Origin of the sequence: Aeromonas sp. FDAARGOS 1405 (genome assembly GCF_019048265.1) — a bacterium.
In the GTDB taxonomy this organism is placed as follows: Bacteria; Pseudomonadota; Gammaproteobacteria; order Enterobacterales; family Aeromonadaceae; genus Aeromonas; species Aeromonas veronii_A.
Map to the genome: position 1 here is coordinate 1,715,711 of NZ_CP077311.1, position 101,790 is coordinate 1,817,500.

Consider the following 101,790-nt stretch of genomic DNA (forward strand, 5'->3'; position numbering starts at 1 on the left):
CGATCTGATGGCGGAAGAGGATCGCCTCAATATCGAATGGCGCCACCTGCTGCTGGAGCAGGGCACCCTGGCTGAACACTCCCGGGTGGCGAGTCTGGCGATGGACAAGTTGCAAATGGGTCGTCCGCTGGTGACCACCGAGAAGGTAATTACCCAACCATGAAACGCAAGGCTACAGCCAAAGCTGCCAAAGCGAATGTCAAAGCGCCATCGATCTATCCGTGGCGCTTTCGCACGCTTGCGGTGTTTATCGGCATCGCGTTTGTGGGTCTGATCCTGCGTCTGGCCTGGATCCAGGTGATCAATCCGGATCGTCTGCGTCAGGAGGGTGACATGCGCTCCCTGCGTACCACCTCTACCCAGGCGGTGCGCGGTATGATCACCGATCGCAACGGCGAGCAGCTGGCGGTTTCTGTGCCGGTCGAAGCGGTCTGGGCCGATCCCAAGACGGTACACGAGTCCGGTGCCATCAATAATGAGCGAGCCTGGCTGGCGCTCTCCGCCGTGCTCAAGCTCGACATCAATACCCTCAAACACCGCATCGCCAACCCCAGCAAGCGCTTCGTCTATCTGCAGCGTCAGGTTACTCCTGCGGTGGCGGAATATATCAAGGGGCTCAAGCTGGGTGGCGTCTATCTGCGTCCCGAGTCACGCCGCTTCTATCCGACCGGCGAAATCAGTGCCCATCTGGTGGGGGTGACCAACATCGATGGCAGCGGTATTGAAGGGATTGAGCGCAGTTACAACGAGTGGCTGACGGCGACGCCCGGCGAAATGCGGGTGCGCAAGGATCGTCAGGGGCGCGTCATCGAGCGGCTTGGCATCGTCAAAGAGGGCAAGAATGCCAACGATCTGCAGCTCAGTATCGATCAGCGGGTGCAGGCTCTGGCCTACCGTGCCCTCAAGCGGGCAACCGACGAGAACAAGGCGACCTCCGGCTCCATGGTGATGCTGGATATCAAGACCGGTGAAGTACTCGCCATGGTCAACACCCCCTCCTATAACCCGAACAACCGCGGCCAGTATCAGAGCTTCCGGGTACGCAACCGGGTGGTGACCGATACCTACGAACCGGGCTCTACCGTCAAGCCATTGATTTTGCTCAGTGCCTTGCAGGCAGGGGTCACCAGCTGGAAAGATTTCATTCCCGGTGGGCCGCTCTTTATCGGTGCCAAGCAGATCAAGGACGTCAGTATCCACAAGGCGACCAACCTCTACGATATCCTGCGCTACTCCTCCAACATCGGTATGTCGCGCATCGCGCTGCGGATGCCGGCGCAGGAGATGATCAATACCCTCAGCATGTTTGGTTTCGGCATGGATACCGGCAGCGGGCTGATGGGCGAGAGCAGCGGCATGCTGCCCCAGCGTCGTCGCTGGTCCGATATCGAGCGGGCAACCCTCTCGTTCGGTTATGGTCTGCGAGTCACCCCGCTGCAACTGGCTTCCGCCTACGCCACCCTGGCCAACAAGGGCAAGCGAGTGCCCATCTCCATCGTCAAGGTGACCACGCCGCCCAAGGGTGAGCAGGTGATCGACCACAACAACGCCTCCGCCATGCTGCAGGCACTGGAGTACGTGGTCGACAACGCTATTCCCAAAGCCAAGATTCCGGGTTATCGGGTCGGTGGCAAGAGTGGTACCGCCAAGGTCGCCGTTGCCGGAGGCTACGGCAAGGATTACATGGCCTGGTTTGCCGGTTTTGCCCCTGCCAGTAATCCCCGTTTCGTCATGGTGGTGGTGATTAACGAGCCAAAAGGCAGTGCTTACTATGGCGGTGCCGTGGCGACCCCGCCGTTTGCAGAGGCCATGGGCGGGGTACTGCAACTCTTCAACATTCGTCCTGACGCGGTGCCCACAGCGGTGCCCGCCAAACTTGCCCGTACGGAGGCTCCTCTTGTCCCGCGCACTTGATGCATTACTGCGCCCCTTCGGTATCCAGGCGCCGGCGCTCACTCTGACCGATATCCAGCTGGATAGTCGGCGGGTTGGCCCCGGCTCGCTCTTCGTGGCTATTTGCGGTCATCAGGTGGATGGCAGACGTTTCATCGAACAGGCGGTTGCTCAGGGAGCGACCGCTGTTGTGTTTGAGGAGGATGGTGAATTTATCCCACCATCGACTCCGGTTCCCTGTATCGGGATGCGGGATCTGCCCGCTCACCTCTCTGCGCTTGCGGGCTATTTCTACGATCAGCCAGCCCAAAAATTGGATCTGGTCGGGATCACCGGCACCAACGGCAAGAGCACTACCGCTTTGCTGGTCGCCAACTGGCGCACCCTGCTGGGTGGTAAGGCCGGGGTGATGGGCACCATCGGCAACGGCCTGTTTGGCCATCTGATCGAAGCGGAAAATACCACTGGCAGCGCCGTGCAGGTACAAGCCAATCTGGCTGCGCTGCAAGAGCAGGGGGCGGATCTGGTGGCGATGGAGGTCTCCAGCCATGGTCTGGTGCAGCACCGTGTCGCCGCGCTGCCCTTTTCCGCCGCTGTCTTTACCAACCTGAGCCGGGATCACCTCGACTACCACGGCACCATGGAAGCCTATGGCGCGGCCAAGGAGCAGCTGCTGCAGCTGGTCGACGAGTCGAATGCGGTGATTAACCGAGATGACGAATTGGGTGCCAAGTGGCTCGAAAAATACCCGGCAGCGGTGGCTTTCAGTGTGAATGGCCCGATTGAACACCATTTTGGCCGTCAATTAACGGCGCAGCAGCTCGATTTTCACCAGCAAGGTTTTCGCGCGCAGATTAACTCCAGCTGGGGGAATGGTGTATTATCCGCCCCCTTGCTCGGGCGCTTCAACGTCAGCAATGTGCTGGCGGCGATGGGCGTAATGCTGGTGCTCGGTTACGACTTCCATGAGCTACTGGCAACTGCCCCGAAATTGCAGCCAGTGACCGGTCGTATGGAGTGTTTCGGCGGTGGTGATACGCCGCTGGCGGTGGTCGATTACGCCCACACCCCTGATGCGCTGGAAAAGGCATTGCAGGCCCTGCGGGTGCACTGCACCGGCCAGCTTTGGTGTCTGATTGGCTGTGGTGGCGACCGCGATCGCGGCAAGCGTCCCATGATGGCCGCCATGGCCGAGCAGTATGCGGATCGCGTGATCCTGACCGACGACAATCCCCGTACCGAGGAGCCGGCCCGGATCATGGCCGACATGGTGGCGGGTCTTCGCGATCCTGCTGCGGTGCAGGTGGAGCACGACCGGGTCAAGGCGATTGCGCTGGCCATCGGTCAGGCGAGCAAGCAGGACATCATCCTGGTGGCCGGTAAGGGCCATGAGGATTATCAGATCATTGGAACCGACAAGCGGCACTACAGCGACCGGGAAACCGTCGCGGCCGCCTTGCACACATTATTGGAGTCATTCAAATGATGACCCTCAGGCTTGCCGAGCTGGCGCAGGTACTCGATGCCCGTCTGATTGGTGACGATGGCGAGATCACCGTTGTCAGTACCGACACCCGCACTTTGGGCGCGGGTGCCCTGTTCGTTGCCCTGCGCGGCGAGCGTTTCGATGCCCACGATTTTTGCGAGCAGGCTGTTCAGGCAGGGGCCTCTGCTCTGCTGGTCGAGCGTGAGCTGCCGCTGGCCATTCCCCAGCTGGTGGTGGCGGACAGCCTCAAGGGGCTGGGCCGACTCGGCAAGCTGGTGCGCGAGCGCATCAATCCGAAAGTGCTGGCCATTACCGGCAGCTGCGGCAAGACCACGGTGAAGGAGATGGCAACTGCCATCCTGCGCAACGAAGGGGAAGTGCTGGCCACCGCTGGCAACTTCAACAACGAGGTGGGCGTGCCGCTCACCCTGCTGCGCCTCGAGCCGCAACACCGGTTTGCAGTGATGGAGCTGGGTGCCAACCATCCGGGCGAGATCGCCTGGACTACCTCGCTGGCCAAACCCGATGCCGCCATCATCAACAACGTGGCGGCGGCCCATCTGGAGGGCTTCGGCTCGCTGGAAGGTGTGTTCCACGCCAAGAGCGAAATTTTTGAGGGGCTGAGCGAGGGCGGCACGGCCATCGTCAACGCCGACAACGAATTCTGGCCGAAGTGGCGGGAACGCGGCATTCAGTGCGCCTTCTCCATCGACGATCAGAGCCAGCCGTTCCACGCGCGCAACCTTGTGCTCAACGAACAAGGCTGCGCCGAGTTCGTGATGGTGACCCCGCAGGGTGAGCTGAGCCTGACTCTGGCGATCCCGGGTCGCCACAACGTGGCCAATGCGCTGGCTGCTGCTGCCGGTACCCTGGTACTCGGTGCTTCTCTGGCCTCGGTCAAAGCCGGTCTGGAGCAGATGGCTCCGGTCAAGGGACGCTTCTGTGTTCAGCACTGGGGCGGTCTGACCCTGGTGGATGATACCTACAACGCCAGCGTGGAGTCCGTGCTGGCGGGCATCGATGCCTTGACCGCCATGAGCGGCTTTAAGGTGCTGGTGTTTGGCGACATGCGGGAACTGGGTGAGGAGTCTGCCGAGCAACATGCCCGGGTTGGCCGTCATGCCCGCGAGTGCGGTCTGGATGCCGTGCTGACAGTAGGGGAACATAGTCGCTATACCGCAGATGCCGCGGCTGGCCGACATTTCGATAACAAGGCGTCGTTGTTTGAAGTGCTTGCGCAAATGATAAATACACATCAGGAAATTTCGATTCTGGTCAAGGGTGCCCGTGGCTCCCGCATGGAAGATATCGTCGAGATGGTCAAAGGCCATCAGGAGTCAGCCACATGCTAGTCTGGCTGGCCGAACTGCTCACCCCGCACTTCACCTTCTTCAACGTCTTCTCCTACCTGACGTTTCGCGCCATCCTGTCGATCATTACCGGTCTGGGAGTTGCGCTCTGGATGGGGCCGCGCCTCATTCGTCGCCTGCAGATCCTGAAGTTCGGTCAGGTGATCCGCAACGATGGTCCCGAGTCCCACCTCAGCAAGCGGGGCACTCCGACCATGGGTGGTCTGATGATCATTGCTGCGATTTTCACGTCTGTGCTGCTCTGGTGCCGCCTCGACAACCCCTATGTCTGGCTGGTGCTGTTTGTGCTGGGTGCCTATGGCGCCATCGGCTTTGCCGACGACTACCTTAAGGTGGTGCGCAAGAATACCGACGGCCTGATCGCCCGCTGGAAGTACTTCTGGCAATCCGCGGTAGCGCTGGGAGTGGCTGTATTCCTCTACGCCACGGCCACCCATGATGGTCAGACCCAGCTGGTGGTGCCCTTCCTCAAGGATGTGATGCCGCAACTTGGCCTGATGTTTATCCTGCTCACCTATTTCGTCATTGTTGGTACCTCCAACGCGGTCAACCTGACCGATGGTCTGGATGGCTTGGCCATCATGCCGACCGTGATGGTGGCGGGCGGCTTTGCGTTTATCGCCTGGGCAACCGGCAACGTCAACTTCGCCAGTTACCTGCATATTCCCTATGTTCCCTATACCTCCGAGCTGGTGATCGTCTGTACTGCCATCGTCGGGGCAGGTCTGGGCTTTCTCTGGTTCAACACCTATCCGGCACAGGTCTTCATGGGGGACGTCGGTTCCCTGGCATTGGGCGGCGCGCTCGGCACCATCGCCGTGCTGGTACGCCAGGAGTTCCTGCTGGTGATCATGGGCGGTGTCTTCGTGATGGAGACTGTCTCGGTGATCCTGCAGGTGGGGTCTTACAAGCTGCGCGGCGTGCGGATCTTCCGCATGGCGCCGATCCATCACCACTACGAGAAGAAGGGCTGGCCGGAGCCGCGCGTTATCGTGCGTTTCTGGATCATCACCCTCGTGCTGGTGCTGTTGGGTCTTGCCACCCTGAAGGTGAGGTAAGGCCATGGTCATCGTTATCGGACTCGGCAAAACCGGACTCTCCTGCGTCGACTACTTCCTCGGCCGTGGTGTCACCCCACTGGTGATGGACACTCGCGCCAACCCGCCCGGCAAGGATCAACTACCTGCCGAGGTGGAACTCATTTACGGGCTGGATGGTGAGCGACTCAAACAGGCGCATATGATCGTCGCGAGCCCGGGCATTGCCCTGGCTACCCCTGAATTGAAAGCGGCTGCCGAATGTGGTGTGCAGATCGTCGGCGATATCGAGTTGTTCGTTCGCGAGACCGAGACACCGGTCATCGCCATCACAGGTTCCAATGGCAAGAGCACTGTCACGACCCTGGTGGGTGAGATGATTGCCGAAGCCGGGCTCAAGGTGGGCGTGGGCGGCAATATCGGTACGCCTGCGCTGGAGCTGCTCAAGCAGCCGATGGATCTCTGCGTACTGGAGCTATCCAGCTTCCAGTTGGAGACCACTCACAGCCTGCGTGCTGCCGCCTCTGTGGTGCTGAACCTCTCTGAAGATCACATGGATCGCTATCAGGGTATGGCCGACTACCGTGCCGCCAAGATGGAGATCCATCAGCACTCCAAACACATTCTGGTCAATCGCGACGATCCCCAGACTTTGCCCGATGTGGGTCAGGTGTGGCAGAGCTTCGGTCTTGACTGCAATGGCTATGGCCGCTGCCTGCTGGATGGTCGCTACTGGTTGACCCTGCACGGCGAGCCGCTGCTGGCGGTGGACGAGATGAAGATCGTCGGTGCCCACAATCAGGCCAACGCGCTGGCCGCCATGGCGCTGTGCGATGCGGTCGGCATTCCCCGCGCTGCCCAGCTCACCGTGCTGCGCCGCTTTGAAGGCTTGCCCCACCGTGCCCGTTTCGTGCGCGAAGTGAACGGGGTGCGCTGGATCAACGACTCCAAAGCCACCAACGTGGGAGCTACGCTAGCTGCCGTTGCCGGTGTGCGCGAGTCGGTCAAGGGGCGCCTGTTGCTGCTGGCCGGTGGTCAGGGCAAGGGGCAGGACTTTGGCCCGATCCAGGCGCTGCTGGGCAACCAGATCGATCACATGTACTGCTTCGGTCAGGATGCCGAGGTGCTGCTGGCTCTGGGCGAGCAGACCGAACGGGTGGCCGACCTGGCCGCTGCGGTTGCCAAAGCGGCGGCCGATGCCAAGCCCGGTGACTGGGTGCTGCTGGCGCCAGCCTGTGCCAGCCTGGATCAGTTCAAGTCGTTCGAGGTGCGTGGCGATCGCTTTACCGAGATGGTGATGGCGCTATGAATGCCCTTCGCGCAGCCGCAGGTCTGTTCCAGCGCTGGCTATTGCCGACGCGCCCTGCCGGCCTCTATGACCGGCAGTTGGTGTTGCTGGCGCTCTCCCTGATGGCGGTCGGGGTGGTGATCGTGGCATCAGCTTCGATCCCGGAGGGGATCTCCCTGGGGGATGATCCCTTCATGTTTGTGAAGCGTCACGCCATGTTTCTGGTGATGGCGCTCGGTATCTCCTGGTTTGTGTTGCAGGTGCCGATGGCGCGCTGGCAGGAGTACAACGGACCCATGCTGTTGCTGGCCATTCTGCTGCTGGTACTGGTGCTGGTGGTCGGGCGCAATGTCAACGGTGCGGTGCGCTGGCTGCCACTGGGCCCGTTCAACCTGCAGCCGGCCGAGTTTGGCAAGCTGGCGCTATTCGTCTATCTGGCCGGTTATCTGGTGCGGCGTCAGAACGAGGTGCGTGAAGCCTGGCTTGGCTTCCTGAAACCCCTGGCGGTATTCGGGGTGCTGGCGATCCTGTTGCTGTTGCAACCGGATCTGGGGTCGACCGTGGTGATGTTCGTCACCTCGTTCGGCATGCTGTTTCTGGCTGGCGCCAAACTGTGGCAGTTCATGATCCTCATCGGTGGCGGTCTTGGCGGGGTGATCATGCTGATCATCGTCGAGCCCTACCGGATGCGTCGGGTGACCTCTTTTATGGATCCCTGGGCCGATCCGTTTGGCAGTGGCTACCAGTTGACCCAGTCGCTGATGGCGTTTGGCCGTGGCAGCTGGTTTGGCGAGGGGCTCGGCAACTCCATCCAGAAGATGGAGTACCTGCCGGAAGCGCATACCGACTTTGTGTTTGCGATCCTCGGCGAAGAGCTGGGTTACGTTGGGGTACTGGGCGCCCTGTGTCTCATCTTTGCGTTGGCGATCAAGGCGTTGAAGCTGGGGCATCGCGCCCTGCAAGCCGACCGCCTTTATGATGGCTATCTGGCTATCGGTATCGGCATCTGGTTCAGTTTCCAGACTTTCGTCAACGTCGGCGCGGCCAGCGGCATGATGCCGACCAAGGGCTTGACCCTGCCGCTGGTCAGTTACGGTGGCTCGAGTCTCATCATCATGACAGTGGCGGTGAGCATGTTGATTCGAATCGATTTTGAGTTGCGTCAGGCGACTGCCCAGGCGCGGGTGCGGGAGGTTTAGTGAGCAAGACGCTGTTGGTGATGGCAGGTGGTACCGGGGGGCATGTCTTTCCCGGTCTGGCCGTGGCTGATCGACTGAGGGAGCAGGGCTGGACTGTCCACTGGCTGGGGACGGCGGACCGGATGGAGGCGGAGCTGGTGCCCGCCCATGGTTATCCCATCTCCTTTATCGATATTCAGGGGGTGCGTGGCAACGGCATCAAGCGGCTGCTGGCGGCGCCCTATCGTATCGTCAAATCCATCTTGCAGGCGCGTCAGGTGCTCAAGACCGTTCGCCCTGATGTGGTGCTCGGTATGGGGGGCTTTGCCTCCGGTCCAGGGGGCGTGGCTGCCTGGTTCTCTGGCATCCCGTTGCTGCTCCATGAGCAGAATGCTGCTGCAGGCATGACTAACAAGCTGCTGGCGCGTATTGCCAAGCGGGTGCTGATGGCATTTCCGGGCGCCTTCGCGCCGAGCCGCCGCACCGCTGTGGTCGGCAATCCGGTGCGTCCCGAAGTGGTTGCCCTGCCGGATCCGCAGCTGCGCAGCGAAGCCGAGCCGCTGCATCTGCTGATCGTTGGTGGTAGCCTGGGTGCCCGCGTGCTCAACCAGCAGGTACCCGCTGCAGTCGCTGCGGCTGGTGTGCCTATCGAGGTGCGTCACCAGTGTGGCAAGGGCAATGCCGAGACAGTATCTGCTGCCTATGCCCAGCACGGTATCAAGGCCGAGGTAAGTGAATTTATCAAGGATATGGCTGGCGCCTACGCCTGGGCAGATCTGGTGGTCTGCCGGGCGGGAGCACTGACGGTATCCGAGGTGGCCGCCGCCGGGGTAGCAGCCATTTTCGTGCCGCTTCCCCATGCGGTGGATGATCACCAGACCCGTAACGCCTTGACCCTGGTCGACGGCGGTGCGGCCGAGTTCCTGCCCCAGTCCGAGCTGAACACAACCTCACTCGCGGCACGCCTGACCTGGCTGGCTGGTCGCCGGGAGACCCTGTTTAACATGGCGAAAGCGGCTCGTCGCGTTGCCATCACAGATGCGGCCGAGCGGGTTGCAGATGAGTGCAAACAGCTCGCCAGTGGGCAGAGTGGTAAAGATTGATGAGCAAGGTTGCAGCGGTGACACCGTGCAGCCTTGTACCTGTATGTATTGATGCCGCCGTGCAGCCGCGCTTTGACGGCACATTGCCTGCGGCAGACTAAAGAGACGATTATGACCAAGGTTGAACTGGCAAAACTGCGTACTGTGATCCCCGAAATGCGCCGCGTGCGTCGCATCCACTTTATCGGCATCGGTGGTGCTGGTATGGGCGGAATCGCCGAAGTGCTTGCCAACGAAGGGTATCAGGTGACAGGTTCTGACTTGGGTCGCAATGCAGTGACCGAACGGTTGGCAGGACTGGGCGCCCACATTTTTGTCGGTCATAGTGCCGTGCACGTCGAGGGTGCCAGCGTGGTGGTGGTCTCCACCGCCATCAAACAGGACAACCCGGAGCTGCTGGCTGCCCGCGAGCTACGTATCCCGGTGGTGCGTCGCGCCGAGATGTTGGCTGAGTTGATGCGTTTCCGTCACGGCATCGCCATTGCCGGCACACACGGCAAGACCACCACCACCAGTCTGGTGGCGAGCATCTATGCCGAAGCCGACCGCGATCCGACCTTCGTTATCGGTGGCTTGCTCAACAGTGCCGGCACCAATGCCCGTCTGGGCAGCAGCCGCTATCTGATTGCCGAAGCAGACGAAAGTGACGCCTCCTTCCTGCATCTGCAGCCGATGGTCTCTATCGTGACCAACATTGAAGCGGATCACATGGACACCTACGGCGGTGACTTCTCCAGGCTGAAGGCCACCTTTATCGAGTTTCTGCACAACCTGCCCTTCTACGGGCTGGCGGTAGTCTGCATCGATGATCCGGTGATCCGTGGTATGTTGCCGGAGATTGCTCGTCCGACCTTGACTTATGGTCTCTCTGACGACGCTGACGTGCAGGTATTGGATTTTGTCCAGACCACCAACCACAGCAGCTTCCGGGTGCGTCGCAAAGAGGCGGGCGAACTGCAGGTTACCCTCAACTTGCCGGGGATCCACAATGCCTTGAACGCTGCCGCGGCGATAGCTGTCGCGACTGAAGACGGGGTTAGCGACGAGGCCATCATCCGTGCGCTGGCCAAGTTTGAAGGGGTTGGCCGTCGCTTCCAGCAGTATGGCGAGTTCGAAACCGGGCGCGGCAAGGCCATGCTGGTGGATGATTACGGTCACCACCCGAGCGAAGTGAAGGTCACCATCAACGCTGCTCGTGCCGGTTGGCCCGAGAAGCGTCTGGTAATGGTGTTCCAGCCGCACCGTTATACCCGCACCCGAGACCTCTACGAGGACTTCGCAGATGTGCTCTCCAAGGTAGATGTACTGGTGATGCTGGAGGTTTATGCTGCCGGTGAGGATCCGATCCCGGGGGCTGATGGACGGGCTCTGTGTCGCTCCATTCGCTCGCGTGGCAACCTGGAACCCATCTTCGTCGCCACGCCAGATGACGTACCTGTCGTGCTGGCCGACGTGATTGGTGAGGGGGATTTGGTGCTGACTCAGGGGGCGGGGAACGTTGGGGCACTTGCCCGTCGTCTCGGCGAAATGAAATTGCGCATAGATAGCATGAAATCTGGTGCCTGAGGGCCCAATGAGTATTTTGACCGCCAAGCCGGGGCCTATATAATGGCGAACCGGTCTGTCAAAAGGCCGGTTTAGCGCGTTACACGGGGATCGAGCGGGTGGAGGCAAGGGCACAGGGGCGCACCAAGGGCGGCTTCATCGTAGGCGTGATGTTTTTCCTGCTGGTGATATGGGGCTGCTACCGGACTGCGCTGGATGTTAAAGGTTGGCTGACAGATGCCAACCGGTTGCCCATGAGCGAGCTGTTGCTGCAGGGGCAACACCAGTATCTGGAAACCGAAGAGCTGCGACTGGCCGTGCTGGATGGTGCCGAGTCACGCAACTTCTTCGAGTTGGATGTCAACGAATTGCAAGCACGGCTTAATGCCTTGCCATGGGTAGCCTCGGTATCGGTACGCAAGAAGTGGCCGAACAAGATCAAGGTTTACCTGACGGAACAGGATGTGGCGGCGCGCTGGAATGGCAACCGCTTCGTCAACACCAAGGGCAAGGTGTTCAGTGCGCCGGATCGGGTCAAGACATCGCTGTTGCAGTTGTCTGGGCCGGATGACCAGGCCGCCATGGTGTTGAAAGAGAGTCGGCAGTACGAAGCGCAGCTGGCGGCCAAGGGATACAAGTTGTTGGGGGTGAATCTGACCCCCCGCCATGCCTGGGAACTGACCCTGGATGGCAATATCAAGCTGTTTCTGGGGCGTAACGACATAGCGCTCAGGTTGCAGCGGTTTATCGATGCCTTCCCGGTTATCGAACCCCGTTCGCAGGTTGCGTATGTGGATCTTCGATACGATACCGGTGTGGCAGTTGGCTGGAAGAAGAGCGAAGAGAAAGTGCATGACCAACACCGCAGATAGGAATTTGATTGTCGGACTGGATATCGGCACAACCAAGGTGGCGGTTCTGGTTGGGGAAGTATTGCCGGACGGTGAACTGAACGTCATCGGTATGGGCAGTCACGCCTCCCGCGGGATGGAGAAGGGAGGGGTCAACGACCTCGATTCCGTGGTCAAGTCACTGCGCCGTGCGGTGGAAGAGGCCGAGATGATGGCGGATTGCCAGATCAGCTCGGTTTATCTGGGGTTGTCCGGCAAGCATATCGATTGCCGCAACGAGACCGGCATGGTGCCCATCTCCGATGAGGAGGTGACCCAGGAGGATGTGGACAACGTGATCCACACCGCCAAGTCGGTTCGCCTCTCCGACGAGCTGCGTGTGCTGCACGTGCTGCCCCAGGAGTTTGCCATCGACTATCAGGAAGGGATCAAGAATCCGGTCGGCCTCTCCGGCGTGCGGATGGCGGCCAAGGTGCATCTCATCACCTGCCATAACGACATGGCTCGCAACATCGAGAAGTGTGTCGAGAAGGTAGGGCTGCGGGTCGATCAACTGATCTTCTCTGCGCTGGCATCCAGCTACGCAGTGTTGACTGAAGACGAGAAAGAGCTGGGGGTCTGCGTGGTGGACATCGGTGGCGGCACTATGGACATGTCGCTGTTTACCGGCGGCGCACTGCGCCACACCAAGGTGATCCCGTACGCTGGCAGCACTGTAACCAGCGACATCGCCTACGCCTTCGGTACGCCGCCGCTCGACGCAGAAGCGATCAAGGTGCGCTACGGCTGTGCCCTCGGTCGTCTGGTCAGCAAGGAAGACAATATTGAAGTGCCCAGTGTCGGCGGCCGTCCGGCGCGCAGCCTGCAGCGGCAGACACTGGCTGAAGTGATTGAGCCCCGTTACACCGAGTTGCTCTCCATGGTGAATGATGAGCTGGTGCGGGTACAAAGCGAGTTGAAAGCGCAGGGGGTCAAGCATCAGCTGGCAGCCGGTGTGGTCTTGACCGGCGGCGCTGCCCAGATTGAAGGCATTGTGGAGTGTGCAGAGCAGATCTTCCAGTGTCAGGTCAGGGTAGGGGAGCCCATGAATATTCGTGGTCTGAGTGATTACGTGCAGGCACCGGTGTACTCGACCGCAGTCGGGTTGCTGCAGTATGGCCGTACCCATCAGGCAACAGGTAGCAACAAAGAATATGCCGCCAAGGCAAGCGTCGGTGGCCTGGTCAAACGGGTCAGCAACTGGCTGCGTGGCGAGTTCTAAGAATTTTGCTGAGTCAGGCAAATAAAGCGGAGAGACAACATGTTTGAATTTATGGATAGCCACACTGACGAAGCCGTCATTAAAGTGATCGGTGTAGGTGGCGGCGGCGGCAACGCTGTCGAACACATGGTTCGTCAAAACATCGAAGGTGTCGAGTTCATCACCGTCAACACCGACGCCCAGGCACTGCGTAACTCCAGTGCCAACACCACTCTGCAGATCGGTAGTGGTATTACCAAGGGTCTGGGGGCGGGTGCCAATCCCGAAGTGGGTCGTGATGCGGCCATGGAAGATCGCGAAGCACTGCGTGAGCTGCTGACCGGTTCCGACATGGTGTTTATCGCCGCTGGTATGGGGGGTGGTACCGGTACCGGTGCTGCGCCGATCGTGGCCGAAGTGGCGCGCGAGATGGGCATCCTGACCGTTGCTGTAGTGACCAAGCCGTTCTCCTTCGAAGGGAAGAAGCGGATGGGCTTCGCCGCGCACGGTATCGAAGAGCTCTCCAAAAATGTTGACTCCCTGATCACCATCCCCAACGACAAGTTGCTGAAGGTGCTGGGTCGCGGCATCTCCCTGCTGGACGCCTTCAAGGCGGCCAACGATGTACTGCTTGGTGCGGTACAGGGCATTGCCGAGCTGATCACCCGTCCGGGCTTGATCAACGTCGACTTCGCGGACGTACGTACCGTGATGCGCGAAATGGGTACCGCCATGATGGGTACCGGTTCTGCCTCCGGTGATGACCGTGCCGAAGAAGCGGCCGAGAAAGCCATCTCCAGCCCGCTGCTGGAAGATGTGGATCTGGCCGGTGCCCGCGGCATCCTGGTCAACATCACTGCTGGCATGGACATGACCATTGAAGAGTTCGAAACCGTGGGTAACGCGGTCAAGGCCTTCGCTTCCGAGAACGCCACTGTGGTAGTGGGTACCGTAATCGATCCGGAAATGCACGACGAACTGCGTGTGACCGTGGTTGCGACCGGTATCGGTGCCGAGCGCAAGCCGGACATCACGCTAGTCAAGAGCAGCCAGGTGCAAGAGCGCCCGGTGCGTCAGCCGCTGGTCAGTGACATGATGCAAGGCCGCGTGATGGACGAAGCGCCGGCCAAGGTGGTCAACGCCGAGCCGCAAGCCCGTCGTGAACCGGATTATCTGGATATTCCGGCGTTCCTGCGCAAGCAGGCAGACTAAGCCTCTGATGAGGCTTGTTTGTCTGTTGCTTAAGGAATGTGCTAAGATGGCCTGCCAACGACCATCTGGTCCGGATTTTAAGCTGTTTAGGGTACACCCATGATTAGACAAAGAACCTTGAAAACGAGTGTACAGGCGACTGGTGTCGGCCTGCATTCGGGCCGGAAAGTCACCATGACATTCCGTCCGGCACCTGTGAACACAGGGATCGTTTACTTGCGTACCGATCTGAATCCTGTGGTGGAGCTGCCAGCCAATGCCGATCAGGTGCGCGATACCGTTCTCTGTACCGCTCTGGTCAACGAAGCCGGTGTCCGGGTCTCTACCATTGAGCACCTCTCCGCCGCGCTGGCTGGGATGGGGATCGACAACCTCTATGTCGAGGTTGACGCGCCCGAGATCCCGGTGATGGATGGCAGTGCGCATCCCTTTATCTACCTGCTGCAGGAAGTCGGGATCCGTGAGCAAAATGCGGCCAAGCAGTTTGTGCGGATCAAGAAGAGCATCCGGGTTGAAGACGGCGACAAGTGGGCGGAATTCCACCCCTATCGCAACGGCTTCAAAATGGATCTCGAGATCGACTTCCAGCATCCGGTCTTTGAAGGGCGCAATCAGCGTTGCGTACTGGACTTCTCCGGAGCTTCCTTCGTGAAAGAGATCAGCCGTGCCCGTACCTTCGGGTTCATGCGTGATATCGAGTACCTGCGTTCCCAGAACCTGGCGCTGGGCGGAAGCCTAGAAAACGCCGTGGTACTGGATGACTATCGGGTGCTGAACGAAGACGGTTTGCGTTATGAGGACGAGTTCGTCAAGCACAAGATGCTGGACGCGATCGGTGACCTCTATATGTGTAACCGCAGCATCATCGGTGAGTTCCGTGCCTACAAGACCGGACATGCCCTGAACAACAAACTGCTGCGTGCCTTGCTGGCCGAGCAGGAGGCTTGGGAACTGGTGACCTTCGAGGGTGAGGGCGACAAAGCGCCTATCGCTTACTACGATAACGGTCTGGTTCTGGCCTGATAGCTATGCAACGGAACGTCGGTCCTCTCTCCGCACCGACGTTCCGTCATTTGTTTACTCCATCCTTTAATACCGATTATCTCCCGGTTTTATTTCCCGTGCAGGCTCTTGGCCGCACCTGACCGAGCAGACTGATTTCTATGAGCATTACCCTGATCCTCCACGGCAAGCAGCGACGCAAGTTGCACCTGCCCAAACAACGTCTGGCCTGGGTCGGCGGTATTCTCCTCTCCCTGTTGGCACTTGGTGGTGGTTGGCTTTGGCAGAGTTGGCACCAGAAAATGGAGGCGCTGGAAGTAGCGCTTGCCGTTGCCGAGCAACAGTCCGTCGACCAGAGTGGCGACGAAGCCCGTGAACAGTTGGCAATGTTGGCTGCTCAGGTGGGCACCATGCAAGGCCAGCTTGGCCGTCTCAATGCCCTCGGCGAACGATTGACCGAGCAGGCCGATCTCGACCCCGACGAGTTCAATTTCAAAGAGCTGCCCCCCATGGGCGGACCTTCTTATGATGAAGATCTGGAAGTGAGCCTCAACGAGCTGCAAGCCTCGATGAAACACCTCAGCCAGCAGCTCAGCAGCCGTGAAGAGCAGCTGTCGGTACTTGAATCTTTCATCATGAATCACCATATCACCGATGCCGGTTTTATTTCCGGCACGCCAGTCAAACAAGAGCGAGTTTGGGTCTCGTCCGGGTTTGGTGGACGGGTCGATCCGTTCAACGGGCGTGCCAAGATGCACAAAGGGGTCGATTTCCGTGGCAAACCCGGAACCCCTATTCTGGCCACCGGGCCTGGCATTGTCAGCTGGGCGGGCCGTCATCCGGAATTTGGCAATATGGTGGAGATTAATCACGGCAATGGCCTTGTCACCCGCTATGCCCACAACTCCAGGTTGCTGGTCGAGGTGGGCACAATGGTTGATCAGGGTCAGAAGATTGCCTTGATGGGACGTACCGGTCGTGCGACCGGTGTCCATTTGCATTACGAAGTGTTGAAAGACGGTCGTCAGGTCAACCCCGCACGCTTTCTCAGTGCCAGCCGGGGTTAGGTTTTTTTCTTCAGTTCCAGTGACGGAACGCTTTTATAACCAGAAATAGTTGGTACCCATGATTAGCACACTGCTTACCAAGATTATCGGCAGCCGGAACGACAGAACGCTCAAGGCTTTGCGCAAAATTGTAAAACAGATCAATGCCATGGAGCCGCAGTTCGAGGCTCTCTCCGATTCCGAGTTGCAGGCCAAAACGGCTGAATACCGTCAGCGTATCGAGCAGGGCGAGACTCTGGAGCAGTTGCTGCCGGAAGCGTTCGCGACTGTGCGTGAAGCCTCCAAGCGGGTGTTCGGCATGCGTCACTTCGACGTACAGCTGATCGGCGGTATGGTGCTGAACTCCAACCGCATTGCAGAAATGAAGACAGGTGAAGGTAAGACCCTGACCGCGACCCTGCCGGCCTACCTGAATGCCCTGAGCGGTCGTGGCGTGCACGTGGTGACCGTGAACGACTACTTGGCCAAGCGTGATGCGGAAGCTAACCGTCCGCTGTTTGCTTTCCTCGGCATGACCGTTGCGTGCAACGTGCCCGGCATGGATGCGTCCCAGAAGCGTGACGCCTACGCTGCCGATATCACCTACGGTACCAACAACGAATTCGGTTTCGACTACCTGCGTGACAACATGGCGTTCTCGCCGGAGCAGCGCGTACAGCGCCCGCTTAACTACGCGCTGGTGGACGAGGTTGACTCGGTGCTTATCGATGAAGCCCGTACTCCGCTCATCATCTCCGGCCCGGCCGAAGACAGCTCAGAGCTCTATATTCGCGTCAACAAGCTGATCCCGCTGCTGGTCAAGCAGGACAAGGAAGACACCGAAGAGTACACCGGTGACGGTCACTACACGGTGGACGAGAAGAACCGTCAGGCCCTGCTGACCGAAAACGGCCAGATCTTCGTGGAAGAGCTGCTCAAGAAAGAGGGGCTGCTGGACGAGAACGACTCCCTGTTCTCCGCCTCAAACATCAGCCTGCTGCACCACGTCAACGCCGGTCTGCGTGCTCATACCCTGTTCGAGCGCAATGTGGACTACATCGTCCAGAAGGACGAGATCGTCATCGTCGATGAGCACACCGGTCGTACCATGCCGGGTCGTCGCTGGTCCGATGGTCTGCATCAGGCCGTTGAAGCAAAGGAAGGGGTGAAGATCCAGAACGAGAACCAGACGCTGGCATCTATCACCTTCCAGAACTACTTCCGTCTCTACAACAAGCTGGCGGGGATGACCGGTACTGCAGATACCGAAGCCTTTGAATTCCAACAGATTTATGGCCTGGATACCGTGGTTATCCCGACCAACAAGCCGATGGTGCGCAAGGACATGGGCGATCTGGTCTACCTGACCGCCAATGAGAAGTATGCTGCCATCGTCAAGGATATTCGCGAGTGTGTGGAGCGCGGCCAGCCGGTGCTGGTGGGTACCGTCTCCATCGAAAACTCAGAGCTGCTCTCCGGCATCCTGACCAAGGAGAAGATCCCGCATCAGGTACTGAACGCCAAGTTCCACGCCATGGAGGCGGAGATCGTTGCCCAGGCAGGCCAGACTGGTGCTGTCACCATCGCCACCAACATGGCCGGTCGTGGTACCGATATCGTGTTGGGCGGCAACTGGCAGGCAGAGATCGCCAAGCTGGAGAACCCGACCGAGGAGCAGATTGCCGAGCTGAAAGCGGCCTGGCAGGTGCGCCACGATGCCGTGCTGGCCGCCGGTGGTCTGCACATTATCGGTACCGAGCGTCACGAATCCCGTCGTATCGACAACCAGCTGCGCGGCCGTTCCGGTCGTCAGGGTGACCCGGGTTCCTCCCGCTTTTACCTCTCCATGGAAGATACCCTGATGCGGATCTTCGCTTCCGATCGCGTCACCGGCATGATGAAGAAGCTGGGCATGGAAGAGGGCGAAGCCATCGAACACCCCTGGGTCACCAAGGCGATCGAAAATGCCCAGCGCAAGGTGGAAGGTCGCAACTTCGACATCCGCAAGAGCTTGCTGGAGTTTGACGACGTGGCCAACGACCAGCGCAAGGTGGTGTACGAGCAGCGTAACGAGCTGCTGGATACCAACGACATCTCCGAGACCATCCACGTTATCCGTGATGATGTCTACGGCAGCGTGATCGATGAGTATATCCCGCCCCAGTCTCTGGAAGAGATGTGGGATGTACCGGGTCTGGAAGCGCGCCTGAAGGCCGATTTCGCGCTGGATCTGCCGCTGCAGCAGTGGCTGGCGGAAGATGACAAGCTTTACGAAGAGAAGCTGCGCGAGCGCATTCTGGACGAAGCCACCAAGCTCTATGCCCACAAGGAGGAGCTGGTTGGCAAAGAGGTGCTGCGCAACTTCGAGAAGGCGGTGATGCTGCAAACTCTGGATGGTTTGTGGAAAGAGCATCTGGCGGCCATGGATCACCTGCGTCAGGGCATCCATCTGCGCGGCTACGCCCAGAAGAACCCCAAGCAGGAGTACAAGCGTGAATCCTTCGATCTGTTCACCCAGATGCTGGAAACCCTCAAGCGCGACGTGGTCAGCATCCTGAGCCGGGTTCAGGTGCAGGAGCGCGATGTAGAGGCGATGGAAGAGCAGCAGCGCCAGCAGGCGGAAGCCGCTCCCCGTACCTACACCCACGCTGCTGCCGAGAACCAGCTGGCGGACGAAGAGGAAAGTGCTGCCGAGGGTCACACCACCTTCGTGCGTGACGAGCAGAAGATCGGCCGCAACGATCCCTGCCCGTGCGGCTCCGGCAAGAAGTACAAGCATTGCCACGGTCAGTTGACCTGATCGACGCTATGCCATAACAGGCGGGCCAAGTGCCCGCCTTGTTATTGGTGGCAACAAGCGAACAGAGGTAATTGATGGAACAGAAAAAACGGATCTGGGTGGCGGTTGGCGTCATCGAGAATGAACGGGGCGATATCTTCATCGCCAGACGCTCCTCCGATCGCCATCAGGGGGATCGCTGGGAGTTTCCCGGTGGCAAGGTGGAGTCGGGCGAGGATCTGCTCACCGCGCTGGATCGGGAGCTGTGGGAAGAGATCGGCATCCGGGTATTGGATTGTGCTCCCTTCATGGAACTGCAACACGACTACCCCGAGAAGCAGGTATTGCTGGATATCTGGAAGGTGACTCGTTTCAGCGGTGAGCCGTTCGGCAAAGAGGGGCAGGAGTGCCTGTGGGTGCCGGTGGCCGAGCTGAACAACTACCACTTCCCCGATGCCAATGGCCCGATTGTAGCTCGGCTACAGGGTCTGCTGGCGTGAGCCGGTAGCAATCAACAAGCATGAAAAAAGGGCCAATCGGCCCTTTTTTCATGTTGCAGAGGTGCGTGACCAGGGGCTTACAGCCACTGATCGCCCTCTTCCGGCTCCGGCAGCAGATCCGGGTTGATCTCCCCCGGGATCCGCTTCTCTTCATCGGCCCACTCGCCGAGATCGATCAGCTGGCAGCGCTTGCTGCAGAAGGGGCGGAACGGACTCTGCGGGCCCCACTCCACTTCGTTCTGACAGGTCGGACACTTTACCTTGGTGACCATAAGCCCTCCTTAGCAGCAGGCGAGCTGGAATGGCACATCGCCAATCGGCTGTTCGCCGGTTGGCAGGAAGCGCAGTGCAAAGCGGTTCTTGTGGCCGCTCAGGGTCGGGTAGCAGAACAGATTGCCCGGCAGCTTGATACGGATCAGCTCGGCGCTCTCGGCGGTGTCCTGGAAGAAACCGTTGCTAGCAACCTGTTCACTGAAGCTGCCTGATTCGCGCCACAGGCGCAGCAGCAGAGTGATGGCATTCATCAGCAGGTTGATATCGCTCAGCCAGCCCTGCATCTGCTGGTGACGGGTGATGGCCGGGGTTCCGAGCCAGTGGTGCAGCTGCGGCACATCGAAGGCACACAGGCCACCCGGGATGGAGAAACGCTGGCGGATGGAGCCGAGCAGACGATCCTCTTTCAGGCGGGCACCCGGGCGTGGTGAATTGAGCAGGTTGCGGGAGAGCTGGCTGCTCTCTTGCTGCATCAGCTTGATCTGCTCCAGATCGACGTCGGGCAGGCTGGCCCAGTGGCTCAGACGCTGGCCGAGACGCTCCAGATCCTTGATGAGGTCGGCGCGTAGGTCACCACGCTCCAGCAACTCCTGCAGATCGAACAGCCCCTTGAAGAAGGCGATATGTGCCCAGGATTGTTCACTCTCCAGATTGTCGCGGATCTGGGAAAACAGGGACTCCAGACGCAGGTAGGTCCGGCTTTTTTCATTGAGGGGGAAATCGTAAATCATGCCTAATCCTGGCCAGCCATAAACCGGCCTAGTGTACTCACACTTGGCGGGCTTGTTGAGAGGCAATTGCCAGATATGTCTCGTGCAGTGCCAAAATCCGCGTTTTAATCGCCATTTCGCTGTCATTGTGGTTTTCGATGACATCATCCGCCACAGCTAGCCGTTCTGTCCGGCTCGCCTGAGCAGCGATGATGGCTTTGGCCTGCTCGGTGCTGACGCCATCCCGACGGCAGGTTCGCTCAATCTGGGTGGCTTCGTCCACATCGATCACCAGCACCCGGTTGGCGAGGCCGGTGAGTTTGTTCTCCACCAGCAGCGGCACCACCAGCAGGCAGTAAGGTGAACTGGCCGCGGCGCACTGGCGCAGCATTTCGCTGCGAATCAGCGGGTGGAGCAAAGCATTGAGCCACTCCTTGGCCTGTGGGTTACTGAAGACCCGCTCGCGCAGGGCGCGACGGTCGAGTTGACCGCTCGGATCAATCACATCCGGGCCAAAATGGTCGGTGATGGCGGCAAGGGCCGGGGTGCCCGGCTCGACCACTTCGCGGGCGATCACATCTGCATCCACCACCTCGATACCCAGCGCGGCAAACTGATTGGCGATAGTTGTCTTGCCGCTGCCGATACCACCTGTGATAGCAACTACATACATGGGGGCCTCTTGCTCAAAGCAGGGTAGAAAGATACCAGCGGGTGATGGTATCGCCCCACAGCAGGGCAATCCAGCCCGCGATGGCGAGGTAGGGGCCGAAGGGGATGGGCTTACTCTGATGGTGTTTGTGCAAAGCGATCAGACTGATGCCGATCACGGCGCCGACCAGGGATGAGAGCAGCAGAATTATGGGCAGCGCCTGCCAGCCGAGCCAGGCGCCCAGCGCCGCCAGCAGCTTGAAGTCGCCATATCCCATCCCCTCCTTGCCGGTGAGCAGCTTGAAAGCCCAGTAGAGGCTCCAGAGCACCAGATAGCCCGCCATGGCGCCAATCACTGCATCAGCCAAGGGGACGAAGCCACCTGCCAGATTGAACAGCAGCCCGCTCCACAGCAGGGGCAGGGTGAGCTGGTCTGGCAACAACATCTTGTCGAGATCGATAAAGGTGAGGGCGACCAGTACCCAGGTCAGCAGCAGGGCGGCCAGCGTGCCCCAGCCTGGTGTAATCACCATGGCAACAGCAACCGAGAGCAGGGCGGTCAGCAGCTCCACCAGTGGATAGCGGGCCGAGATGGGGGCCTGACAGCCGCGGCAACGCCCCTTGAGCCAGAGCCAGCTCAACAGCGGGATGTTTTCCAGCGCAGTGATGGCGTGGCCACAGTGAGGGCATGCGGAGCGGGGGACCATCAGGTTGTAGCGCTCTGGCGCAGTGGCCTCCTCATCGGGGGAAAAGTAGCCGCGATACTCGGCCTGCCACTCCCGCTCCAGCATGATGGGCAAGCGGTGGATCACCACGTTGAGGAAACTGCCGATCATCAGGGAAAAGATAAAAACCAGCGAGAAATAGAGCCAAGGCAAGCCGTGAGCCAGCTCGAGAAGAAGTGTCATAACCAACCGTCAGTTATTAAATGAGGGGAAGGGCATGGTTGTGGCGCCATGCCCTGATGAATCAGCCCACCACGTCGCCAAGCTTGAAGATGGGCAAGTACATGGCAATAACCATGCCGCCGACCAGCACCCCCAGCACCACCATGATGAGGGGTTCCAACAAGCTGGTGAGGCCATCGACCAGGTCGTCCACCTCTTGCTCGAAGATGGTGGCAACTTTGGAGAGCATATCATCGATGGCACCGGACTCCTCGCCGATCATCACCATCTGGATCACCATGTCCGGGAAGAGATCGACGGTGCGCATTGCCACGTTGATCTGCATACCGGCCACCACCTCGTTGCGAATGGCCATAACGGCGGTGCGATAGACATAGTTGCCGGAGGCACCTGCTGCCGAAATCAGCGCATCCACCAGCGGGATACCGGCGGAGAAGGTGGTCGACAGGGTGCGGGCAAAGCGGGCCATCGCTGCCTTGTGCAGGATCATCCCGACTACCGGAATGGTGAGCACAAACTTGTCGGTATTGTCCCTTACCTTCTGGGAGGCGCGCCAGGCGCGCACATAGAGGAAGATGGCGAGCGCAGCTCCGCCAAAGAAGACATACCACCAGTTCTGCATAAAGCGTGAGATGCCGATGACAAACTGGGTGAACACCGGCAGCTCGGCGCCAAAGCTCTTGAAGATATCCTCGAACTGGGGGATGACGAATAGCAGCAGGATGGAAGTCACCACTATGGCCACCAGAATAACCATGGTGGGATAGAACATGGCCTTCTTGATCTTCGACTTGAGCGCTTCCGACTTTTCCCGATAGGTGGCGATACGGTCGTAGATGGTCTCCAGCGCACCGGATTGCTCCCCCGCCTCAACCAGATCGCAGTAGAGATCGTCAAAATGGCGAGGGTGGCGGCGCAACGCCTCCGACATGGGGGTTCCGGTCTCAACATCGGAGGCGATCTCACCCATCAGCTCGCGCATGGCGGCTTTCTCGTGGCTGCGGGCGATGATCTGCAGGCTCTGTACTAGTGGTACGCCGGCGGAGAGCATGGTGGTGATCTGGCGGGAGATAATCGCGATATCCATCGGCTTGATCTTGGCGCCGCCCTTGGAGAAGAGCCCCTGGGATTTTTTGGCCACCTTGGTGACGTTTACCCCCTGCTTGCGCAGCTCCGCCTTGACGGTATTGATGCTGTCAGCCTGCAGCTCGCCGGAGACCTTCTGCCCCTTGCGATTGACCCCGTGCCAGCGGAAGGCGAAGACTTTTTTCGGGGGGGTGTTCTTTTTCGTTAGGGTTGCCATCTTTGCATCCTGCAATTGGGCGGATGGTCAGGGAGCCCCTGAACCATCTGACCTGATAAATATCCTCAAACGGCTTGGCACCATCTGGTCGCTTGCTGGTAGATCATCTTGCTCGCATCTTGGCGAGGTTTAATTGGTGGTGACCCGGTTGACCTCGGCCAGGCTGGTGACACCGAGCCGAGCCTTCTCCAGTCCCGAGGTGCGCAGGGTGCGCATGCCCTCTTTCTGGGCAATCGCCGCAATTTGCAGGGAGTTGGCCCCCTGCATGATCAATTTTGCGATATTTTCCGACATTAGCATGATTTCGTAGATGCCGACTCGCCCCTTGTAGCCACCGGAACACTCCTTGCAACCAACCGGTTTGAACAGTCGCAAGCCGGCTGCCAGCTGCTGTGGGGTAAAACCCAGTTCCAGCAGCTCGGCTTCCGGCACTACCTCCGGCGCCTTGCAGTGGTCGCAAAGCTTGCGGGCCAGCCGCTGGGCCATGATCAGGGTGACCGAAGAGGCAATATTGAAGGCGGGCACCCCCATATTCATCATCCGGGTCAGGGTTTCGGCAGCCGAGTTGGTATGCAGGGTTGAGAGCACCAGGTGGCCGGTTTGTGCCGCCTTTATGGCGATCTCGGCGGTTTCGAGATCCCGTATCTCCCCCACCATCACCACATCCGGATCTTGCCGCAAGAAGGAGCGCAGGGCGCTGGCAAAGGTGAGCCCCGCCTTGGGGTTGACCTGTACCTGGTTGACGCCCGGCAGATTGATCTCCACCGGATCTTCGGCGGTGGAGATGTTTACCTCGGTGGTGTTGAGAATATTGAGGCCGGTATAGAGCGAGACCGTCTTGCCCGAGCCGGTGGGGCCGGTGACCAGTATCATCCCCTGCGGTTTCGAGAGGGCTCGCAGGTACTGTGCCTTCTGGCGGTCGTCAAAGCCAAGCTGCTCGATATTGAGGCGGGCCGCCGAGGAGTCGAGCAGACGGATAACGATCTTCTCCCCCCACATGGTGGGCAGGGTGTTGACCCGCATATCCATCGACTTGTTGCGCGATAGCTTCAATTTGATGCGGCCATCCTGCGGCAGCCGCCGCTCGGCGATATCGAGCCGCGCCATCACCTTGAGGCGGGCAGAGAAGCGGTTGGCCAGATTGACCGGCGGGGTAGCGATTTCGTGCAGAATACCGTCGATGCGAAAGCGCACCCGATATTTGAACTCATAGGGCTCGAAGTGCAGGTCGGAGGCACCGCGCTTGATGGCATCCATCAGGATCTTGTTGATGTACTTGACGATGGGGGCGTCGTCATCGGCGGTATTGACGCTCTCGTCCAGCCGGCTGTTCTCGTCGCTTACCTCGAGGTCGGAGATCTCGGCCTCGTCGATATCCTCCATGCCGAGGGCGTCGTTTTCGCTCTCCAGCAGCTTGCCGATGGCGGCGGTAAGCTTGTTCTCCTCCACCAGCAGCGCTTCGGTATGAAGGCCGAAACTGAAGCCAAAGTCCTCCAGGGCCGAGACATTGGTCGGATCCGACATGGCGATATAGAGGGTGTGGCCCTGGGTATAGATGGGCAGGACGTGGTGTTTCTCAATCAGCTTCTGATTGAGGTACTTCTGCGGGATCTCGGCCAAATCGAAGGCGGCAAGATCCAGCAGAGGTACCCCATACTCCAGCTCGCAAAAATCGGCGAGCGCCTTGCTGTCGAGGATGTCGTTTTCTATCAGAAAGGTGACAAAAGGTTTACGCTGGGCCTTCGCCTGGCTTAGATAGCGCTGGGACTCCTCTTCACTGATCAGTGAAGAGGCGGCCAGGCTTAACGCCAGGCCGCTATTAGGGCTAGAGGTCATAAATGCTCATGAGCAGTTATTGGTGGCACCAGATGTCGGTCCCCACAATACTCGACCATTATCAAGAACAGGGGTCAGACTAATTTGGCATCCATTGGTGCCATCGCCGGTGTCAGGGGTGCCCTCTCCGGTAATTACTCCATTATTCACATCCATATTAACAACTTTGCTTGTGCCACTGGCCCCAGATATTGCAGCGGGAATGCCTTTAGTTCCAGCATCACACCCAATTAATGTTTGTGTAGACTGAGCACATACTTCTACGCCGGTCTTATAGCCACCAGTAGCTGCAACCACTTCAGTCGCCCTTGCTCGTCGAGTGTAATCTTGATACGCCGGCAGCGCTACCGCCGCCAGAATGGCCACGATCGCGACCACGATCATCAATTCAATAAGGGTAAAGCCTGATTGTTTCTTCATTTTACTGTTCATGAAAAATATCCTTTTATCCTTGGTTCCTGGGAAGTGCCGGTGGAAAATCATCTGCACGTCAGTATCTTATCCGAGCTGTCAGGGGTGGCAACAGAGATTGTCTATTTTGTTAATCACACTTCTTTCATTTAGCAAAAACTTGATGCGTGTCATAAAAGAAGTGGCCTCCTATGACTCTTTATATTGCCGGAATCGGGTCCGTCTTAACACTCCTTTGCCGAGGGATCCTGCATAAAGAAAAGGCGCCCATGGCGCCTTTTGCAAGTTGTTTGTCCGGTTAGGCCGAGTATTTGCTCAGGTCCCGGTAATTTGGCTCACTGCTGGATAAAACGCATGGAGAGATCGAGCGCCCGCACATGCTTGGTGAGCGCCCCGACCGAGATAAAATCGACGCCGGTGGCAGCGAACTCGGCCAGGGTGTCCAGCGTCACATTACCGGAAACTTCCAGCTTGGCGCGCCCCTGATTAATGGCGACTGCTTCCCGCATCATGGCCACGTCGAAATTGTCGAGCATCACAATATCGGCATTGGCCGCCAGTGCCTGTTCCAGTTCTGCCAGTGATTCCACTTCCACCTCCACCGGTTTGCCCGGATTGAGCCGACGAGCCTCGCTAATTGCCTCGGCGATGCCGCCACAGGCGAGGATATGGTTCTCTTTGATGAGATAGGCGTCGTAGAGGCCGATGCGGTGGTTTTTGCCGCCGCCACAGGTGACCGCATACTTCTGGGCGGTGCGTAGCCCAGGAATGGTCTTGCGGGTGTCGAGCAGGCGGCAGTCGGTGCCCTCCAGCTCTGCCACATAGCGAGCGGTGAGGGTGGCGACGCCTGAGAGGGTCTGGACAAAGTTCAGCGCATTGCGCTCGCCGGTCAGCAGCCGGCGGGCAGGGCCGTGGAGGCGGAACAGCTCCTGATTGGGGGAGAGCACTTCCCCATCCTGCACCTTCCACTCCACCTTCACGTCGCCGCCGAGTTGTACGAACACTTCATCCACCCAGGGCTGGCCGCAGAACACACCGGCCTCACGGGTGATGACCCGGGCGCTGGCCATCCGGTCGGCCGGGATCAGCTGGGCGGTGATATCGGCACTGGCGTCCGGTTGGTCCAGCGTGGTGAGGGCATCGCCCAGATCTTCGAGTAGTGCGGCGCGCACGGCGCGGCTGACATCCTGTTGAAACATGCCTTATTCCTGCAAGGGTCTGAGCAGCAGTTGCCGCTCCTTTTGAACCAGCTCCAGCCGACCGAGGGCGTTCATGCCAACCAGCACTTCGTCACCGTCTGCCGCCGGATTGATAAAGATGGCCAGATCGTACAAGGTCAATGGCCCCATCGCCAGCGTTTCGATGGTGCCGTTGCCGACCCGGATCTGCCCCGCAGCGGTATTGACCTGGCTGCTGCCATAAGCTGTCAGGCCGAGGCGCTCGGCAACCTGTTGCGGGATGGTGATGCGTGTAGCGCCGGTATCGAGCAGCAGTTGCACCGGTTGGCCGTTGATGGCACCCTCCAGACGATAGTGGCCACTCTGGTCGGCCCGCAGCAACAGCTCGCCGCTGGCGGTGACGCTCGGTTGGTTGCGGGAGTGAAAATAGAGGGTCAGCAGGCCCATCAAAGAGAGCCAGGCCAGTAACCACATCCAGCGTGCCGTGTGCTGCATACCCCATCCATATCGAGCGGAAGATGACTCAGCCTAACATACCATTTCCCGTTGATTCAGTGAGTTGGTGTCGGGTTGCCTATCAGGTATCTTCGTTTTTTCGCCATTTAGCAGCCAACTCGAGTAGCCGATGACTCAACTCCCTTCGCAACCTTGTTTCTCTATCGATGCTGCTGGCTGGTGCCAGCAGGCGCGCCGGGTGCCTTCTCCTCACCACAACGAGCGGGCCGTGCCGGACGATATCTCCCTGCTGGTGGTGCATGGCATCAGCCTGCCGCCGGGGGAGTTTGGTGGCCCCTTTATCGACGATCTTTTTATGGGGCGGCTCGACCCCGATGCCCACCCCTATTTTGCCGGTATCCATCAGTTGCGGGTTTCGGCCCATTGCTTGATCCGCCGTGATGGCGAGTTGGTGCAGTATGTGCCGTTTGGCGCACGCGCCTGGCATGCTGGTATCTCGAGCTGGCAGGGGAGAGAGGCATGCAATGACTTCTCCATCGGCATCGAGCTGGAAGGGACCGACGAGACCCCCTACACCGAGGCTCAATATCGGGCACTGGTAGGGCTCACTCGAGCCATTTCAGAACGCTATCCGGCGATTACCCGCGAAAAAATTGTCGGTCATTGCGACATAGCGCCAGGGCGCAAGACGGATCCCGGTGCCAGTTTTCAGTGGGATTACTACTGGCAACTACTAAACAGCTAAAGTAAATATTCAAATTTAGTTTGGATTTTAAAATCAATGGCTTGCCGATCTGGCAGGCCATTTTTGCCTCTGGTTGCACATATGTTATTTGTGAGCGTGGTCAAGAATATTGGTCAGACCATTTTCTATGAGCTAAATCATGTTTCCTCTGCTTTACCCCTTAAGTGGTGGGGGTGATTCTTGACTCAGATCATCTTTTGAGTGGACTTTTCAAAAGGCCTCTGCTAATTTTCGCCCCATCCATGAAATTGGTAATACCAATTTAACAAAGTAGCCTCATGCCCTATCGCAAGATTACGCAACCCAAGTTGGCCGACTCCATTGTCGCCGAGCTGGAACAGATGATTCTGGAAGGCAGCCTGCAGCCGGGGCAGAAATTGCCTCCCGAGCGGGAACTCGCCATCCAGTTTCAGGTATCGCGCCCCTCCCTGCGCGAAGCCATCCAGCGGCTGGAAGCGCGCGGGTTGCTTTATCGCCGTCAGGGCGGCGGCACTTATGTGCAGAATGCCCTGAGCAAGGGGATGGCCGATCCTCTGTTCGAACTGCTCAGTACTCACCCGGAAGCCCGGTATGACCTGCTGGAGTTTCGCCACGCGCTGGAGGGCATCTGTGCCTACTACGCCGCCTTGCGGGGAACCGGGTCTGATTTCGAGCGCATTCGTCAGGTACAAATCACCATCGAAGAGGCGGGCCAGTCGGGCTCGCTGGTGGCCGAATCGGCAGCCGTCACCCAGTTTTATCTGGCGGTGGCCGAGGCGTCCCACAACGTGGTGCTGCTGCACCTGCTGCGGGCCATGAGCCCCATGCTCGAGCAGAACATTCTGCAGAATAACGAGATTTTGAATCGCCGCCCGGGAGTGGTAGCCAAGATACGTCGCCATCGCGCGAATCTGATCGAGGCTATTCTTTCGGGGGCTCCGGAGCGGGCCAGAACAGCTTGTCATGAGCATCTGGCCTTTATCGAGGACACCTTGTTGGATATGCAGAGGGAAGACAGCCGGATCCAGCGATCCATGCGTCGGATCCGTCAGCAGGAAAACTAATCCCACAAGGCTTTATTGTCGAATGCTTGCGCCCTTCGCCGTGCAATGCCGTGCAATCACAACAACATAGGAACCAGCCATGTCTGATATCCTGAAGAACGATGTGGACCCGATAGAAACGCTGGAGTGGCTTGCCTCTCTGGAATCCCTGCTGCGTGAAGAGGGTCCGCAACGCGCTCAGTTCATCCTTGAACAGTTGGCCGAGAAAGCCCGCGCAAGCGGTGTGGACGTGGCTGCCAAGGCAAATCGCGATTACATCAACACCATCCCGTCCAGCGATGAGCCGGACTACCCGGGTGACCTGGAGATGGAACGCCGCATTCGCGCCATCATCCGCTGGAACGCCATGATGATCGTGCTGCGCGCCTCCAAGAAAGACCTGGACCTGGGTGGTCACATGTCTTCCTTCGCTTCTTCTGCGACCATCTATGATGTCTGCTTCAACCACTTCTTCCGTGCTCGCAACGAGAAGGATGGTGGCGATCTGGTTTACTTCCAGGGTCACATTTCCCCGGGCATCTATGCTCGCGCCTTTGCTGAGGGTCGTCTGACCGAAGAGCAGCTGGACAACTTCCGTCAGGAAGTGGACGGCAAGGGTCTGCCTTCCTATCCGCACCCGAAACTGATGCCGGACTTCTGGCAGTTCCCGACCGTCTCCATGGGTCTGGGCCCCATCGCCGCCATCTATCAGGCTCGCTTCCTGAAGTACCTGACCGACCGTGGCATCAAGGATTGCTCCGAGCAGACCGTTTACGCCTTCCTGGGTGACGGCGAGATGGACGAGCCGGAAGCCAAGGGTGCCCTGACTGTTGCCGTGCGTGAAAAGCTCGACAACCTGGTGTTCGTGGTTAACTGCAACCTGCAGCGTCTGGATGGTCCGGTTGTCGGTAACGGCAAGGTCATCAACGAGCTGGAAGGCCTGTTCGCTGGCGCCGGTTGGGACGTGACCAAGGTTATCTGGGGTCGCAAGTGGGATGAGCTGCTGAAGAAAGACACTTCCGGCAAGCTGATCCAGCTGATGAACGAGACTGTGGACGGTGACTACCAGACCATGAAGTCCCGCGACGGTGGCTACATCCGCGAGCACTTCTTCAACCGTTATCCGGAAACTGCCGCGCTGGTCAAAGACATGACCGACGAGGAGATCTTCGCTCTGAACCGCGGTGGTCACGATCCTCGCAAACTGTTCGCTGCATTCAACAAGGCGACCCAGACCAAGGGCAAGCCGACCGTTATTCTGGCCAAGACCATCAAGGGTTACGGTATGGGTGAAGCGGCCGAAGGCAAGAACATCGCTCACCAGGTCAAGAAGATGGAGCTGGACTCCGTGCGTCACCTGCGTGACCGCTTCAACCTGCCGGTGGCCGACGAGCAGCTGGCCGATCTGCCGTACCTGAAGATCGAAGAGGGCAGTGAAGAGCACAAGTACCTGCATGCTCGTCGTGCAGCCCTGAAAGGCTATCTGCCGACCCGTCTGCGCGAAAGCACCACCAAGCTGGAAATCCCGGCGCTGGATGCCTTCGGCCCGCTGTTGGGCGAGCAGGCGCGCGAAATCTCCACCACCATGGCGTTCGTGCGTTCCCTGAACGTGATGCTGAAAGACAAGTCCATCGGCAAGCGTATCGTTCCGATCCTCGCTGACGAAGCCCGTACCTTCGGTATGGAAGGTCTGTTCCGCCAGATCGGTATCTACAGCCCGCACGGTCAGCAGTACACCCCGCAAGACCGCGACATCGTCTCCTACTACAAGGAAGACAAGCAGGGTCAGGTTCTGCAAGACGGTATCAACGAGCTGGGCGCCATGTCCTCCTGGCTGGCTGCTGCGACCTCTTACAGCACCAACGATTGCCCGATGATCCCGTTCTACATCTACTACTCCATGTTCGGCTTCCAGCGGATCGGCGACATGGCGTGGGCAGCCGGTGACCAGCAAGCCCGTGGCTTCCTGCTGGGTGCGACCTCCGGTCGTACTACCCTGAACGGCGAAGGTCTGCAGCACGAAGATGGTCACAGCCACATCCTGGCGAACACCATCCCGAACTGCATCTCCTACGACCCGTCCTACGCCTATGAAGTAGCGGTGATCGTACAGGACGGCCTGCGCCGCATGTACGGTGAGAACCCGGAGAACGTGTTCTACTACATCACCACCCTGAACGAGAACTATGCCATGCCGGCCATGCCGGAAGGCGCCGAGGAAGGCATCCGCAAGGGTATCTACAAGCTGGAATCCGTAGCCGGTGCCAAGGCGAAAGTTCAGCTGCTGGGCTGTGGTTCTATCCTGGGTCACGTGCGCAAGGCTGCCCAGATCCTGGCCAGCGAGTACGGCATCGGTTCCGATGTGTTCAGCGTCACCTCCTTCAACGAACTGGCCCGTGACGGTCAGGACGCGGATCGCTGGAACATGCTGCACCCGACCGCCGAAGCTCGCGTACCCTACATCGCTCAGGTACTGGGTTCCGAAGCCACCATCGCTGCGACCGACTACATGAAGTCCTTCGCCGATCAGGTTCGCGCCTTCGTTCCGACCGAGAACTACCGCGTGCTGGGTACCGACGGTTACGGCCGTTCCGACAGCCGTGCCAACCTGCGTCGTCACTTCGAAGTGAACGAGTTCTACGTGGTGGTTGCTGCTCTGACCGAACTGGCCAAGCGCGGCGAGCTCGACAAGCAGGTTGTGGCCGACGCCATCGCCAAGTACGGCATCGATGCCGACAAGGTCAACCCGCTGTACGCGTAAGTGGATCAAGGGTTGCGCCGTCATGCGGCGCGACCTTGCCAGGGTTTAAAACGGTTAACGCGAGATGTGCGTGGCGGCATCAGCCAGCCACGCGGATCGACGCAAGAGGATAAAGCACAATGTCCAAACAGATTATGGTGCCGGATATCGGCGCCGATGAGGTTGAAGTCACCGAGATCATGGTGGCCGTGGGCGACAAGGTCGAGCTGGACCAGTCCATTATCGCGGTAGAAGGCGACAAGGCCTCCATGGAAGTACCGGCCCCGTCAGCCGGTATCGTCAAAGAGATCCTGATCAAGGTGGGCGACAAGGTTGCCACCGGTTCCCAGATCATGATCTTCGAAGCCGAAGGCGCTGCAGCCCCTGCTGAAGTGGCTGCACCGGTTGCTGCTGCTCCGGCCGTCGCACCTGCCGCTGCCGTGCGCAAAGATGTGCACGTACCGGACATCGGTGACGACGAAGTGGACGTGACTGAAATCATGGTTGCCGTCGGCGACATGGTAGAAGCTGACCAGTCCATCATCGCCGTGGAAGGTGACAAGGCCTCCATGGAAGTACCGGCACCGTTCGCAGGCCGCGTAGTCGAGATCAAGGTTGCCGCTGGTGCCAAGGTCTCTACCGGCTCTCTGGTGATGGTATTTGAAGTGGCTGGCGCTGCGCCTGCTGCCGTTGCTGCTCCGGCCCAAGCTGCCGCGCCCGTGGCTGCTGCCCCGGTTGCCGCTGCTGCCAAAGAGGTCAACGTACCGGATATCGGTGGCGATGAGGTGGAAGTCACCGAGATCATGGTTGCCGTGGGTGACAAGGTTGAAGCCGATCAGTCCCTGATCGCCGTGGAAGGTGACAAGGCCTCCATGGAAGTGCCTGCTCCGTTCGCCGGTGTGGTCAAAGAGATCAAGGTGAAGGCGGGTGACAAGGTCTCCACCGGTTCCCTGATCATGGTCTTCGAAGTAGCTGGCGCTGCTCCTGCTGCCGCGCCGGTTGCTCAAGCTGCCGCTCCGGTCGCTGCAGCCCCTGTTGCCGCTGCTCCGGCTCCGGTTGCCCAGGCTGCTGCCGCTGCGACCGATTTCGTTGCCAACGATGCCTATGTACACGCCTCCCCGGCAGTACGCCGTCTGGCGCGCGAGTTTGGCGTCAACTTGGCCAAGGTGAAAGCCTCCGGTCGCAAGGGCCGCATCGTCAAAGAAGACGTACAAGCCTACGTGAAGGATGCCATCAAGCGTGCCGAGTCCGCTCCTGCCTCTGCCGGCGTAGCCGGTGGCAACGGTCTGGGCGTACTGCCGTGGCCGAAGGTAGACTTCAGCAAGTTTGGTGATGTGGAAGAGGTCGAGCTGACCCGCATCCAGAAGATCTCCGGTCCGAACCTGCACCGCAACTGGGTCATGATCCCTCATGTCACCCAGTTCGACGAAGCCGATACCACCGAGCTGGAAGCGTTCCGCAAAGAGCAGAACGCGATGCTCGAGAAGCAGAAGGCTGACGTGAAGATCACCCCGCTGGTGTTCATCCTGAAAGCCGCCGCCAAGGCGCTGGAAGCTCACCCGCGCTTCTGCAGCTCCCTGTCCGAAGATGGCAGCAAGCTGATCATGAAGAAGTACATCCACATCGGTGTGGCGGTAGATACCCCCAACGGTCTGGTTGTGCCCGTGGTGCGCGATGTTAACAAGAAGGGCATCATGGAGCTGTCTCGCGATCTGGCCGAGATCTCCAAGAAGGCCCGTGCCGGCAAGCTGACCGCTGCCGACATGCAGGGCGGTTGCTTCACCATCTCCAGCCTGGGTGGCATCGGCGGTACCAGCTTTACCCCGATCGTCAACGCGCCGGAAGTGGCTATCCTCGGTGTTTCCAAGTCCGAGATGAAGCCGAAGTGGAACGGTAAAGAGTTCGCGCCGCGCCTGATGCTGCCGCTGGCTCTGAGCTACGACCACCGCGTGATCGATGGTGCCGATGGGGCTCGCTTCATCACCACCATGAACGGCGTGCTGTCCGACATTCGTCGACTGGTCCTGTAAGTGAGAGGGCGGGCCCAGAGCCTGCCCTTTTTACTTCTCATTTCATTAACATGATCGTAAACTTGCCCCGTTTTTTTCACGGCTGCAGCCACCCGTTTCGGTATAAGACTGCGCTGTCCGGGGATATAAGAACGACAAAGAGGTCATGATGAGTAAAGAAATCAAAACCCAGGTCGTAGTACTGGGTGCTGGCCCTGCCGGTTATTCCGCTGCTTTCCGTGCAGCCGATCTGGGTCTGGATACTATTATCGTCGAGCGTTACTCCACCCTGGGTGGCGTCTGCCTGAACGTGGGCTGCATCCCCTCCAAGGCGCTGCTGCACGTTGCAAAAGTGATTGAAGAAGCCAAGGCGCTGGCCGAGCACGGCATCGTCTTCGGTGCACCGCAGACCGACATCGACAAGATCCGTCTGTGGAAAGAGAAGGTTATCAACCAGCTGACCGGCGGTCTGGCTGGCATGGCCAAGATGCGTAAAGTTCAGGTTGTTAACGGCTTGGGTAAATTTACCGGCCCGAACACCCTTGAAGTGGAAGGTGCCGACGGCAAGACTACCGTGACCTTCGACAACGCCATCATCGCGGCCGGTTCCCGTCCGGTGAAACTGCCGTTCATCCCCCACGATGACCCGCGCGTATGGGACTCTACCGATGCGCTGGAGCTGAAAACCGTTCCTGGCAAACTGCTGGTTATCGGTGGCGGCATCATCGGTCTGGAGATGGGTACCGTTTACTCCTCTCTGGGTTCCGAGATCGACGTGGTGGAATTTGCCGACCAGCTGGTTCCGGCGGCCGACAAAGACATCGTCAAGATCTACACCAAGCGCGTGGCCAAGAAATTCAACATCATGCTGGAGACCAAGGTCACAGCAGTTGAAGCGCGCGAAGACGGCCTGTATGTCTCCTATGAAGGCAAGCACGCTCCGGCCGAGCCGGTTCGTTACGACAACGTGCTGGTTGCCGTAGGTCGTGTGCCGAACGGCAAGATGCTGGATGCCGAGAAGGCAGGCGTTGCCGTGACCGAGCGCGGTTTCATCGAGGTGGACAAGCAGCTGCGTACCAACGTGGCTCACATCCACGCCATCGGTGACATCGTTGGCCAGCCGATGCTGGCACACAAAGGTGTTCACGAAGGTCACGTTGCCGCTGAAGTTATCGCCGGCAAGAAGCACTACTTCGACCCGAAAGTGATCCCGTCCATCGCCTACACCGAGCCAGAGATGGCATGGGTTGGTCTGACCGAGAAGGAAGCCAAGCAACAGGGCCTGAACTTCGAAGTTGCCACCTTCCCGTGGGCTGCTTCCGGCCGCGCCATTGCGTCCGACTGTTCCGACGGTATGACCAAGCTGATCTTCGACAAGGAGAGCGGCCGGGTTATCGGTGGTGCCATCGTCGGTACCAACGGTGGTGAACTGCTGGGTGAAATCGGTCTGGCCATCGAGATGGGTGCGGACGCCGAAGATATCGCGCTGACCATCCATGCTCACCCGACTCTGCACGAGTCTGTGGGTCTGGCTGCCGAAGTATTCGAAGGCTCCATCACCGACCTGCCGAACGCCAAGGCCAAGAAGAAAAAGTAATTTTCTTCCCCGCTTGTCTAAAAAGCCGCTCGAATGAGCGGCTTTTTGTTTTTTAGCGTCTGCAGGTGGTTTAACAGCGCCCCTTCTTGGCCTGACCGGGCGGGCAGAAGGTGCCATAACCGCCACCACTGCCGTCGCTGACCCGGATCCGGGTATCATCCACGCTCACGTCGGCGCCGTGTACTCGTACCGGCCCGCTGCTGCAGGCGCTGAGCACTCCCCCCAGCAATATCATTACGATCAGCTTGCCCATAACTCCTCCTCATATTTCCCTGATTATGAGGCATTTCGAGAGCCGCATAACGGCGGTTGAATGGCCGTGCGTCACCGTTTGCCGTGGCTATGACAGAGGGCGCCGCAGCGCCCTCTGGTGAGTCTTCATAAGTGGGATGCAGACTACAGCCGGAAGTTGCCAACCAGCTTGTCCAGCTGACCGGAGAGCTGCTGCAGGCTGCGGCTCGATTCGGTCAGCTGGTGGGCGATATCGGCGGTCTCCATGGTGAGCTGGTTGATGTCTTCCACGTTGCGGTTGATCTCGCCGACCACGCTGGACTGCTCCTCGGTGGCGGTGGCGACCTGGATATTCATGTCGTTGATCTGGGTGATGTGGGCGGTGATCTGGCCGAGGGCGGCGTTGGCCTCATCGGCCTGGCTCACCACCTCCAGACTCTGGTTGCGCCCCTGTGCCATGGCGCTGACGGCGCGGGCACTCTGCTCCTGCAAGCGGTTGATCATCCCCTGGATCTCGGCGGTCGAGGCGGCGGAGCGGTTGGCCAGATTGCGCACTTCATCTGCCACCACGGCGAAACCGCGACCCTGTTCACCGGCGCGAGCGGCCTCGATAGCAGCGTTCAGTGCCAGCAGGTTGGTCTGCTCCGAGATGCTGCGGATGGTTTCGAGGATGCTGCCGATGGAGTCGGTCTGGCTCGCCAGCGACTCGATAACCCCTGCCACCTGCTCAATCTCGCCGGAGAGGCCGACGATGCCGTGGCGTGCCTGTGCCACCACGACCGCCCCTGCATCGGCCTGATCGTTGGCCTGTCTGGCTACTTCTGCTGCCAGCGAAGCGTTACCGGCGATCTCGCTCACCGTAGCGCCCATTTCGTGGATGGCGGTGGCCACCTGCACGGTACGGTCGCGCTGGGCGGTACAGTTGTGCTGGGTCAGTTGGGCCTTGGTTGCCACTTCATTGGCAGTGGCCGCGAGCTGGCGAGAGTTCTCCGCCACCTGCTCGATGGAGCCGTGGATCTTGGCGACGAAGTTGTTGAAGCCGGTGGCGACCTGACTCAGCTCGTCACGTCCTTCCACTTTCAGGCGCTGGGTAAGATCCCCATCGCCGCTACCCAGCTCCTTGAACAGGCGGGCCAGCTCATTGAGCGGACGGCTGACCGAGCCGGACAGCAGCATCCCCATCAGCCCCATGGCCAGCGCGATGACCAGCGAGATCATCAGGATCTCGTTGCGGGTCTGATCCAGTTCGGCATAGATCTCGGCTGCCGGCACCTGGGCTACCAGATACCAGTCGAGCAGCGGGATATAGCTGCTGGCCAGTACCATGGGCTCACCATTCACTTCGGCGTTGATGACGGCAAAGGGGCGTTTGGCCAGCAGGCTGCCGGTATCGCCGCTGGCAATGCTGCCAAGGGTGTCACGCTCGATGCGGTTGGCCTCGGGATGAAGCTTCACCTTGCCACTGCCATCGACCATAAAGACGATGCCACTCTCTTCCAGCCGGAAGTTGGCGACCATGGTCACCATAGTGTCGAGGGATTTGGCAAAGCCGGCCAACCCGCGCCCGTTGAGTTGCTGGAAGTTGACGAACAGCTTCACCTCGCCGTTGCTCTCGCGGAAGATGCTGAGGGTCATCTCCTTCTGGCTCTTGGTGTAGTCATAGAACCAGGCGTCCTGTGCGGGGGTCAGGTTGCGCAGAAAGCCATCCTGGTTGTAGTAGGCGGCGGTTTGGCGATCGGCGAAAGAGGCAGTCACCAGACCATACTGGTTGGCTACATCCTTGAGTTGGTTGATGAGGATTGACTCCTGCTCTTTGGGCATGCCCCGATCCACCCAGTCGAGGATGAAACGGTCGGTGGCCAGTTGGCGTGCGGCCTGGGCGATGCCGTGGAGATCCTGTTCTATCTCCTTGCTGATCCGCTGGGTCAGGTTGGGCAGCTCCTGCTCGAACATCCGGGTTTCGATCAGTTGCTGGGCCGAGCGTTGGCTGAAGTAGCCTACCAGCAGGCAGGAGACGACCACGGCCAGAGTGACCGTCGCCACTATTTTCTGTTTGAGAGTGAGGGTTGCCAGCATAAAGGTGCTCAAAAGGTTGAGGTTGACGACCCTCATATTAGCGGCCGTACTCTGCCACTCATGAGTCCGGGGATGCCTTTATTTTCGGATTACGTTTGCGCTCACAGGGGCGACGGCGCCCCCCTCCGGCATGCTGCACACGCGGGATGTGGATTGACGGTTGCGCTAACTGCCCGGCCCCTTATAGTAGAGGCCATCCTTGGTGACTGACCCTCTGAATAATATGGAAAATATGATGCGCAGCTTAGGTGCGGGATGGACCCGTCTGCTTTTGGTGATGCTGGCGGTCTGCCCGCTGTTGGCTGTGGCGGCACAGGGAGAGCGCCCGAAAATTGCAGTGGTGCTCAGTGGCGGTGGTGCCAAGGGGTCTGCCCATATCGGCATCCTCAAGGTACTGGAGCAGAAACGGATCCCGGTCGATATCATAGTCGGTACCAGCATGGGCTCTTATGTGGCGGGGATGTACGCCATGGGGCTCAGTGCCGAGGAGGTGGAGCGCACTACTTTAGCCATCGACTGGAACAAGGGGTATCAGGACAAGGTTGGCCGCGACGAGCTGTCGCTGCGTAAAAAGCAGCAGAACGAGCAGTACCAACTGCGCACTGACATCGGGGTGAATGGCGACACCACCCAGCTGCCGGACGGTTTCTTCCAGGGCCAATCCATGGCCAGCCTGCTGAGGGCAGCTACTTCCAACCTGCCGGTGCAGGCGAGTTTCGATGATCTGCCCATCCCCTACCGCGCCATGGCGACCGATATGGAGACGGTGACACCCTTCGTGCTGGATCACGGCAGCCTGGCCAAGGCGATGCAGGCCTCCATGTCCATTCCCGGTGCTCTCAAGCCGGTGGAGTGGGAAGGGCACATCCTGGCGGACGGCGGCAGCGTCAACAACATGCCGGTGGATGTGGCCAAGGCGATGGGGGCCGACGTGGTGATCGCGGTGGATATCGGTGCCAAGCTGCGTACCCGGGAGTCCTTGAAGTCAGGTCTCGCCATGATCGATCAGCTTACCACCTATATGACCCAGGTGGGGACTGACAAGCAGAAGGCACTGATGGGACCCAAAGACATACTGATTGCCCCCGAATTTGGCGATATTGGGATTGCCGACTTTGCCCGGATGCGGGAGGGGATCAAGATGGGTGAGGCGGCGGCGGACAAGGCGTCGCTGCAACTCGATAAGTTGTCACTCACCAAGACGCAGTACAACGCCTATCGCAACCAGAAGCTGAGCCGACGTGCCGAACGTAGTGGCCAGCCCGCTTATTTCATCGACAAGGTGGAGATCATCAACAAGTCGCGCCTCTCTGACGAGACGGTGCGCGCCATGCTGGATGTTCGGCCTGACAAGATCCAGACCAACGAGAGTCTGGAGGCTGGCATTCGCCGCCTCTATGCGCTGGAGTCATTCGATCGCATCACCTATGAAGTGGAGGAGCGTGATGGGGAGAACGTGCTGGTAGTGGATGCCAGCGAGAAGAACTGGGGGCCGGGTTACCTCAACTTCCAGTTTGGCTTCTCCGACGATTTCCAGAACACCTCCAACTATAACGTCGGCATGTCCTATACCCTTACCAACGTCAACGAGTGGGGGGCCGAGTGGCTGACCGAGGCGTCGTTGGGGACGGCCAAGCATATCAAGACCGACTTCTATACCCCGCTCGAGCCCTCCCAGACTTTCTATGGCGAGGCGAGTCTGGCCTATGACCAGACTCTGAGAAGTCTGTTCAATCCGGATCCGGAAGAGCCATCCTTCACCTATCTTGATGCCGAGTACTCCTTCTTCAGCGCCGATCTGGCGGTGGGCTGGAACCGTCAGCCCTGGAGTCGCTTGTCGATGGGATTGGAAGGGCGGACGGGCAGTATCGAGATCAAAAACGTCAAGGAGCTGCAGGGGGATGCCACAGCCTGGGGACCCTATGCCCGATTCGAGCACGATACTCTGGATAGCCGTTACTTCCCCTATCAAGGAGCCTACTGGGACATCAAGGGGGGGTATACCTCCGTCCGGCTGAATGACAAGGAGGGGGGCAATGAGCTCCATGAAGGGATCAACTACCACCTGTCGATGATTAAGCCTTGGTCTTGGGAAAGACATAGCCTCAACCTGCTGCTGGAAGGGGGCGGGTCCACTTCTCAGGAGGAGTATCCACTGTTCGTGCAGGATCTGGGCGGGTTGTTCCGCATGTCCGGTTTCCAGCGCTACCAGCTGAGCGGTCGTTACAGCCTGTTTGGCGGCCTGCGTTATATCTATCGGGTAGCGGACAACGACTTCGGTGCCCTCAAGATGCCGCTCTATCTGGGTGGATCGCTGGAGCAGGGCGGGGTCTGGAACAAGGGGGAGGATATCAGTCTGGAGAGCTCCTTCACTGCCGGCTCAGTCTACGTGGGAGTGGAGAGTTTCCTGGGGCCTGTGTTCCTCGGCTACGGTATGGCGGAAGGGGGGAATAACATGTTCTATCTGCAATTGGGCAGTACGTTCGAATAATGCCGAATTGATGCCAATTTGTTAATTCTGGTTGGCGGCGGTCAATTAATTTTCAAAAAAAGTCATTATGTTTAATTGGTTATGATTTTGTGGTGAATAAGTGAGCAGGGTTTGGATTTTAATTAGTCGTTAAAACTTATATAGTGGGGAGCACCCTACGGGGTGTCCCGCAAGGACGATCGCCGCGAGCCTGGGCGAACCCCAAAAAAAGACCAAAGAGGAATTAGTCGTGCTTGAAACATACCGTAAACACGTCGCAGAACGTGCCGCCGAGGGCGTGGTTGCCAAACCTCTGGATGCAGAGCAGGTCGCCGCTCTGGTTGAACTGATCAAGAACCCGCCCGCTGGCGAAGAAGATTTTCTGAAAGAGCTGTTGTCCTCCCGTATTCCCCCCGGTGTTGATGAAGCGGCCTATGTCAAAGCCGGTTTCCTCACTGCTGTCGCCAAGGGCGAAGCCCACTCTCCCATCCTGACTGCCGCCGAAGCCGTTGAGCTGCTGGGCACCATGCAGGGTGGTTACAACATTCAACCGCTGATCGACCTGCTGGATCACGCCACTCTGGCGCCGCTTGCCGCCAAGGGGCTCTCCCACACCCTGCTGATGTTTGACTCCTTCCACGACGTGGAAGAGAAGGCCAAGGCGGGCAATGTCCACGCCAAACAGGTGATGCAGTCCTGGGCTGATGCCGAGTGGTTCCTCTCCCGCCCGGAGCTGGCCGAGAAGATCACTGTCACCGTGTTCAAGGTGACCGGTGAAACCAACACCGACGACCTCTCGCCGGCACCGGACGCCTGGTCCCGCCCGGACATTCCGCTGCACGCCTTGGCGATGCTGAAAAACGCCCGCCCCGGCATTACTCCGGATAAGGATGGCGCCGTCGGCCCCATCAAGACCATCGATGCCCTGAAAGAGAAAGGCTTTCCGTTGGCCTATGTGGGTGACGTGGTCGGTACCGGTTCTTCCCGCAAATCCGCCACCAACTCGGTGCTCTGGTTTATGGGCGACGACATTCCGTTCGTGCCGAACAAGCGCGCTGGCGGTGTCTGTCTGGGTGGCAAGATTGCCCCGATCTTCTTCAACACCATGGAAGATGCCGGCGCTCTGCCCATCGAAGTGGACGTCTCCAAGCTGGAAATGGGCGATGTGATCGACATCTACCCCTATGCCGGCAAGATCTGCAAACATGGCACCGAACAGGTGCTGGCACAGTTTGAACTGAAAACCGACGTGCTAATCGACGAAGTGCGCGCCGGTGGCCGTATCCCGCTGATCATCGGCCGCGGCCTGACCGACAAGGCCCGCGAAGCGCTGGGGCTGCCGTTCTCCACCGTATTCCGTCGCCCGCAGCCGGTGGCCGATACCGGCAAAGGCTTCACCCTGGCCCAGAAGATGGTGGGCAAGGCGTGCGGCGTGAAGGGCATTCGCCCCGGCACCTACTGCGAGCCCAAGATGACCACGGTCGGCTCCCAGGACACCACGGGCCCGATGACCCGCGACGAGCTCAAAGATCTGGCCTGCCTCGGCTTCTCCGCCGATCTGACCATGCAGTCCTTCTGCCACACTGCCGCCTATCCGAAGCCCATCGACGTACAGACCCACCACACCCTGCCGGACTTCATCATGAACCGCGGCGGTGTGAGCTTGCGTCCGGGTGATGGCGTCATCCACTCTTGGCTGAACCGCATGCTGCTGCCGGATACCGTGGGAACCGGTGGTGATTCCCATACCCGTTTCCCCATCGGTATCTCCTTCCCGGCGGGCTCCGGTCTGGTGGCTTTCGCCGCCGCCACCGGTGTGATGCCGCTGGACATGCCGGAGTCCGTGCTGGTGCGCTTCAAGGGCGAGCTGCAACCGGGCATCACCCTGCGTGATCTGGTCCATGCCATCCCCTATGCCGCCATCCAGAAGGGGTTGCTGACCGTCGAGAAAGCGGGCAAGAAGAACATCTTCTCCGGCCGTATCCTCGAGATCGAAGGTCTGCCGACCCTGAAAGTGGAACAAGCCTTCGAGCTGGCCGATGCCAGTGCCGAGCGTTCCGCTGCCGGTTGCACCATCAAGCTGGATAAAGAGCCGATCATCGAGTATCTGAAGTCCAACATCGTGATGCTGAAATGGATGCTCTCCGAAGGTTACGGTGACCCGCGCACCATCACCCGTCGCATCAAGGGGATGGAAGAGTGGCTGGCCAACCCGACCCTGATGGAAGCGGACAAGGATGCCGAGTATGCCGAGATCATCGAGATTGATCTGGCCACCATCAAGGAGCCGATCCTGTGTGCGCCGAACGATCCGGACGATGCCCGTCTGCTGAGCGACGTGGCTGGCGACAAGATCGACGAAGTGTTCATCGGTTCCTGCATGACCAACATCGGTCACTTCCGTGCCGCCGGCAAACTGCTCGAGAAGTATCAGGGCGAGCTGCCTACCCGCATGTGGATCGCGCCGCCCACCAAGATGGACAAGGATCAGCTGACCGAAGAGGGCTACTACGGCATCTTTGGTCGCGTCGGTGCCCGCATCGAGATCCCGGGCTGCTCCCTGTGCATGGGCAACCAGGCGCGGGTAGCGGAAGGGGCCTCGGTGGTCTCCACTTCCACCCGTAACTTCCCGAACCGTCTGGGTAAAGGTGCCAACGTCTATCTGGCCTCTGCGGAGCTGGCCGCCGTTGCCGCCATCCTCGGCAAGATCCCGACTGTGGCGGAGTACCTGCAGTATGCCAAGGCGCTGGATGCCACTGCGGCAGACACTTACCGCTACCTCAACTTCAACGAGATCGCCTCCTACACCAAGAAGGCCGATGCGGTGATCCTGCAGCAAGCCGTTTAACGGAGTTCTTGCGCGATTTGCGCGATAAGAAGCCAATAATGCCGCGTATTTACGCGGCATTATTTATTTGTGTGTTATTCACCGTCTTTTTTGAAGATTGTTTGCACGATCCTTGCTAGAGAGATCCAACCACCTGTTTGGTGGTTCGTTTTATAAACGCTTTGGGTTATGTTGTTCGGTTATGTGCGGTAATGATGAGGCATCGTTATCGAGGGAAAGTGGATATCTGTTCACTGGGTGCTTGCGTTGGCAGGCCTGACGAATTGCGGCGTGGTTCTTTATGTTTCTGTTCAGGATCGATCTCTCCCGAACCGGGTTACGCTTCGGCGGTGCCTTGCTGGTCTTTACCCTGCCGCTGCTGGTGGGAGCTTGGCTCATCCACAGCAATTATGTGCAGGAGCTGAAAGCGGAATCCAGCGCCTCGGCCCACAAGGCCAGAACCCTGATGGAGTCGATGCTGGATCATGCGGAGCAGGCCAACCGCTCCGTGCTGCCTCTGGTGAATGCTCCCTGTCGCGACAACCTGCTGGTGCTGCGCAAGAAGGTCGCCATCGAGCCCTTCCTGCGTTCGGTCAATCTGGTACGAAACGGCATCATCAATTGCACCTCGCTGTTTGGTGAGGCCAATGATGCCGATGACGGCTCCATCTACACCGGCCGCAAGCTGTTGTTGATGAGTGGCAACCGAGTGCGGCAAAATCACCCGCTGCTGGTGGTGCGCACCGAACAGGGCAAGGATGCCGCCTTGAGCGCCATCGACAGTACCCAGCTCAGCTTCATGCTCTCCATGAGCGGAAAATCCAGTGCACTCTATCTGCAGGTGGGATCGGCTTGGCTCAATGAGTCTGGCCGCTATCTGAGCGAGGCGCCCACCCTCCATCGCGGGATCAGCCAGGCCCTCACCTCATCCCATTATCCTTTCACCATCCATGCCGGTTATGCCATGCCGGTCTACTGGAAGTCGCTGTGGGCCGCGCGGCACGTGGCGCTGTCGTGGCTGGCGGTTTCCTCGCTTTTGCTGGCCTGGCTGGTGTGGTGGGTGCTGGGGCGTCCCGGCTCGCCAACAGATGAGTTGCGACGTGCCCTGCGGGCCAGGGAGTTTGTTCCCTACCTGCAGCCGCTGATTGCCAGCCACGACGGCAAGATGATGGGCGCCGAGGTGCTGATGCGCTGGGAGCATGTCAATGAAGGGGTGATCCGGCCCGATCTCTTTATCCCGCAAGCGGAGGAGTCGGGACTGATCGTCCCCATGACCACCCATATCATGAAGCAGGTGGCGACACGGTTGAACCGCTCTCAGGAGCAGTTGCCCGATGGGTTTCATATCAGCTTCAACATCAGCGCGGCTCATTGCCACGATTTTGCCCTGCTGGCCGAGTGCCGCGCCTTTCTCGGCCACTTCCTCCCCGGCAAGGTGGTACTGGTGCTGGAGCTGACCGAGCGGGAGCTGTTGATGTCAGATCCCCAGACCCTCTCCCTGTTCCGCCAGCTGGACGAGATGGGGGTCAAACTCGCCATCGACGACTTTGGTACCGGCCACTCCAGCCTGGCTTACCTGCAGCAGTTTCATGTGGATTACCTCAAGATCGACAAATCCTTTATCGCCCGCATCGGTACCGAGTCGCTCTCGGAACATATCGTGGACAACGTGATCGATCTGGCGACCCGGCTCGGTCTGGCGCTGGTGGCGGAAGGGGTGGAGAGTGAGCGTCAGGCTGATTATCTCAGGGCCAAAGGGGTCGACTATCTGCAGGGGTATCTGTTTGCCCGCCCCATGCCGCTGCGCCAGTTCTGCGAGGAGCTGCTGCCGGAAGAGGCACAAACCCGCCAGCCAGATGGGGTGCGAGGCATCCCGAACGCCACCTGATCTATCGGTGACAGACGGGCGGACACGCTCCCCTCTGGCAGGGTAGGGAAGTGCTCTCTCCCTATCCCCCCTCGACTGCAGGGGCTTGTTTTTCATGCCTTGCGGCTCGCTTTTCGGTAGAATCAGCGCTCATTTTGACGTCAGTAAAAGATGAGGCGCGGTATGACGGTTCAGTTCCAGGCATTTCACAGCATCAAGGCGATCGGTAATCGGGAGGTGCTGTTCAACTGGTCGAGAACCAATCCCCTCGGAGCGCTGGATCAGGTGTGGCGCCCGAAAACCCGCGACGAGTTGCAAATGCTGCTGCGGAAACACCCCGAGCGCAAGCTGCGCCTTATCGGCTCCGGCCTCTCCTTCGAACCCATCCACAGCGTCTATGCCGAGGGCAGTCAGGCGCTGCTGGTGGACTTGCACCACCTGCGCGGTCAGTTGACGCAAACCGCCGACACCGTCACCTATCAGGCGGGGACGCCCCTCGATACCGTTTATGCCGAGTTGATCGCCATGGAGCGGATGCTGCCCGCATCCCCCGGCGTTATCGGCATCCAAACCCTGGGCGGCGCCCTCAGCACCGGCACCCACGGTCAGGGGCTGCACCAGTCAGCCCTGTGCGATGCGGTGGAGGCGATGACGGTGATGCTGGCCAATGGCGACATCATCCGGGTGGATCGCACCGACCCGCGCTTCGGCGCCTTCGTGATGGGGATGGGGATGCTCGGCATCCTGCTAGACGTCACCCTGCGTACCGTGCCCAACCGCATCATGCGTTGCACCAAGTTCACCACCGATTACCCCTTCCTCCTAGAGCACAACGAGCGGCTCAACCGCGAGCACGGCTTCGTGAAGAGCTGGTGGTTTGCATGGACCGGCGAGAGCCACATCTGGCTGGTGGATCCCGCCTCCGATGAGGAGGTTGCCCGCTACCGGGCCGCGGGTAGCGAGCCGCTGCTGCTGGATGGCGATATCGACGCCCGCATGAACGCCACCATAGATGCCACTTTGCAGAAGATGGCGAAAGATACCAAGGATGAGGCACTGGCCGGTGAGCACTTCGAGACGGTGCGCCGCTTCAAGGATGCCTCCGATCTGGTGGGCAACGTCTACCAGATCCTCTGCAAGGGGATCCCGGCGCCCCAAATCAACTGCGAGGTGGCGGTGCCGCTGCATCGCATGAACGAGGCGCTGGAGACTCTGCAAGCGTGGCAGCAGGCCAATCCGGGCGTGTTGCACTACCCCTTTATCCTGCGCTGCACCGGCCCTTCCGAGGCCTGGCTCAGTGCCGCTTATGGCCAGCCGGTCTGCTGGATCGGTTTTCTGGTCTATCTGGCTGCAGACGGCACCTTCGTCAACGGCTCAATGGAGCAGATGCGCGAGCTACAGCAGCTGCTGGTGCCCCTTGGCGGTATCCCCCATTTCGGCAAGCATCTGGCGATGGATCTCTACGACTTCCCGGCCCTGCTGCCACGCTGGAACGACTTTGTGGCGTTGAAAGCCGAGCTCGACCCCCACGGTCGTTTTGAAAACCGCTGGCTCAGCGACCTGTTTGCCAACCGGTAAGGATCTGACATGACCGATATGCAAGATACCCGCTCACTCATCACTCTGCCGACCAGAGGGAGGTCATCGATATGACCGATATGCAAGACTCCAGGATCCCGGTGACCCTGCTGACCGGCTTTCTCGGCAGCGGCAAGACCACCTTGCTCAACCACTGGGTCAAGCAGCCCGAGCTTGGCGAGTGCGCCGTGCTCATCAACGAGTTTGGCTCGGTGGGGCTGGATCACCATCTGGTGCAACAGGTGGACGAGCAGGTGATGCTGCTCGACTCCGGCTGCATCTGCTGCTCGGTGCAGGGCTCCCTGGTGGAGGCGTTGCAGGGGCTCTTTATGAAGGCCATCCAGCGCAAGATCAAACCGTTCAAGCGGCTGATTATCGAGACCACCGGTCTGGCCGATCCGGCCCCCGTGCTCTTTACCCTGCGCGAAGAGGGCTTTATCGCCCAGCGTTACCGCTTCGATGGCACCGTCACCGTGGTGGATGCCGGTCATATCGAGCAGCAGCTGGCAGCCCAGTATGAGGCGGTAAAGCAGGTGGCGCTGGCGGATCTGCTGGTGGTGAGCAAGGGCGATCTGGTAGACGGCGAACAGCTGGCGCGGGTCGAAGCCCAGCTGGCGGCCCTCAATCCGGCGGCCCCCATCCAGCAGGTGACCAATGGCGAACTGTCGCCAGCGGTACTGGAGAAGCTCGGCGCCTACAACGAAGCGGCCGGGCGCGATGTGCGCCAACTGCTGGCCTGGCTGCGCACCGAATCCCCCAAGCAGGGGCTGGCATCCCCCATGCAACCGAAGATGCAACCGTTCGCCGCCAAGGTGGGCACAGCTGCGCCCACCCACTTCGAGCACGGCAACATCGAGAGTTTCTCTTTGCGCATCGGTGAGCCGCTCAAGCCCTCTCGCCTGCTGGCCGCCATCGATGCGGTGCAGGCCCAATACGGCGATGCCCTGTTGCGCCTCAAGGGGATCTTGCAGCTCGAAGGGGAGAGCCAGCCGGTGGTGATCCACGGCGTCCACGGTCAGCTCTATCCATTGCAGGCATTGGGTGAGTGGCCGGAGGGCAAGGCCCAGTCCCGACTGGTGTTTATCGTGAAAACTCAGGACAAGGCGGGGATAGAGCGGTTGTTCCTTGATACGCTCAAGGCTCCCGAGCCCAGCCTTGAAGAGCGGCTCAAGGCCATGCTTGGCCAGCCGGATGCCTGATGTCTGAGATGACCCGCCCGTAACAACGAGAGCGGGTCTTTTTATTCCTGAAGTGGAGGTGGTCTGTTATGGCGGAAGTTTCACTCGGGGTAAGCCCTGCCCAGCGCAAGTGGCTGCCCATGCTGGCGGCAGTCGGCTTTTTCATGCAGTCGCTGGATGGCACCATTCTCAATACCGCCCTGCCCAGCATGGCCGAGACGTTGGGGGAGAGCCCGCTGCAGATGCAGTCGGTGGTGATCGCCTACATGCTGACGGTGGCGCTGCTGATCCCTGCCTCCGGCTGGCTGGCGGACAGGTTCGGTACCCGTCGCATCTATCTGGCAGCGATCTCGCTGTTCACCCTCGGTTCGCTGGCTTGTGCCGCCTCCGGCTCGCTCTCCATGCTGGTGGCGGCCCGGGTGCTGCAGGGGATTGGCGGCGCCCTGCTGATGCCGGTCGGGCGATTGGCTGTGCTGCGGGTCTACGACAAGCGGGAGCTGCTGCGGGTGATGTCGTTCGTCACCATTCCGGGGCTGCTTGGCCCGCTGATGGGGCCAGCGCTCGGTGGCTGGCTGGTCGAGGTAGCGAGCTGGCACTGGGTCTTTCTCATCAACCTGCCGGTGGGGGTGATCGGCTTTATGGCGAGCTGGTACTTTATGCCCGATCTGCGTCAGGCGACCGCCCGTTTTGATTGGCAGGGCTTCGTGCTGTTCAGCCTCGGCATGGTGCTGGTGTCGGTCGGTTTGCAGGGATTGGGGGAGCACAGCATCTCCACCGGCTGGGCGCTGTTTGCGCTGATTTTCGGGTTGGCGGCGATGGCGAGCTACTGGCTCTACGCTGCCAATGCGGAGCAGCCGCTCTTCAGTCTGAACCTGTTCAAGACCGCCACCTTCGCCATCGGGGTCTGGGGCAACCTGTTTGCCCGCCTCGGCAGCGGTGCCATGCCGTTCCTCACCCCGCTCTTTCTGCAATTGGGGCTTGGCTTCTCCCCGAGCAAGGCGGGGATGACCATGATCCCGACGGTGCTGGGCGCCATGCTGACCAAGACGCTGGTGAACAAGCTCATCCCCAGGGTGGGCTATCGCCGGATCCTGATTGGCAACACTCTGTTGCTCGGCGCCATGATCGCCAGCTTCTACTTTATCGACAACCAGCTTCCCTATGGCGTGCTGCTGGGCTGGCTGGCGATCTTCGGCGCCATCAACTCGCTGCAGTTCTCCGCCATGAACACTCTCACGCTGCAAGATCTCAGCCCGACCCTGGCCAGTAGCGGCAACGGCCTGCTCTCGGTGGTGATGCAGCTCTCCATGAGTTTGGGGGTGGCGATTGCGGCCAGCCTGCTGGGGCTCTTCTCGGCGGGCACTTCAGCTGCCAATGGCCAGTGGCTGGCAGGGTTCCATCTCACCTACCTCTGTGTCGGTTTGCTCTCCATGCTGGCGGCGCTGATCTTTGCCCAGCTGGCGCGCGATGGTGTTACGCCGTCGTCACGGGCAGATAGCTGACTTCGCAGGGGAGCTGCGCCAACACCTCAGCCAGATGGGCCGTCTCCAGCAGAAAGGTCTGCTCGGGGTGGCCCGGGGTCCAGGTGAAGGCGGAGTGGCTGAGCAGTTGCGGGTCCACCAGCAGCGGAATATCGGCGCGGGGCAGGAAGGGGCAGACCGCTCCCGGCAGGCAGCCGATCTCAGCCTGCATCTCTTCGGCGCTGCAGATGGAGGGCTTGGCACCGAGCGCGGCCTTGACCGCCTTGTTGTCGAGCCGGCCATTCCTGTGGGTCAGCAGCAGGGCGAAGCGGCCATCCTTGAACTTGATAAAGAGGGTCTTGCTGAACTCCGCCTGCCAGCCGAAGCGGGCTTTGACCTTCTCATCGGTGGCGTAGTCGAGGATCGGTTCGTGTTCGAAGCGCTGGTGGGGCAGGGCGGTGAGCAGCTGGCAGTTGAAGTCGTGAATGGTATCGAGTGGCATGGGGTTCTCCTGTGGTGGGCGCTATCCTGCCACTCTCGCAGAGGCTGGCCCAATGACACTTTCTTATCCGTGATAAGCAACCTTGTCCGTGAAACAACAAGGGCGCCGCGAGGCGCCCTTGGGGATCAGTGATGCTGCAATTCGCACGCTTCCCAGTGAAATGGAATGGGGCACAGCTGCTGGGAGGCCTTGTCATAGGCTTGCCACAACGACTCCATGGTGCGGCCATCGACTGGGTGGCGCAAGGTGGGTGCCAGCTCGGCCAGCGGCCACAGCACGAAGGCATTGGTGAGGATCTCGCCGCGCGGCAACACCAACGGTGTCTCGCAGACCAGATCACCATAGAGCAGCAGATCGAGATCCAGCGTGCGCGGGGCGAACTTCTTGGCATCTGGCTCGCGACCGTGGGCAAACTCCATGGCCCGTAGCCGCTGGCAGACGGTGCTCAGCGGCAGCTCGGTCTTTGCAGCGGCCACCAGGTTGTAGAAGGGGCGGCCGTTGAAGCCGACAGCCTCGCTTTCAAATACCCGGGAGACCTGCAACTCGCCAAACTCGGCGTGCAGGGCATCGAGCCCCGCGCGGATATGGCGATTCCGCTCGATATTGGATCCCAGGCTTATATAGATAGTGGTCATCAGTTGCTGCTCGCGGCTGGCGTGCGATGGCGCAAGATCTCGACGCCGACGCCGGCGGCATTTGGCACGGCGCCCGGTTTGGTCAGGGTAACCTTGACCCACTGTACCCGCTCATCGGCCAACACCAGCATGGCAACCTGTTCGGCCATGGTTTCGACCAGTTCGACCACCTTGCCGCTGACATGCTCGCAAATCTTGTTGGAGAGATCGGCATAATCCAGTGCCAGATTGATATCGTCGGTTGCGGCGGCGGGACGGTTGTCGAACCCCATCTCGAGGTCGAAACAGAGTTTCTGGCGAATGCCCTTCTCCCACTCATATACACCGATAGTGGTCAAAACTTCGAGTCCGCGAATAAACACCTTGTCCATGACAGTACTTCTTCTTTACTCTTGATGGGCTGTGATGACAGCGCAGGGATGCAGGCTCGGCAAGCAGTTTGCCGCGCGGTCGGTTTGGGCGACACGCTTTTGGGCAAGCCCGAGCCAGCGCCAGAGAATGTGGCCCGCATCATACCCCATTCATATCGTGGTAAAAACGACCAAGATGACGGCCCTGACGATTTTGATGATTATTCTGGCCTACCTGGGTGGTTCTCTATCCAGTGCCGTGCTGGTTTCTCGGATCACGGGTCTGCCGGATCCCCGTGACCATGGCTCGCACAACCCGGGGGCCACCAATGTACTGCGCCTCGGCGGGCGCATGGCGGCGCTGGTGGTACTGCTGCTCGATGTGCTCAAGGGGACAGCTCCCGTCTATCTCGCCTGGTATCTGCAGATCAAACCCGTCTACCTTGGCTTTATCGGGGTTGCCGCTTGTCTTGGCCACATGTATCCCCTCTTCTTTCATTTTCGTGGCGGCAAAGGGGTGGCTACGGCGCTCGGTACCATGCTGCCCATCGGCTTTACCATGGGAGGAGCGGTGATCGGTACCTGGCTGCTGGTGCTACTGGTGAGCGGCTACTCTTCGCTGGCCTCCATTATTACTGTGCTGCTGACGCCGCTCTTTACCTATCTACTCAAACCCGAATATACCCTGCCAGTCTCCCTGCTCTCCTGCCTCATTCTGATCCGCCATCACGAGAACATCTCCCGCCTGCTTAAGGGGGAAGAACCCAGAGTCTGGGGGCGAAAACGTGCTGCCAGTGCCAAGGAAGTGGCAGAAATAGCTAATGTTGCGCAAAAAAGAGACGAACGAGACAAAAAGTGAAATTTCCCGTTGACCATCCGCCTTAAAATCCGTTTAATAGCGCCCACGCCCAGATAGCTCAGTCGGTAGAGCAGGGGATTGAAAATCCCCGTGTCGGCGGTTCGATTCCGTCTCTGGGCACCAAATTTTGGTGCCATGAAATAAAAATTTGTTCATGCACAATGGTTTAAAGTGTGCCGGCTTAGCTCAGTAGGTAGAGCAACTGACTTGTAATCAGTAGGTCACCAGTTCGATTCCGGTAGCCGGCACCATTTGCCCAGATAGCTCAGTCGGTAGAGCAGGGGATTGAAAATCCCCGTGTCGGCGGTTCGATTCCGTCTCTGGGCACCACTAATAATTCCTCCTTAGCTCAGTCGGTAGAGCGACGGACTGTTAATCCGCAGGTCGCTGGTTCGAGCCCAGCAGGAGGAGCCAAACCGAAAAGCCCTTGTCGAAAGACAAGGGCTTTTTTTCTTTGGTTCAATACCGATTTTTACCATAACAACCATCACACACGCACAGAATGACGGCAGGATAGATATGGAAAATCAAGTAGTTATAGAGTCAAAGGGGCGACTGGCCACCATCCGCGAGTGGCTTGAGCCCGTGCTGGTGCTGCTGATCCTCGGCAGCCTGTTTGGCTATCTCGGCAGCCAGATGGGCCTCTCCGCCATGGTCAACACCCTGTTCAATACCGCCCACCAGCTGCTACTCAATACCGTGCTCTTCATCATGGGGATCACCGTACTTTCCGGTGCCCTCAGCCAGCTGCTGAGCGAATTCGGGGTGATCCGCCTGCTGGAGGTGCTGCTGGCACCCCTGATGAAGCCGGTGTTCCGCTTGCCGGGGCGCACCGCGCTGGCGGCGCTGATGACCTTCTTCTCCGATAACCCGGCGGTGATCAGCCTCGCCAAGGACAGCCGCTTTCGCAAGGGCTTCACCCCCTGGCAACTGGTGTCTCTGACCAACTTCGGTACCGCCTTCGGTATGGGCCTGATCGTGGTGACCTTTATGGCCACCCTGCAGCTACCGGGCGGGGAGTCCACCGCCAGCGCGGCGCTGATCGGGCTGCTCGGCGCTCTGGTTGGCTCGGTGGTATCTACCCGACTGATGCAGCGGATGATCCGCCCGCTGGTGGGTGAGGTGCTGGATGATGAGCCGACTGATGCCAAGGGGCACAAGGTCGGGGTCAGCAAAGAGGTGGCGCCGGGCTGGTTGCGGATCCTCAACTCGTTGCTCGATGGCGGCAAATCCGGTGTGGAGCTGGGAATGGCGGTGATCCCGGGGGTGCTCATCATCAGCACCTTCGTCATGCTGCTCACCTTCGGTCCGGGGGAGAAGGGCTATACCGGCGAAGCATTTCAGGGGGTTGCCCTGCTGCCGGTGCTGGCTGCCAAGGTAAGCTGGCTGTTTGACCTGCTGTTTGGCTTCCAGCAGCCGGAGCTGGTCGCTTTCCCGGCTACCTCGCTCGGTGCGGTCGGTGCCGCCATGTCGCTGGTGCCCCCCTTTATTGCCAAGGGGTGGATCACCGGCAACGAGGTCGCGGTGTTTACCGCCATGGGGATGTGCTGGAGCGGCTTTTTGAGCACCCACACCGCCATGCTCGATGCCCTCGGCTATCGTCACCTCACCTCCCGCGCCATCGTCGCCCATACGGTCGGCGGCCTGTGCGCCGGGGTGGCTGCGCACCAGCTTTATATGCTGCTGGGCTGAGCAGAGTGAAATGAGAGAGGGGCGCTGCGGCGCCCCTCTCTGTATCCTGCAGACGAAACTCGCCTATTCGTTATGGCCGATCAGGCACTGCGCGATCACCGCCTCCGGCATCATCTCCCGCAGCCTAGCGACCAGTGTTTCCCCCGCCTCATGCAGCGCAGCCAGCGGCATCTCGGGCAGGCTCTCCAGAATGAACCACATCTGGCCCGAATCGACACTTAATCGGGTGCGTACACCCTGCCGCCAGTTCCAGCGCCGACAGGTGACCCCCTTGTCATCCCGCCAGACGACCTCGCCGGGCTCCACTGGTTCGTGGGTCGGCTCGCCCCCCTTCATGGTATCGAACCGCTCGCTGCCATCGGCCACCACCAGTCGCGGCAGTCCCTCATAGGCAAGCAGGTTTTCGCCCCCCACCGGAATGGCGTAACGGATACTGATGGCGTTGTAGAGATCGACCACGGGATCGATGGCGGGCAGGTTGCCATCGCGGGCGACCCGTTTTCTCAGAGCTTCGGCGGAACAGGGAGTCCGCTGCGGCTTGGCGCCGAACTTTCTGAATAGATCGCCCCAGGCGGCGAGATGCGCCTCTGCCCACGGCACATCGGCAGTCAGCATGGCGGTGCAGGCTTCATCAAGGGCGCGTGCCCCCACGTTCGGGTCAACCACGGCTGCGGCCTGCACCGTGATGCTCAGAGCGCGAAAGCTAGGAGCCAACTGGCTGACTTCGGGGGAGATATAGGGGGTGATCAGGGACATAGCGACTCCATAAAACGAACGAGGCTGGGAGAAGGCGGTTGCCGGCCAGCATAGCGGCAACGGCAAATCCGGTTTGAGAGCCATCTTGCGCGAACATTTTAGATAAGAAAATTTACATGATCTTAATAGCCATAAGTTTCATGAATGAAAAATGATGTGTTCAAGGAGATGGCGGGCATGTACCGGTATATAGCGAAGAGTAGCCCTGCGGTTTCCGGTTCGTTGCGGCAATACCCCTTTGCCGCCTTGATCTGCAGCGGCAGCCGCTGGCCGTCCGGCTCTCTTGTGATGCCCTCAGTTGTCATGCCCAAGCACGAGGCGGTCACTCAAATCGCTTGATTGCTCAATGAGTTGGCTATGGCTGGCGTTTTTTCATCGTTCTGGCCCCGCTTATGCATTTCTCTTGGCAACACCATCAAGGGTCGTTGTCGCGGAGAGATATCATGATCAGCAGCCTGCTTCCCCTTGCCTCGATCGCCCTCAAGCTGGGCAGCCAGCTGCTTGGCAGCAGTAGCAAACCCCAGCCCGTGCAGCCTGCCGTACAGGAGGAGCACCTAGCCCCGACCGTCCAGAGCCTGTTCCAGCGACTTGGTATCAAGGATGCCGATAGCGAACAGAACCGCTCGGCCATCAACCACTTTATGGGGGAGCTGATGCAGACCCTGGGGCAGGAGAATGGTGGCCAATCCCTCACGGCTGCCATCGACAGCGCCCGCAATCAGCTGGCGAGCGGCACCCAGAGTACACGCCTCGATGCGCTGCAAAGCGAGCTAGATACCCTCAAGGATTCCCTCGGTGCCAGCCATCTCAACCTCGATCAGCTGCTCGGCGCCTTTAAACAGACCCTGCCCAATGGCAAGGGAGATGGGGTTGGCAAGCTGCTAAATGCCAGCGCGTGAACGGTGGCAAGCAATAAAAAACGGCAACCTCGGGTTGCCGTTTCTGTTTTTGGTTTAACACGTTATGAGGGAGGTGATGGCGGGTTTTCCATGTCGCTGGCTACTTCTACCTGCCCTCTTGCGTACAAAGCGTGAGCTGCCTCTTGGCGATCCGCTGCCTCCTTGTTCTGACTGAGTTTGAACTTGCCGACTAGCCCAGTTATCTCGATTTCGATTCCCACCACAGCAGCCACTTTGGCCTCGAGATAGTCTCGGGGGGCATCTGCCATTTTCCATGGGGTCGGTTCTCCGGCCTCATGATGACGAGTCAGATTTGCCAGCAGGCGGCGTACGAAGCGGGCATCGTCGCGAATCTGGATGCGACCGTGAGCATGCACAACGCTGTAGTTCCAGGTCGGTACCTGCTGGTGATGCGCTTTCTTGCTTGGATACCAGTTAGGGGAGATATAGGCATCTGCAGCCTTGAAGATCACCAGGACTTCGTCCCCATCCCTGGCCTCTTGCCAGAGCGGATTGTTGCGGGCTACATGGGCACGTAGGACGCCATGCTTCCCACTCTCCGTGTCCAGTTCGAACGGAAGATGGTTCGCATCCAGCCCCCGCTCACCGTGGGTGATCAGCGCTCCTAGCGGATGTGCCTGCATCAGTTTATGCAGAGCTTCGGGGTCATCGGTGGCGAAATAAGGTGGTAGATACATGCAGACTCCTTTATCGATAGTTGGCTTCCATGCATAACGCATCGGATGCCCATTCTTGCGTCAGCAGGGACATCAAGCGATAGCCGGGGAATAAAAAGAGGGCCTAAGCCCTCTCGTCACATATCACCAACCGCGATCAACCCACCCGTTTGGCCAGCCACTGTTCGGCGGCAGTCAGGGCTGCTTCTACCTGCTCCCGGGCAACGCCGCCTTTGGCAACCCGTTTGGCCAGTGTCGCTTCCAGTTCCAGATTGGGGTAGACGTCGAACTCGATTACCGGGCTGAAGCGCTGGAACTCGCCGATGGAGAGCTCTTCCAGCGGTTTGCCCACGCTGATGGCAAAGACCACGGTTTCACCGACGATATGGTGCGCCTCACGGAATGGAATCCCCTTGGCCACCAGATAGTCCGCCAGCTCGGTGGCGTTGGCGTAGCCGCCCTGCGCCGCCGCCATGGTGCGCTCACCATTCACCCTCAGATCGATCAGCACCAGCGCCGCCATATCGAGGCAGTCGTGCCAGGTATCGAGGGCATCAAACAGCCCTTCCTTGTCTTCCTGCATGTCCTTGTTGTAGGCCAGCGGCAGCGCCTTGAGGCTCATCAGCATGCCCATCTGGGCGCCGACCACCCGGCCAGTCTTGCCGCGGATCAGCTCCAGCGCATCCGGGTTCTTCTTCTGCGGCATTAGCGACGAGCCGGAGGTGACCGCATCGGAGAGCTCGACAAAGCCCGCCTCGCCGGTGTTGTAGAAGATAAGGTCTTCGGCAAAGCGCGACAGGTGGGTCATGGAGAGGGACGCCACGTGCATCAGCTCCACCACGTGATCCCGATCGGAGACCGAGTCCAGACTGTTGCGGGTGGCGCCGCTAAAGCCCATGTCCAGCGCCAGCGCTTCGCGGTCGATGGCATAGGCAGTGCCCGCCAGCGCGCCGCAGCCGAGCGGGCTGGTGTCGAGGCGCTTGAGGGCATCCTGCAGCCGGGAGTAATCCCGCTCCAGCATCTCCACATAGGCCAGTGCCCAGTGGGCGTAGGTGACCGGCTGGGCCCGCTGCAGGTGGGTGTAACCGGGCAGCACCGCGGCCTGATTGGCACGGGCGGAGGCGACCAGCCCCTGCTGCAGAGCTGTGATGGAGCCGAGCAGCAGCTCGCCCTGGGCCTTGCACCAGAGTTTCAGGTCGGTGGCGACCTGATCGTTGCGAGAGCGGCCGGTGTGCAGCTTTTTGCCGAGATCGCCGACGGCGGCAATCAGCTGGCTCTCGACCCAGGAGTGGATATCTTCGGCATCCGAGCTCAGGATCTGCTGGGGATCCTGCTGCACCGAGGCGAGCAGCACCTCCATCGCCTGTTGCAGTTTGCCCTGCTCATCGGCGGTCAACACCCCCACCTTCACCAGCGCTTTGGCCCAGGCCATGGAGCCCTGAATATCCTGCTCCGCCAGCCGGTAATCGAACCGCAGCGAATCGTTGAACTGCTTGAACCGGCTATCGGCTCCCTGACTGAAGCGTCCACCCCAAAGTGCCATACTGCTCTCCTTGAATGCGTTGTCGGCGGCGCCCTGGCCACCGAGCTTGAAATCGTGCCCTGTTTTTCTGCGAGCCTGTTATCTCACAGAAGTGGCCCGGGCGCTGTCGCTCTTGTCACACCCGCCGATGATGGGTCAGGGGCCATGCCCTCGGCCTATAGAAGAGGGGGCCATGCCCCCTCAACGGAATCAACGGGTTATCTCGCTTGCTTAGCCGTGGGTGTGATCGCCACCGATGGCCTGATGCTGCTCCTTCATGGCGCGGATCCGGCTGGCCAGGGTGTAGAGACGGATAAAGCCTTCGGCATGGCTCTGGTCATACACTTCGTCGGCGCCGAAGGTGGCGAAATCTTCGGAGTAGAGGCTGTTCGGCGACTTCTTCTGCACCGCGGTGACCTGACCCTTGTACATCTTCAGCACCACTTCACCGTCGAGATCTTCGGCGATGGCGTTGGCAGAGGCGAGGATCGCCTTGCACAGCGGGGTGAACCAGCGGCCGTCATAGACCAGATGGGAGAACTCGGCACCCAGCTTTTCCCGCCAGGCGCGGGTCGGGCGATCCAGTACCAGCTCTTCCACGGCGCGCAGCGCGGCGACCATCACGGTACCGCCCGGGGTTTCGTAGCAGCCGCGGGACTTCATCCCCACCATGCGGTTTTCGGTGATGTCGATACGGCCCACGCCGTGCTTGCCGGCACGCTCGTTCAGGGTCATCAGGATCTGGTGCGGGCTGAGCGGCTGGTCGTCAACGGCCACTACTTCACCCTGCGCCACGGTCAGCTTGACGTACTCCGGCTGATCCGGTGCCTGTTCGGCCGGTACGGTCCACTGCCAGACCGCTTCGGAGGGCTCGTTCCAGGTGCTCTCCAGCTCGCCACCCTCGGTGGAGATGTGCCAGGCGTTGGCATCGCGGCTGTAGATCTTCTTCAAGGTCGCCTTGCAGGGGATGTTGCGGGTCTCCAGATAGGAGAGCAGATCTTCCCGGGAGCGCATGTCCCAGATCCGCCACGGGGCGATCACTTTCAGCTGGGGCGCCAGCGCGGCAACCGCACCTTCGAAACGCACCTGATCGTTACCCTTGCCGGTGCAACCGTGGGAGATGGCATCGGCCCCTTCCGCCAGTGCGGCCTCGACCATCGCCTTGGCGATCACCGGACGGGCCATGGAGGTGCCCAGCAGATAGGTGCCCTCATAAACGGCGCCGGTCTTCAGGGTCGGGTAGACGTACTCTTTGACGAACTCTTCCCGCAGATCCTTGATGATGCACTTGGTGGCGCCGGAGGCGATGGCTTTTTGCTCGATCCCTTCCAGATCGTCGCGCTCCTGACCGACATCGGCCACGAAGGCGATGATTTCGGCGTCATAGTGCTCTTTCAGCCAGGGGATGATGGCCGAGGTATCCAGTCCACCCGAGTAAGCCAGTACGATCTTGTTGATTCCGCTCATGTTACTTCTCTCCGTGATGATTCGATGATGATTCAATAAAAGGGTCGTGATTCAGGTTGAGTGCCGTGTTACTTGCCACCCAGAAGGGTCAGCAACACGGCGTTCTGGATATGCATCCGGTTTTCGGCCTCGTCCATGATGAGTGAGGCGGGGCCATCCATCACCTGCGAGGTGATCTCCAGCTCCCGGTGCGCCGGCTGGCAATGCAGCACGTGCTGGATGCCGGTGCGGTCGAGCAGGGCCTGATTGATCTGGTAAGGCATAAAGAGGTCTTTGACCTGCTCCATCGGGGTGTTGTCGCCCATGGAGACCCAGGTATCGGTGTAGGCCACGTCGAACCCTTCAATATCTGCCACGTCATCGCTAATGTGGATAGTCGCCCCCGACTTGGCCGCCAGTGCCTGCGCCTGCAGGAAGATCTGGGTATCCGGGCCGTGGCCTTTCGGGCAGATGAGGGTCACGTCGGTGCCGAGGGTCGCCCCCAGCAGCAGCAGAGAGTGGCTGACGTTGTTGCCATCGCCGAGGTAGGCAAGCTTCACCTTCGACAGGTCGTCGTAGTGCTCGGCAATGGTCATAAAGTCGGCCAGCCCCTGACAGGGGTGGTAGAGGTTGCACAGGCTGTTCACCACCGGCACTGTGCCGTGCTCTGCCAGCTCGACCAGGGTCTGGTGATCGAACACCCGGGCGACGATGGCATCACACCAGCGCGACAGGTTGGCGGCGAAATCCTTCACCGACTCCCGCTTGCCCAGCGCGCCGTTCTGCTGATCCAGATAGACGCTGTGGCCGCCCAGCTTGGCGATGCCGATGTCGAAGGTGACCCGGGTGCGCAGGGAGGGTTTCTCGAACAGGGTGACCACGCTCTTGCCGGCCAGCGCCTGGCTGTACTTCTTCGGGTCGGCCTTCACTGCTTTGCCCAGCGCAATCAGCGCTTCGATCTGGGCTTTGTTCAGATCACTGTCTTTCAGAAGATGTTGCATCGGATGTTCCTTGTTCCGGTGGAGATCAAATGGCCACTTGAGTGCCGACGGCGCCGCCAGCCAGCAGCTTGAGCAGCTGGTCCGGGTAACGCCAGCTGGCGACACAGACCGGCTTGCCGAGGGTCTCGGCGGCGTGCAGGGCCGCTTCAACCTTGACCGCCATGCCGTCGCGGATCACCCCTTTCTCCATCAGATCCAGCGCGGTCAGCTTGTCGAGCTGGGGCACCAGCTTGCCCTTGCCATCGAGGATGCCGCTCACGTCGGAGAGCATCACCAGATCGGCACCGAGCGCCTCGGCAATGGCGGTGGCCGCCTGATCTGCGTTGACGTTCATCAGCTGCCCCTCGGCGGTGATGCCGATGGAGCTCACTACCGGCAGGAAGCCCTGACCTAGGATCCCCGCCACCAGCGCCGGGTTGCCCGGCTTGCACTCGCCGACCGCGCCGAGATCCGGGTCGAGCTGGGTCACCTGACAGAGGCCGCCATCCGCCAGGCAGAGCCCCACAGCCGGAATGCCGGTGGCGATCGCCTTGGCCATCATCTGCTTGTTGGCGGTCCCGGCCAGCGCCCCGGCAATGAAGGGGATCTGCTCGAACGGGGTTACCCGCAAGCCGTTCTTCTTGGTGGAGGTAAGACCCAGCCCCTTGAGCAGATCATCCACCAGACAGCCACCGCCGTGTACCAGCACCAGCGGACGGTGCTGATCGTCGAGAAAGGTTTTGAGGGTGGCGAACAGGGCGGTCAGCGCCTCGTCGTTCTCGATAAGGGCGCCGCCCAGCTTGATTACCAACGTCTGTTTGTCCATGTTCGAGATCCTTCCTAAGTCCTTAAATCAGGCCGGTGGCCGGTTCAAATCCAAATTTGATATTTATGCACTGTATGGCTTGCGAGGCGGCGCCCTTGAGCAGGTTGTCGATGGCACAGACCACCACCAGCATGTTGCCCTGCTGTTGCCAGGCGATATCACAGTAAGGGGTGCCCGCTACGCCACGGATGGAGGGCATCTGGCCGGTGAGGCGCACCAGCGGCTTGCCTTCGTAAGCCTTGAGGAAGGCCTGATCCACCTGAGTGGGGGGGACGCCGTCCGCCAACTGCACATAGATGGTGGCCAGGATGCCGCGCACATAGTTGCCAAGGTGGGGCTGGAACAGCACCTCCTTGCCGAGGTGGTGGCTGATCTCCGGCTGGTGTCTGTGATTGAAGGTGCCGTAGGGATTGAGGCTCACTTCGCAGAAGCTGGTGTTGATGGCCGCCTTGCGCCCGGCGCCGGAAACCCCGGAGACGGCGTTGATGATGGGCTGCCACCCCTTGGCAATCAGGCCATCCTGCTGCAGCGGCTTGAGGGCGCACAGCGATGCTGTCGGGTAGCAACCGGGTACGGCTACCAGCTGGGCGCTGGCGATGGCATCGGCATTCCACTCGGCCAGACCGTAGGCGGCCTGATCCAGCCACTGTTCGCTGTCGTGGGTGAATCCGTAGAAGCTGTCGTAAAAGCCCTGATCCTTGACCCGGAAGGCGCCGGAGAGATCGAACACCGGCAGCCCCTTGGCGAGAAACTTGGGGGCAAGCGTGGCGCTCACCTCGTGGGCGGTGGCCAGCAGCACCAGATCGGCCTGGGTCAGGATCCGGGTCATGCCGTCGTCGTCCAGCGGCAGCAGCGGCTGATCGAGGGCGCCGACCCACTGGGGATGCAGGGAAGAGAAGCGCTTGTGGGCATCCTGACTGCCGGCGGAGACATAGAGGCCGAACAGTTTGAGTTGTGGGTGGTTCTGTACCAGTGCGGCCAGTTCGGCTCCCGCGTAGCCACTGGCACCGACGATAACGGTGTTAAGCATGTTGAATATTCCAAGTCAGAGTTCGAGATTCACAGCATGGTGCTGCAGTGCACAAGGGTGTTCGATCGCCCCTTTGCACAAGTGCGGAGGGGCAATTCAGGCGGGTGTGTGTCGTCGGTTATAGATCAGGTGACAGAACATTAACTTTCCCTTACAACTAGAAGCCTTTGTTGATGAGCCAGATATTCAGGTAAAACTACAGAATATTCATGCACTCACTTTGCATTTGTATTTTCTAACAGAAACATTCCGGGGACGCAAGGAGGAGCTGATGGCCAATCTGGATTTTTTTTCACTTTATAAGAATATTATTGCGATTCCCTCTATCAGCAGCACGGATCCCAAGTGGGATCAGAGCAACGAGGCGGTGATCCGGTTGCTGGCCGACTGGTTCGGTCAGCTCGGTTTTCAGTGCGAGGTAACGGCGCTCCCCGACCTGCCGGGCAAGTTCAATCTGGTGGCGACGATCGGTCAGGGGGAAGGCGGTCTGCTGCTGGCGGGTCACACCGATACGGTGCCGTTCGATGAGGGGGGGTGGAGCAAGGATCCCTTCAAGGTGACCGAAGAGGGCAACCGTCTCTATGGTCTCGGTACCATCGATATGAAGGGCTTCTTCGCCTTTATCGTCGAGGCGCTGAAAGATATTGACCTCACCAAGCTGACCAAGCCGCTGCGTATCCTCGCTACCGCCGACGAAGAGACCACCATGGCGGGGGCTCGCGCCATCGCCGCGGCGGCGGAGCTCAAACCCGACTACGCCGTGATTGGCGAACCGACCGGACTGGTGCCGGTGGTTGCCCATAAGGGGCATATGTCGGAGGCGATCCGCATTACCGGCAAGAGCGGTCACAGCTCGGATCCCGCCAACGGCGTCAACGCCATGGAGATCATGCACAAGGCGATGGGGCAGGTGCTGCGCTTGCAGCAGGATCTGAAAGATCGCTACGCCGACCACCGCTTTGCCGTGCCGCAGCCGACCCTGAACCTGGGTTACATTCAGGGGGGCGACAGCCCGAACCGCATCTGCGGCTGTTGCGAGCTGCATATCGACCTGCGACCCACCCCGCAGGTGGGGCCGGATGAGCTGATGGGGATGCTCAAAGAGGCACTGTCGCCCATCGAGATCCACCAGCCGGGCTGTCTGCATCTGCAACATCTGCATGAACCCATTCCCGCCTACGCCTGCGCCGACGACTCTGTGCTGGTGCGCGAAGCTGAGAAGGCGAGCGGTCGCGCCGCCGAGTCGGTCAACTACTGCACCGAGGCGCCGTTTATCCAGCAGCTTGGCTGCGAGACCATCGTCATGGGCCCCGGCCATATCACCCAGGCGCACCAGCCGGATGAGTATCTTGACCTCTCCTTCGTCAAGCCGACCACCTCGGTGTTGCAACACCTGATCAGACGTTTTTGCCTGTAGCGGCGGCGGTGAAAGGGGCGTAAGAACTGTAAGTAAGTTACATAACAAGCCGGTTGTGGAGTGGTGATGGAAATACATGTTCTGAATCGGCCTGTTATTTGACCTTGCGCAGACAATCTGGGTAGATTGTCACCCTAAGATGACGGAGCATATGTTGTAATCGCACAACAATAAGTGAGGTCGTCTAGCACCCCGGATGGGTGTCAGGCACCAACAAGATAAGGATGTGGAATGAACGAAAAGTACGCCGCACTACGCGCCAACGTAGGTATGCTGGGTCAGCTGCTGGGTAAATCCATCAAGGATCATCAGGGTCAGGCCTTTCTCGACAAGATCGAAACCATTCGCCAATTGGCCAAGTCCTCCCGCAAGGGCAATGAATCAGACCGGGAACGTCTGCTCGATACCCTGCGCACCCTGAGCGATGATGAACTGCTGCCGGTGGCCCGCGCCTTCAGCCAGTTCCTCAATCTGGCCAACGTGGCGGAACAGTTCCACACCATCTCCCGTCGCTGCGAAGAGCAGGTCTGCACCCCAGACCCGCTGGAGCAGATGTTCGACAAACTGAAAGCGTCCAACCTGTCGCAAGAGGCCATCATTCAGGCCGTGCGCGAGCTGGATATCGATCTGGTGCTGACCGCTCACCCCACCGAGGTGACCCGCCGCACCCTGATCCACAAGCACGTGCAGCTCAACGACTGCCTTGAGGCGCTGGAGCTCTCCGACCTGCTGCCCCGCGAGCGGGACAAGATCCTCAATCGCATCGAGCAGCTGATCAATCAGGCGTGGCACACCAACGAGATCCGCGAACAGCGCCCGACTCCGGTCGACGAGGCCAAGTGGGGCTTCGCCGTGGTGGAGAACAGCCTGTGGCCTGCCATCCCAGAATTCATGCGCAATCTGGACGAGCGTCTGCAACACCATCTGGGTGTGCGGCTGCCGCTGGATGCCGCGCCGGTCAAGTTCACCTCCTGGATGGGCGGTGACCGTGACGGCAACCCCTTCGTCACCGCCAAGGTGACTGCCGAAGTGCTGGAGCTGGGCCGCTGGATGGCGGTGAGCCTGTTCTACAAAGACATCAAGGAGCTCACCTCCGAGCTCTCCATGTCCGACTGTACCGACGCCGTGCGCGCTCGCGTTGGCGATCACCCCGAGCCCTACCGTGCGCTGGTGCGCGAGCTGCGTGAAGCGCTGCGCGAGACCAAGGAGTACCTCACTGCCAAGGTGCAGGGTCAGGCGAGCGAGAGCCAGGATCTGGTCAAGACCACCGCCCAGCTGCGCGAGCCGCTGGAGCTCTGCTACCACTCACTGCACGCCTGCGGCATGGGCAACATCGCCGATGGCATGCTGCTGGATGTGCTGCGCAAGGTCGCCTGTTTCGGCATTCATCTGGTCAAGCTCGATATCCGTCAGGATGGCGAGCGTCACGGGCTGGTCTTCTCCGAGCTGACCCGCTATCTGGGTCTGGGTGACTACGCCGAGTGGAGCGAAGATGACAAGCAGGCCTTCCTGCTCAACGAACTGAACTCTCGTCGCCCGCTCATTCCCCACGACTGGGAGCCGAGCGCTGAGGTGCGCGAGACGCTGGATACCTGTCAGGTCATCGCCCAGCACGACCCCGATGCGTTCGGTATCTACATCATCTCCATGGCCGGAGCGCCGTCCGATGTGCTGTCGGTGCAACTGCTGCTCAAAGAGGCAGGCTGCAAGTTCCGCATGCCGGTCGCCCCGCTGTTTGAAACCCAGGATGACCTGATGGCAGGCACCGCCGTGATGGAGCGTCTGCTCTCGGTGGACTGGTATCGCGGCTACATTCAGGGCCGTCAGTACGTGATGATCGGTTACTCCGACTCTGCCAAGGATGCGGGCATGATGGCCGCTGGCTGGGCCCAGTACGCCGCCATGGAATCCCTGGTGGGGCTGGCCGAAGCCAACAACATCCGCCTCACCCTGTTCCATGGCCGTGGCGGTACCGTCGGTCGTGGTGGTGCGCCTGCCCATCAAGCCATCCTCTCCCAGCCGCCGGGATCCCTGCGCGGCGGTCTGCGTACCACCGAACAGGGGGAGATGATCCGCTTCAAGTTCGGTCTGCCGAAAGTGGCGATCAAGAGTCTGGAGCTCTACACCAGCGCCGTGCTGGAAGGGAACCTGCTGCCACCGCCCAAGCCGAAAGAGTGCTGGCGCGAGGTGATGGAACAGCTGGCCGCCGACTCCTGCGATCACTACCGCAGTATCGTGCGCGGTCATCCAGACTTCGTCCCTTACTTCCGTGCCGCCACCCCGGAGATGGAGCTCGGCAAGCTGCCGCTCGGCTCCCGTCCCTCCAAGCGCAAGCCCAACGGCGGCGTCGAGAGCCTGCGCGCCATTCCGTGGATCTTCGCCTGGACCCAGAACCGGCTGATGCTGCCGGCCTGGCTCGGTGCCCACAAGGCGCTGCAACAGGCCATCGACGGCGGCAAGCTGGCCGTGCTGGAAGAGATGAGCGCCCAGTGGCCCTTCTTCCGCACTCGTCTTGAGATGCTGGAGATGGTGTTCCTCAAAGCGGACGTCTGGCTCGCCGAGTACTACGACACCCGTCTGGTGCCGCAGGAGCTGTGGGGCCTTGGCAAACAGTTGCGTCAGGAGCTCGCCGAATCCATCGAGGTGGTGCTGAAACTGAGCCCGCGCGGGGATCTGCTGGAGGATCAGCCCTGGATCAAGGAGTCCATCAAGCTGCGCAACCCCTACACAGACCCGCTCAACGTGCTGCAGGCCGAGCTGCTCAACCGCTCCCGCAACCACCCGGAGACCCTGCACCCCGAGCTGGACAAGGCGCTGATGGTCACCATCGCCGGTATTGCAGCAGGTATGCGCAACACCGGTTGATAGCCAGCTCAAGCCAGCAGGCTTCAGCAATATCCATCAAGCCAAAGGGCGCCGATAAGGCGCCCTTTGTTTTTGGCTGTATTTCGTTGGGGGCACGCCTTGCACCGCTCGAAAATGCTCTTTGCCTAGTCTCGTTCTGTGTTTAATTCGGCAAGCGGCACAATTCACCTTGTTCATTGCTCTCTACGCATTACCGGTGATGGGTACAGATTTCCCCTCCGGCTTGCATCCCTCGCCACGCAGGCGCAGACTGTTTGGCCTTGTTTTTATGCGATTCGATTCAAGGCACCCATCATGACTCCTGCCATCAACTTGCTGAAGAAGCTCAAGATCCCCCACAAGCTCTACCCCTACGAGTGCGAAGCCCACGACGATTTTGGCAAGCATGCCGCGACCCAGCTCGGGCTGCCGGAGGCGCAGGTGTTCAAGACCCTGGTTGCTCATCACGACAAGCAGGCGGTGGTGGCCATCGTTCCCTCATCCGGCATGTGCAGCCTGAAGCAGCTGGCCAAGGCGACCGGTCTCAAGAAGGTGGAGATGATGAAACCGGCGGAAGCGGAGAAGCTGACCGGTTACAAGGTGGGTGGCATCAGCCCGCTGGCCCAGAAGAAATTGTTGCCCACTGTGCTCGACGAGTCGGCGCTGCAGTTTGACGAGATCCTGGTGAGCGGTGGCAAGCGCGGCCTCTCGGTGGGGGTAGCACCGCAGGATATGCTGACGCTGATGAAGTGGATCGCCGCGCCCATTGGCGAAGAGTAGTGCCGGGCACGGTATTAACCTGCTCTCCGGGCCTGTAGCGGCCCGGATTTCCTCCGCTTGTGATCGGGCGCGCAAGCCGGTACTGCCCAGTGCTCAAGGGGGAGTATGCCAGTCTATACTGGGTGAACCCCGTTGTATGAGTTCAGCCATGATGTACCGACTTCTGTTGCTTTACCTCGTTTACCTCTGTTTATTCTTCCCCTCTGCCTTGCTGGCTGCCACCCGTTTTACCCTGCTCAGTCCTGAAAACAGTCAGGATATGCGGATGCGTTATTACCGTGAGGTGATGCAGCTGGCGCTGGAGAAAACTCGCCCCGAATATGGCGACTATGAGTTGCTGGACTCCCTGCCGATGAACAAGGCACGGATGCGGATCGAGGTACAGGAGCAGGGCAAAAACGCCCTGTTTATTGTCGACAGCTGGCCTTATCAGGGGGAGGGGGGCGCGGATCAGGTGATATCGATCCCGTTCCCGATCGATTTGGGGATCCTCGGCTATCGGGTCTGTTTCGTCGGCTCGGATCGTGCTGCCGAGCTGGCGCGGGTGAACACCCTGGATCAGTTGCGCCACTTCACTCAAGGGGTGGGCACCGGCTGGCAGGATGCGGTGATCCTGCGCCATGGAGGGCTGACTGTGCATGAGGTGGATAACTACGAGTCGCTCTTTCGTATGGTGGCGCGGGGGCGCATCGACCTCTTCTGCCGTGGGGCCAACGAGATCCTGCCGGAGTTGCAATCTCATCAGGGCAAGGTGGCCGGTTTGACGGTCGATCGCCATCTGGCCATTTTCTATCCGCTGATCCACGTGTTCTACAGCAATGCCCGCTACGTTCAGGAGCGCGAGCGCCTTGCGCGCGGTCTGCAACTGGCCTGGCAGGATGGTTCGCTCAAGCGGCTCTGGCGCCATCACTTCCAACCCTCGCTGGTGTTTGCCAATCTGGGTGCTCGCCAGATTTTCCGGCTCGGCAATCCGCAGTTACCCAAGGGCGGTTTTGACTATCGTCCCTATCTTTACAACCCGCTGGCGGATGATTTCGGTTCACTGCCCTGAGCCGAGTTATCAGGTGCGCAGGCTCTGATAGAGTAAGGGAGAGATCAATGCCGCCAAGGATATGGCCCATGCGCGTATCTGCCCGCTATCTGCTCTTTATTGCGTTGCTGCTGCCCGCCACCGGCAGTGCGACCCCAGCCTTTACGCTGCGTACCTGCTTTGAAAACAGTGATTCCTACCCCTGGCTGCTGCAATCGGGGGAGGGGGTTGTGCAATATCACCTCAAGGCGGTTGCTACCGCTCTTGATGCCGAGATCGTGCTGACGCCGCTACCGTGGAAACGCTGCCTCTCTCAGGTGAGCAGTGGCCAGATGGATGCGGCCATCAAGATGAGCTATAGCGTCGAGCGGGCGACCACAGTGGGGGTCTATCCCATGCGTGAGGGCAAACCCGACCCTGCCAAGCGGCTGCTGACCGAGAGCTACAGCCTCTACCAGCTCAAGGGGGGCAAGAGCCAGTGGGATGGCACCACCCTCTGGGTCAATGGCGTGGTTGCGGCCCAGTCCGGATTTTCCATCGTCGACTTGTTGCAGGCTGCGGGAGCCGAGGTGGATGACTCCAGCCGTGACCCGCTGATCATGTTGAAAAAGCTGGTGATGGATCGGGCGCAGGCGACCGCCATCCAGACCGAGGTGGCCGACAGCATTCTGGCGGCCCATCCCGCGTTGCAGGCTCGCATCGAGCGGCTGTCGCCGGTGCTGGTGGAGAAGCCCTACTATCTGGTCTTCTCTCACCGCTTCTATCAGGCGGCAGGTATGGGATGCCATCGAGCAGGTGCGCGACTCTGCTGCCTATCAGCGTTATGCCACCTCGCTCAGAAGCACGCCTCCGGTGGGGGAGTAGGCTGATGGATGCAACTGGCCGAAAAGGGGAGGAGAGCGCGGGTGGTGGCAGGGCCGAGCAGCCACGCTCAGGGGCTACACTGAAAGTACCCCTTCAGCCAAGGCGCGGTTTATGTCACCCCTGCATCTGCTGGCTGCCGCTCTGTTCTGCATGTTGTCGCTGACCGGGCAGGCGGCCACCCGGTTTACCTATATCAGCCCGGAGAGCGAGCGGGATCCGCGCACCACTTATGATCGGGAGCTGCTGCGGCTCGCCCTCGACAAGACCCGCGACCAGTTTGGCGACTATCTGCTGGAGCCTGCACCGCCCATGACCAAGGCGCGTGAGCGGCTCAGCATGCAGCTCGACAGCTACCCCAACCTCTTTGTGATGGACAGCTACAGCAGCACCCGCGAGGATCTGGGGCTCGCCTATGTCCGTTTTCCCATCCATCTGGGGATCGTCAGCTACCGCATCTGTTTTGTGAGCCCGCAGCAAAAGGCGGCGGTGAGCAAAGTGACCGACCTCAAGGGGCTGCGCCAGTTCACCTTCGGTCAGGGCAAGGGGTGGCTGGATGTGGATATCCTGCGTTACGCCGGGATGGAGGTGGTGGAAGTGGAGGGGTACGAGAAGCTGTTCAAAATGGTGGCGCGGGGCCGCTTCGATCTCTTCTGCCGCGGGGTGAGCGAGCTGCGCAGCGAGCAGCTGACCCACAAGGAGATGACGGATCTGTTGGTGGACGATGCGCTGTTGATCTACTACCCGCTGCCTCGGGTCTTCTACACCAATCCCAACAATCGCGAGGCGCTGCAGCGGGTCGAACGGGGGTTGCAGCTGGCGTGGCAGGATGGCTCGCTACAGGCGCTGTGGCGCAAGAGCTTTGGCCCGGCCATCGCCTTTGCCAAGTTCTCCCAGCGCCGAATGTTGCGACTGGATAATCCCTTCCTCGACGGGATCAGCTTCGATTACCGCCCCTACTTCTACAATCCGCAGACCGATCGCTTCGGCGATTACTGAGGTGCCTGCCGCTGGCGGCAGAGGGCCAACCAAGCCTCGGCGGTGCGCGACAGATAGCGCTCGCTCGGCCAGATCACCCCGAGTCGCCAGCTCAATTCGGGCTCCAGCGGCCGCAGCACCAGACCATCCGGGGTCAGCCGGTGGCAGACCGGCTCCGGCAAGAAGGCGACCCCCATGCCGCTGCGTACCATGGCGGTGAGAAAATCCCACTGGCTGCTGCGCGCCGCCACCTGCGGCACAAAGCCCGCCTCCTGACATGCCTGCTCCAACCGCTCGCTCAGGGTAAACGCCTGGGTATAGAGCAGGAAGGGCTCCTCCTGCAGGGACTCCAGCCGCAGCGGCGTCTCGCCATGCCAGCGGGGTTGATCAGGCAGCACTACCCGGATCGGGTATTGATCCAGCTCCAGCGCGCTGAGGGCGCCCCCCTCTTTGGTCGGCAGCATGGTGATGGCGAGATCCAGCTCCCCCTCCAGCACCGCCTGTTCGATGCGACGGCCGCCGTACTCCACCAGGGTCAGCTCCACCTTGGGATAGCGGGTGCGGTAGGCGCGGATCAGAGCCGCATAGACGTGACCCACCATGGGGGGAATGCCGAGGGTGAGGCGACCATGTTGCAGGCTCTGCAGATCCGCCAGTTCGGCCTCCAGCTGTTGCATCTCAGCCAAGATGGTCTGGGCACGGTTGAACAGCACCTGGCCGCTGTCGGTCAGGGTGAAGCGGCGCCCTTCCCGGTTGAGCAGGGGTTGGCCCAGCTCCTCCTCGATATTGCGGATCATCTTGCTGATGGTGGGCTGGGTGACGAACAGCTTTTCAGAGGCGCGGGTGAAGCTTTTTTCCCGTACCAGTTCGACAAAATAGCGCAGGGCGCGAATATCCATGGACTCTCTCGACTCGTGTTGGCGGTTACGGGATTAAGTATGCCTATGTGGCATGAATTCGATAATTTTAATTCATTTCTGGCAGGTTTTGCTCAACTCTATACTGTGAGCCGGTTCACAGAAAGACGATGATCATGAAAGCCCTCTGCTTGCGCTGGTTACAGACTCCCTTCCAGATTGTGTTGCTGGCAGCCATCTGGCTGCTGGCCGATACCGCGGTGCGTACCCTCCATCTGCCGCTGCCTGCCAACCTCACCGGCATGCTGTTGCTGCTGGTCTGCATCCTGCTCGGGGTGGTCAAGGCCGAGTGGTTCAGCGCGGGGGCTCGCTGGCTGCTGGCCGAGATGCTGCTCTTCTTCGTGCCCGCCGTGGTGGCGGTGGTCAACTATCAGGATCTGCTGCTGCAAGAGGGGTGGCGCATCATGGTGGTGCTGCTGGTGAGCACCACGCTAGTGCTCGGCACCACGGCGCTGGTGGTGGACCGGGTCTACCGCCTCGAACTGAAACTGGCCCGCCGGAGTCGCCGTCATGTCTGATACCCTGCTCGGGCTGATCTGCTTCGCTCTTACCCTGCTCTTCTACTACGCCAGCAAATGGCTCTACGGCAAAAAGCGCATCCTGCCGCTGATGCCGCTGCTGCTGGCGCCGACCCTGCTGGTGGCCGTGGTGCTGCTGTTCCACATCCCCTATCAGGATTACATGGCGGAATCCCACTGGCTGCTCTGGCTGCTGGGCCCAGCCACCGTTGCCTTCGCCGTGCCGGTCTACGAGAACCGCCAGCTCATTCGCCGCCACTGGCTATCGCTGTCGGTGGGGGTGGTCGCCTCGGTCATCATGGCGGTGGGGAGTACCGTGCTGCTGGCCCGCTGGCTGGATCTCTCTGACATGTTGCAACGCAGTCTGGCGATGCGTTCCATCACCACGCCATTTGCGGTGGAGGCGACCCGCGCCATCGGCGGTCAGAGCGATCTCACCGCGCTGTTTGTGGTGCTGACCGGGGTGATTGGTATGGCGGTGGGGGAGAGCGTGCTGACCGTGCTGGCCATTCGCAGTCGCCTCGGCAAGGGGGCGGGTTTTGGCGCCTCGGCCCACGGTGCCGGTACTGCCAGGGCTTATCAGATGGGTAATGAGGAGGGAGTGGTCTCCAGTATGGTGATGATGATCGCCGGCATGGTGACCGTGCTGCTGGCGCCCCTGCTGGGCCAGCTGTTCTGGTAGGCCGGACTTCCCTTTAGAAGGCGGCTCGTCCCGGCGCTACACTCTAGTGAGCCTGTATTTCCGGGATGAGCAGTATGACCTTTCATCGCCTCGCTTCCTGCTTGCTGCTGTGCAGTCTTTCCCTCCTTGCCAGTCCCCTACGGGCGAGCAACGTTTTTACCCACATCAGCCCGGAGAGCGACCGGGACTTGCGTACCCTCTATTTTCGCGACCTGTTGCAACTCGCGCTGGAGAAGACCCGCGACAGCTTCGGTGACTACGAGCTGCGGGTGGCGCCGCCGATGAACCGGATCCAGCTGCGACAGGTGCTGCAAACCAATCTCTATCCCAATCTGTTTGCCGTCGATACACCACAGCCCGCTAGCGGCGAGGCCCTCGACTATGTCCGCTTCCCGGTGGAGCTCGGCATCCTCGGCTATCGCATCTGCTTTGTCAGTCCGCAGCAAGCGAAGACGATTGCCAGCGTGACCCGCTTCGATCAGCTCAAGCAGTACCAGAACGTGCAGGGGCGTGGTTGGCAGGATGTTGCCATTCTGCGGGCGGCCGGTTTGCAAGTGCAGGAGGTGGACGGCTACGAGCGGCTGTTCAAGCTGGTGGCACGTGGGCGGGCCGACCTCTTTTGCCGCGGCGCCAACGAGCTCTTCGCCGAGCTGGAGCAGCACCGTGATGTGGCCGGCCTCATCGTGGAGCAGCGTATCGCCTTGCACTACCCCTTCCTCCATCTCTTCTACACCTTCAAGGGGAATCAGGCGGGGATCCGGCGCATTCAGACCGGGCTCAAACTGGCGTGGCAGGATGGTTCGCTGCAGCGGCTCTGGCTGCACCACTTCAAACCCTCCCTTGAGCGGGCCAGGCTCCACGAGCGCAAGCTGTTCGAGCTGCCCAACCCCCTGCTCAAGGGGATCGACTTTGATTACGACGCCTATCACTACGATCCGGTGATGGGGCGTTTCGGCCCCGGTTTGCCCTGAGTGAGTTGAGCGCACGGCCAGCCCTGCGGCTGGCCTTTTTACAGTAAAAATCATGCCTAAATGGAATGTTTTTTATTATTTTAATTCATTTTTTGCAGGTTTGTTCGCTGCATATACTGGTAGTCGCTTGACGGTATCGGCGCACTCCAGTTGTCCTATCCGTCCAGCAGGCGTCTTGGTGCCCAGCATGAAGGCGTCCATCACCGATCGGGGTATGCCCCGAATTTTTTACCGCTGACGGAGCCTTCACATGTTCTCTTCTGCTACCAGCGCACTCATTGTCGAAGGGGGCGCCATGCGCGGCATCTTCGCCAGCGGCGTGCTAGATGCCTTCGTGGAAAGTCACCACTACCCGTTCGATTTCGTCATGGGGGTCTCGGCCGGCGCGACCAATCTGGTCTCTTACCTGAGCGAGCAGCCGCGCCGCAGCCATCACATCATCACCGAACTGGCTTGCAGCAGCGACTTTCTCGACCCGCTGCGCTTCGTCAAGGGGGGGGATTTGGTGGATGTCAGCTGGCTCTGGCGTACTAGCCGCTACCGCTTTCCCCTCGACCTGGACACTTTCTCCGCCTGTCGTATTCCCTTCTATGCGGTGACCACCGAGGTGGCGACTGGCGCGGCTGTCTACCTGCCTGTGCACCCCGACAATATGGATGAAGTGCTGACAGCTACCTGCGCCCTGCCGGTGGTGCAGCACGAGACCCCCTGTGTCGATGGCCGTCTCATGGCGGATGGCGGTATCAGTGACTCAATCCCGGTGATCGAGGCTTATCGGCGCGGGGCGCGGCGGATGACGGTGGTGCTCTCTGAACCCCGCGGCTATCGCAAGAAGCCGGCCCGTTTCTGCTGGATGGTCAAAGCCTTGCTGAAAACTCAACCAGCGCTGGCGCAGGCGATGCTGGTACGGGATGTGGCCTATAACCGGGCTCTCGATTTTATTGAGACGCCACCCGCCGATTGCGAGATCGAGGTGATCGCACCACCGGCCGGTTTTCCGGTCTCCCGTTTTACCCGAGATCCATCCAAGCTGGAGTCCGGTTATCTGCAGGGCTACTGGCAGGGGCGCCAGAGCGTGCTGCGGGCAGTCAGGAGTGTACGTGCCGCTTAGCGGCAACCTGGTGTCTTTAAACGTTGCTACCGTCTGAGGCAGGTCACTGAATCGGGGGCGCTGGCGTGGTTAAATGGTCGGCTCACATCTTGCCGGATATTGCTGTGACCATGCCATCTGACCTTCAGCCGCTGCTCGCCTGGCCTGACTATCTGCAGGCATCCTGGCTGCGCTGCGCCCACCAGACCAGTGCCACCCTCTGGCATCCGCCCCACAGCGCCAAGGGGCAGACCTTGCAGAGCCTGCGTCAGCGCAAGCGGGACCTGCTCACCACCGGCGAGATGGCCCTCGAAGATCTCTACGAATTTATGGAGGGGCGCCCCTGCGCCCTGCTGCTCACCGACGAGAGCGGCTGCCTGCTGGCCCAGACCGGCCACCCCGACACCCTGCGCGAGATGGCGGCGCTGGGATTTGGCCCCGGTGCCTTCTTCAGCGAGGGGCGCATCGGCACCAATGCCATCAATCTGGCTGCGCTGGAGGGGGTACCGCTCTGCGTCAGCGGCCCCCAGCACTTCAACCAGACCCTCCACCCCTGGCACAGCTGCGCCAGTCCGGTCTACAACAGCAATGGCCGTCAGGTCGCCATCATCGCTTTGATCTGCAAGGTGGAGGAGGCGAGCGCGGGCGATCTGGCGCTCACCGTCGGCGCCGGGCGCGAGCTGGCCCATCTGCTGCAGATGGATACCCTGATGCAGGAGTCCCAGCACCACCTGAGCGAGCTTTACGCCCTGCTCGATGGTATGGATGACGGCGTGCTGGCCTGGGACCCGCAGGGTCGGCTGCGCTACCTCAACGCGCTGGCGGCACACCGGCTGCGGCTCGATCCGGCGCTCTGTCTTGGCCAGCCGCTGGAGCAGCACCTGTTGCTGCCCCAGCGGTTGCAGCTGGCCATCAAGGGGCAGACGCCACTGAGTCATGTGGAGGTGACGCTGGAGCGACTCGGCGCTCAGGAGGGGGAGTTTATCAATGCGCTGGTGAGCCTCAAGCCGCTGCCGGGGCCGGAGGGGGTCAGCTTTATCGCCCTGCTGCACCCGGTCGATCGGCTGCGGGCCATTCACCAGCTGCGCCAGACGGTGCCCGAGCTGTCGGCGCTGGTGGGGGAATCGAGCGCCATGCGCAAGCTGCTGCGCTACGCCCGGCAGGCGGCCCAGAGTCAGGGGCCGATCCTGCTGCGCGGCGAGGAGGAGGTGGGCAAGGCCCAGCTGGCGGAGGCGATCCACTTTGGCAGCGAGCGGGCTGCCGGGTCGCTCATTACCCTCAACTGTCAGGCGCTGCCGAGCGAGCGGATGGCGCTGGAGCTGATGGGTTCCGACGAGGCGGGGCAGGAGCGGGCGGGCAAGTTCGAGCTGGCCCACGGCGGCACGCTCGTGCTGGAGCAGGTGGAGTGTCTCTCTGCCCCCATGCAGGCGGCGCTGCTGCAACTGCTCAAGACCGGCCGCATCCAGCGCTTCGATTCGGCCCGTATCCTGCCGCTCAAGGTGCGGATCATTGCCACCAGCAGCGCCCCGCTGGAGCAGCTGGTGCAGGAGGGGCTGTTTGGTCGTCAGCTGCTCTATGCCTTGCAGGCGTGCGAGCTCTGGCTGCCGGGATTGCGGGAGCGCACGGCGGATCTGCCGGGCCTGATCAGCCAGCAGTTGGCGGCGCAGGGGCGCGAGCCGGTACGCCAGTTCAGCCCGGCGGCCCTCGATTGCCTGCTCGCCTACCCCTGGCCCGGCAATCTGGGGGAGCTGCGCAGTGCCATCGAGCATGCGCTGCTTCACGCCGGTCAGGGGCCGATCCCGCCCGAGGCGCTGCCTGCCGCCATTCGGCACGGCTATCAGCAGGTGGCAGACGAGGTAGTGGGGCAACCGCTGCTCACGCTGGCGGAGCTGGAGCGGCAAGCCATCTTGCGCTGCGCCCATGCTTGCAAGGGGCAGGTGAGCCAGATGGCCCTGCATCTGGGCATCAGTCGCACCACCCTCTGGCGGCGGCTCAAACTGCTCGAGATCGATCCCGCCGACTATCACGGCTGACGGCGAGCCGTTGCGAACCGACCCGTAGAAAATGAAACGGCCCCGCAGATGCGGGGCCGTCTTATATGGCTAGATCAGTCGTGGCGTGGTTACAGCCCCAGCTGGTGGGCGGTGACGATGGCCGCCAACACATCCTCGGCGGTGACCTTGAACGGCATGTTGTGGATGGTCTCGCCCTCGGCGGTGGAGGCTTTGGCCACCTCCATCAGGCGCGCCATATCCAGCTCCTTGACTCCCATCATATGCAGGTTGGTCGGCAGGCCTACCGAGCGGCAGAAACCCAGCACTGTCTCGATCTCCGCCATCGGGGCGTTCTCCAGCACCAGCTGCACCAGAGTACCGAATGCCACTTTCTCACCGTGGTAGAGGTGGTGACACTCGGCCAGCTGGGTCAGACCGTTGTGGATGGCGTGGGCGGCGGCCAGTCCGCTACTCTCGAAGCCGATACCACTCAGATAGGTGTTGGCCTCGATGATGTTCTCCACCGCCTTGGTGCAGAGTCCCTGTTCCACCGCCAGTTTGGCCTTGTAACCATCGGCCAGCAGGGTCTTGTAGCAGAGCTCGGCGATGGCCTGCGCCGCCAGCGTGGAGGCGCCACCGGCCATGGTCTGGCAACCGGAAACCTTGTTGGCGCGCGCCTCGAAGTAGGTGGAGAGCGCATCCCCCATGCCGGAGACCAGCAGCCGCACCGGAGCGCGGGAGACCACGCCGGTATCCATGATGACCATGTTGGGGTTGGTCGGGATCATCAGGTATTCGCTGAATTGCCCTTCCGGGGTGTAGATGACCGCCAGCGCGCTGGTGGGGGCATCTGTGGAGGCGATGGTCGGCACTATGACCACCGGCACCTTCTGGTAGAAGGCGACCGACTTGGCGGTATCCAGCGTTTTGCCGCCGCCGATGCCGATGATGACGTCAAACGGGGTCTGCTGGCAGCGGGCTAGCAGGCGGTCGATCTCGGGGCGGGAGCATTCGCCGTTGAAGCAGTCGAACTCGGGCTTGATCCCCGCGCCGTGGAAGCTGGTGGCCACGGTATCGCCTACCAGCTTGGTGACGAAGGCGTCGGCCAGGATCAGCGGCTTGCTACCGAGCGCTTTGACGTAGTTGCCGATATTGGCGAGGGCTCCGTTGCCTTGCACGTATTTGCTGGGACTGATGATAATGCGGTCCATATTCTATCCCTCTCTCTTTATCTATTAAGAATCGGGGCGAAGGGGCGGCTGTGCCGGGGACTCCTTCGTCTTGAATGGTGCTGCACTGGCTCAGCGAGCGAGTGCAGCCCCTTGAAACAGTGGCGTCAGTCGCCAAAGCGCTCGTCGGCCAGCTGCTGGAAGCAGGTCAGTGCGGCGGTGGCATCCTCCCCGCGCGCCAGCAGGGTGAGCTGGTCGCCCTGACGCACGTTGAGCATGGCGAGCCGGGTCAGGCTGCGGGGATTGGCCTCTTTATCCCCCTTTTGCAGCTTGAGTTCAGCGGCAAAGGGCTTGAGGGCGGCCACCAGTCGGGCGGCGGGGCGCACATGCAGGCCGTGGGGGTTATCCACCACCACCTCGCAGCGCAGCCAGCCGTCGTCGGAAACAGGGGCTGTCTCGGTGGCGGCTTGCGCTGGGCTGGCAGGCAGCATCGCCTGTTTCGGGCCAAGGGCACCGAGCGCTTCGGCGGCTACCTCATCCAGCGTCAGGCCGGAACCGGCCGCCACCACGGCGGCCAGAGTACCCTCGACCAGCGGGGCGGGGCAGAGCCGCACCCGTGCGCTCAGCTCCGGGGGCAGCAGTTCGAGGGCGGTTTCGGCGCTCAGCAGGGCGCTGCCCAAGTCCATCAGCACCAGCACGCCGCTGCCGTCATCCGCTTCTTCAATCGCACTCATCACCGCGATGGCATCGGTGCCGATGGGGTGGTCGGGGTCATCGACCCCGGCCGCCAGCAGCAATCTGGCCGGGCTGCCGAGCTGGTCTGCCAGCGCTTTCAAACCGGCCGCAAGCATGGCGCTGTGAGAGACAACTACGATTCCGATCATGTCACAACCTCGCTCTGTCACGCAGGGCGGTCAGCAGCAGCAGGGTCGAGGTGGCCCCGGCATCCTGATGGCCGATGCTGCGCTCGCCAAGATAGCTGGCGCGCCCCTTGCGTGCCTGCATCTGGATGGTGGCCTCGGTACCGGCTGCGGCAGCTGCCACCGCCTTGTCCAGCGCCTCGTTGAGCGGCAGCTCTTGCTGCTGCGCCTGTTGCAGGGCGGCCAGTGCCGGCCACCAGGCATCGCACATGGTCTTGTCGCCCGGCTCGGCACGGCCGCGGGAGACGATCCCCTCGACTCCGTCACTCAGCATTTTGCACAGCTGGCTGAGGCTCAGGCTCTGACAGGCGTCACTGCTGGCCGCCGCCCGGATAAAGAAGGTGCCGTAGAGCGGGCCGCTGGCGCCACCGACCGAGGAGAGCAATGTCATGCCGGTGGTTTTCAGCACCTGACCGATATCCTTGTCCGCTACCGCGGGCAGCTTCTCGGCCACCTTGGCAAAGCCGCGCTGCATGTTGAGGCCGTGGTCGCCGTCGCCGATGTCGGTATCCAGTGCGGTGAGGTAGTCACGCTGCTCGGTAAAGATGTGTTCGCAGTCGAGCAGCCAGTTGACGATGTGATGCTTGCTTAACATGGGTTCTCCTTAGCAGCCGCGACGCAGGGCGGGGGTGTGAACGGGGGCATCCCACAGGGTCATCAGTTCATCATCCACCTTGAGCAGGGTGATGGAGATGCCGGTCATGTCGAGGGAGGTGCAGTAGGGGCCAATCAGGTTGCGCACCAGATGGATGCCCGCCTCTTCGCACAGGGTGGCGAGGCGACCATAGACGCCATAAAGCTCGGAGATGGGGGTGCCGCCGAGGCTATTGACCAGTGCGATGACCCGATCACCCTTGTTGAGCGGCTCGATAAAGGTGTGCTCTTCCTGCCAGCTGCCGGAGGCTCTGTCCCAGTGACGCAGGGTGCGGCCATAGGGGGTGTTGTCAGCAAGCTCCTTGAACATGTCATCCACCAGGGTATTGAGGTCGGTGAAGGGGCGGCGTTCGATGCCCGGCTCGCCGTGAATGCCCACGCCGAACTCCAGCTCGTTGTCCGCCAGGGTGAAGGAGGGCTTGCCAGCAGCAGGCACGGTGCAGGCGTGGGTGGCAACGCCGATGGTGCGGCTCTGGTTGTTGATGCGGCGGGCCAGCGCCTCGCAGCGGGTCAGGTCATAGCCCGCTTCGGCAGCGGCCCCCACCAGTTTTTCGCACAGAACGGTCGTGGCAACGCCACGGCGACCGGCGGTATAGAGGCTGTCTTTGACCGCCACGTCGTCATCGATCAGCGAGAAGCCGACCTTGACGCCGTCGCCGTGTAGCAGCTCGACCGCGGTTTCGAAGTTGAGCACATCGCCGGTGTAGTTCTTCACCAGAAACAGCACGCCCGCGCCGCCATCAACGGCCTGACCGCATTCGTACATCTGATCCGGGGTCGGGGAGGTAAAAATCTCGCCGGGGCAGGCGCCATCCAGCATCCCCTTGCCTACTAGACCGCCGTGCATCGGCTCGTGGCCGCTGCCACCGCCGGAGACCAGCGCCACCTTGCCCATCACGGGGGAGTCAGCGCGGGTGATATAGTGGGGTTCGATACGTACCTTGAGCTCGGGGTGGGCGGCTGCCATCCCCATCAGTTGTTCACGGACCACAGCATCGACGGCATTGATCAGTTTCTTCATAGCTCACTCCTTGGCTTGCCACCGCTCGGGTGGGCAAATGGTTGATGGAGCCAGTCTAACGACAGAAAAAGGGATAAAAATGACGGGTGATTTGGTTCGGATTTGAAACAGCTGAAGGGAGGTTGGTGTTTCAATTTGAAACGATGTGGGGCAAACGGGCGGGAAACTGTTAGCGGCCTCACAGCCATGAAAAAGGGCCCCGCAGGGCCCTTCGCTACAACCGGAATATGCGGACGGGTTAGATGGCCCAGCCACCGGCATAGAAGACCACCAGCGCCAGGGCGATGATGACGGTGCCGATGTTCAGCTTCTTCCACTCGGCAGCGAAGATGCGGCCAACGACCAGCGCCACGAAGCCCAGCATGATGCCGGTGACTATGTTGCAGGTCAGTACGATGAAGACGGCGCACAGCATGCCGGCGAGGGCATCGACCGAGTCGCTGAAGTCCAGCTTGGTGACGTTGCCCAGCATCAGCAGACCGACATACATCAGGGCCGGTGCGGTGGCGTAAGCCGGTACCAGATAGCTCAACGGGGAGAGGAATATCATCAGCAGGAACAGCACGCCGACCAGCGCAGCGGTCAGGCCGGTCTTGCCACCTGCTGCAGTACCTGCGGCGGATTCGATGTAGACGGCAGCCGGAGCACCTCCCACCGCGCCAGCCACCATGCTGCTGACGGAGTCGGCAGTCAGGGCCTTGCCGCCATTGATAATGTGACCGCGTTCGTTGATGAGGCCCGCCTGACCGGCCACGGCACGGATGGTGCCGGTGGCGTCAAACACGGCGGTCATTACCAGCGCCAAGACGGTGGGGATCACCACCGGATTGAGGGCGCCCAGCAGATCCATGCTGCCTACCAGTGAGCCTTTCTCACCGGTCAGGCTCGGCATGGCGAAGAAGCCTTGCCAGGTCACTTTCGGGTCGAAAATAAGGCCGAGGATGGAGATGGCGATAATCACCATCAGGATGCCACCCGGCACCTTGCGACGTTCCAGACCGAAGATGGCAGCCAGACCCAGTACCGTCATGATGACCGGGAAAGAGGTGACTTCACCCAATTGCACTGGCATGCCGGCCCCTTCGTTCTTGATCACCATGCCGACGCCGTTGGTGGCGATCAGCAGCAGGAACAGACCGATGCCTATGCCGGTGCCGTGGGCGATGCCGGAGGGGAGGTTATCCAGGATCCACTGGCGCACACCGGTGACGCTGATCAGGGTAAACAGCACCCCCATCAGGAAGATGGCGCCCAGGGCGACCGGAATGCTCAGCCCCTGACCCAGAACCAGACTGAATGCGGTAAAGGCGGTGAGGGATATGGCGCAACCGATGGCCATCGGCAGCTTGGCCCACAGACCCATCAGCAGGGAGCCGAAGGCGGCGATCAAGCAGGTGGCCACGAAGACGGGACCCTGCTCAAAACCGGCAGCACCCAGCATGTTCGGCACCACTATGATGCTGTAGACCATCGCCAGGAAGGTGGTCAAACCGGCCAGCAGCTCCTGGCGCACACTACTACCGCGCGCAGAAATGGAAAAATAAGAGTCCAGAAAGCCGCCGTTCCCTGACTGGGCGGCCATATCTTGCTTTGCCATAACTAATCCTGAAAGTGTGAAGGAAATCGTTTGCGTTAGTGGCGCGCAAAATAGCAAGAATTCGCGGCAAATGCAGCGGATAACCTGACTTTTTCGTCATTATTTTACACTTCGAGTCCATTCGAAGCTCTGTGTCGGACTCAAGCGGTGAGAGCGTGTAAGGCTGGGATCAAACGGTCGGTGGGAGGGGAGAGCAGTGAGGAAAATGCGGGAAACAACAAAAAACCCGCCGAAGCGGGTTTTTTTTAATTCTTGCAGAGCTGTCAGCAGTTGGCGTGAGCCATCAGCAGCATGCTCCGGCTTGAATTACAGACCAACTACGTTGGCAGCAGCCGGGCCTTTCTGGCCTTGCTCGATGGTGAACTCAACGCGCTGACCTTCGTCCAGGGTTTTGAAGCTGGTGGACTGGATAGCGGAGAAGTGTACGAACACGTCTTTGCTGCCGTCAGCCGGGGAGATGAAACCAAAACCTTTCTCAGCGTTGAAGAACTTAACGGTACCAGTCATTTTGTTAGACATAATAATTTCCTTAAATAGTGTTGAATGCCATCTAGATGGCAATTTTTGATTTTTCGTCAGCAATACGTATGGGGAGCACTAAAGAAGGAGAATTATTTGATAAGAATTATCGAAGATAACACTTATACTAATCACTGCTTTACTAAAATGACTGCCTAACATAATCAGGTCTGAACTGCCGAACCATCGAGAAAGATTAAAACACGCTCTCATTTTTAAAGCAAACTTTATCTCGATATTAATGTTTTGTAACAGCCTGAAATCTCATTTTTCGTAGTAAAAATGATGTATTTCAATGGTATAAGAAAAGCATCCGAGACACATGCCATTCTGTAGAAAGTCAGATTCGGCTTTTTTCCCCTGACTGTGTAGCCAGTTCTGGCAAAAAAGATGAGGAAAAAGAAAAAATGGCGATAGACGGGGATTGTCAGTTTGCGTTCTCTCTAACCCATAATGTGAATCACCTCTCAGCTGCTGCGATTAGCGACTGAGAAGCAAATCAATGGCCGCGCCCAATCGGGATCATCGAGCATCGCCCAGACATGCAAACGCCCGCAGGCACCAAGTGCCTGCGGGCGTTTTGCAAGAAGGGGTCAGCGCTTGCTGCGAAACTTGTTGCTGACCGAATCAATCCAGCTGAAGGTTTCCGGCAGTACCTGATTCTTGGCGCGCTCTTTGGCTTTTTCGCGAGCCAGCTTGGAGGCTGCCTTTGCCGCTTCGGCGCGATCCGCCACAATTTTCAGGCGACCCTCTTCGCGGATCTTGTTCCGCTCTCCGTTGGTCAGCTGGTGGTCTGCATTGGCTTGTGCTTTTTGCAATAACAAGGCTATCTCGGCCTTTTCGGCCTCGGTCAGATCTTTCATTTCCAGCTTTTTCACGGCGCGCTCCTGCGGCAGGGTGGTTAGACACCCTAACACAGTTGTGCCGATCACTTCTTATGCAATCGGCTTTCCGGCAGTAAAAATGCGGGTTTGTGCCAACTTTCCGTTCTTTCGCTGCTACTTTCCCGCCTGTTTGCCACATTTCAGTTTATGGCGAGCGGCGAGGGCAGCTCTTGCTCCTCCGGCTCGACATGGATGAGCACGATGGCGTGGGGCAGCTGCTGCATGATGGCGTGCTCGATGCGATCACAGATATCGTGGGCTTCGCTGATGCTCATCTCAGGGGGGAGCGTGAGGTGGAAGTCGATATGGCGGCGGCGACCGGCACGACGGCTGCGCAGGTCGTGAAAACCGCTGGCGGCAGGGCAGCATTCGGTGATGATGCGGCTGGTCATCGCCAGCTCTTCCGGGCTCATGCTATGGTCGATCAGCGGCTGGAAGGCCTCGTTGAGCATACTTATCGCCTCTTTGACAATAAAGATGGCGACCGCAATGGCGACCAGCGGGTCGAGGATGACGAGGGAGTGGCCAAACAGGCCAGCCAGCCAGATACCACCAAGACCGGCTGCCACGCCAGCTGAGGTGAGCACGTCCGCCTTGAGATGAAGCGCATCGGCTGCCAGGGCGACCGACTCCTCCTCTCGGGCGACTTTGTAGAGGTAAGCCGAGACGCCGCTGTTGACCAGCGCCGAGATCACCATCACCAGCACGCCCCAGCCAATGCTCTCAATGGGACTGGGGGTGATCAACTTGTCGACGGCTTCGAAGATGATCCAGCCCGCGGCCAGCAAGATAAGCAGTGCTTCGATGACGCCGGAGACATTTTCAATCTTGTCGTGGCCATAGGGGTGCCGTTCATCAGGCGGGAGATCAGCCTTTTTCACCGCGAACAGGGCGATCAGGGCCGCCACCAGATCCATGGCGGAGTGGATCGCCTCCGAGATGATACTGACCGAGCCGCTGGCGAAACCGGCCACCACTTTCATGGTGATCAGGCTGATATTGGAGCAGACCGACACCATGGCTGCCCTGGTTTTTCTGTTCATGTCACAGCTTCCTGCATATAAAAGGATATTTCGGTGCGGTGGGCATTATATCGACCTGACAGCAAATAACGCTATTCAGAGTTGTAACTTGATGTTTCCAGTGATATTGCGAATGCTTATTAAAACGGTGGTCACTTGAATGACAATAAATAACAAGAGGGATTTATATTTATCCGTGAAAATATCTCGGAGGCGATGCCTTAATATAAGCATGACAACATTTAATAATGCGAATTACTCTTTTTTGGTCTTTCCTGTCGAGGTTGTTTGGATTCGGCACTCAGGAGTAGCTCACTGCATTTTTTGGCCGACCATGAGACTGGATCCGGATGCCACTGGGGGGTATGCTGGGTCTGGTGATGGTCTTGCACCATCGCGCCAAGCGTACTGAAGTCGATAATTCGGATGGCATGCTGGCTCCCTTGGGAACCAACTGTCTGGGTAACATTTTTGGAGTTTGATGATGAGTAACAAAGAACATCACAACGGCAAAGATGCCAAGAAAAAACCGCAGATGTCACTGAAAGAGAAACGCGAAGCCAAACGTCAGAAAGCAGAACTGAAAAACGGCAGCGCAATGAAGTAACGCTCCTCCTACTGTTGTTCCTCCGGAGCCAGTACAAAGCCAGCCCTTACCGGCTGGCTTTTTTGTTTGTGGTTCAAGGTATAGCGCCATATGCCGCAAAAATTTGCCGATAGCGACCATCACTGTGCATCTTCTCAAGCTCTCGATTAAACAGGTTGCGGGCATCTGCCGCGCGAAAGGCAAAGTGATAAACCGTTGGTGAGAAGAGATCCAGCTGTCTTATCTGATCGCGGTCATATTTTTCGCCACTCTGACCCGAGGCAACAAGCTGATCCAGATAGTAGTAGAACACCCGCTCTTCCAACACAATGGCATCGACTCTACCGCGCAGCAGTTGATGAACCTGTACCTGTTGTTTGGCTACTTCCTCGTAGTGAGGATTCTGATTAACCATGTTGGCGAAGGTTTCTCCCAAAATGATCCTTGCCCGCTGAAATGCGGTGACCCTCATGGTGGAGAGCTGGTCCAGTGTGCTGACCTGGCTGCTGCGCAGGGTGAAAATCCGGTTATGGAAAGTAATGACGGGGCGTGTAAGAAAGAGAGGATCAACCATGCCTGGTCGGACGTTGATGATGGCGTCCAGCTTGCCTGACTCGAACAGGCGGAAAGTGCGTTCCAGTGGCAAAAACTCAAAACTGGGTTCATAGCCACTCCCGGCAAATGCTTCTTTCAGCAAGTCCAGCTCTATACCACGGGTATTTTGTTCGATCACATAAGGCGGGATCGCAAAGCTGACCCCTACTTTGAGTGGTTGCGCCAGCAATGTTCCGGAGAGCACACTCGCCAGCAGCAGGACGAACAGGGTAATAGGCTTCATCGCACCTCTCACAAAGTGCTCCTGTTGAGGATATCTGCCACTGTAAAATGGGTGGCCACTAAAAGTTATACCTCTCTTGAGTTGAGCAGGTGGCTTTGTTCCAATAAAAAGACCCTGATTTGACAGGGTCTTTTTTGTCATGTTCTTTTTAGAATGGAATGTCGTCGTCGAAATCCATCGGCGGCTCGTTATAGACCGGTGGCGCGGATTGCGGCTGCTGGGCCGGGCGGCTATAACCACCTTGCTGTTGCATGTTTTGCTGCGGAGCCGGCGCAGGGCGCGGCTGGTTCATCGGCTGCTGCATGGCTTGCTGCGGTTGACCCCAGCCACCTTGCTGGCCACCCATGTTCTGGCCCATGCCCTGACCGCCTTGCGGACGGCCACCTAGCATCTGCATGACGCCGGTGAAGCTGTCAACCAGCACTTCAGTGGTATAGCGCTCCTGGCCACTCTGATCCTGCCACTTGCGGGTCTGCAGTTTGCCTTCGACATAGACCTGTGAGCCTTTCTTCAGGTACTCGCCAGCCACTTCGGCCAGCTTGCCCATGAAGACGACGCGGTGCCACTCGGTGCGCTCTTTCTGCTCACCGGTCTGCTTGTCGCGCCAGGTTTCAGAGGTGGCCAGAGTAATGTTGGTCACAGCACCGCCACTCGGCATGTAGCGTACTTCCGGGTCTTGCCCGAGGTTACCGATCAGAATGACTTTATTGATGCCTCGACTGGCCATAATCTCTCTTCCACCTTTATATTCCGGTCAGGCAAGGCCTGGACCCACTAAATAAGTTACCGCGCTTTTTTCATGACCATGTCGTTATCATATTGAACAGCATGGTTTTTCTATAACCGTTGCAGCAATCAGAGTACTCGTTTCGCGTGTTCTGATTCAGGTTTAGCCCCCAATAGTAACAGTTGATCACTCTGCGGGCGAGCGCTTGCTGGTGTGGATTGTGGGCAAACTCGCCGCCTTGGTCAGGGTGTGACGAAGGGGCTATCCATCGTAAAAAAGGATAACTGCGATAGATAATGCCTGTCTATTCATCCAGTAGTCTCTATGCCATACTGACTCGCTCAGGTTTCTGTATCGAGCGTGCAACAAGATGGAAAAGATCGTGGTCCGGGGTGCTCGCACCCACAACCTCAAGAACATCAATCTGACCCTGCCCCGCGACAAGCTGATCGTGGTCACCGGCCTCTCCGGTTCGGGCAAATCCTCTCTGGCGTTCGATACCCTCTATGCCGAGGGGCAGCGCCGCTATGTGGAGTCCCTCTCCGCCTATGCCCGCCAGTTCCTCTCCCTGATGGAGAAGCCGGACGTCGACCATATCGAGGGGCTCTCGCCCGCCATCTCCATCGAGCAGAAATCCACTTCCCACAACCCGCGCTCGACCGTCGGTACCATCACCGAAATCTACGACTACCTGCGTTTGCTGTTTGCCCGGGTCGGTGAGCCCCGCTGTCCGACCCACGCCATTCCGCTCGCCGCCCAGACCATCAGCCAGATGGTGGATCAGGTACTGGCCCAACCGGAAGGGAGCAAGCTGATGCTGCTGGCCCCGGTGGTGCGCGATCGCAAGGGGGAGCACACCAAGCTGCTGGAGAATCTGGCGGCTCAGGGCTACATCCGTGCCCGCATCGACGGCGAGGTGTGTGATCTCTCAGATCCTCCGACTCTGGAGTTACACAAGAAGCACACCATCGAGGTGGTGGTGGACCGCTTCAAGGTGCGCGATGACCTTGCTTTGCGTCTGGCCGAGTCGTTCGAGACGGCGCTGACCCTCTCCGGCGGCATCGTACTGGTAGTGCCGATGGACGGCGAGGAGGGGGTCGCCCCCATGACCTTTTCCGCCAACTTCGCCTGCCCGGAGTGCGGCTACTCTATGTCGGAGTTGGAGCCGCGCATCTTCTCCTTCAACAACCCGGCCGGAGCCTGCCCGACCTGCGACGGCCTCGGGGTGCAGCAATATTTCGATCCGGCCAAGGTGATCGGCGATCCGGCCATCAGTCTGGCCAACGGTGCTATCCGCGGCTGGGACAAGCGCAGCTTCTACTACTTCCAGATGCTCAAATCCCTCTCCGAGCACTACAAGTTCGATCTGGAGACTCCGTGGGAGGATCTGCCGCTGAAGACCCAGGAGGTGATCCTGCGCGGCTCCGGTCGCACCGAGATCGAGTTCCGTTACATGAACGATCGCGGGGACGTGGTGGTGCGCAAGCACCCGTTCGAGGGGATCCTGCACAACATGGAGCGGCGCTACCGGGAAACCGAGTCCAACTCGGTGCGTGAAGAGCTCTCCAAATACATTGCCAACAAATCCTGTGCCAGCTGCGGTGGTAGCCGACTGCGGGAGGAGGCGCGCCACGTATTCGTCGACAACCGCAACCTGCCGGCCATCGCCGAGCAGTCCATCGGCGATGCGCTCGCCTTCTTCGAGGGGTTGAATCTGACCGGCCAGCGCGCCCAGATTGCCGAAAAAATCCTCAAAGAGATCGTCGAGCGGCTCGGTTTCTTGGTGAACGTGGGCCTCAACTACCTGAGCCTCTCGCGCAGCGCCGAGACCCTCTCCGGCGGCGAGGCCCAGCGGATCCGGCTGGCCAGCCAGATCGGTGCCGGTCTGGTGGGGGTGATGTATGTGCTGGACGAGCCTTCCATCGGCCTGCACCAGCGTGACAACGAGCGGTTGCTCAAGACTCTCACTCACCTGCGAGATCTCGGCAACACGGTGATCGTGGTGGAGCACGACGAGGATGCCATCCGCCTCGCCGACCATGTGCTCGATATCGGCCCAGGGGCCGGGGTGCACGGCGGTGCCATCGTCGCCCAGGGCACGCCGGAAGAGATCATCAATAACCCCGAGTCACTCACCGGTGACTACCTCTCCGGTCGCAAGCAGATCGCCATTCCTGCCGAGCGGACTCCGCTTACCGGCAAGTGGCTGAAGCTCAAGGGGGCGAGCGGCAACAACCTGCGCAACGTCAACCTGGATCTGCCGATCGGGGTGATGACCTGCGTCACCGGCGTCTCCGGTTCCGGCAAGTCGACCCTGATCAACGACACCCTGTTCCGCATCGCCCACCGCGAGCTGAACAAGGCCACCGAATCCACGCCGGCGCCCTATCGCAGCGTGGAGGGGCTGGAGCACCTGGACAAGGTAGTGGATATCGATCAGAGCCCCATCGGCCGTACTCCACGCTCCAACCCGGCCACCTATACCGGCCTGTTCACCCCGATCCGCGAGCTGCTCTCCGGCACCCAGGAGGCCCGCTCGCGCGGCTACCAGCCGGGCCGCTTTTCCTTCAACGTGAAGGGGGGGCGCTGCGAGGCCTGTCAGGGGGATGGGGTCATCAAGGTGGAGATGCACTTCCTGCCGGACGTCTACGTGCCGTGCGACGTCTGCAAGGGCAAGCGCTACAACCGCGAGACGCTGGAGGTGAAGTACAAGGGCAAAAACATCCACGAAATCCTCGAGATGACGGTGGAAGATGCCCGCGAGTTCTTCGATCCGGTGCCGGCGGTGGCGCGCAAGCTGCAGACCCTGATGGATGTGGGCCTCTCCTATATCCGCCTTGGCCAGTCGGCCACCACCCTGTCGGGCGGTGAGGCGCAGCGGGTCAAGTTGGCGCGGGAGCTCTCCAAGCGGGATACCGGTCAGACCCTCTATATTCTGGACGAGCCGACCACCGGGCTGCACTTCCACGATATCCAGCAACTGCTCAAGGTGCTGCATCAGCTGCGGGATCGCGGCAACACCATCGTCATCATCGAGCACAATCTGGACGTCATCAAAACCGCCGACTGGATCGTCGATCTGGGACCGGAGGGGGGCGCTGGTGGTGGCCGCATTCTGGTGACGGGGACCCCGGAGGAGATTTGCACCAATAAAGAGTCTCATACAGCACGCTTTTTACGGCCCCTGCTGGAGAGATAAACCGTTATAATCGTGGGGCCTTGGGCCCCTTTTTTATGATGAAAATCGGGAGCGTGGAGGTTTCGGGCGGTGCGTGGCATCGCAGCATCACTGCAATGGATATGTCGGTTTATGGCTCAGGCTTCGCGCACCATCGATCATCAGTTGGCTTACTCCATGTTCCCCATCTGGCTGGGGGCGATCTTGCTATTGCTGGTCCTGCTGGCGTGGGCCCAAATCCCGGCAGCCAGCCGGATTGAAGAGCAGCGAATGAAGGAGCATCTGCTGCGCGTGACCAAGGCGGTGCAGGCGGATGTGGCCGCTCTGGATGCATTCAGTCGGGATTGGGGCATCTGGGATGACAGTCACCGTTTTATGGACAACAAAAGCAGGGGGTACATCGAATCCAACCTGTTCAGTGATATGCCGATGCGGGATTTTAGTCTCAACTTGATGAGCTTCATGGATCTCACCGGATACGAAATCTGGACGCGCACCCTGCTACCCGATGCGCCGGGGATCAATCCGGACCAGTTTCCCTACTTCCTGGATGAACTGAAAAAGCAGTTAAGGGCGCGCTCGGTGGCGCAAGGGGGCATCAATCTGCACGGGATCCGTGCTTCCCAGTGGGGGCCGCTGATGTACTCGTGGCAGCCGATCAGAAACAGTGACGAGTCGGCACCGTTCAACGGTTTCTTGCTGGTTGTACGTTGGCTCGACAAGGCCTATCTCGAGCAGGTATCGGAGCGTACCGCGCTGCCTCTGGCGATCTCCCACGCCAATCTGGATGTCACCGCTACCTTCAAACCACTGAAACCGCAAATAACGTATCGCCTGATCGACCTTGGGCTCACTCGGCTCAGGGGAGAGGTGCGACTGCTCAACAGCGATAACCAGCCGGTGCTGACTCTGGTGATTGAGGAGGAGAGAAAGATCTTGAGTGGCGTCATGGAGGGGGCGCTCTGGACCTTTATCGGCATGCTGTTTATCAGTTTTATCTGCGTCATGATCGCCATGTATCGGCTCAACAGCATTGTGCTTACTCCGTTGCAGCAGCTGGTGTCGGCGCTGCAACGCTTTGGCGATCGGCCAGATGCCACCTTGATCCCCTATATCGACAGCAGCGCCGAGATGGCGACCCTGAGCGGCAAGTTCAGGGAGATGGCCGGCAAGGTCAGTCAGCAACACGATGATTTGTTGGAAAAATCCAGCCAGATGGAGGTGGCTGCATTCACCGACCCCTTGACCCGTTGTTTCAATCGTCGCTATCTCGATGGTTGGTTGCAGGCCAACCGGGCCAAACCTTGTCTGTTATTGCTGCTGGATCTGGATCATTTCAAGCGGATCAATGATCGCCTTGGCCATGACATCGGGGATCTGGTGCTGAAACAGCTGGCGGATCTGCTGCGCAAGGTGGTGACAGGAGAGCGCGAGCCGATCATCCGGTTGGGCGGGGAGGAGTTCTTGTTGCTGCTACAAGTGGATGACGAGCAAGAGTTGGCATTGCGGGTCGAATATCTGCGCCAGCGTGTCGCTCAGCACCGCTTTGGCAGAGAGGATGCGCCACTCTGGTTGACGGTGTCGCTGGGGTTCTGCCGCTATCCGTTGCACCCGGAGTGTCCGGATTCATTCTGGAGTCACAGCTTCAAACTGGCGGACATGGCGCTGTACCAGGCCAAAGTCGGCGGGCGAAATCGGTGGTTTGGCTATGCTGGTACCCTCTCTGCGGAGGGCATGGGCCAGACTCCGGAACAGCTTGCCGAAGGGGGAGATATCACCCTGCTGCACTCTGTCAATCCGGATTAACCCTGCCGTACCAATACCAGATAGGCTAGGGCGACAATAAAACCGAGCAGGATAAAGAGAAAGGATCCGATTCCCCACACGGCCGCGAGAAAGGCTCCCACCTTTTGCCATTTCGACTCATTTTTCATAAATAAACCATTACTTCCCAGTAACTTGTATGGCGCAAAAAATACGCTGATTTGCCCATGTTAACAACAATTAATCGCCGCTCTGCCGTGCAATAAGATGCGGTTTGTTTGCTCCTTTTGTCTCTGGATGCGGGTAGTTACAACCTGTCGAAACAGGTATTTCGGCTTGTTGTCTGGGGACTCAACGAGATTGGGATGGCGCGCAAAGATGTCACACCAATCGATTTATTTCTGTGCAACCTTTGCTCCAAGTCAATAACTTTGCATTTACAAGGGCATATAGTCAGCGGGCTTACAGCATCAAATGAAAACAAAAAAAGGGATTACGTGATGAAAAAATTACTTCCTCTGATGATTGCCGCTGCAGTGACCTCTCCTTTCGCCATGGCCCATCAGGCTGGTGATATTCTGGTTCGTGGTGGTTTGGCATTTGTATCGCCGCAGGAAAGCAGCACGCCTGTAGAGCTGGAAATTAATGACAACATGCAATTGGGATTGACTCTCTCTTACATGATTACTGATAACTGGGGTGTCGAATTGCTGGCTGCAACCCCCTTCTCTCATTCAGTCAAACTAGGTGGCGCTGAAGTTGCCAAGATCAAGCATCTGCCGCCGACTCTGATGGGTCAGTACTATTTTGGCGATGCTCAAAGCAAGGTTCGCCCGTATGTCGGTATTGGCGTGAACTACACCACCTTCTTTGATGAAGAGGGTCGTGGTGCACTGTCAGGAACCGATGTCAAAGTCGATGACTCCTGGGGTGTTGCCGGACAAGTTGGTATCGATATGGCGATCACTGACCGCTGGTTTGTCAACGGTTCAGCCTGGATCATGGATATCGATACCGATGTGCATACAGCGATTGGCACCATTAATACCAAGGTCGACCCAATGGCCTTTATGGTGGGTGTTGGCTACCGCTTCTAATGATTCTGACTGCGGTTCTGAACGGACCGCGAAAGATAGCAAAGTACGTCTCTTTCAGCCCGGCTTGTGCCGGGCTTTTTTCGTATGGCTGATTTTGTCTGGACTGTGATCCAACCCGATACAAATCAATTAAATACCTGCCGCTTTATTTCAGTTATTCGCCACCCCTGCCGATAGTGACTATGTTCACTTTACCTTCCCCCAATGAGTGAGGATGTCTCCATGGGCTTATCTATCGTGCAGCGGATCATCGCCGGATTCGTGTTGATGCTGCTGTTGCTGATCCTGCTTGGAGTGATCAGTACCTTTAAAATCAAGGGTATAAATGACGGTCTCTCTGCCGTATCTGACCGTGCAACCCCGCTGGTAGTCGCTGTCGCAGGCCTCAAGGGGGCACTGCAGGATAGTAACCGCTGGGTGCTGGTCTACCGTACCAGTGAAGATGCCGCCCAGTTGCCGCAGTTGGCCAATCAGTTCAAGGAGCAGCAGAACCGCTTTGCTCGGCTGAGTCAGGAGATGGGTAAATTTACCGGCGTAGCGGATGCCCGAGCCCGTTTCCAGCAGGTCGAGAGTGCCACCACCCAATTTTATGGCTTGGCGGATCAGGTGTTGGCCCAGCATAGGCAGTGGGTCATTGCACTGGATCAGCGCCACAAGCTGGAGATGGAATTTATCCGCCTTGAGGATACCTACCAGTGGGCGGCTGATCTGCTGTTGCAACAGACGGCCAGCAAGCGTTCCATGCGCAACAAGGCGGAACTCATTACCTCAGGGATCGCCCGCGATCTGAAGAATATCCGCCGTGCCGATGCCAAAACCGACCTGAACGAGCTGGAAAAGGTACTTAGCAAGGATATCGAGATGGCCCGCAAGCGTCTGGAGCGTGTACTGGTGCCCGATGATGTGAAAGCGCGCTTTGTCTCCAACCTGGATCGGATGCAGGAGCTGGCGCTCGGCGCTCAGGGCTTGCTGGCGACCATGCGTCAGGCCCAACAACTGGAGCTGTCGTTGGCTACTCAGAATCAACAGCTGGATGCCAGTCTGGTCAACAGCCTCAATTTGCTCGATGAGATGGGCAAGTCTGCCGGAGCCATCGCCAGCGAGAGCCGTGTCAATGCGGATGAGGCGGTCAGCAGTGCCAGCTTCTGGATCCTGGTGGTTGCCGCGATGTCGGCTGCTGCCGCACTGGTGATCGGCTATACCACGGCACGCAGCATTCAGCGTCCGTTGCAGATGATCAACAAGGAGCTCGATTACATGGCGGCCGGCGACATGACACGGCGCATCAACTACCGCAGCAGTTGCGAATTTGGCAGCCTCTCTCGCTCCATTGATACGCTGGCGGGCAAGACTGGCGAGCTGCTCTCCCAAATCAATGCGGGCTCCCGCCATCTGGTAGACGAGGCGAGTCGCGCTGCCGAGATCAGCGAACGGGCCATGTCCCGGGTGCAGGAGCAGAAGAGCCAGACCGATCAGGTAGCCGCCGCCATTACCGAGTTGGAAGTGAGTGCGACCGAGGTGGCCCGGTCTACCGATGGCACCAAGCGGGAAGTGGATCTGGCTGACGAAGAGGCGCGCAATGGTCGCCAGAAAGTGGCCACCACTCGCCGGATCACCGAGCAGCTGGCTGGCGCCATGGAGGAGGCTGTCGGCATCACCTACAAACTTGGGGAATTCAGTAACAATATCGGCAGCATTCTCGATGTGATCCGCAGTATTGCCGAGCAAACCAACCTGCTGGCCTTGAACGCCGCCATCGAAGCCGCCCGTGCTGGCGATGCCGGCCGCGGTTTCGCGGTGGTGGCCGATGAAGTGCGGGCGCTGGCCAATCGCACCCAGACCTCGACCGAAGAGATCCAGGGGATGATTGAGAACCTGCAAAGCTCCAGCAAGCATGTGGTTGAAGTGATGGGGCGCAGCCAAGAGCAGACCCAGAGCTGTGTCGAGCAGACTCGCGAGATGGATGTTGCGCTGCAATCGATTGCCGATCGGATGAGTGCCATCAAGTCGATGGCTGATCAGGTGGCCCATGCCGCTCAGGAGCAGATCTCCGTCAGTCAGGGGGTAGCTCGTCATATCGCCGGTATTGCCGATGTGGCATACGAAACGGAGCGGGAGGCGCGCGAATCCGCCAGCAGCAGTGAAGTGCTGGCCGACCTGGTCGCCAAACAGCAGCAATTGATCTCACATTTCAAGGTCTAGGAGGGCTTATGTCTAAAAAGTGGATTGGAGCCCTGAGTCTCCTGTTGTGTGGCCAGCTGATGGCCAGCGAGCTGGTGATTGAAAGCTGGCGAACCGATGACAAGGCGTTGTGGGAGCAGAAGATTATCCCGGCGTTTGAAGCGGCGCATCCCGGCATCAAGGTGAGTTTTCATCCGGTGCAGAACGTCAACTACATGCCCACTCTGTGGGAGAGCCTGAAAGGGGGCAAGGCGGGGGATCTCATTACCTGTCGTCCGTTTGATGACTCGCTTGCCTTGTTCAAGGCGGGACATCTGGCCGAGCTGACCGAGATGGCGGGGATGGAGAACTTCCCGAGTTTTGCCCAGTCACCCTGGCAGACCGATTCCGGTGCCCAGACCTTCTGTGTACCCATGGCGTCGGTTATCCATGGCTTCTTCTATAACAAGAAGATCTTCAGTGAGTTGGGGCTGACATTGCCGCAAACCCGCGATCAGTTCTTTGCCGTGCTGGACAAGATCAAGGCTGATGGGCGCTATGTGCCGTTGGCCATGAGCGGTGCCGAGAGCTGGGTTGCCTCCGAACTGGGTTTCCAGAATATTGGCCCCAACTACTGGAAGGGAGAGGACGGCCGTCTGGCTCTGATCGGCGGGCAGGAGCGGTTGGATAACCCGCATTATGTGAAGGTGTTCGATGAGCTGGCCCGCTGGCGTTCCTACCTTGGCGAGGGGGCCGAGAGCCGCGATTATGCGACCAGCAACGAACTGTTTACCTCCGGCAAGGCCGCTTTCTATGTTGCAGGATCCTGGGAGATTGCCCCCTTCACCGGCAAGGTCAATTTTGGCGTCATGCGCCCGCCGGTGGCCAAACAGGGTGATGGCTGTTTCTTTACCGACCACACCGATATCGGTATGGGGATGAATCCGGCCAGCAAGAACAAAGAGGGGGCGATGGCTTTCCTGCAGTGGCTGACGACGCCGCAATTTGCCGAGCTCTATACCAACTCGTTGCCTGGATTCTTTTCCCTCTCCAACCACTTCTTCGATGTCACCAATCCGGCGGCTAAAGAGATGATGGAGTGGCGGGATCAGTGTGACTCGACCATTCGGGTGGCGACTCAGATCCTCTCCCGTGGTACGCCCAAGTTGGGGGATGAGCTGGCCGAGGTGAGTCAGGCTGTGTTGCTCGGCAAGATGGAGCCCAAAGCTGCCGCGGATCGACTGGAAAGTGGCTTGAAGGGCTGGTATGCCCCTCATCAGGGCAACAAGGCCCAGAGCGCGGATTGTCAGTGTGATCCGGTTGTCCCTGCCCCTGCCCCTGCCCCTGCCCCTGCTTCGGCTTCAGCGCCGGCGACTGAGGTGTCCGCAGCCCCCGCGACCAGTGAAACGCCTGCCGTGGTGGCACCTGTAGAACCCGCATCAGCCGCCGCTGCACCATTACCGGCGCCGTCGGATGAGGTAGAGCAGGCGCTCTCCAACGAACTGGAAGCGCCACAGCAGCCACAGCAATAGGCCATCGGCATCAATAAAAACGGGAGGCATCAGCCTCCCGTTTTTTTATGGCTCGTGGCCAGCATGTATCGCTTTATTGTGCTTCGTGGGGCCAGCGGCAGAGGCTGCCGATGCGGGCAACGGGGGCAAACCCCAGAGAGCGGTAGATGCGCTGGGCATGGTAGTGCTCGTCAGCCACTATGATGAGCTGTTTGGCGCGGGACAATCCAGCGCGAGCCACTTGACTCAGCAGCTGGCGGCATAACCCCTGGTTGCGCCACGCATGGTGCGTGCGTACCAACTGGAAGCGCCCAAGTGTGCCGCAAAAGAAGAGGCCGCAGCTGGCGACCAGTTGCCCCTCTTGCCAGATCCCCCACCAGTCCCCGAGACCATCGGCAATCATGGCCTGATAGAGCGCCTGGCGGGATCGCAGATAGGGAAGATAGCTCTGTTCCGAGTGTCCCTCATCCCGTTCATGGAGTTCGAAGTCGAGCCACTCAGGCCAATCAGCAGTGGTGAAGGTACGTGCCTCAACCTTGTTCATGTCGCCGTGAGGAGGTGGGCAACTCTGTTCATCCAGTGCCAGCACCACACACTCCATATATTGGTATCCCGTTGCGACAAAACCGGCGATCCGGCTGTTTTGTCCGGCCGCCAGTGGCCATTGGAAGGTGCGGTGGCGCACTCGAGGAGCCTGGCCGATCAACTGATCGAATGCGGCTTCCAGCCAGCCTTTGTCACGGTCGCTGGGTGGGGTGGGGAGCAGCAGGTAGTTGCCGAAGTAGTAATCGGGAGCATCCGGTGTGCGAACCGCCCAGAACTGATCGTGCTGAACGACCTCGCCTTGATAGCGATCGAACAGCAAGTCGGTGGCAAAGCCGGGGTGGGTATCCATGATGATGCTCCTGCAAAGACTCATTCTGTTATCGGCAGGAGTGGGAAATAGATGAAAAGGGGCCGGAGAAGCCTCCGGCCAAACAATCACACGCAGATTCAGAACGTCCAGGACGATCTGCCCTCATCATAACTCGACTGGTGCGATTTTGGGATGGGCACTGTTCGGTTACGTACCGTTAATTTTATAAATATGAAGTTCGTCAGATCGGATGTGAGGTAATTCCCTGTTGACTTTGTCCCGTTTTGCTCATAAATATAAAGACGTTTAGACGTCCAAACATCCGTTTTGACGTAGACAGATGGATTGCAGGACAGGGAGAAGAGCAGATGGGATTTCACAGTGCACGTCAGGTTGAAGCGCTCAACCAGAGTCTGGCAGATTTGAATGGCGATATATCGGTCAGTTTCGAGTTTTTCCCGCCCAACAGTGAAGGGATGGAAAACACGCTCTGGCAGTCCATTGAGCGACTGAAAGTGCTGGAACCCAAGTTTGTCTCCGTGACCTACGGCGCCAATTCGGGTACCCGGGATCGTACTCACAAGGTGATCAAGGATATCAAGGAGCGCACCGGTCTGATTGCCGCGCCCCACCTGACCTGTATCGATGCCAGCCGCGACGAGCTGCGTACCATTGCCCGCGATTACTGGAACAGCGGTATCCGCCATATTGTGGCGCTGCGTGGTGACCTGCCTCAGGGGTTGGAGAAGCCCGAGATGTATGCCACCGATCTGGTTGCCCTGCTCAAGGCTGAAGCTGACTTTGATATCTCGGTTGCCGCCTATCCGGAAGGTCACCCGGAGGCGAAGAGCGCCCAGTCGGACCTGCTCAACCTCAAGCGCAAGATCGATGCCGGTGCCAACCGCGCCATTACCCAGTTCTTCTTCGATGTGGAGACCTATCTGCGTTTTCGGGATCGCTGCGCCGCCATCGGTATTGATGCCGAAATTGTGCCGGGTATCCTGCCTGTTTCCAACTACCAGACCCTGGCCAAGTTTGCCGGTTTTACCAACGTGAAGATCCCGCGTTGGATGCATCAGCGTTTTGAAGGGCTGGAGAACGATCAGATGACTCGTAATCTGGTGGGGGCGAGCATCGCCATCGATCAGGTGCGAGTGCTGAGTCAGGAGGGGGTCAAAGATTTCCATTTTTATACCCTGAACCGATCCGAATTGACCTATGCCATCTGCCACACCCTGGGGGTGCGACCGAAAGGTCAGCCGTAATATGCAGGGGGATAAAAAGCCAATGAGTTGCTCATTGGCTTTTTTATGGCGACCCGTCAGGGTCTGGTTGGAGCGATCTCTTTCGGCTCGAGATCGATCACCGCATTGCCTGCCGCTCCCGGATACTGGTGATAACTCTGGTCCTGCTCCAGGGTGTAGAAGGTATCCAGATAGTCATCGTCATTGGTCATCCAGGAGTCGGGCAGCGCCTTGACGATACGACCACCCAGATCGAGGAAGGGGAGGCCCTCCGGCACTCCGCCAGCGGTAAAGCCGAGCTTGAGCGCCTCAATCAGCAGGTCGGCCAGCTCCTTGTAGTTGACGTTGTCATCCTGCTCCATCATCACGATATCAACCGCACCCCAGCGGTAGCGATCCCAGTAAACCAGGATCTGGTTGGGGGTGTAGTCAGTATTGTCATAGTCGAGGTAGGGCATATCGACGATATCGACCACGGGCTCATCCCGACTGGGGTTGACCCCGGCGACGACGGCATAAACCTCGGCAGCACCGAGAAGCCAGGGCTCCTGATCATCTTTCAGTCTGATCTTTTTCAGGATGCTGGTTTTGAGCGGTGCTGTGTTGGCAGAGGATTTGGGTTGGAGGGCCTGCATATCGGCTGCGGCAAATGCCTTGCGCATCACCTGCAGACCGGCATTTTTGGCTTTCACCGGATCGGCTTCGACCACGAGCACAGGTCGGGCCGGTGCCTTGTCGACATCGAGATAGACCGGATTACCAGCGCTGTCGAACGCTTCGATGGCACTCCAGCTCTTCTCATCACCGCTCGGAACATAAGCGACCAGTGGTTCAACTCCCTGTTGCAAGGCGGCTGCCTGTTCCGGGTTGGCCAGTCGCAGCTGCATCAGCTGCTTCACTTCCCCGTCGAGCCCTTGTCGGGCGATCGCTGCCTGATTGGCATCGGTTGCTTGCCGTTTAAGGCGGGTGGGCGCTTTCTTCAACAACTCGGGCAGCGGGCTTTGGTACTGAGGATTGCTTACCAGAGGCAGCAAACTCTTCTGTTGTAGCGCGAGCTGGCGCGCCAGCTCCCGATCCGTATCGGCAGCCTGGACGCTCGTGGCGCCCAGTATGGCCAGCAATAACAAGACAGCCTGACTTTTCATTTTTATTCTCCGTTATATGAACCTGACAGGCGGCAAATTGGGAAGAAGATGCCGCCTGATGCCACTAGATTAAAATTAGTTTCAGTTGTGAACTATTTTGTACGGAGAGTGTGGAATGGTTCACGGTTTGTGATCCAATTGATTCCTTTGTCGATAAATTTGGATGCCATAGAGCCCCATGCCGATGAGCAGTCCCCAGCAGGCGGCAGCGATGCCGAGCAGGTTGATACCGGAAGCCGTGATGATGAAGGTCAGCAGGGCGGCCTCACGGGCATCGTCGTGTTGCAATGCGGTGTGCAGGCTGCTGCCGATGGTGCCGAGCAGGGCTAGCCCTGCGACACAGGTCACCAGTATCGCCGGGAAGGCCGTGAACAGCGCCGCCACCGTGGCCCCGAAACAGCCGGTCAGCAGATAGAAGCAGCCAGCCCACACTGCCGCGGGCCAGCGCCGGTTGGCATCCGGATCCACCTCTTTCCCCATGCAGATGGCCGCAGTTATGGCCGCTAGGTTGAAGGCGTAACCGCCGAATGGAGCCAGCAGCAGACCGGTGAGGCCGGTCCAGGTGATGAGAGATGAGGTGGCGGGCTGATAGCCGTAGGCCCGTAAAATGGTAATGCCTGGCATGTTCTGGGAGGTCATGGTGACGATGAACAGTGGCAGAGCGATACCAAACAGGGCACCAAGGGAAAACTCTGGCCAGGTCATGATCGGGCCGGCCAGTTGCCAGTGAATGGTGTCAAGCTGCAGCTCTCCTCTCAGCAGGCAGATGAGGATGCCGACCGCCAGCACCAGTACCATGGTATAGCGTGGCCAGAGGTGGCGGCCGAGCAGGAATGCCAACAACAGGCTGCCGAGCAGCAAGGGGGCTGCCGGGGCGACCTTGAACAGATCCAGCCCGAACTTGAGCAATACCCCAGCCAGCATGGCTGCCGCCAGCTGGGCCGGGATATGGCGCATCAGCCGATCGAACCAGCCGCTGATGCCGCACAGGGTGATCAGCATGGAAGAGATAATGAAGGCTCCGATGGCTTCGGCCAGGGTGAAGTTACCCAGGCTGGTGATGAGCAGGGCGGCCCCCGGGGTCGACCAGGCAGTCAAGACGGGGATGCGGTAATAGAGGGAGAGGCTGATGCAGCTGATGCCCATGCCGATACCCAGCGTCCATAACCAGGATGTGAGCTGGGCAGCATCGGCCCCCGCTGCCGTGGCTGCCTGAATGATCAGGATGACCGAACTGGTATAACCGACCATCACGGCGATGAAGCCGGCGACCAGATGAGGAAGGGCAAAGGGCATGGTGACGTCCTTGTGGGGTTGTGGCGGTTTGTGCGTTATTACGTACAATATTGCTTCAGACTATATCGCTGTGCGTTATAGCGCACAAGGCGATTCAAGCAAGCGCAACAAAGAGGCAGTCATGCAAGAGATGAATCAGCATCTGGCCCAACGTCTGAAGGGGTTACGCAGCGAACTGGGCTGGAGTCTGGATGTAGCGGCGCGGGAGACTGGCGTCAGCAAGGCGATGCTGGGCCAGATTGAGCGAGGGGAATCGAGCCCGACGGTGGCCACTTTGTGGAAGATCGCGACCGGATTTCGGGTCTCCTTCTCCAGCTTCATCGAGCCTGCACCTGCTGCGCAGAACGAGGTGCTCTACCGCACCGCCGATGCTATTCGCCAGCAGCCGGCGGGAGAGGGTATGCAGGTTGCGCCTCTCTTCCCCTATGAGAGGCGCTTTGGTTTCGAATTGTTTGAGTTGACACTGTTGCCCGGTTATCAGCGAGAATCAGAACCCCATGAACCCGGAGTGACCGAGCATGTCATCGTCATCAACGGCCAGATGGAAGTGCTGGTGGAGGAGGAGTGGCACTCCTTGACGCAGGGGGAGGCGGTGCGTTTTGCGGCCGACCGCCCCCATGGCTATCGCAATCAGGGGGTGGCCCCGGCTATCTTCCACAATCTTATCCACTATCCGGCCAGCAGATCTTGGCCTCCGGGTCAGCCTGGGCGCCCATCAGCCCGAGGGCTGGTCAATATGGGAGCATAGACCCAGACAAACAGGCCATACGCCAGGCTCCAGGCCAGGCCGCTCAGGTTCCAGCTGTGCAAGGTATGGGCCGGCCAAAGCAGCGGGATCACGACCCGGATCAGGGCCGCCATGATCACCAGCGCGAACGCGTACTGGATCCTGCGACCTACCTGCAAGGCCCGGCCACTGTGACCAAGGGAGACCCTGGCTATCATCCCCAGGATCATGGTCCCCATGCAGCCGGCACTGAGCAGGTGGCTGGCCAGCGACAGGCTGATGGGTAGGCCGGCAGCCAGAGCACCAAGGGCGAGCAGGCCGAGAGGAATAAACAGGTAGGCGAGGTGCAGTGACCACAAGAGGGGTTGTCCAAGAGTGGAAGGCAGTCGCCAGCGCAATTGGCGCCACAAGTGCAAAACAGCCGCCACTATATATAGAGGAAGCAGGTAGAGGCTGGTGGCCCATGGGGTGGGCAGCAGCAGCCAGCTCACCAGAGTGAGCCACAGCGTGGCAAGAGCTGCGCGCTCCAGCCAGAGAATAGGGACGGCTTTTTCCATCCCGGTGGCCCTGGCGGTAAAGAAGGGGATGACTCGTCCTCCCATCACGGCGATCAGGGTTGTAAGCAAGAGCACTGTGGTAATGAGCAGATGTTCCATATCAGCCCACTGTGCCTGCCACAGCCAGCTGGCGGCGTTTAGCAGTGTCAGCACGACCAGCAGAGGCACAAAGAAGAGGTTGCGCCACTGCCTGGTGACCACAATCGGTTTGGCCAGATACCAGGCGCAAAGAGGCAGCCAGAGCAGATCTGCCGCCATCAGCAGGGTATTGTGCTCGCCCAACCAGGGCAGCAATGCCCTCGGCAATGCCCACAGCACCACGATCAGCACAAGCGGCCAGCTTCTAACCCCTGGGTGAGCTGTCCAGTTTTGCACTGCGGTCAGCAGAAATCCTGCAACAATTGCCGCTCCGAAGCCAAACAACATCTCGTGAGCATGCCACCAGATGGGATTGCCAATCCCCGGCAGGACGAACCAGCCATTGAGCTGCCCAAGCCAGCCCAGCATTGCCAATGTTGAGAACAAGGCGCCGAGCAGGAAGAAAGGCCGAAACCCGAGGCGGAACAGAGGAACAATGTTCTCCTCTTTACGGCTATCCAGGATCTGATGCATGACGAAACCTTAATTGAACATTTGAAAAGCTAATTATAAATTGGCTTTTCAAATGTTCAATTAAAACTGATATGCTGATAAGGGCAAGAAGTGAGAGGGCTGTGATAAACCGTGGCCGATAGCCTGATTTGGCTATTGAGGTGCCTGCAGTAAGCTGATTTCGCCGGTTTAATATGCTGATTGGTGGCTTTGTGAGCGAACGAACAGCAAAAGCCATCTTTTTGCAATTATCTCCTTGTCAGAACGAATTCACTCCCTATAATGCGCCTCCATCGACAGGGCAAGCGGCAACGTAAACAACCTCGTCGGTAGCCTCGAAAAGCCTTTGAAAATAAGGCTTGACTCGAGAAGGCGGTTGAGTAGAATTCCACTCCCGCAGCAACGAACTGTTGCG

The 101,790-nt window shown here is 59.5% G+C and carries 85 protein-coding genes and 4 tRNA genes (1 of these 89 running past the window's edge); 53 read left to right on the top strand and 36 right to left on the bottom strand.

Annotated elements, in window-relative coordinates; all coding sequences use genetic code 11:
• From ftsL to mutT, 16 genes are all read left to right on the top strand, one after another.
• On the top strand, window positions 1–163 hold the 3' portion of the coding sequence (gene ftsL, locus I6L35_RS08160) for a cell division protein FtsL (protein WP_005336166.1). The gene continues 152 nt to the left of window position 1, outside the view; 163 of the gene's 315 nt are visible here — the last part of the coding sequence; its start codon lies beyond the left edge, outside the window; its stop codon occupies window positions 161–163.
• Window positions 160–1,914, top strand: coding sequence for a penicillin-binding transpeptidase domain-containing protein (locus I6L35_RS08165; RefSeq protein WP_216979976.1), 1,755 nt, complete (start codon window positions 160–162; stop codon window positions 1,912–1,914). The genes ftsL and I6L35_RS08165 overlap by 4 nt, the downstream gene beginning before the upstream one ends.
• Complete coding sequence (gene murE, locus I6L35_RS08170; RefSeq protein ID WP_216952211.1) at window positions 1,898–3,379, top strand: UDP-N-acetylmuramoyl-L-alanyl-D-glutamate--2,6-diaminopimelate ligase; 1,482 nt, start codon at window positions 1,898–1,900, stop codon at window positions 3,377–3,379. Before I6L35_RS08165 ends, murE begins: the two co-directional genes overlap by 17 nt.
• A complete protein-coding gene (gene murF, locus I6L35_RS08175) occupies window positions 3,376–4,731 on the top strand; it encodes a UDP-N-acetylmuramoyl-tripeptide--D-alanyl-D-alanine ligase (RefSeq protein ID WP_216979977.1) in 1,356 nt (451 codons plus the stop codon). Before murE ends, murF begins: the two co-directional genes overlap by 4 nt.
• Window positions 4,725–5,807, top strand: a complete 1,083-nt coding sequence (gene mraY / locus I6L35_RS08180) for a phospho-N-acetylmuramoyl-pentapeptide-transferase (protein WP_005341701.1) — start codon at window positions 4,725–4,727, stop codon at window positions 5,805–5,807. The genes murF and mraY overlap by 7 nt, the downstream gene beginning before the upstream one ends.
• A 4-nt stretch (window positions 5,808–5,811) precedes the next feature.
• Window positions 5,812–7,095, top strand: coding sequence for a UDP-N-acetylmuramoyl-L-alanine--D-glutamate ligase (gene murD, locus I6L35_RS08185; protein ID WP_216979978.1), 1,284 nt, complete (start codon window positions 5,812–5,814; stop codon window positions 7,093–7,095).
• Window positions 7,092–8,273, top strand: a complete 1,182-nt coding sequence (gene ftsW, locus I6L35_RS08190; RefSeq protein WP_216979979.1) for a cell division protein FtsW — start codon at window positions 7,092–7,094, stop codon at window positions 8,271–8,273. Before murD ends, ftsW begins: the two co-directional genes overlap by 4 nt.
• Window positions 8,273–9,355, top strand: coding sequence for an undecaprenyldiphospho-muramoylpentapeptide beta-N-acetylglucosaminyltransferase (murG, locus tag I6L35_RS08195; protein ID WP_216979980.1), 1,083 nt, complete (start codon window positions 8,273–8,275; stop codon window positions 9,353–9,355). The genes ftsW and murG overlap by 1 nt, the downstream gene beginning before the upstream one ends.
• Window positions 9,356–9,466: 111 nt before the next feature.
• On the top strand, window positions 9,467–10,921 hold the full coding sequence (gene murC, locus I6L35_RS08200; RefSeq protein ID WP_216979981.1) for a UDP-N-acetylmuramate--L-alanine ligase: 1,455 nt from the start codon (window positions 9,467–9,469) through the stop codon (window positions 10,919–10,921).
• Between the two features lie 98 nt (window positions 10,922–11,019).
• Window positions 11,020–11,772 carry a cell division protein FtsQ/DivIB gene (locus tag I6L35_RS08205; RefSeq protein WP_005341696.1) on the top strand — a complete coding sequence of 251 codons (753 nt, stop codon included), beginning with the start codon at window positions 11,020–11,022 and terminating at the stop codon, window positions 11,770–11,772.
• The gene (gene ftsA / locus I6L35_RS08210; protein WP_005341694.1) at window positions 11,753–13,012 is read left to right on the top strand and encodes a cell division protein FtsA; all 1,260 of its coding nucleotides are present in this window, start codon (window positions 11,753–11,755) and stop codon (window positions 13,010–13,012) included. The genes I6L35_RS08205 and ftsA overlap by 20 nt, the downstream gene beginning before the upstream one ends.
• Window positions 13,013–13,051: 39 nt before the next feature.
• A complete protein-coding gene (gene ftsZ / locus I6L35_RS08215) occupies window positions 13,052–14,203 on the top strand; it encodes a cell division protein FtsZ (RefSeq protein WP_005341691.1) in 1,152 nt (383 codons plus the stop codon).
• A 99-nt stretch (window positions 14,204–14,302) separates the two neighbouring features.
• Window positions 14,303–15,226 carry a UDP-3-O-acyl-N-acetylglucosamine deacetylase gene (gene lpxC, locus I6L35_RS08220; protein ID WP_005336146.1) on the top strand — a complete coding sequence of 308 codons (924 nt, stop codon included), beginning with the start codon at window positions 14,303–14,305 and terminating at the stop codon, window positions 15,224–15,226.
• Between the two features lie 236 nt (window positions 15,227–15,462).
• Entirely contained in the window at window positions 15,463–16,272 is an 810-nt protein-coding gene (locus I6L35_RS08225) for a peptidoglycan DD-metalloendopeptidase family protein (protein ID WP_367949402.1), read from the top strand.
• Window positions 16,273–16,330: 58 nt separating this feature from the next.
• The gene (gene secA / locus I6L35_RS08230) at window positions 16,331–19,051 is read left to right on the top strand and encodes a preprotein translocase subunit SecA (protein ID WP_216979985.1); all 2,721 of its coding nucleotides are present in this window, start codon (window positions 16,331–16,333) and stop codon (window positions 19,049–19,051) included.
• A 74-nt stretch (window positions 19,052–19,125) separates the two neighbouring features.
• Window positions 19,126–19,530: an 8-oxo-dGTP diphosphatase MutT gene (mutT, locus tag I6L35_RS08235; protein WP_042053534.1), complete on the top strand. Its 405-nt coding sequence runs from the start codon at window positions 19,126–19,128 to the stop codon at window positions 19,528–19,530.
• Between the two features lie 77 nt (window positions 19,531–19,607).
• On the opposite strand, the gene yacG is transcribed toward mutT, so the two are convergent.
• The 9 genes from yacG to I6L35_RS08280 all read right to left on the bottom strand — a co-directional run bounded on the left by yacG (window position 19,608) and on the right by I6L35_RS08280 (window position 27,295).
• Window positions 19,608–19,802 carry a DNA gyrase inhibitor YacG gene (gene yacG, locus I6L35_RS08240; protein WP_042649030.1) on the bottom strand — a complete coding sequence of 65 codons (195 nt, stop codon included), beginning with the start codon at window positions 19,800–19,802 and terminating at the stop codon, window positions 19,608–19,610.
• Between the two features lie 9 nt (window positions 19,803–19,811).
• Window positions 19,812–20,534, bottom strand: coding sequence for a cell division protein ZapD (gene zapD, locus I6L35_RS08245; protein ID WP_201298769.1), 723 nt, complete (start codon window positions 20,532–20,534; stop codon window positions 19,812–19,814).
• Between the two features lie 37 nt (window positions 20,535–20,571).
• Window positions 20,572–21,186 (bottom strand): dephospho-CoA kinase, encoded by a 615-nt coding sequence (gene coaE, locus I6L35_RS08250; RefSeq protein ID WP_216979986.1) that lies wholly within the window; start codon window positions 21,184–21,186, stop codon window positions 20,572–20,574.
• A gap of 13 nt (window positions 21,187–21,199) precedes the next feature.
• Complete coding sequence (locus tag I6L35_RS08255) at window positions 21,200–22,072, bottom strand: A24 family peptidase (RefSeq protein ID WP_216979988.1); 873 nt, start codon at window positions 22,070–22,072, stop codon at window positions 21,200–21,202.
• A 61-nt stretch (window positions 22,073–22,133) separates the two neighbouring features.
• The gene (locus tag I6L35_RS08260) at window positions 22,134–23,375 is read right to left on the bottom strand and encodes a type II secretion system F family protein (RefSeq protein ID WP_216952200.1); all 1,242 of its coding nucleotides are present in this window, start codon (window positions 23,373–23,375) and stop codon (window positions 22,134–22,136) included.
• Window positions 23,376–23,504: 129 nt separating this feature from the next.
• Complete coding sequence (gene tapB / locus I6L35_RS08265; RefSeq protein ID WP_216979990.1) at window positions 23,505–25,211, bottom strand: PilB family type IVa pilus assembly ATPase TapB; 1,707 nt, start codon at window positions 25,209–25,211, stop codon at window positions 23,505–23,507.
• Between the two features lie 6 nt (window positions 25,212–25,217).
• A complete protein-coding gene (locus tag I6L35_RS08270; protein WP_216980257.1) occupies window positions 25,218–25,631 on the bottom strand; it encodes a prepilin-type N-terminal cleavage/methylation domain-containing protein in 414 nt (137 codons plus the stop codon).
• A 326-nt stretch (window positions 25,632–25,957) separates the two neighbouring features.
• On the bottom strand, window positions 25,958–26,821 hold the full coding sequence (nadC, locus tag I6L35_RS08275; protein ID WP_216979992.1) for a carboxylating nicotinate-nucleotide diphosphorylase: 864 nt from the start codon (window positions 26,819–26,821) through the stop codon (window positions 25,958–25,960).
• Between the two features lie 3 nt (window positions 26,822–26,824).
• On the bottom strand, window positions 26,825–27,295 hold the full coding sequence (locus tag I6L35_RS08280; protein WP_005336129.1) for a TIGR02281 family clan AA aspartic protease: 471 nt from the start codon (window positions 27,293–27,295) through the stop codon (window positions 26,825–26,827).
• 130 nt (window positions 27,296–27,425) lie between these two features.
• Here I6L35_RS08280 and ampD point away from each other — a divergent pair, with 130 nt between their 5' ends.
• From ampD to lpdA, 5 genes are all read left to right on the top strand, one after another.
• Window positions 27,426–28,001 carry a 1,6-anhydro-N-acetylmuramyl-L-alanine amidase AmpD gene (gene ampD / locus I6L35_RS08285; protein ID WP_216979993.1) on the top strand — a complete coding sequence of 192 codons (576 nt, stop codon included), beginning with the start codon at window positions 27,426–27,428 and terminating at the stop codon, window positions 27,999–28,001.
• 278 nt (window positions 28,002–28,279) lie between these two features.
• Window positions 28,280–29,044, top strand: coding sequence for a pyruvate dehydrogenase complex transcriptional repressor PdhR (pdhR, locus tag I6L35_RS08290; protein WP_005341670.1), 765 nt, complete (start codon window positions 28,280–28,282; stop codon window positions 29,042–29,044).
• 79 nt (window positions 29,045–29,123) lie between these two features.
• The gene (gene aceE / locus I6L35_RS08295) at window positions 29,124–31,784 is read left to right on the top strand and encodes a pyruvate dehydrogenase (acetyl-transferring), homodimeric type (protein WP_216979995.1); all 2,661 of its coding nucleotides are present in this window, start codon (window positions 29,124–29,126) and stop codon (window positions 31,782–31,784) included.
• Window positions 31,785–31,903: 119 nt separating this feature from the next.
• On the top strand, window positions 31,904–33,793 hold the full coding sequence (aceF, locus tag I6L35_RS08300; RefSeq protein ID WP_216979996.1) for a pyruvate dehydrogenase complex dihydrolipoyllysine-residue acetyltransferase: 1,890 nt from the start codon (window positions 31,904–31,906) through the stop codon (window positions 33,791–33,793).
• A 148-nt stretch (window positions 33,794–33,941) separates the two neighbouring features.
• On the top strand, window positions 33,942–35,369 hold the full coding sequence (gene lpdA, locus I6L35_RS08305; RefSeq protein ID WP_005336123.1) for a dihydrolipoyl dehydrogenase: 1,428 nt from the start codon (window positions 33,942–33,944) through the stop codon (window positions 35,367–35,369).
• 70 nt (window positions 35,370–35,439) lie between these two features.
• On the opposite strand, the gene I6L35_RS08310 is transcribed toward lpdA, so the two are convergent.
• Both I6L35_RS08310 and I6L35_RS08315 read right to left on the bottom strand, forming a co-directional pair.
• Entirely contained in the window at window positions 35,440–35,622 is a 183-nt protein-coding gene (locus tag I6L35_RS08310) for a hypothetical protein (RefSeq protein ID WP_005341657.1), read from the bottom strand.
• Window positions 35,623–35,765: 143 nt separating this feature from the next.
• Entirely contained in the window at window positions 35,766–37,676 is a 1,911-nt protein-coding gene (locus I6L35_RS08315; RefSeq protein WP_216979997.1) for a methyl-accepting chemotaxis protein, read from the bottom strand.
• Window positions 37,677–37,911: 235 nt separating this feature from the next.
• Between I6L35_RS08315 and I6L35_RS08320 the strand changes: the two genes are divergently transcribed.
• The 6 genes from I6L35_RS08320 to mdtD all read left to right on the top strand — a co-directional run bounded on the left by I6L35_RS08320 (window position 37,912) and on the right by mdtD (window position 49,098).
• Complete coding sequence (locus I6L35_RS08320) at window positions 37,912–40,167, top strand: patatin-like phospholipase family protein (protein ID WP_216980258.1); 2,256 nt, start codon at window positions 37,912–37,914, stop codon at window positions 40,165–40,167.
• A gap of 229 nt (window positions 40,168–40,396) precedes the next feature.
• Window positions 40,397–42,994: a bifunctional aconitate hydratase 2/2-methylisocitrate dehydratase gene (gene acnB / locus I6L35_RS08325; RefSeq protein ID WP_005341651.1), complete on the top strand. Its 2,598-nt coding sequence runs from the start codon at window positions 40,397–40,399 to the stop codon at window positions 42,992–42,994.
• A gap of 280 nt (window positions 42,995–43,274) precedes the next feature.
• A complete protein-coding gene (locus I6L35_RS08330) occupies window positions 43,275–44,861 on the top strand; it encodes an EAL domain-containing protein (protein WP_005355079.1) in 1,587 nt (528 codons plus the stop codon).
• Between the two features lie 162 nt (window positions 44,862–45,023).
• A complete protein-coding gene (locus tag I6L35_RS08335) occupies window positions 45,024–46,418 on the top strand; it encodes a D-arabinono-1,4-lactone oxidase (RefSeq protein WP_216979998.1) in 1,395 nt (464 codons plus the stop codon).
• A 71-nt stretch (window positions 46,419–46,489) separates the two neighbouring features.
• The gene (locus tag I6L35_RS08340; RefSeq protein ID WP_216979999.1) at window positions 46,490–47,617 is read left to right on the top strand and encodes a GTP-binding protein; all 1,128 of its coding nucleotides are present in this window, start codon (window positions 46,490–46,492) and stop codon (window positions 47,615–47,617) included.
• Window positions 47,618–47,685: 68 nt separating this feature from the next.
• Window positions 47,686–49,098: a multidrug transporter subunit MdtD gene (gene mdtD, locus I6L35_RS08345; protein WP_216980000.1), complete on the top strand. Its 1,413-nt coding sequence runs from the start codon at window positions 47,686–47,688 to the stop codon at window positions 49,096–49,098.
• On the opposite strand, the gene I6L35_RS08350 is transcribed toward mdtD, so the two are convergent.
• From I6L35_RS08350 to folB, 3 genes are all read right to left on the bottom strand, one after another.
• Window positions 49,070–49,558 carry a YbaK/EbsC family protein gene (locus tag I6L35_RS08350; RefSeq protein WP_216980001.1) on the bottom strand — a complete coding sequence of 163 codons (489 nt, stop codon included), beginning with the start codon at window positions 49,556–49,558 and terminating at the stop codon, window positions 49,070–49,072. The genes mdtD and I6L35_RS08350 overlap by 29 nt on opposite strands.
• 125 nt (window positions 49,559–49,683) lie before the next feature.
• Window positions 49,684–50,193: a 2-amino-4-hydroxy-6-hydroxymethyldihydropteridine diphosphokinase gene (gene folK, locus I6L35_RS08355; RefSeq protein WP_216980003.1), complete on the bottom strand. Its 510-nt coding sequence runs from the start codon at window positions 50,191–50,193 to the stop codon at window positions 49,684–49,686.
• Window positions 50,193–50,564: a dihydroneopterin aldolase gene (gene folB, locus I6L35_RS08360; RefSeq protein WP_005341634.1), complete on the bottom strand. Its 372-nt coding sequence runs from the start codon at window positions 50,562–50,564 to the stop codon at window positions 50,193–50,195. Before folB ends, folK begins: the two co-directional genes overlap by 1 nt.
• A gap of 175 nt (window positions 50,565–50,739) precedes the next feature.
• On the opposite strand from folB, the gene plsY reads away from it, so the two are divergent.
• The 6 genes from plsY to I6L35_RS08390 all read left to right on the top strand — a co-directional run bounded on the left by plsY (window position 50,740) and on the right by I6L35_RS08390 (window position 53,094).
• Window positions 50,740–51,402 carry a glycerol-3-phosphate 1-O-acyltransferase PlsY gene (gene plsY, locus I6L35_RS08365; RefSeq protein WP_041233993.1) on the top strand — a complete coding sequence of 221 codons (663 nt, stop codon included), beginning with the start codon at window positions 50,740–50,742 and terminating at the stop codon, window positions 51,400–51,402.
• A gap of 47 nt (window positions 51,403–51,449) precedes the next feature.
• A tRNA-Phe gene (locus I6L35_RS08370) sits at window positions 51,450–51,525 on the top strand.
• A gap of 52 nt (window positions 51,526–51,577) precedes the next feature.
• Window positions 51,578–51,653, top strand: a tRNA-Thr gene (locus tag I6L35_RS08375).
• Window positions 51,654–51,656: 3 nt separating this feature from the next.
• Window positions 51,657–51,732: transfer RNA gene (locus I6L35_RS08380), tRNA-Phe, on the top strand.
• A gap of 8 nt (window positions 51,733–51,740) precedes the next feature.
• Window positions 51,741–51,816 (top strand) — tRNA-Asn (locus tag I6L35_RS08385).
• Window positions 51,817–51,921: 105 nt separating this feature from the next.
• Complete coding sequence (locus I6L35_RS08390; protein ID WP_216980004.1) at window positions 51,922–53,094, top strand: nucleoside recognition domain-containing protein; 1,173 nt, start codon at window positions 51,922–51,924, stop codon at window positions 53,092–53,094.
• 63 nt (window positions 53,095–53,157) lie between these two features.
• Here I6L35_RS08390 and I6L35_RS08395 read toward each other — a convergent pair whose 3' ends face one another.
• A complete protein-coding gene (locus I6L35_RS08395; protein ID WP_216980005.1) occupies window positions 53,158–53,850 on the bottom strand; it encodes a B3/4 domain-containing protein in 693 nt (230 codons plus the stop codon).
• A gap of 443 nt (window positions 53,851–54,293) precedes the next feature.
• On the opposite strand from I6L35_RS08395, the gene I6L35_RS08400 reads away from it, so the two are divergent.
• Entirely contained in the window at window positions 54,294–54,749 is a 456-nt protein-coding gene (locus tag I6L35_RS08400) for a hypothetical protein (RefSeq protein WP_201938577.1), read from the top strand.
• 62 nt (window positions 54,750–54,811) lie between these two features.
• On the opposite strand, the gene I6L35_RS08405 is transcribed toward I6L35_RS08400, so the two are convergent.
• From I6L35_RS08405 to argC, 6 genes are all read right to left on the bottom strand, one after another.
• Window positions 54,812–55,447, bottom strand: coding sequence for an FMN-binding negative transcriptional regulator (locus I6L35_RS08405; protein ID WP_216980006.1), 636 nt, complete (start codon window positions 55,445–55,447; stop codon window positions 54,812–54,814).
• 136 nt (window positions 55,448–55,583) lie between these two features.
• The gene (gene argH, locus I6L35_RS08410; protein ID WP_216980007.1) at window positions 55,584–56,969 is read right to left on the bottom strand and encodes an argininosuccinate lyase; all 1,386 of its coding nucleotides are present in this window, start codon (window positions 56,967–56,969) and stop codon (window positions 55,584–55,586) included.
• A 210-nt stretch (window positions 56,970–57,179) separates the two neighbouring features.
• On the bottom strand, window positions 57,180–58,415 hold the full coding sequence (locus I6L35_RS08415; RefSeq protein WP_033115910.1) for an argininosuccinate synthase: 1,236 nt from the start codon (window positions 58,413–58,415) through the stop codon (window positions 57,180–57,182).
• Window positions 58,416–58,483: 68 nt separating this feature from the next.
• Entirely contained in the window at window positions 58,484–59,395 is a 912-nt protein-coding gene (locus I6L35_RS08420) for an ornithine carbamoyltransferase (protein ID WP_033135648.1), read from the bottom strand.
• Between the two features lie 25 nt (window positions 59,396–59,420).
• Window positions 59,421–60,200: an acetylglutamate kinase gene (argB, locus tag I6L35_RS08425; RefSeq protein WP_005336097.1), complete on the bottom strand. Its 780-nt coding sequence runs from the start codon at window positions 60,198–60,200 to the stop codon at window positions 59,421–59,423.
• Window positions 60,201–60,222: 22 nt separating this feature from the next.
• On the bottom strand, window positions 60,223–61,230 hold the full coding sequence (argC, locus tag I6L35_RS08430) for an N-acetyl-gamma-glutamyl-phosphate reductase (RefSeq protein WP_216980008.1): 1,008 nt from the start codon (window positions 61,228–61,230) through the stop codon (window positions 60,223–60,225).
• 271 nt (window positions 61,231–61,501) lie between these two features.
• Here argC and argE point away from each other — a divergent pair, with 271 nt between their 5' ends.
• From argE to I6L35_RS08460, 6 genes are all read left to right on the top strand, one after another.
• Complete coding sequence (gene argE, locus I6L35_RS08435; protein WP_075115852.1) at window positions 61,502–62,647, top strand: acetylornithine deacetylase; 1,146 nt, start codon at window positions 61,502–61,504, stop codon at window positions 62,645–62,647.
• Between the two features lie 231 nt (window positions 62,648–62,878).
• Complete coding sequence (gene ppc / locus I6L35_RS08440; RefSeq protein ID WP_064339285.1) at window positions 62,879–65,512, top strand: phosphoenolpyruvate carboxylase; 2,634 nt, start codon at window positions 62,879–62,881, stop codon at window positions 65,510–65,512.
• Window positions 65,513–65,806: 294 nt separating this feature from the next.
• Entirely contained in the window at window positions 65,807–66,271 is a 465-nt protein-coding gene (ybaK, locus tag I6L35_RS08445; protein ID WP_005336092.1) for a Cys-tRNA(Pro) deacylase, read from the top strand.
• Between the two features lie 148 nt (window positions 66,272–66,419).
• Complete coding sequence (locus I6L35_RS08450; protein ID WP_216980009.1) at window positions 66,420–67,322, top strand: hypothetical protein; 903 nt, start codon at window positions 66,420–66,422, stop codon at window positions 67,320–67,322.
• A 68-nt stretch (window positions 67,323–67,390) separates the two neighbouring features.
• Window positions 67,391–68,170, top strand: a complete 780-nt coding sequence (locus tag I6L35_RS08455; RefSeq protein ID WP_254204545.1) for an ABC transporter substrate-binding protein — start codon at window positions 67,391–67,393, stop codon at window positions 68,168–68,170.
• A gap of 106 nt (window positions 68,171–68,276) precedes the next feature.
• On the top strand, window positions 68,277–69,161 hold the full coding sequence (locus I6L35_RS08460; protein ID WP_216980010.1) for a transporter substrate-binding domain-containing protein: 885 nt from the start codon (window positions 68,277–68,279) through the stop codon (window positions 69,159–69,161).
• On the opposite strand, the gene I6L35_RS08465 is transcribed toward I6L35_RS08460, so the two are convergent.
• Window positions 69,155–70,039, bottom strand: coding sequence for a LysR family transcriptional regulator (locus tag I6L35_RS08465; RefSeq protein ID WP_216980011.1), 885 nt, complete (start codon window positions 70,037–70,039; stop codon window positions 69,155–69,157). The two genes, I6L35_RS08460 and I6L35_RS08465, sit on opposite strands and share 7 nt — an antisense overlap.
• A 134-nt stretch (window positions 70,040–70,173) precedes the next feature.
• Here I6L35_RS08465 and I6L35_RS08470 point away from each other — a divergent pair, with 134 nt between their 5' ends.
• From I6L35_RS08470 to dhaR, 5 genes are all read left to right on the top strand, one after another.
• The gene (locus I6L35_RS08470; RefSeq protein ID WP_113740422.1) at window positions 70,174–70,575 is read left to right on the top strand and encodes a CidA/LrgA family protein; all 402 of its coding nucleotides are present in this window, start codon (window positions 70,174–70,176) and stop codon (window positions 70,573–70,575) included.
• Window positions 70,568–71,257, top strand: coding sequence for an LrgB family protein (locus I6L35_RS08475; protein WP_042081343.1), 690 nt, complete (start codon window positions 70,568–70,570; stop codon window positions 71,255–71,257). Before I6L35_RS08470 ends, I6L35_RS08475 begins: the two co-directional genes overlap by 8 nt.
• 74 nt (window positions 71,258–71,331) lie before the next feature.
• Window positions 71,332–72,228, top strand: a complete 897-nt coding sequence (locus tag I6L35_RS08480; protein ID WP_216980012.1) for a hypothetical protein — start codon at window positions 71,332–71,334, stop codon at window positions 72,226–72,228.
• Window positions 72,229–72,478: 250 nt separating this feature from the next.
• Window positions 72,479–73,339, top strand: a complete 861-nt coding sequence (locus I6L35_RS08485) for a patatin family protein (protein ID WP_216980013.1) — start codon at window positions 72,479–72,481, stop codon at window positions 73,337–73,339.
• A gap of 110 nt (window positions 73,340–73,449) precedes the next feature.
• On the top strand, window positions 73,450–75,351 hold the full coding sequence (gene dhaR / locus I6L35_RS08490; RefSeq protein WP_216980014.1) for a dihydroxyacetone kinase operon transcriptional regulator DhaR: 1,902 nt from the start codon (window positions 73,450–73,452) through the stop codon (window positions 75,349–75,351).
• A gap of 89 nt (window positions 75,352–75,440) precedes the next feature.
• On the opposite strand, the gene I6L35_RS08495 is transcribed toward dhaR, so the two are convergent.
• From I6L35_RS08495 to I6L35_RS08530, 8 genes are all read right to left on the bottom strand, one after another.
• Window positions 75,441–76,523 (bottom strand): glycerol dehydrogenase, encoded by a 1,083-nt coding sequence (locus I6L35_RS08495; protein WP_042032199.1) that lies wholly within the window; start codon window positions 76,521–76,523, stop codon window positions 75,441–75,443.
• A gap of 125 nt (window positions 76,524–76,648) precedes the next feature.
• Window positions 76,649–77,365, bottom strand: a complete 717-nt coding sequence (gene dhaM, locus I6L35_RS08500; protein WP_216980015.1) for a dihydroxyacetone kinase phosphoryl donor subunit DhaM — start codon at window positions 77,363–77,365, stop codon at window positions 76,649–76,651.
• Between the two features lies 1 nt (window position 77,366).
• Window positions 77,367–77,996: a dihydroxyacetone kinase subunit DhaL gene (gene dhaL, locus I6L35_RS08505; RefSeq protein WP_021231630.1), complete on the bottom strand. Its 630-nt coding sequence runs from the start codon at window positions 77,994–77,996 to the stop codon at window positions 77,367–77,369.
• Window positions 77,997–78,005: 9 nt separating this feature from the next.
• On the bottom strand, window positions 78,006–79,076 hold the full coding sequence (dhaK, locus tag I6L35_RS08510; protein ID WP_216980016.1) for a dihydroxyacetone kinase subunit DhaK: 1,071 nt from the start codon (window positions 79,074–79,076) through the stop codon (window positions 78,006–78,008).
• Between the two features lie 238 nt (window positions 79,077–79,314).
• Window positions 79,315–80,673, bottom strand: coding sequence for an NCS2 family permease (locus I6L35_RS08515; protein WP_216980017.1), 1,359 nt, complete (start codon window positions 80,671–80,673; stop codon window positions 79,315–79,317).
• Window positions 80,674–80,979: 306 nt separating this feature from the next.
• Entirely contained in the window at window positions 80,980–81,192 is a 213-nt protein-coding gene (gene cspA, locus I6L35_RS08520; protein ID WP_005316548.1) for an RNA chaperone/antiterminator CspA, read from the bottom strand.
• A gap of 593 nt (window positions 81,193–81,785) precedes the next feature.
• Window positions 81,786–82,070, bottom strand: coding sequence for a DUF3811 domain-containing protein (gene yjbD / locus I6L35_RS08525; RefSeq protein ID WP_005340165.1), 285 nt, complete (start codon window positions 82,068–82,070; stop codon window positions 81,786–81,788).
• Window positions 82,071–82,216: 146 nt separating this feature from the next.
• Window positions 82,217–83,119 carry a cation diffusion facilitator family transporter gene (locus tag I6L35_RS08530; RefSeq protein WP_216980018.1) on the bottom strand — a complete coding sequence of 301 codons (903 nt, stop codon included), beginning with the start codon at window positions 83,117–83,119 and terminating at the stop codon, window positions 82,217–82,219.
• 460 nt (window positions 83,120–83,579) lie between these two features.
• Here I6L35_RS08530 and I6L35_RS21245 point away from each other — a divergent pair, with 460 nt between their 5' ends.
• Window positions 83,580–83,705 carry a hypothetical protein gene (locus I6L35_RS21245; RefSeq protein WP_019445191.1) on the top strand — a complete coding sequence of 42 codons (126 nt, stop codon included), beginning with the start codon at window positions 83,580–83,582 and terminating at the stop codon, window positions 83,703–83,705.
• A 73-nt stretch (window positions 83,706–83,778) separates the two neighbouring features.
• On the opposite strand, the gene I6L35_RS08535 is transcribed toward I6L35_RS21245, so the two are convergent.
• Window positions 83,779–84,522, bottom strand: a complete 744-nt coding sequence (locus tag I6L35_RS08535) for an ABC transporter substrate-binding protein (protein WP_236347952.1) — start codon at window positions 84,520–84,522, stop codon at window positions 83,779–83,781.
• A 148-nt stretch (window positions 84,523–84,670) separates the two neighbouring features.
• Window positions 84,671–85,249: a single-stranded DNA-binding protein gene (locus I6L35_RS08540; RefSeq protein ID WP_005341559.1), complete on the bottom strand. Its 579-nt coding sequence runs from the start codon at window positions 85,247–85,249 to the stop codon at window positions 84,671–84,673.
• Window positions 85,250–85,619: 370 nt separating this feature from the next.
• Between I6L35_RS08540 and uvrA the strand changes: the two genes are divergently transcribed.
• The 5 genes from uvrA to I6L35_RS08565 all read left to right on the top strand — a co-directional run bounded on the left by uvrA (window position 85,620) and on the right by I6L35_RS08565 (window position 94,980).
• Complete coding sequence (gene uvrA, locus I6L35_RS08545) at window positions 85,620–88,448, top strand: excinuclease ABC subunit UvrA (protein WP_216980020.1); 2,829 nt, start codon at window positions 85,620–85,622, stop codon at window positions 88,446–88,448.
• A 111-nt stretch (window positions 88,449–88,559) separates the two neighbouring features.
• Window positions 88,560–90,233 carry a diguanylate cyclase gene (locus I6L35_RS08550; RefSeq protein WP_216980021.1) on the top strand — a complete coding sequence of 558 codons (1,674 nt, stop codon included), beginning with the start codon at window positions 88,560–88,562 and terminating at the stop codon, window positions 90,231–90,233.
• A 458-nt stretch (window positions 90,234–90,691) separates the two neighbouring features.
• Window positions 90,692–91,288 carry an OmpW family outer membrane protein gene (locus I6L35_RS08555; RefSeq protein WP_005340187.1) on the top strand — a complete coding sequence of 199 codons (597 nt, stop codon included), beginning with the start codon at window positions 90,692–90,694 and terminating at the stop codon, window positions 91,286–91,288.
• Window positions 91,289–91,510: 222 nt separating this feature from the next.
• Window positions 91,511–93,490 (top strand): methyl-accepting chemotaxis protein, encoded by a 1,980-nt coding sequence (locus tag I6L35_RS08560; RefSeq protein WP_216980022.1) that lies wholly within the window; start codon window positions 91,511–91,513, stop codon window positions 93,488–93,490.
• 8 nt (window positions 93,491–93,498) lie between these two features.
• Window positions 93,499–94,980, top strand: a complete 1,482-nt coding sequence (locus I6L35_RS08565; RefSeq protein ID WP_216980023.1) for an ABC transporter substrate-binding protein — start codon at window positions 93,499–93,501, stop codon at window positions 94,978–94,980.
• Window positions 94,981–95,053: 73 nt separating this feature from the next.
• Here I6L35_RS08565 and I6L35_RS08570 read toward each other — a convergent pair whose 3' ends face one another.
• Entirely contained in the window at window positions 95,054–95,854 is an 801-nt protein-coding gene (locus I6L35_RS08570) for a GNAT family N-acetyltransferase (protein WP_216980024.1), read from the bottom strand.
• Between the two features lie 329 nt (window positions 95,855–96,183).
• Here I6L35_RS08570 and metF point away from each other — a divergent pair, with 329 nt between their 5' ends.
• Complete coding sequence (gene metF, locus I6L35_RS08575) at window positions 96,184–97,080, top strand: methylenetetrahydrofolate reductase (protein ID WP_005341548.1); 897 nt, start codon at window positions 96,184–96,186, stop codon at window positions 97,078–97,080.
• A gap of 56 nt (window positions 97,081–97,136) precedes the next feature.
• On the opposite strand, the gene I6L35_RS08580 is transcribed toward metF, so the two are convergent.
• The gene (locus I6L35_RS08580; protein WP_005341546.1) at window positions 97,137–98,204 is read right to left on the bottom strand and encodes a DUF3103 family protein; all 1,068 of its coding nucleotides are present in this window, start codon (window positions 98,202–98,204) and stop codon (window positions 97,137–97,139) included.
• 120 nt (window positions 98,205–98,324) lie between these two features.
• Window positions 98,325–99,500 carry a benzoate/H(+) symporter BenE family transporter gene (locus I6L35_RS08585; RefSeq protein WP_216980025.1) on the bottom strand — a complete coding sequence of 392 codons (1,176 nt, stop codon included), beginning with the start codon at window positions 99,498–99,500 and terminating at the stop codon, window positions 98,325–98,327.
• A gap of 121 nt (window positions 99,501–99,621) precedes the next feature.
• Here I6L35_RS08585 and I6L35_RS08590 point away from each other — a divergent pair, with 121 nt between their 5' ends.
• The gene (locus I6L35_RS08590; RefSeq protein ID WP_216980026.1) at window positions 99,622–100,248 is read left to right on the top strand and encodes a helix-turn-helix domain-containing protein; all 627 of its coding nucleotides are present in this window, start codon (window positions 99,622–99,624) and stop codon (window positions 100,246–100,248) included.
• Here the strand turns inward: I6L35_RS08590 and I6L35_RS08595 are convergent.
• Entirely contained in the window at window positions 100,200–101,396 is a 1,197-nt protein-coding gene (locus tag I6L35_RS08595) for an NnrS family protein (protein WP_216980027.1), read from the bottom strand. The two genes, I6L35_RS08590 and I6L35_RS08595, sit on opposite strands and share 49 nt — an antisense overlap.
• Window positions 101,397–101,790: the final 394 nt, after the last annotated feature.

Coding starts and splice junctions, on each gene's coding strand:
- I6L35_RS08165 (WP_216979976.1), top strand. CDS start 160: ATGAAACGCAAGGCTACAGCCAAAGCTGCCAAAGCGAATGTCAAAGCG.
- murF (WP_216979977.1), top strand. CDS start 3,376: ATGATGACCCTCAGGCTTGCCGAGCTGGCGCAGGTACTCGATGCCCGT.
- mraY (WP_005341701.1), top strand. CDS start 4,725: ATGCTAGTCTGGCTGGCCGAACTGCTCACCCCGCACTTCACCTTCTTC.
- murD (WP_216979978.1), top strand. CDS start 5,812: ATGGTCATCGTTATCGGACTCGGCAAAACCGGACTCTCCTGCGTCGAC.
- ftsW (WP_216979979.1), top strand. CDS start 7,092: ATGAATGCCCTTCGCGCAGCCGCAGGTCTGTTCCAGCGCTGGCTATTG.
- murC (WP_216979981.1), top strand. CDS start 9,467: ATGACCAAGGTTGAACTGGCAAAACTGCGTACTGTGATCCCCGAAATG.
- ftsA (WP_005341694.1), top strand. CDS start 11,753: ATGACCAACACCGCAGATAGGAATTTGATTGTCGGACTGGATATCGGC.
- ftsZ (WP_005341691.1), top strand. CDS start 13,052: ATGTTTGAATTTATGGATAGCCACACTGACGAAGCCGTCATTAAAGTG.
- lpxC (WP_005336146.1), top strand. CDS start 14,303: ATGATTAGACAAAGAACCTTGAAAACGAGTGTACAGGCGACTGGTGTC.
- secA (WP_216979985.1), top strand. CDS start 16,331: ATGATTAGCACACTGCTTACCAAGATTATCGGCAGCCGGAACGACAGA.
- mutT (WP_042053534.1), top strand. CDS start 19,126: ATGGAACAGAAAAAACGGATCTGGGTGGCGGTTGGCGTCATCGAGAAT.
- yacG (WP_042649030.1), bottom strand. CDS start 19,802: ATGGTCACCAAGGTAAAGTGTCCGACCTGTCAGAACGAAGTGGAGTGG.
- zapD (WP_201298769.1), bottom strand. CDS start 20,534: ATGATTTACGATTTCCCCCTCAATGAAAAAAGCCGGACCTACCTGCGT.
- coaE (WP_216979986.1), bottom strand. CDS start 21,186: ATGTATGTAGTTGCTATCACAGGTGGTATCGGCAGCGGCAAGACAACT.
- I6L35_RS08255 (WP_216979988.1), bottom strand. CDS start 22,072: ATGACACTTCTTCTCGAGCTGGCTCACGGCTTGCCTTGGCTCTATTTC.
- I6L35_RS08260 (WP_216952200.1), bottom strand. CDS start 23,375: ATGGCAACCCTAACGAAAAAGAACACCCCCCCGAAAAAAGTCTTCGCC.
- tapB (WP_216979990.1), bottom strand. CDS start 25,211: ATGACCTCTAGCCCTAATAGCGGCCTGGCGTTAAGCCTGGCCGCCTCT.
- I6L35_RS08270 (WP_216980257.1), bottom strand. CDS start 25,631: ATGAAGAAACAATCAGGCTTTACCCTTATTGAATTGATGATCGTGGTC.
- nadC (WP_216979992.1), bottom strand. CDS start 26,821: ATGTTTCAACAGGATGTCAGCCGCGCCGTGCGCGCCGCACTACTCGAA.
- I6L35_RS08280 (WP_005336129.1), bottom strand. CDS start 27,295: ATGCAGCACACGGCACGCTGGATGTGGTTACTGGCCTGGCTCTCTTTG.
- ampD (WP_216979993.1), top strand. CDS start 27,426: ATGACTCAACTCCCTTCGCAACCTTGTTTCTCTATCGATGCTGCTGGC.
- pdhR (WP_005341670.1), top strand. CDS start 28,280: ATGCCCTATCGCAAGATTACGCAACCCAAGTTGGCCGACTCCATTGTC.
- aceE (WP_216979995.1), top strand. CDS start 29,124: ATGTCTGATATCCTGAAGAACGATGTGGACCCGATAGAAACGCTGGAG.
- aceF (WP_216979996.1), top strand. CDS start 31,904: ATGTCCAAACAGATTATGGTGCCGGATATCGGCGCCGATGAGGTTGAA.
- lpdA (WP_005336123.1), top strand. CDS start 33,942: ATGAGTAAAGAAATCAAAACCCAGGTCGTAGTACTGGGTGCTGGCCCT.
- I6L35_RS08310 (WP_005341657.1), bottom strand. CDS start 35,622: ATGGGCAAGCTGATCGTAATGATATTGCTGGGGGGAGTGCTCAGCGCC.
- I6L35_RS08315 (WP_216979997.1), bottom strand. CDS start 37,676: ATGCTGGCAACCCTCACTCTCAAACAGAAAATAGTGGCGACGGTCACT.
- I6L35_RS08320 (WP_216980258.1), top strand. CDS start 37,912: ATGCGCAGCTTAGGTGCGGGATGGACCCGTCTGCTTTTGGTGATGCTG.
- I6L35_RS08330 (WP_005355079.1), top strand. CDS start 43,275: ATGTTTCTGTTCAGGATCGATCTCTCCCGAACCGGGTTACGCTTCGGC.
- I6L35_RS08335 (WP_216979998.1), top strand. CDS start 45,024: ATGACGGTTCAGTTCCAGGCATTTCACAGCATCAAGGCGATCGGTAAT.
- I6L35_RS08340 (WP_216979999.1), top strand. CDS start 46,490: ATGACCGATATGCAAGACTCCAGGATCCCGGTGACCCTGCTGACCGGC.
- mdtD (WP_216980000.1), top strand. CDS start 47,686: ATGGCGGAAGTTTCACTCGGGGTAAGCCCTGCCCAGCGCAAGTGGCTG.
- I6L35_RS08350 (WP_216980001.1), bottom strand. CDS start 49,558: ATGCCACTCGATACCATTCACGACTTCAACTGCCAGCTGCTCACCGCC.
- folK (WP_216980003.1), bottom strand. CDS start 50,193: ATGACCACTATCTATATAAGCCTGGGATCCAATATCGAGCGGAATCGC.
- folB (WP_005341634.1), bottom strand. CDS start 50,564: ATGGACAAGGTGTTTATTCGCGGACTCGAAGTTTTGACCACTATCGGT.
- plsY (WP_041233993.1), top strand. CDS start 50,740: ATGACGGCCCTGACGATTTTGATGATTATTCTGGCCTACCTGGGTGGT.
- I6L35_RS08390 (WP_216980004.1), top strand. CDS start 51,922: ATGGAAAATCAAGTAGTTATAGAGTCAAAGGGGCGACTGGCCACCATC.
- I6L35_RS08395 (WP_216980005.1), bottom strand. CDS start 53,850: ATGTCCCTGATCACCCCCTATATCTCCCCCGAAGTCAGCCAGTTGGCT.
- I6L35_RS08400 (WP_201938577.1), top strand. CDS start 54,294: ATGATCAGCAGCCTGCTTCCCCTTGCCTCGATCGCCCTCAAGCTGGGC.
- I6L35_RS08405 (WP_216980006.1), bottom strand. CDS start 55,447: ATGTATCTACCACCTTATTTCGCCACCGATGACCCCGAAGCTCTGCAT.
- argH (WP_216980007.1), bottom strand. CDS start 56,969: ATGGCACTTTGGGGTGGACGCTTCAGTCAGGGAGCCGATAGCCGGTTC.
- I6L35_RS08415 (WP_033115910.1), bottom strand. CDS start 58,415: ATGAGCGGAATCAACAAGATCGTACTGGCTTACTCGGGTGGACTGGAT.
- I6L35_RS08420 (WP_033135648.1), bottom strand. CDS start 59,395: ATGCAACATCTTCTGAAAGACAGTGATCTGAACAAAGCCCAGATCGAA.
- argB (WP_005336097.1), bottom strand. CDS start 60,200: ATGGACAAACAGACGTTGGTAATCAAGCTGGGCGGCGCCCTTATCGAG.
- argC (WP_216980008.1), bottom strand. CDS start 61,230: ATGCTTAACACCGTTATCGTCGGTGCCAGTGGCTACGCGGGAGCCGAA.
- argE (WP_075115852.1), top strand. CDS start 61,502: ATGGCCAATCTGGATTTTTTTTCACTTTATAAGAATATTATTGCGATT.
- ppc (WP_064339285.1), top strand. CDS start 62,879: ATGAACGAAAAGTACGCCGCACTACGCGCCAACGTAGGTATGCTGGGT.
- ybaK (WP_005336092.1), top strand. CDS start 65,807: ATGACTCCTGCCATCAACTTGCTGAAGAAGCTCAAGATCCCCCACAAG.
- I6L35_RS08450 (WP_216980009.1), top strand. CDS start 66,420: ATGATGTACCGACTTCTGTTGCTTTACCTCGTTTACCTCTGTTTATTC.
- I6L35_RS08455 (WP_254204545.1), top strand. CDS start 67,391: ATGCGCGTATCTGCCCGCTATCTGCTCTTTATTGCGTTGCTGCTGCCC.
- I6L35_RS08460 (WP_216980010.1), top strand. CDS start 68,277: ATGTCACCCCTGCATCTGCTGGCTGCCGCTCTGTTCTGCATGTTGTCG.
- I6L35_RS08465 (WP_216980011.1), bottom strand. CDS start 70,039: ATGGATATTCGCGCCCTGCGCTATTTTGTCGAACTGGTACGGGAAAAA.
- I6L35_RS08470 (WP_113740422.1), top strand. CDS start 70,174: ATGAAAGCCCTCTGCTTGCGCTGGTTACAGACTCCCTTCCAGATTGTG.
- I6L35_RS08475 (WP_042081343.1), top strand. CDS start 70,568: ATGTCTGATACCCTGCTCGGGCTGATCTGCTTCGCTCTTACCCTGCTC.
- I6L35_RS08480 (WP_216980012.1), top strand. CDS start 71,332: ATGACCTTTCATCGCCTCGCTTCCTGCTTGCTGCTGTGCAGTCTTTCC.
- I6L35_RS08485 (WP_216980013.1), top strand. CDS start 72,479: ATGTTCTCTTCTGCTACCAGCGCACTCATTGTCGAAGGGGGCGCCATG.
- dhaR (WP_216980014.1), top strand. CDS start 73,450: ATGCCATCTGACCTTCAGCCGCTGCTCGCCTGGCCTGACTATCTGCAG.
- I6L35_RS08495 (WP_042032199.1), bottom strand. CDS start 76,523: ATGGACCGCATTATCATCAGTCCCAGCAAATACGTGCAAGGCAACGGA.
- dhaM (WP_216980015.1), bottom strand. CDS start 77,365: ATGATCGGAATCGTAGTTGTCTCTCACAGCGCCATGCTTGCGGCCGGT.
- dhaL (WP_021231630.1), bottom strand. CDS start 77,996: ATGTTAAGCAAGCATCACATCGTCAACTGGCTGCTCGACTGCGAACAC.
- dhaK (WP_216980016.1), bottom strand. CDS start 79,076: ATGAAGAAACTGATCAATGCCGTCGATGCTGTGGTCCGTGAACAACTG.
- I6L35_RS08515 (WP_216980017.1), bottom strand. CDS start 80,673: ATGGCAAAGCAAGATATGGCCGCCCAGTCAGGGAACGGCGGCTTTCTG.
- cspA (WP_005316548.1), bottom strand. CDS start 81,192: ATGTCTAACAAAATGACTGGTACCGTTAAGTTCTTCAACGCTGAGAAA.
- I6L35_RS08530 (WP_216980018.1), bottom strand. CDS start 83,119: ATGAACAGAAAAACCAGGGCAGCCATGGTGTCGGTCTGCTCCAATATC.
- I6L35_RS21245 (WP_019445191.1), top strand. CDS start 83,580: ATGATGAGTAACAAAGAACATCACAACGGCAAAGATGCCAAGAAAAAA.
- I6L35_RS08535 (WP_236347952.1), bottom strand. CDS start 84,522: ATGAAGCCTATTACCCTGTTCGTCCTGCTGCTGGCGAGTGTGCTCTCC.
- I6L35_RS08540 (WP_005341559.1), bottom strand. CDS start 85,249: ATGGCCAGTCGAGGCATCAATAAAGTCATTCTGATCGGTAACCTCGGG.
- uvrA (WP_216980020.1), top strand. CDS start 85,620: ATGGAAAAGATCGTGGTCCGGGGTGCTCGCACCCACAACCTCAAGAAC.
- I6L35_RS08550 (WP_216980021.1), top strand. CDS start 88,560: ATGGCTCAGGCTTCGCGCACCATCGATCATCAGTTGGCTTACTCCATG.
- I6L35_RS08555 (WP_005340187.1), top strand. CDS start 90,692: ATGAAAAAATTACTTCCTCTGATGATTGCCGCTGCAGTGACCTCTCCT.
- I6L35_RS08560 (WP_216980022.1), top strand. CDS start 91,511: ATGGGCTTATCTATCGTGCAGCGGATCATCGCCGGATTCGTGTTGATG.
- I6L35_RS08565 (WP_216980023.1), top strand. CDS start 93,499: ATGTCTAAAAAGTGGATTGGAGCCCTGAGTCTCCTGTTGTGTGGCCAG.
- I6L35_RS08570 (WP_216980024.1), bottom strand. CDS start 95,854: ATGGATACCCACCCCGGCTTTGCCACCGACTTGCTGTTCGATCGCTAT.
- metF (WP_005341548.1), top strand. CDS start 96,184: ATGGGATTTCACAGTGCACGTCAGGTTGAAGCGCTCAACCAGAGTCTG.
- I6L35_RS08580 (WP_005341546.1), bottom strand. CDS start 98,204: ATGAAAAGTCAGGCTGTCTTGTTATTGCTGGCCATACTGGGCGCCACG.
- I6L35_RS08585 (WP_216980025.1), bottom strand. CDS start 99,500: ATGCCCTTTGCCCTTCCTCATCTGGTCGCCGGCTTCATCGCCGTGATG.
- I6L35_RS08590 (WP_216980026.1), top strand. CDS start 99,622: ATGCAAGAGATGAATCAGCATCTGGCCCAACGTCTGAAGGGGTTACGC.
- I6L35_RS08595 (WP_216980027.1), bottom strand. CDS start 101,396: ATGCATCAGATCCTGGATAGCCGTAAAGAGGAGAACATTGTTCCTCTG.